General features: G+C 50.7%; 101 protein-coding genes (2 of these 101 running past the window's edge). 44 read left to right on the forward strand and 57 right to left on the reverse strand.

Translation table 11 applies throughout. The annotated features are described in order from the left end of the window. Positions 1-24, forward strand: the final stretch of a protein-coding gene (locus tag ACFQZE_RS15975; RefSeq protein ID WP_379358722.1) for an ammonium transporter. 1,284 nt of this gene lie to the left of the window's left edge; the window shows 24 of its 1,308 coding nt (coding positions 1,285-1,308); its start codon lies off the left edge, out of view; the stop codon is at positions 22-24. 757 nt (positions 25-781) lie between these two features. On the opposite strand, the gene ACFQZE_RS15980 is transcribed toward ACFQZE_RS15975, so the two are convergent. Further along, positions 782-1,831 carry a DUF1835 domain-containing protein gene (locus tag ACFQZE_RS15980; protein ID WP_379358724.1) on the reverse strand — a complete coding sequence of 350 codons (1,050 nt, stop codon included), beginning with the start codon at positions 1,829-1,831 and terminating at the stop codon, positions 782-784. A 235-nt stretch (positions 1,832-2,066) separates the two neighbouring features. On the opposite strand from ACFQZE_RS15980, the gene ACFQZE_RS15985 reads away from it, so the two are divergent. Continuing rightward, positions 2,067-2,291 (forward strand): hypothetical protein, encoded by a 225-nt coding sequence (locus ACFQZE_RS15985; RefSeq protein ID WP_379359279.1) that lies wholly within the window; start codon positions 2,067-2,069, stop codon positions 2,289-2,291. 64 nt (positions 2,292-2,355) lie between these two features. On the opposite strand, the gene ACFQZE_RS15990 is transcribed toward ACFQZE_RS15985, so the two are convergent. Continuing rightward, positions 2,356-3,453 (reverse strand): threonine aldolase family protein, encoded by a 1,098-nt coding sequence (locus tag ACFQZE_RS15990; RefSeq protein WP_379358726.1) that lies wholly within the window; start codon positions 3,451-3,453, stop codon positions 2,356-2,358. 42 nt (positions 3,454-3,495) lie between these two features. Next, positions 3,496-3,903, reverse strand: a complete 408-nt coding sequence (locus ACFQZE_RS15995) for a ribosomal maturation YjgA family protein (protein ID WP_379358728.1) — start codon at positions 3,901-3,903, stop codon at positions 3,496-3,498. A gap of 203 nt (positions 3,904-4,106) precedes the next feature. On the opposite strand from ACFQZE_RS15995, the gene ACFQZE_RS16000 reads away from it, so the two are divergent. Continuing rightward, a complete protein-coding gene (locus tag ACFQZE_RS16000) occupies positions 4,107-4,652 on the forward strand; it encodes a DUF1697 domain-containing protein (protein ID WP_379358730.1) in 546 nt (181 codons plus the stop codon). A 60-nt stretch (positions 4,653-4,712) separates the two neighbouring features. Here the strand turns inward: ACFQZE_RS16000 and ACFQZE_RS16005 are convergent, their stop codons facing one another. The 12 genes from ACFQZE_RS16005 to ACFQZE_RS16060 all read right to left on the reverse strand — a co-directional run bounded on the left by ACFQZE_RS16005 (position 4,713) and on the right by ACFQZE_RS16060 (position 19,832). Further along, complete coding sequence (locus ACFQZE_RS16005; protein ID WP_379358732.1) at positions 4,713-4,844, reverse strand: hypothetical protein; 132 nt, start codon at positions 4,842-4,844, stop codon at positions 4,713-4,715. Between the two features lie 170 nt (positions 4,845-5,014). Next, on the reverse strand, positions 5,015-6,289 hold the full coding sequence (locus tag ACFQZE_RS16010; RefSeq protein ID WP_379358734.1) for an APC family permease: 1,275 nt from the start codon (positions 6,287-6,289) through the stop codon (positions 5,015-5,017). A 169-nt stretch (positions 6,290-6,458) separates the two neighbouring features. Then, positions 6,459-7,211, reverse strand: a complete 753-nt coding sequence (gene map, locus ACFQZE_RS16015) for a type I methionyl aminopeptidase (RefSeq protein ID WP_379358736.1) — start codon at positions 7,209-7,211, stop codon at positions 6,459-6,461. Between the two features lie 156 nt (positions 7,212-7,367). Then, positions 7,368-8,408 (reverse strand): NAD(P)/FAD-dependent oxidoreductase, encoded by a 1,041-nt coding sequence (locus ACFQZE_RS16020; RefSeq protein ID WP_379358738.1) that lies wholly within the window; start codon positions 8,406-8,408, stop codon positions 7,368-7,370. Between the two features lie 206 nt (positions 8,409-8,614). Then, entirely contained in the window at positions 8,615-8,803 is a 189-nt protein-coding gene (locus ACFQZE_RS16025; RefSeq protein ID WP_379358740.1) for a hypothetical protein, read from the reverse strand. Positions 8,804-8,992: 189 nt separating this feature from the next. Continuing rightward, the gene (locus ACFQZE_RS16030) at positions 8,993-9,214 is read right to left on the reverse strand and encodes a hypothetical protein (protein WP_379358742.1); all 222 of its coding nucleotides are present in this window, start codon (positions 9,212-9,214) and stop codon (positions 8,993-8,995) included. A 167-nt stretch (positions 9,215-9,381) separates the two neighbouring features. Further along, on the reverse strand, positions 9,382-9,810 hold the full coding sequence (locus ACFQZE_RS16035) for a PaaI family thioesterase (RefSeq protein WP_379358744.1): 429 nt from the start codon (positions 9,808-9,810) through the stop codon (positions 9,382-9,384). Between the two features lie 5 nt (positions 9,811-9,815). After that, entirely contained in the window at positions 9,816-11,675 is a 1,860-nt protein-coding gene (locus ACFQZE_RS16040) for a long-chain-fatty-acid--CoA ligase (protein WP_379358746.1), read from the reverse strand. A gap of 15 nt (positions 11,676-11,690) precedes the next feature. Further along, positions 11,691-13,499 carry an acyl-CoA dehydrogenase family protein gene (locus ACFQZE_RS16045; protein WP_379358748.1) on the reverse strand — a complete coding sequence of 603 codons (1,809 nt, stop codon included), beginning with the start codon at positions 13,497-13,499 and terminating at the stop codon, positions 11,691-11,693. 96 nt (positions 13,500-13,595) lie between these two features. Next, the gene (locus ACFQZE_RS16050) at positions 13,596-14,816 is read right to left on the reverse strand and encodes an acetyl-CoA C-acyltransferase (protein WP_379358750.1); all 1,221 of its coding nucleotides are present in this window, start codon (positions 14,814-14,816) and stop codon (positions 13,596-13,598) included. Between the two features lie 13 nt (positions 14,817-14,829). Beyond that, a complete protein-coding gene (locus ACFQZE_RS16055) occupies positions 14,830-17,283 on the reverse strand; it encodes a 3-hydroxyacyl-CoA dehydrogenase/enoyl-CoA hydratase family protein (protein WP_379358752.1) in 2,454 nt (817 codons plus the stop codon). 305 nt (positions 17,284-17,588) lie between these two features. Then, a complete protein-coding gene (locus tag ACFQZE_RS16060) occupies positions 17,589-19,832 on the reverse strand; it encodes a (Fe-S)-binding protein (protein WP_379359281.1) in 2,244 nt (747 codons plus the stop codon). A gap of 353 nt (positions 19,833-20,185) precedes the next feature. On the opposite strand from ACFQZE_RS16060, the gene ACFQZE_RS16065 reads away from it, so the two are divergent. Then, entirely contained in the window at positions 20,186-21,049 is an 864-nt protein-coding gene (locus ACFQZE_RS16065) for an electron transfer flavoprotein subunit beta/FixA family protein (RefSeq protein WP_379359283.1), read from the forward strand. 145 nt (positions 21,050-21,194) lie between these two features. Further along, entirely contained in the window at positions 21,195-22,193 is a 999-nt protein-coding gene (locus tag ACFQZE_RS16070; RefSeq protein ID WP_379358754.1) for an electron transfer flavoprotein subunit alpha/FixB family protein, read from the forward strand. A gap of 465 nt (positions 22,194-22,658) precedes the next feature. On the opposite strand, the gene ACFQZE_RS16075 is transcribed toward ACFQZE_RS16070, so the two are convergent. The 5 genes from ACFQZE_RS16075 to ACFQZE_RS16095 all read right to left on the reverse strand — a co-directional run bounded on the left by ACFQZE_RS16075 (position 22,659) and on the right by ACFQZE_RS16095 (position 26,648). After that, a complete protein-coding gene (locus tag ACFQZE_RS16075) occupies positions 22,659-23,333 on the reverse strand; it encodes an SOS response-associated peptidase (protein ID WP_379358756.1) in 675 nt (224 codons plus the stop codon). Between the two features lie 256 nt (positions 23,334-23,589). Then, positions 23,590-24,441 carry an AraC family transcriptional regulator gene (locus ACFQZE_RS16080; protein WP_379358758.1) on the reverse strand — a complete coding sequence of 284 codons (852 nt, stop codon included), beginning with the start codon at positions 24,439-24,441 and terminating at the stop codon, positions 23,590-23,592. A gap of 213 nt (positions 24,442-24,654) precedes the next feature. Continuing rightward, complete coding sequence (locus ACFQZE_RS16085) at positions 24,655-25,383, reverse strand: hypothetical protein (protein ID WP_379358760.1); 729 nt, start codon at positions 25,381-25,383, stop codon at positions 24,655-24,657. Then, a complete protein-coding gene (locus ACFQZE_RS16090) occupies positions 25,380-25,832 on the reverse strand; it encodes a flavodoxin (RefSeq protein ID WP_379358762.1) in 453 nt (150 codons plus the stop codon). The genes ACFQZE_RS16085 and ACFQZE_RS16090 overlap by 4 nt, the downstream gene beginning before the upstream one ends. 12 nt (positions 25,833-25,844) lie before the next feature. After that, positions 25,845-26,648 carry a hypothetical protein gene (locus tag ACFQZE_RS16095; protein ID WP_379358765.1) on the reverse strand — a complete coding sequence of 268 codons (804 nt, stop codon included), beginning with the start codon at positions 26,646-26,648 and terminating at the stop codon, positions 25,845-25,847. Between the two features lie 234 nt (positions 26,649-26,882). Between ACFQZE_RS16095 and ACFQZE_RS16100 the strand changes: the two genes are divergently transcribed. From ACFQZE_RS16100 to ACFQZE_RS16110, 3 genes are all read left to right on the forward strand, one after another. Then, positions 26,883-29,501 (forward strand): exosporium glycoprotein BclB-related protein, encoded by a 2,619-nt coding sequence (locus ACFQZE_RS16100; protein ID WP_379358767.1) that lies wholly within the window; start codon positions 26,883-26,885, stop codon positions 29,499-29,501. A gap of 253 nt (positions 29,502-29,754) precedes the next feature. Next, positions 29,755-32,889: a collagen-like protein gene (locus ACFQZE_RS16105; protein WP_379358769.1), complete on the forward strand. Its 3,135-nt coding sequence runs from the start codon at positions 29,755-29,757 to the stop codon at positions 32,887-32,889. A gap of 549 nt (positions 32,890-33,438) precedes the next feature. After that, positions 33,439-38,997, forward strand: coding sequence for a beta strand repeat-containing protein (locus tag ACFQZE_RS16110; protein WP_379358771.1), 5,559 nt, complete (start codon positions 33,439-33,441; stop codon positions 38,995-38,997). A gap of 61 nt (positions 38,998-39,058) precedes the next feature. Here ACFQZE_RS16110 and ACFQZE_RS16115 read toward each other — a convergent pair whose 3' ends face one another. Then, positions 39,059-39,607, reverse strand: a complete 549-nt coding sequence (locus ACFQZE_RS16115; protein WP_379358773.1) for a hypothetical protein — start codon at positions 39,605-39,607, stop codon at positions 39,059-39,061. Positions 39,608-39,742: 135 nt separating this feature from the next. Between ACFQZE_RS16115 and ilvA the strand changes: the two genes are divergently transcribed. From ilvA to ACFQZE_RS16150, 7 genes are all read left to right on the forward strand, one after another. Continuing rightward, the gene (gene ilvA, locus ACFQZE_RS16120; RefSeq protein WP_379358775.1) at positions 39,743-41,011 is read left to right on the forward strand and encodes a threonine ammonia-lyase IlvA; all 1,269 of its coding nucleotides are present in this window, start codon (positions 39,743-39,745) and stop codon (positions 41,009-41,011) included. A 297-nt stretch (positions 41,012-41,308) separates the two neighbouring features. Continuing rightward, positions 41,309-42,496, forward strand: a complete 1,188-nt coding sequence (locus tag ACFQZE_RS16125; protein WP_379358777.1) for an MGDG synthase family glycosyltransferase — start codon at positions 41,309-41,311, stop codon at positions 42,494-42,496. 24 nt (positions 42,497-42,520) lie between these two features. Beyond that, positions 42,521-43,690, forward strand: coding sequence for an MFS transporter (locus ACFQZE_RS16130; protein ID WP_379358779.1), 1,170 nt, complete (start codon positions 42,521-42,523; stop codon positions 43,688-43,690). A 3-nt stretch (positions 43,691-43,693) separates the two neighbouring features. Next, a complete protein-coding gene (locus ACFQZE_RS16135) occupies positions 43,694-44,302 on the forward strand; it encodes a TVP38/TMEM64 family protein (protein WP_379358781.1) in 609 nt (202 codons plus the stop codon). A gap of 11 nt (positions 44,303-44,313) precedes the next feature. Then, positions 44,314-44,691, forward strand: a complete 378-nt coding sequence (locus ACFQZE_RS16140) for a zinc ribbon domain-containing protein (protein ID WP_379358783.1) — start codon at positions 44,314-44,316, stop codon at positions 44,689-44,691. Positions 44,692-44,788: 97 nt separating this feature from the next. After that, complete coding sequence (locus tag ACFQZE_RS16145; protein WP_379358785.1) at positions 44,789-44,932, forward strand: hypothetical protein; 144 nt, start codon at positions 44,789-44,791, stop codon at positions 44,930-44,932. Positions 44,933-44,977: 45 nt separating this feature from the next. Continuing rightward, positions 44,978-45,271, forward strand: coding sequence for a transposase (locus ACFQZE_RS16150; RefSeq protein WP_379358787.1), 294 nt, complete (start codon positions 44,978-44,980; stop codon positions 45,269-45,271). A gap of 71 nt (positions 45,272-45,342) precedes the next feature. On the opposite strand, the gene ACFQZE_RS16155 is transcribed toward ACFQZE_RS16150, so the two are convergent. Continuing rightward, positions 45,343-46,479 carry a DNA alkylation repair protein gene (locus ACFQZE_RS16155; protein WP_379358789.1) on the reverse strand — a complete coding sequence of 379 codons (1,137 nt, stop codon included), beginning with the start codon at positions 46,477-46,479 and terminating at the stop codon, positions 45,343-45,345. Positions 46,480-46,564: 85 nt separating this feature from the next. Then, positions 46,565-48,346, reverse strand: a complete 1,782-nt coding sequence (locus ACFQZE_RS16160) for an ATP-binding protein (protein WP_379358791.1) — start codon at positions 48,344-48,346, stop codon at positions 46,565-46,567. Between the two features lie 215 nt (positions 48,347-48,561). On the opposite strand from ACFQZE_RS16160, the gene mscL reads away from it, so the two are divergent. Further along, complete coding sequence (gene mscL, locus ACFQZE_RS16165) at positions 48,562-49,023, forward strand: large-conductance mechanosensitive channel protein MscL (RefSeq protein ID WP_379358793.1); 462 nt, start codon at positions 48,562-48,564, stop codon at positions 49,021-49,023. Next, a complete protein-coding gene (locus tag ACFQZE_RS16170) occupies positions 49,016-49,654 on the forward strand; it encodes an NUDIX hydrolase (RefSeq protein WP_379358795.1) in 639 nt (212 codons plus the stop codon). Before mscL ends, ACFQZE_RS16170 begins: the two co-directional genes overlap by 8 nt. Before the next feature lie 65 nt (positions 49,655-49,719). On the opposite strand, the gene ACFQZE_RS16175 is transcribed toward ACFQZE_RS16170, so the two are convergent. The 4 genes from ACFQZE_RS16175 to ACFQZE_RS16190 all read right to left on the reverse strand — a co-directional run bounded on the left by ACFQZE_RS16175 (position 49,720) and on the right by ACFQZE_RS16190 (position 53,950). Continuing rightward, the gene (locus tag ACFQZE_RS16175; RefSeq protein ID WP_379358797.1) at positions 49,720-50,145 is read right to left on the reverse strand and encodes a hypothetical protein; all 426 of its coding nucleotides are present in this window, start codon (positions 50,143-50,145) and stop codon (positions 49,720-49,722) included. Positions 50,146-50,320: 175 nt separating this feature from the next. After that, positions 50,321-51,460, reverse strand: coding sequence for a glycoside hydrolase family 18 protein (locus tag ACFQZE_RS16180; RefSeq protein WP_379359285.1), 1,140 nt, complete (start codon positions 51,458-51,460; stop codon positions 50,321-50,323). A gap of 22 nt (positions 51,461-51,482) precedes the next feature. After that, positions 51,483-52,583, reverse strand: coding sequence for an acyltransferase (locus ACFQZE_RS16185; protein ID WP_379358799.1), 1,101 nt, complete (start codon positions 52,581-52,583; stop codon positions 51,483-51,485). A 17-nt stretch (positions 52,584-52,600) separates the two neighbouring features. Beyond that, positions 52,601-53,950: a glycosyltransferase family 2 protein gene (locus ACFQZE_RS16190; protein ID WP_379358801.1), complete on the reverse strand. Its 1,350-nt coding sequence runs from the start codon at positions 53,948-53,950 to the stop codon at positions 52,601-52,603. A 602-nt stretch (positions 53,951-54,552) separates the two neighbouring features. Between ACFQZE_RS16190 and ACFQZE_RS16195 the strand changes: the two genes are divergently transcribed. The 3 genes from ACFQZE_RS16195 to ACFQZE_RS16205 all read left to right on the forward strand — a co-directional run bounded on the left by ACFQZE_RS16195 (position 54,553) and on the right by ACFQZE_RS16205 (position 56,080). Next, on the forward strand, positions 54,553-54,981 hold the full coding sequence (locus tag ACFQZE_RS16195; RefSeq protein ID WP_379358803.1) for a helix-turn-helix domain-containing protein: 429 nt from the start codon (positions 54,553-54,555) through the stop codon (positions 54,979-54,981). A 65-nt stretch (positions 54,982-55,046) separates the two neighbouring features. Continuing rightward, positions 55,047-55,685, forward strand: coding sequence for an ImmA/IrrE family metallo-endopeptidase (locus tag ACFQZE_RS16200; protein WP_379358805.1), 639 nt, complete (start codon positions 55,047-55,049; stop codon positions 55,683-55,685). Further along, on the forward strand, positions 55,682-56,080 hold the full coding sequence (locus ACFQZE_RS16205; protein WP_379358807.1) for a hypothetical protein: 399 nt from the start codon (positions 55,682-55,684) through the stop codon (positions 56,078-56,080). Before ACFQZE_RS16200 ends, ACFQZE_RS16205 begins: the two co-directional genes overlap by 4 nt. Here ACFQZE_RS16205 and ACFQZE_RS16210 read toward each other — a convergent pair. Genes ACFQZE_RS16210 through ACFQZE_RS16220 form a run of 3 tightly spaced genes read right to left on the reverse strand, consistent with a single transcriptional unit; the run spans position 56,077 to position 57,495 of the window. Then, positions 56,077-56,391, reverse strand: coding sequence for a DMT family transporter (locus ACFQZE_RS16210; protein ID WP_379358809.1), 315 nt, complete (start codon positions 56,389-56,391; stop codon positions 56,077-56,079). The two genes, ACFQZE_RS16205 and ACFQZE_RS16210, sit on opposite strands and share 4 nt — an antisense overlap. Beyond that, a complete protein-coding gene (locus ACFQZE_RS16215; protein WP_379358811.1) occupies positions 56,391-56,732 on the reverse strand; it encodes a DMT family transporter in 342 nt (113 codons plus the stop codon). The genes ACFQZE_RS16210 and ACFQZE_RS16215 overlap by 1 nt, the downstream gene beginning before the upstream one ends. Further along, positions 56,722-57,495, reverse strand: a complete 774-nt coding sequence (locus ACFQZE_RS16220; protein WP_379358813.1) for a MerR family transcriptional regulator — start codon at positions 57,493-57,495, stop codon at positions 56,722-56,724. The genes ACFQZE_RS16215 and ACFQZE_RS16220 overlap by 11 nt, the downstream gene beginning before the upstream one ends. A 159-nt stretch (positions 57,496-57,654) precedes the next feature. Between ACFQZE_RS16220 and ACFQZE_RS16225 the strand changes: the two genes are divergently transcribed. Next, complete coding sequence (locus ACFQZE_RS16225) at positions 57,655-59,196, forward strand: FAD-dependent oxidoreductase (protein ID WP_379358815.1); 1,542 nt, start codon at positions 57,655-57,657, stop codon at positions 59,194-59,196. 96 nt (positions 59,197-59,292) lie between these two features. Here the strand turns inward: ACFQZE_RS16225 and ACFQZE_RS16230 are convergent, their stop codons facing one another. Then, positions 59,293-59,988 carry a hypothetical protein gene (locus ACFQZE_RS16230; protein WP_379358817.1) on the reverse strand — a complete coding sequence of 232 codons (696 nt, stop codon included), beginning with the start codon at positions 59,986-59,988 and terminating at the stop codon, positions 59,293-59,295. A gap of 383 nt (positions 59,989-60,371) precedes the next feature. On the opposite strand from ACFQZE_RS16230, the gene ACFQZE_RS16235 reads away from it, so the two are divergent. Together ACFQZE_RS16235 and ACFQZE_RS16240 are read left to right on the forward strand one after the other, a co-directional pair. Beyond that, a complete protein-coding gene (locus tag ACFQZE_RS16235; RefSeq protein ID WP_379358819.1) occupies positions 60,372-61,268 on the forward strand; it encodes a manganese catalase family protein in 897 nt (298 codons plus the stop codon). 132 nt (positions 61,269-61,400) lie between these two features. Further along, positions 61,401-62,048 carry a TraX family protein gene (locus tag ACFQZE_RS16240; protein ID WP_379358821.1) on the forward strand — a complete coding sequence of 216 codons (648 nt, stop codon included), beginning with the start codon at positions 61,401-61,403 and terminating at the stop codon, positions 62,046-62,048. Between the two features lie 45 nt (positions 62,049-62,093). On the opposite strand, the gene ACFQZE_RS16245 is transcribed toward ACFQZE_RS16240, so the two are convergent. Continuing rightward, the gene (locus ACFQZE_RS16245; protein ID WP_379358823.1) at positions 62,094-62,954 is read right to left on the reverse strand and encodes a serine/threonine protein kinase; all 861 of its coding nucleotides are present in this window, start codon (positions 62,952-62,954) and stop codon (positions 62,094-62,096) included. A 152-nt stretch (positions 62,955-63,106) separates the two neighbouring features. Between ACFQZE_RS16245 and ACFQZE_RS16250 the strand changes: the two genes are divergently transcribed. Further along, positions 63,107-63,499, forward strand: a complete 393-nt coding sequence (locus ACFQZE_RS16250; protein ID WP_379358825.1) for a hypothetical protein — start codon at positions 63,107-63,109, stop codon at positions 63,497-63,499. Between the two features lie 121 nt (positions 63,500-63,620). Beyond that, complete coding sequence (locus ACFQZE_RS16255) at positions 63,621-63,839, forward strand: hypothetical protein (protein WP_379358827.1); 219 nt, start codon at positions 63,621-63,623, stop codon at positions 63,837-63,839. A 69-nt stretch (positions 63,840-63,908) separates the two neighbouring features. On the opposite strand, the gene ACFQZE_RS16260 is transcribed toward ACFQZE_RS16255, so the two are convergent. The 4 genes from ACFQZE_RS16260 to ACFQZE_RS16275 form a co-directional block, all read right to left on the reverse strand. Beyond that, on the reverse strand, positions 63,909-65,210 hold the full coding sequence (locus ACFQZE_RS16260) for a putative bifunctional diguanylate cyclase/phosphodiesterase (protein ID WP_379358829.1): 1,302 nt from the start codon (positions 65,208-65,210) through the stop codon (positions 63,909-63,911). 193 nt (positions 65,211-65,403) lie between these two features. Beyond that, positions 65,404-66,117: a response regulator transcription factor gene (locus tag ACFQZE_RS16265; RefSeq protein WP_379358831.1), complete on the reverse strand. Its 714-nt coding sequence runs from the start codon at positions 66,115-66,117 to the stop codon at positions 65,404-65,406. 108 nt (positions 66,118-66,225) lie between these two features. Continuing rightward, positions 66,226-70,098, reverse strand: coding sequence for a response regulator (locus tag ACFQZE_RS16270; protein WP_379358833.1), 3,873 nt, complete (start codon positions 70,096-70,098; stop codon positions 66,226-66,228). A gap of 80 nt (positions 70,099-70,178) precedes the next feature. Continuing rightward, on the reverse strand, positions 70,179-71,624 hold the full coding sequence (locus tag ACFQZE_RS16275; RefSeq protein WP_379358835.1) for an HD-GYP domain-containing protein: 1,446 nt from the start codon (positions 71,622-71,624) through the stop codon (positions 70,179-70,181). A 183-nt stretch (positions 71,625-71,807) separates the two neighbouring features. Here ACFQZE_RS16275 and ACFQZE_RS16280 point away from each other — a divergent pair, with 183 nt between their 5' ends. Both ACFQZE_RS16280 and ACFQZE_RS16285 read left to right on the forward strand, forming a co-directional pair. Then, positions 71,808-73,001 (forward strand): peptidylprolyl isomerase, encoded by a 1,194-nt coding sequence (locus tag ACFQZE_RS16280; protein ID WP_379358837.1) that lies wholly within the window; start codon positions 71,808-71,810, stop codon positions 72,999-73,001. A 201-nt stretch (positions 73,002-73,202) separates the two neighbouring features. Then, on the forward strand, positions 73,203-74,075 hold the full coding sequence (locus ACFQZE_RS16285; RefSeq protein ID WP_379358839.1) for an aldose epimerase family protein: 873 nt from the start codon (positions 73,203-73,205) through the stop codon (positions 74,073-74,075). Between the two features lie 49 nt (positions 74,076-74,124). Here ACFQZE_RS16285 and deoC read toward each other — a convergent pair whose 3' ends face one another. Next, on the reverse strand, positions 74,125-74,814 hold the full coding sequence (gene deoC / locus ACFQZE_RS16290) for a deoxyribose-phosphate aldolase (protein WP_379358841.1): 690 nt from the start codon (positions 74,812-74,814) through the stop codon (positions 74,125-74,127). Positions 74,815-75,104: 290 nt separating this feature from the next. On the opposite strand from deoC, the gene ACFQZE_RS16295 reads away from it, so the two are divergent. The 5 genes from ACFQZE_RS16295 (at position 75,105) to ACFQZE_RS16315 (ending at position 80,879) form a co-directional block, all read left to right on the forward strand. After that, on the forward strand, positions 75,105-76,868 hold the full coding sequence (locus ACFQZE_RS16295) for a 5'-nucleotidase C-terminal domain-containing protein (RefSeq protein WP_379358843.1): 1,764 nt from the start codon (positions 75,105-75,107) through the stop codon (positions 76,866-76,868). Between the two features lie 222 nt (positions 76,869-77,090). After that, the gene (locus ACFQZE_RS16300; protein WP_379358845.1) at positions 77,091-78,626 is read left to right on the forward strand and encodes an HD domain-containing phosphohydrolase; all 1,536 of its coding nucleotides are present in this window, start codon (positions 77,091-77,093) and stop codon (positions 78,624-78,626) included. 104 nt (positions 78,627-78,730) lie between these two features. After that, on the forward strand, positions 78,731-79,174 hold the full coding sequence (locus tag ACFQZE_RS16305) for a hypothetical protein (protein ID WP_379358847.1): 444 nt from the start codon (positions 78,731-78,733) through the stop codon (positions 79,172-79,174). Then, positions 79,171-79,662, forward strand: coding sequence for a cation:proton antiporter regulatory subunit (locus ACFQZE_RS16310; protein ID WP_379358849.1), 492 nt, complete (start codon positions 79,171-79,173; stop codon positions 79,660-79,662). Before ACFQZE_RS16305 ends, ACFQZE_RS16310 begins: the two co-directional genes overlap by 4 nt. A gap of 2 nt (positions 79,663-79,664) precedes the next feature. Further along, positions 79,665-80,879 carry a cation:proton antiporter gene (locus tag ACFQZE_RS16315; protein WP_379358851.1) on the forward strand — a complete coding sequence of 405 codons (1,215 nt, stop codon included), beginning with the start codon at positions 79,665-79,667 and terminating at the stop codon, positions 80,877-80,879. Positions 80,880-81,364: 485 nt separating this feature from the next. On the opposite strand, the gene ACFQZE_RS16320 is transcribed toward ACFQZE_RS16315, so the two are convergent. The 4 genes from ACFQZE_RS16320 to ACFQZE_RS16335 all read right to left on the reverse strand — a co-directional run bounded on the left by ACFQZE_RS16320 (position 81,365) and on the right by ACFQZE_RS16335 (position 87,450). After that, a complete protein-coding gene (locus ACFQZE_RS16320; RefSeq protein WP_379358853.1) occupies positions 81,365-83,083 on the reverse strand; it encodes an ABC transporter ATP-binding protein in 1,719 nt (572 codons plus the stop codon). Between the two features lie 97 nt (positions 83,084-83,180). After that, complete coding sequence (gene fdhD / locus ACFQZE_RS16325) at positions 83,181-84,134, reverse strand: formate dehydrogenase accessory sulfurtransferase FdhD (protein ID WP_379358855.1); 954 nt, start codon at positions 84,132-84,134, stop codon at positions 83,181-83,183. A gap of 13 nt (positions 84,135-84,147) precedes the next feature. Next, positions 84,148-86,502: an FdhF/YdeP family oxidoreductase gene (locus tag ACFQZE_RS16330; protein WP_379358857.1), complete on the reverse strand. Its 2,355-nt coding sequence runs from the start codon at positions 86,500-86,502 to the stop codon at positions 84,148-84,150. 156 nt (positions 86,503-86,658) lie between these two features. Further along, a complete protein-coding gene (locus ACFQZE_RS16335; protein ID WP_379358859.1) occupies positions 86,659-87,450 on the reverse strand; it encodes a sugar phosphate isomerase/epimerase family protein in 792 nt (263 codons plus the stop codon). 150 nt (positions 87,451-87,600) lie between these two features. Here ACFQZE_RS16335 and ACFQZE_RS16340 point away from each other — a divergent pair, with 150 nt between their 5' ends. Further along, positions 87,601-88,485 carry a helix-turn-helix domain-containing protein gene (locus ACFQZE_RS16340; protein WP_379358861.1) on the forward strand — a complete coding sequence of 295 codons (885 nt, stop codon included), beginning with the start codon at positions 87,601-87,603 and terminating at the stop codon, positions 88,483-88,485. A 59-nt stretch (positions 88,486-88,544) separates the two neighbouring features. On the opposite strand, the gene infC is transcribed toward ACFQZE_RS16340, so the two are convergent. The 9 genes from infC to ACFQZE_RS16385 all read right to left on the reverse strand — a co-directional run bounded on the left by infC (position 88,545) and on the right by ACFQZE_RS16385 (position 98,381). Beyond that, positions 88,545-89,042 carry a translation initiation factor IF-3 gene (infC, locus tag ACFQZE_RS16345; protein ID WP_379358863.1) on the reverse strand — a complete coding sequence of 166 codons (498 nt, stop codon included), beginning with the start codon at positions 89,040-89,042 and terminating at the stop codon, positions 88,545-88,547. 27 nt (positions 89,043-89,069) lie between these two features. Further along, positions 89,070-90,611, reverse strand: a complete 1,542-nt coding sequence (locus ACFQZE_RS16350) for an MDR family MFS transporter (protein ID WP_379358865.1) — start codon at positions 90,609-90,611, stop codon at positions 89,070-89,072. Positions 90,612-90,782: 171 nt separating this feature from the next. After that, complete coding sequence (locus ACFQZE_RS16355; RefSeq protein ID WP_379358867.1) at positions 90,783-91,856, reverse strand: ABC transporter substrate-binding protein; 1,074 nt, start codon at positions 91,854-91,856, stop codon at positions 90,783-90,785. After that, positions 91,853-92,659 carry an ABC transporter permease gene (locus tag ACFQZE_RS16360; protein WP_379358869.1) on the reverse strand — a complete coding sequence of 269 codons (807 nt, stop codon included), beginning with the start codon at positions 92,657-92,659 and terminating at the stop codon, positions 91,853-91,855. The genes ACFQZE_RS16355 and ACFQZE_RS16360 overlap by 4 nt, the downstream gene beginning before the upstream one ends. Further along, the gene (locus tag ACFQZE_RS16365) at positions 92,646-93,464 is read right to left on the reverse strand and encodes an ABC transporter permease (RefSeq protein WP_379358871.1); all 819 of its coding nucleotides are present in this window, start codon (positions 93,462-93,464) and stop codon (positions 92,646-92,648) included. Before ACFQZE_RS16365 ends, ACFQZE_RS16360 begins: the two co-directional genes overlap by 14 nt. Beyond that, positions 93,454-94,575, reverse strand: coding sequence for an ABC transporter ATP-binding protein (locus ACFQZE_RS16370; protein ID WP_379358873.1), 1,122 nt, complete (start codon positions 94,573-94,575; stop codon positions 93,454-93,456). The genes ACFQZE_RS16365 and ACFQZE_RS16370 overlap by 11 nt, the downstream gene beginning before the upstream one ends. Positions 94,576-95,449: 874 nt before the next feature. Continuing rightward, a complete protein-coding gene (locus ACFQZE_RS16375; protein ID WP_379358875.1) occupies positions 95,450-95,614 on the reverse strand; it encodes a hypothetical protein in 165 nt (54 codons plus the stop codon). 45 nt (positions 95,615-95,659) lie between these two features. Continuing rightward, positions 95,660-97,678 (reverse strand): YhgE/Pip family protein, encoded by a 2,019-nt coding sequence (locus tag ACFQZE_RS16380; protein WP_379358877.1) that lies wholly within the window; start codon positions 97,676-97,678, stop codon positions 95,660-95,662. A 127-nt stretch (positions 97,679-97,805) separates the two neighbouring features. Further along, positions 97,806-98,381, reverse strand: coding sequence for a TetR/AcrR family transcriptional regulator (locus ACFQZE_RS16385; RefSeq protein WP_379358879.1), 576 nt, complete (start codon positions 98,379-98,381; stop codon positions 97,806-97,808). A 223-nt stretch (positions 98,382-98,604) separates the two neighbouring features. Between ACFQZE_RS16385 and ytxJ the strand changes: the two genes are divergently transcribed. After that, positions 98,605-98,943, forward strand: coding sequence for a bacillithiol system redox-active protein YtxJ (gene ytxJ, locus ACFQZE_RS16390; RefSeq protein ID WP_379358881.1), 339 nt, complete (start codon positions 98,605-98,607; stop codon positions 98,941-98,943). Positions 98,944-99,234: 291 nt separating this feature from the next. Next, positions 99,235-100,482 (forward strand): S-layer homology domain-containing protein, encoded by a 1,248-nt coding sequence (locus ACFQZE_RS16395; RefSeq protein ID WP_379358883.1) that lies wholly within the window; start codon positions 99,235-99,237, stop codon positions 100,480-100,482. An 87-nt stretch (positions 100,483-100,569) separates the two neighbouring features. Here the strand turns inward: ACFQZE_RS16395 and ACFQZE_RS16400 are convergent, their stop codons facing one another. Together ACFQZE_RS16400 and ACFQZE_RS16405 are read right to left on the reverse strand one after the other, a co-directional pair. Continuing rightward, complete coding sequence (locus ACFQZE_RS16400; RefSeq protein WP_379358885.1) at positions 100,570-100,950, reverse strand: DUF6843 domain-containing protein; 381 nt, start codon at positions 100,948-100,950, stop codon at positions 100,570-100,572. Positions 100,951-101,167: 217 nt separating this feature from the next. Continuing rightward, the gene (locus ACFQZE_RS16405) at positions 101,168-101,977 is read right to left on the reverse strand and encodes a YheC/YheD family protein (RefSeq protein ID WP_379358887.1); all 810 of its coding nucleotides are present in this window, start codon (positions 101,975-101,977) and stop codon (positions 101,168-101,170) included. 234 nt (positions 101,978-102,211) lie between these two features. Here ACFQZE_RS16405 and ACFQZE_RS16410 point away from each other — a divergent pair, with 234 nt between their 5' ends. From ACFQZE_RS16410 to ACFQZE_RS16425, 4 genes are all read left to right on the forward strand, one after another. Then, positions 102,212-103,447, forward strand: coding sequence for a phenylacetate--CoA ligase family protein (locus ACFQZE_RS16410; RefSeq protein ID WP_379358889.1), 1,236 nt, complete (start codon positions 102,212-102,214; stop codon positions 103,445-103,447). 24 nt (positions 103,448-103,471) lie between these two features. After that, a complete protein-coding gene (gene sbnA / locus ACFQZE_RS16415) occupies positions 103,472-104,446 on the forward strand; it encodes a 2,3-diaminopropionate biosynthesis protein SbnA (protein ID WP_379358891.1) in 975 nt (324 codons plus the stop codon). Next, complete coding sequence (locus ACFQZE_RS16420; protein WP_379358893.1) at positions 104,443-105,426, forward strand: 2,3-diaminopropionate biosynthesis protein SbnB; 984 nt, start codon at positions 104,443-104,445, stop codon at positions 105,424-105,426. The genes sbnA and ACFQZE_RS16420 overlap by 4 nt, the downstream gene beginning before the upstream one ends. Positions 105,427-105,562: 136 nt before the next feature. Next, entirely contained in the window at positions 105,563-106,015 is a 453-nt protein-coding gene (locus ACFQZE_RS16425) for a MarR family winged helix-turn-helix transcriptional regulator (RefSeq protein ID WP_379358895.1), read from the forward strand. A gap of 23 nt (positions 106,016-106,038) precedes the next feature. On the opposite strand, the gene ACFQZE_RS16430 is transcribed toward ACFQZE_RS16425, so the two are convergent. Next, positions 106,039-106,731, reverse strand: a complete 693-nt coding sequence (locus ACFQZE_RS16430) for a class I SAM-dependent methyltransferase (RefSeq protein ID WP_379358897.1) — start codon at positions 106,729-106,731, stop codon at positions 106,039-106,041. A gap of 126 nt (positions 106,732-106,857) precedes the next feature. On the opposite strand from ACFQZE_RS16430, the gene ACFQZE_RS16435 reads away from it, so the two are divergent. The 3 genes from ACFQZE_RS16435 (at position 106,858) to ACFQZE_RS16445 (ending at position 110,054) form a co-directional block, all read left to right on the forward strand. Further along, positions 106,858-107,496, forward strand: a complete 639-nt coding sequence (locus ACFQZE_RS16435; protein WP_379358899.1) for a TVP38/TMEM64 family protein — start codon at positions 106,858-106,860, stop codon at positions 107,494-107,496. Between the two features lie 164 nt (positions 107,497-107,660). Further along, on the forward strand, positions 107,661-108,398 hold the full coding sequence (locus tag ACFQZE_RS16440) for a peptidylprolyl isomerase (protein ID WP_379358901.1): 738 nt from the start codon (positions 107,661-107,663) through the stop codon (positions 108,396-108,398). Positions 108,399-108,812: 414 nt separating this feature from the next. Next, a complete protein-coding gene (locus tag ACFQZE_RS16445) occupies positions 108,813-110,054 on the forward strand; it encodes a lytic polysaccharide monooxygenase (protein WP_379358903.1) in 1,242 nt (413 codons plus the stop codon). Positions 110,055-110,145: 91 nt separating this feature from the next. Here the strand turns inward: ACFQZE_RS16445 and ACFQZE_RS16450 are convergent, their stop codons facing one another. Beyond that, complete coding sequence (locus tag ACFQZE_RS16450; RefSeq protein WP_379358905.1) at positions 110,146-110,919, reverse strand: protein-glutamine gamma-glutamyltransferase; 774 nt, start codon at positions 110,917-110,919, stop codon at positions 110,146-110,148. 92 nt (positions 110,920-111,011) lie between these two features. Beyond that, complete coding sequence (locus ACFQZE_RS16455; protein ID WP_379358907.1) at positions 111,012-111,791, reverse strand: Cof-type HAD-IIB family hydrolase; 780 nt, start codon at positions 111,789-111,791, stop codon at positions 111,012-111,014. A 234-nt stretch (positions 111,792-112,025) separates the two neighbouring features. On the opposite strand from ACFQZE_RS16455, the gene ACFQZE_RS16460 reads away from it, so the two are divergent. Next, a complete protein-coding gene (locus tag ACFQZE_RS16460) occupies positions 112,026-112,850 on the forward strand; it encodes a hypothetical protein (RefSeq protein ID WP_379358909.1) in 825 nt (274 codons plus the stop codon). 67 nt (positions 112,851-112,917) lie between these two features. Here ACFQZE_RS16460 and ACFQZE_RS16465 read toward each other — a convergent pair whose 3' ends face one another. Together ACFQZE_RS16465 and ACFQZE_RS16470 are read right to left on the reverse strand one after the other, a co-directional pair. Then, positions 112,918-113,313, reverse strand: coding sequence for a hypothetical protein (locus tag ACFQZE_RS16465; protein WP_379358911.1), 396 nt, complete (start codon positions 113,311-113,313; stop codon positions 112,918-112,920). A 107-nt stretch (positions 113,314-113,420) separates the two neighbouring features. After that, a complete protein-coding gene (locus ACFQZE_RS16470; protein WP_379358913.1) occupies positions 113,421-113,705 on the reverse strand; it encodes a hypothetical protein in 285 nt (94 codons plus the stop codon). 606 nt (positions 113,706-114,311) lie between these two features. Between ACFQZE_RS16470 and hflX the strand changes: the two genes are divergently transcribed. Next, positions 114,312-115,343, forward strand: partial view of a GTPase HflX gene (gene hflX / locus ACFQZE_RS16475; RefSeq protein ID WP_379358915.1) — the 5' portion only. The gene runs 255 nt beyond the window's last position; the window shows 1,032 of its 1,287 coding nt (coding positions 1-1,032); its start codon is at positions 114,312-114,314; its stop codon lies beyond the right edge, outside the window.

The following is a 115,343-nucleotide window of genomic DNA, read 5'->3' on the forward strand; positions in this document are numbered from 1 at the left end:
CCGCTCCCCAAATCCGGGAGCTAGGCTTATGCAGCTAGGCTCATGCAGCTAGATTTATGCTGCTCGGTTTCTGCTACTAGCCTGGCTTAGCAGCTTCGCTTTATGTTGCTTGGCTTATGTAACTAGCCTGGCTTAGCAGCTTCGCTTTATGTTGCTTGGCTTATGTAATTAGACCGATGCAGCTAGGCTTACGCCATCAAAGGGACTGTCTCAAAAGTCATTTTTTGATTTTGCTACCTTTCATGCAATATTTTAAAAAGCCTACAAACCCACAAGAGTGGTCGGTTTGTAGGCTTTTTGGTTCTACATGTGGGACTGGCTTATCCGTCGTTACCCTTTAGAGACATTTCTTTTAAGGAAGAAGCGCACCCATGACTGAGAACCGTAGTTGTGTCAGAAACCACTAGAGCTCTCGCGGCGCACTCTTTCGGACATTTAGTTGTGTCAGAAACCACTAGAGCTCTCGCGGGCCCCTCTTTTGGACATTTAGTTGTGCCAAAAACCACTAGAACTCTCACGGCGCCCTCTTTTGGACATTTAGTTGTTTCAGAAACCACTAGAGCTCTCGCGAGCCCCTCTTTTGGACATTTAGTTGTGCCATAAACCACTGTAGCTCTCGCGACGCACTCTTTCGGACATTTAGTTGTGTCAGAAACCACTAGAGCTCTCGCGACGCACTCTTTCAGACATTTAGTTGTGTCAGAAACCACTAGAGCTCTCGCGACGCACTTTTTCTTTTCGATTGGATCGGTGAAGCTGACACCGTATGGTCTAGAAACTTCTACACATCCGCTTTCCTTACGCTATAGTACCGCATCGCTCTTGGTACGCCCTTCATTTGCAGACGGCCGCTATAGATCAGCTCACGCAGGCGGTATTCCAAAAAGCTATCTGTAATCGCCTGATCCAGTTGGCCCAGCACTTGCCCAATAACGCGAGCAGATTTTATAAAATCTCGATTCCCTCTCAGGATATGAATGTTTTCCGCCGCATCTACCAACGATTCGTCCCAATAGTTTTCCTCCACCGAAACGAGCCGTCCCTCCTGCCAAATACGCAAATGGGAACGATCTTCGGACAATGTCAGCCACTCGTCCTCCATCCCTCTTCTACGCTCCGAACTTAAAGGTGCCAACGCACATTCATCTTGCAAAATGAGCATCAATGAATCCGAGCTAATTGATCCCGATTGGATAAATTCCTCCCGATGCTCCGATATGCTCGGAAGCTGCGTAACTTCCTTTATAGTGTTCCGAACATATATTTCATTTGGATGGTCTTTCAACAAATAAGCACCGAACAACAAGCCGGCATACTCGCTTGCATTATCGCTGTACCACAAGGTAACCGAAGCACCTTTTGGTATAAGCGAAAGCTGGTGAACTATTGTTTGATGCTTCTCTTCTATATTTACATCCTCATCGTGAGTGTTAATGTGATCTTGTATCCATTCTTGCCTAAACGCCCGGCCTTCCGGCTCATGCAGCTTCCAGATCGGTCCAGTCGAAAACGGATCCGGCAACACGATTAATTTATCGGTGCCCCTTCGCTCCAGCTTTCGTAATGCCACTTTCAAGCTCCCTGCAAACGATTCGCCGCAGACGATATGAACCCGCTTCGTCCCTTCATCCGGTTCCCAAGGTTTAAGCTGCTCGGGCTGAAGCCTCGACAATTTGTCGTACAACTCCGCAAGCTCCCCATGCAACTTCTCCTTCTTATCTTCATCATGGCTCGCTATCTCCACTCTCAGCATCACTTGTCCAAGCAGCTGCCTTACCTCATCATCCCGCAAATGCTGAATTGCCCTATTGATTTCTTTCCGTTTGTCCATTTGCTTCCCCCCTGCCTATGCTGCCTTCCAACCATTATAACAACTGCTTCTTTTCACTTCGAATTTTACCGCCCTTGCCCACTCCAATCCAATCCCCTATTGCATATTGTTAAACATTCACTGATTTCTGTCCAAAATCATTCGGTTCCCGTCCGCTGCTACTCCTCATATACTGAGTTCCAGAGGCCAATTACTCTTCATATATTGAGTTTTGGAGGTGAGTCATTTGCTTCAAATGCCATGGTATACAAAAGCTCTCGGTCTAATCGGCCAGCCTGTAGGCGTCTCACTTGTCAACGGCCAAGGCGTAACCGGCGTATTGTGCAGCTTAAGCGGCGGAAATGTGGTCGTGCAGGAATATTTGTATCAAAGTCAATTCGCCACCAAGCATTACCCTTTTGGCACGGTTCGGGACATTAACGGATTCCCCGGCTGCACAATACCCGGTCCGCTATATTAAGCTGTCTGCATAAAAAAAGGCCGCTGCATCTGTATGTGCTAGCAGCCTTTATTATTGCTCAAATCTACAGCGGCAGCGATTGCAGCTTCAAATCAAGCAAACGAAACGCTTCCTTTATACGCTCCTTAGGAACAATTCCGTAGCTGTCGCCAATGCTGACCTCAAAAAAACTGCCGCCGTCCTCTTTCTCCCTTACCGCTACAGCCAAGCCGATCCCTGTCTCCGCAGCGACATCCGCGAGCGCGTTTTCAAGCTTGTCCTTGCCTGCCTCGGCATGCACATGGAACATGTTAGACACCGGTATTTCCGGAACGGTTGCGATTCGGTGACAGCCGTTATACAGAGCTGCAAGCTCGCAAGCTTCGCGGTAATATTGCTCCATTCGGGGCAGACGCAAATCCACATAATAATCCGCCGCCAAAATGTAGGGGTAGAGGCTAATCAAATCGCCGCCGTGGCGCCTTTTCCACACCTTTGATTCCTCGGTAAAAGAAGCATCGCCCGCAAGAACGGCACCCGCAATGCCACCGATTCCTTTATAGACTGAAATATAAACGCTATCAAACAAAGCGCATACCTCTTGTGCCGTCTTTCCATAGTAAGGAAGCGTTTCGAACAACCTCGCTCCGTCCAAGTGCAGCCTTATTCCCCGCTCCCGGCAAAAGGACGACATCGCCGCAAGCTCTTCAAACGAGGGCAGCTGGCCCCCGATTTCTCTTTGGGGAAGCTCCAGCAGAACGCAAGCAACTTCCTCTTTCATCTCCAGCAAATCTCTGGGCAGAACGATCCTTGTTTGATCCGCCAACAGAACGGATTCCAAATGATGCAGCTCCTTCATCCCGTCCTTTTCATGAATTTCCAGGTGACACAGCGGATGATAGGCCACTTTCCTGTTTCCCTTTTTGTCGCTCCATATCCGGAGAGCAATTTGCTGTGCCATCGTGCCGCTCGGGAAAAAGACGGCCGTTTCTTTGCCCAACAAACGGGCCATCTTGTCCTGAAACCGCTCAATGACAGCCCCGCTCCCATACATGTCGCTATCCAGCTCTCCGCCAAACCGGTTCAGCGCTTCCTTCAGCACCGCCACATTTCTTTTCCCATGCCCCAGAAGGGGATATTGGGCTTGATTGTAACTCTCTCGCAATGATTTTTGTTTCAGCATTCCGTCTCCACACTCCTTTTTTAGTCGTTCCAACCTGTTCCCTTATCCCCTCTGCCCCTCGCTCCGTTTCCTCCGTATGTTATCCAAAAAAACATCAAGGCCATAAAAAACGACGATGCCCGCCGTATATCTGACCAAATCTACCGTCAAAAAGCCCCGGCCCAGTACAAGCCCGCCCAGTACAGTATTTCTGATTTGATTCATCCATTCCGCTTGATAAAGCTGGGTCGTTTCGATGCCTAAGCAAAACAACAGACTTAAGAGCAGCGCCCATCCCATCCGTTTCCGAGTGCCGATTGCGCGCAAGCCGCAATAAATCATTGCCGCCCATAACGCATCGCCAAAATGAGACGCTACAAACGGGGGCAGCCGATCCCCCCATATCCTCGTGCTCAAGCCTGCTGCCAAAACGAGCATTGTCACAGCCATGTAGGCTATTTTCGCTTTCACTTAGCTTTACCCGCTTTCTTTATGCGATGACCTGGTTTTCCGCTATCTCTACATTTCCTAACTCATACTATCATTTTAACTTTCAAAAACAGGTTCCATCAAGGCGAACCCAACTCAGTTGTCTCTTCTTCCATTTGGGAGTATAATTCTTCCATAAAACTTAATCGGCATATACTCATCTTTTTAGATAGGGAGGAATTATAATGGTTTTTGTAGCATTATTGCGTGGAATAAACGTTGGCGGGAACAACAAAATCGATATGAAGCTGCTCAAAGCAACCTTCGAAAGAAGCGGCATGAACAACGTCGTGACCTACATTAATACGGGGAATATCATTTTTTCAAATGAGAGTGATTCCCCGGCAGAGCTGTCCTCTATTCTCGAAAAAGCCATTCTAGAAGACTTTGGCCTGTCTATCAAGGTGTTGATTCGTTCTAAGACCAACATCGAGAAGATAATGGCCTCGCTTCCCGAAAACTGGTCTAACGATCAGAGTATGAGAAGCGACGTCCTTTACCTTTGGGACGAAATAAATACGAAAACCGTAATGGAACAGCTCCCCTTTCGGGAAGGCATTGATCGGGCCATATACGTTCCCGGAGCCGTCCTCTGGTCCTACGATCGGGAGAATGCAGGCAAAAGCGGACTGAACAAAGTTGTCGGCTCTAAGTTTTACAGCTTTATAACCATCCGCAACGTAAATACGGCACGTAAAATTTACGCGCTGATGCAAGCGGCAGACCATTAAGCCCTATTCAAGCCCAATAAGCGGCCCAATTGCTGAACGCTTCCGGCATAAAAGGTCGGTTTAGTCGTTAAACTCGTCGAAGTTTAGATGTTTGACGGTCAGAGGTTCCCCTTGAGTTATTTTGGCAATGGCTTCCTCGTAAAAGTAGTTGTCCCACTTCATCATATGGCAAATGATATCTTTATGCTCCATTTCCCTTCAGCGACCGGAGTGTTCCAAACCTCTTCCTCAAGCTTATTCAAACGGTCTACATATGGAATAAATGCCTTAAACTCTTCTACCATTTCTCCTATAAAATCCCAACATATTCTGAATTGACTATAGCATGGCGAAAAATCTATGTATAGAACAGATGGACTTCCTTAACTTAGTTTCAAGCCCTTTTTGCAATGAAAAAGGTAAACAATAACCGCGATAGCGGGAGGATACAGCGCCGACCAGCCCAAAAACGGGTATAGGCACAAAGTGCTTCCAAGCGATATGAAAGCGCAAGCCCGCCCAAACTTATGGCCCTTCAGAAGACGAACGCCAGCCAGACAGCCTGCGATATAAATCGCGATAAAAGTGGCGTTCGGCCACTCAATCAACTGCGCGAGCGTAACGACTTTGCTGTAAAGCAACACAAGCGTTAGAAGACTGCCTCCCCCAACAAACAGCAAACCTCCCACCGGCGTTCCATATCGGCGATGCAGCAAACCTAGCATCTTCGGGGCCGCCCCGTCCTTGGCAAGCGTATAGGCAACGCGGGAAGCAGCGCTGAAATAAGCGTTGTGAGTCGCAAAACAAATAAACAATGCGGCAATCGCTACAATCCATCCCCCCGCTTTTCCCAGCGCCAATTGCACCATTACGCTTAAAGAGGCAGCAGAGCCTTCGCCGACATAACTTCCTGTGGCAATCGTAAAATAGGCCACTGCAAAATAGAGCAGCGCCACGATGCCAGCACTCCACAAAACGCCGCGAATGGCATCCCGCTCGGGATCAACAAATTCGGAAGAAAGATGCGTCACCGCCTCCCAGCCGATAAAACACCAAAAGAGCAAACCGGCAGCCTTAACTACACTAAGCCAGCCATTCGGGACAAATGGGGTGAAGTTTTGTGCCGATTGATACGGAATGGCCGCACAAATCGCGAGCAGCAGAATCGCTATAATAGAGACAATAACTACCGTTTGCACTTTCCCAGCCAGCTTTAAACCAAATACATTCAGCAGAAGAGGCACGATCGTAAGAAGAGCCGCCGCCGTGTAAATTTGATCGTTCCCCCAATTTAATACAATTCCGATATAGTTAGCACCAGTAAGCGTCAATACAGCACCTCCGAGCGGGACGGACAGCAAAAAAAACCATCCGACCAAACGGCCGTAATGAGCGCCGAACGCCAGCTTGGCGAAATGCGCCACTCCTCCTGAACTCGGATATTTTGACGCGAGCAGCCCCATGGTCACCCCCATCGGAACGACCAGTACCGACATCGCAAGCCATGCCAAAATAGAAGCGGGGCCTGCGATTTCCGCCGCCATTCCGGGGATAAGCAAAATTCCCGAACCGACTACCGATCCGATATAAAGGGCTACGATTTGCGGAAGCTTCAACACTGGTTTAAGGCCCATTTTGTGATCGGAAGGAAGTGCCATATGCTCTTTGCTCCTTGCTAGATGGAATTTATTTGTTTATAACATACCGAATATTTGTCACCTGTAAAAGGGGCAGATTCTCTCTTCCTAAAGGGGGGCAACCTCCCCGCAACTCTCACGCTCAACAAAAAAAGCGCCTCCCCGGAAGCGCTCCCTCTTGCATTTATTTTTAGTCCCACCGTGTCAAAATGATTGGACCTTCCTTCGTAATCGCAATGGTATGTTCAAATTGAGCCGCCCACCCACCGTCCACCGTTCTCGCTGTCCAGCCGTCTCTGGCGACATAAACGTCCGGTCTCCCCGTCGTAATGATGGGCTCCACCGTAATGACCATGCCTTCTTCCAGCTTAACGCCTTGACCCGGCGGGCCAAAATGAAACACTTCGGGAAATTCGTGCATCTTGCGTCCGATGCCGTGTCCAACAAATGATCTAACGACATGAAAGCCTTCCCGCTCCGCCCGAGACTGGACGGCATATCCGATATCTCCGATGCAGTTTCCGGGAAGCGCAACGGCTATGCCGTCCAGCAGCGATTGTTTCGCCACACGAAGCAATTTCTCCGTTGCCGGGGTCGAGCGTCCGATAATATATGTCCAAGCGGAATCCGCTTTCCATCCGTTTACATCCGCCACCATATCGATGGTCAACACATCCCCAGACTCCAGAGGCTCGGTATCGGGAAAGCCATGACAAACCACATCGTTTACTGAAGCGCAAGTCGCATACGGGTATCCTTTATAGCCCTTCTGGGCAGGCGTTGCGCCCCGGTCCAGCATAAAGCGCTCTACAAAACGGTCGATTTCCCTTGTTGTTACACCAGGGGCAAGCCGGGTCGACAATGCCTTATGACAGGCGGCAACAATCCGTCCGGCCTTTCGGATTCCTTGAATATGTTCCCGCGTTTTCAACTCCAATGCCATGCGCGAAGCCTCCTTCTCGATCTTGCATCACAGAATATGGGGGTATATGCTACCCTATTCCGCAGAAGGAGAACTCAGACCCTTTTCATACAGGCATTAGTGAAAAAACATGATCCCTCGTTTTCAGCAGACGCTGCATATGTTTTAGGGCCTGGACTATACTTTCTCCAATTGCTCCAGTTCCTTGTTTTTTTCATTAAATCTGTCGTTATGGGAGGAGACGTAGGCGTAAGGCGATGCTTCCGGGTCCATATATACTTTGGCGCTGTTAAGTGCAAGAATGGCATCGGTAAACGTTCCGGCAATCAATCCAACCTTGCTTTCAAAACCTATAAAATCCCCAGCTCCGAAGATGCCTGGAATATTGGTCTCCATCTTCGGACTAACATTTGCTTTCCATTCCCCCATATCGAAGCCCCAATCGCGGATCGGGCCGAAGTCGCTTCTCATGCCATGATTTACAATAACGGCATCCACTTCTACGGTCTGCTCTTCTTCCGACTCGACATGTTGAATGACCACCTGCGAAATGGATTTGCCGTCCGTACTATGTAGTCCCTTGACCGTATAAGGCGTAAGCACGTTAACCGAAGACTGCTTCATCATCGTCACATTCCGTTCCAATCCTCCAAAGCTGTCTCTGCGATGGACGACCGTTACGCTAGCTGCGACCGGCTCCAGTTCATTCGCCCAGTCAACCGCGGAATCGCCTCCTCCAGAGATCAATACATGTTTGCCGCGGAAGCTTTCGAGATTTTGTACCGTATAATACAAGTTGGATACCTCATAGCGGTCCGCTCCTTCAATCTCAAGCTTCGCCAGTTTACGTATGCCGTAACCGCAAGCCATAATGATGGTTTTTGTAAAATGCCGCGCACCGCTCGCCGCCGTTAGTACAAACGTGCCGTCCGGCCGCTTGTCCATCCCTGTAATTTGCTCGCTCATTACAATCGTAGGATCGAATGTTTTTCCTTGCTGAATGATTTGCTCCAGCAGCTTTTCGGCCCGAATCGGCGTTACGCCTCCGACATCCCACACAATTTTTTCCGGATAAAGAAGCATCCTTCCGCCTAGCTGGTCTTGAGCTTCAATAAGCTTTGTTTTGAGCTCGCGCATCCCGCTGTAAAACGCCGTATATAATCCGGCAGGTCCCCCGCCGATAATCGTTACATCAAAAAGCTCTTGCTGTTCTAGCATACCTATGTATCCTCCCTTAGTGCATTCACGTTGTGATAATGATTATTATTATCTTCAATATACAACAAATGAGAGCTATTCTCAAATATATATTCATTTATCCGATGCTGATCCCGGCTAAAACGGCTGCCCGATTTGAAATTGGACATAACAAAAAGGCCTTGCCTCCCGCCGAAGCGAAAAACAAGGACCGTAACCATTATGACTCATCCCACCGAAGAATTCATTCTGCCAAGCTCATCCTCAACCAATGTCGTAAGTTCATCCTCATATCCACCTGTGATGCGATATTTGCGAATGTAATCCTTCACAAATTTACGCGCGTCCTTGGGCTGGAAAATTCTCGTTAGTTCCTTCAGGCTTTCCTTGACTTCATTCTGGCTATGCTTCGCCATGAAATCTCCTCCCTTATACGATGGATGGTCGTCCTAAACAGCAGTATCCGAGAACGTATGCGGCTCTTACACCAAGAGCCCTCCGGTGCAGGCAATTCCATGGCCAATGAGTCACAATGTTTTCATTTTTCTTACTATTATAACAGTTAGCCAGTGAATAGGAAAGTAAACAAAATGTTCAGATCGCCTTCAATCTTCCCTCATTCCTGTATCTGTGCCTTCCGTCTGTTCTCGCTCTCCGGAGCTCTCGACCCGAAAATTTGAAGCAGAAGGCGGGGCATTCTCTCCGGCTTCTTCAGGAGGCGCCGCCAGCTTTTCCTTGCGAAATAACCTAAGATAAGCGATAACGCCAATGACGCCAACCGCAATGCCAAACGCCAGCAGCAGCGTCGTCATCCACCCTTGATCCATGCCCTCACCTCCATTCGCATAACCTTTTTATCGGACAAAAAGTTCCGCTAATGTATGTGCAACATGCACAAAAAGGCTTCCATTTATTTGCTATCATTATATCGAATCCCACAATCACTGGCAACTCATGGAACAAAAGTAAGATGATTTCCAAAATAAAGAATCGGTTAAAGCAGCCGATAAGCTCCGCTTCCCCAAGCGAGCAGATGGCCGTCTTCATCCTTAACTTCCGCTTCAAGCGTGATGGTTCTTCTCGTCCGATGACGCAGTTCCGCCTCGCAAAGAAGCAGTCCTCCTCTGCTGCTGGCCAAAAAGTGAGTGTTCATCGTCGCCGTTACCGTTTTTTCACTTGTTTCCGCCAGCATCACGATCAAACCCATCGCATTGTCCATGAGGGACATGAGCACTCCCCCGTGGACAATGCCTAGCAGGTTTAAATGAGAGGGAGCAATATCGAGGCAAATCGTCGCCTTGCGCGAATCGGCCTGCACCACTTCACAACCTAGCATCCCCCAGAACGTTCCTTTAGCCAGCTCTGCAAGACGGGTCAATTGACCGGCATCGTCCGCCTGCTGTACAAACCATTGATCATCCATGCCGACTATTCCTTCCCTTCATCGGAAGAAGCTCCTCCCAGCTCAAAGTCCTCCTCTGCAAGCTTCCGTCGCAGCACTTTGCCCACCATCGTTTTTGGAAGCGTTTCCCTGAAGGCATAATGATGCGGCACCTTATAAGCTGCCAGCCGGTCTCTGCACCACCTATCCAGTTGGCTGCGGGACACTTGCCAGCCTTCCTTCAGTACAATGTACGCCTTAACCGTCTCTCCTCTATATTCGTCTCTAACCCCAACCACTGCCGCTTCCCTAACTGCGGGATGCTCGAACAGCACCTCTTCCACTTCGCGAGGATAGATATTGAAGCCGCTGGCAATAATAACATCCTTGATCCTATCCATTATCGTAAAATAGCCGTCCTCATCCATCGTCGCCAAATCGCCTGTGCGAAGCCACCCGTCTTTCAGTACCCGATCGGTTTCCTCCGGCCTGTTCCAATAGCCTTTCATGACCTGCGGTCCTTTGACGACCAATTCGCCAAGCTCTCCCTGCGGAAGATGCAGCCCCGTCTCCGGATCCATTACCGCCGCCTCGGTATCCGGCAACGGAACGCCGATGGTTCCAATTTTACGGTGCCCCCAAATCGGATTAGCATGGGTAACGGGCGCAGCCTCCGTCAGCCCGTATCCCTCAATCAGCCTTCCCCCGCTCATCGTTTCAAACTGCTCCTGTACCTCTAACGGCAGAGCAGCCGAGCCGCTTATGCAAATATTGACGGAGGACAAATCCGTTTTCACTACGCCGGGATGATTCAGAAGCGCGACATACATCGTTGGAGCGCCTGGGAAAATAGACGGTTTCTGATCTTCTATCGTTTTAAGAACTGCCTCCGTTTCGAATCTCGGCAGAAGGACGAGCGTCCCCGCTTTGTACACGGACATATTCATAAGAACGGTCAATCCAAAGACGTGAAACAGCGGCAATGCGGCCAAAAACTTTTCTTTTCCATTTTCCGCTCTATAGCACCATGAAGCGATTTGAAGCGTATTTGCGACCAAATTTCCGTGTGTCAGCATTACGCCCTTCGGCGTGCCGGTCGTCCCTCCCGTGTATTGCAGAGCGGCGATATCGTCACTTCCGGCCAACTCGGGCAGCTCTACCGAAGGAGCTTTCCCGCTCAAAAGCTTGCGGTAGGCAAACACGCCTTGTTTTCCATAAGGAATATTCGAACGGAACCCTTCTTTTCGTTGTTTAAGGGGGTAAAGCATATTTTTAGGAAACGGCAAGGCGTCTTTAATAGAGGTAATAAAAACATGCTTCAGCTCCGGGAGGGGGCCGTCTTGGGGTGCGCTCCCCCTCACTCGGGCTACACGGGCATACAGCAGATCAAGTGTAATGATTCCAACCGCGCCGCTGTCTTTCAATTGATGCTCCAGTTCTCGTTCCACGTATAGCGGATTGGTCTGAACCACTACGCCGCCAGCAAACAAAACCGCATAATAGGAAACGACAGCCTGAGGACAATTCGGGAGCATAATGGCGATTCGATCCCCCCTCGCCACTCCTCTGGCCGCAAGCTCGCTGGCCAGCCTGATCGATTGCGCATGGAGCTCCCGGTAGGTCATGCTTTTGCCCATAAAATAAACAGCGTCGCTATCTGGGTAATGGTTAACGGCATGAACAAGAAACTTAGCAATGCTCGTATCGGGATAGGTTAACGAATAGCTCACTTCAACCGGGTAATGACGAAGCCACGGCCGGTTGCTTTGCTCCTGCCCGGGCTGCTGCCCGGATTCAGCCTCGTTGGCGGGCTGGTCATGCAAATTGGCGTCGGCGGCTTCAGGTTCGGCTGATGTTTCGGCTATGTCGGCAGCTTCCTGCGGATCTTCCGGTCTAGGCGGTTCCATAGCGCTTCTCCCCCTCTACACTACATACTGCTCACTTCGAATGACTCGCTCCGCTATTTTCCGTTTTAAGGCGATCGTATCGGAAAGCGGTGCCCTCATCAGCTTTTTCAGCACGGACAACTGCATCTGCAAGCCGTCCCCCCGCTCCAAAGCAGCCAGCGCAATTTTGGCAAGCGCCTCTACCTTCTCCATCCCTTCCTGTATGAATACGACGGCCATCATCGCCGCAAGCCCGTTCCCGTCCTGCTTTGTTTTCTCCTTTGCGCTCGCTATTTTCTGCGACCTCAGCAAGACGCTTTCCATTGCGAAAGTGTGTATCATCAGGTCGGCTAATACGCAAAGCACCTCCTGCTCCTGCTCAAGCTTTGCGCCCAGCTTCTGAACGGCAAGGCCTCCGATGGCAAGGAACGTTTTTTTCGCTTGGGAGACTCGATACGCTTCTTTGCTTAACGGTTCTGCGAACGATGGCAAAGGCATCGGCGCAAGCAGTTCTTCTTGCAAAGCCTGCGCTTTTTGCAACAGCGGAATTTCCCCTTTCAGCGCTTTTTTCATAAGCGTTCCCGGTATGAGCATGCGGTTGATTTCGTTGGTGCCTTCAAAAATCCGGTTAATCCGCGAATCGCGGTAAATCCTCTCTACCTTATATTCCCGGATGTATCCGTAGCCGCCGTGAATTTGCACCCCCTCGTCGATGACAAAGTCCAGTGCTTCGGAACCGAACACTTTGACGATGGAGCATTCAATCGCATATTCGCCTATAGCCTTGGCTGCGCTGGCTCCCGCGTCCCCGGCTCCCCGGCTTGCGTCCTCGTCTCCGCCCGTTTCAGAACCGCCGAGCATAACGTCGATCCATCCCGCCGTTCTATAAAGCATGCTTTCCAGCGCGAACGTGCGAATATTCATATCCGCCAGCTTTGCTCCGATTAAAGGGTAGCTTGATATGGCCCGCCCGAATTGCTTGCGAGTATTCCCATATCCCGCCGCCAGTTCAATCGTCTCCTTCGAGGAGCCAAGGCAAGCCGCACCTAGCTTGAACCGTCCGATGTTCAAAATGTTAAAGGCGATCAAATGGCCTTTCCCGACCTCTCCGAGCACATTTTGAACGGGTACCGCCACATCTTCAAAAAACAGCGGGCATGTGGAAGAGCCCTTAATGCCCATCTTATGCTCCTCAGGCCCGACGCTGAACCCCGCCATGTCCCGTTCTACAATAAAAGCGGTAAACTTCTCGCCGTCGACTTTTGCGTACACGATAAACAGGTCCGCAAATCCAGCGTTTGTAATATACAATTTGGACCCGTTCAGTAGATAATGGCTGCCGTCCTCCGCAAGCTTTGCCGTTGTCTTGGCGCCTAGCGCATCCGAGCCCGATGCCGGTTCAGTCAAGCAATAAGCGGCAATTTTTGCGCCCGAGGCCAAATCCGGCAAGTAACGTTCTTTCTGCTGGGCCGTACCAAAAAATACGATCGGCAGCGTGCCGATTCCCGTATGCGCTCCAACCGAGAGGGCAAAAGAGGACGCTCTCGCCATCGTCTCTGCAAGCAGCGTTGTACTGACCTTGTCTAAACCGAGCCCCCCGTATGGCTCCGGCACATCCGCTCCAAGCAAGCCGAGCTCGCCCGCTTTTCTCATCAGCTCGACCGTCAACTCATAATTGAGCGCCTCAATCTCCGCGTCCTTCGGCAGCAGCTCCGCCGCTATAAATTGTTCCGCTGCCTGCGACATCAGCCGTTGCTCCTCCGTGAAGTCTTCGGGCGTTACGACCGACTCCGGCTTGCTGTCTTCGACGACGAATCGACCGCCGAACCGTTTCGTTTCCATCATCCCTCAGCCCTCCTCTATGATGGTTTAACTTTAGGAAAATCACATTAAGAGCGTAGCCGAGCATCAAACTCTCCACTAAATTGATGTTTGTTCCGCTCAATTTGTGCTTGTGTAAACCTCCAGCACGCCTGCCGCTCCCATTCCACCGCCCACGCACATCGTCACCACGCCGATACCCCCGCCTCTGCGCCCTAACTCATGAATTAGGGATACCGTCAGCTTCGTACCCGTACAGCCCAGCGGATGGCCCAGCGCGATGGCTCCTCCGTTCACATTTACTTTTTCGGGATCGAGCTTAAGCTCGCGAATAATAGGAACGCACTGCGCGGCGAACGCCTCGTTCAGTTCGAATAAATCGACTTCGTCCTTCGTAATTCCGGCCTTTTTCAGCGCTTTGGGAACCGCCTCAATCGGCCCGATCCCCATCACTTCAGGAGCTACGCCCGCCACGCTGAAGCTTCGGAATGAAGCCAGCGGCTTAAGGCCCAGCTCGGCTGCCCGCTGCCTGCTCATGACAATGACTGCGGCAGCTCCGTCGCTCATTTGCGAGGCGTTCCCCGCCGTTACCGTCCCTTCTCTGGCAAAAGAAGGCTTAAGCGGCGCCAGCGTTCCCGCCGTCGTCTCCGGTCTGACCCCCTCGTCAATCGCAAATGTAAAGGTTCTCTCCCATGGACGGCCGTTGTCGTCCGTACCGGATCTTCTGACGGTAAGCGGGACGATTTCCTGTTGAAAAAGCCCGGCGGCAATAGCGGTAGCCGCCTTCTGATGGCTGGAAGCGGCAAAGGCGTCCTGCGATTCGCGGGATACGCCGTACCTGCGCGCCACCTCTTCCGCCGTATGGCCCATGCCCATATACACTTCTGGCATGGAATCTACAATTCCGGGATGCGGGGACAACCGGAAGCCCGTCATCGGCACATGGCTCATGCTCTCTACGCCTCCCGCCAGCACGACCTCCGCTTCCCCAAGCTTGATTCGTTCCGCAGCATAAGCTATGGACTGCAATCCTGAGGCGCAGAACCGGTTAACGGTTACGGCAGGCGTCGTATCGGGCAGTCCCGCATACAGCGAAATAATTCTTGCAACGTTAAGCCCTTGCTCCCCCTCAGGCATTGCGCAGCCGAATATGACATCTTCGATATCTTCGCTTTTTAGAGCGGGCACTCTCTCCAGCGCTCCTTGAATAACGGCTCTGCCTAAATCTTCCGCTCTCGTCTCCGCGAAGCTGCCCCTCTGCGCTTTGCCTACTGCGGTACGAACGGCGGACACAATAACGGCATCCCGGGCATGCTCCCGAAATCGCGATTTCTTGTTCATTCTTTTCCCCCTTTCAATTGCGAAGCGGTTTGCCTGTAGCCAGCATATGGCTCATGCGCTCCTGGGTTTTGCGCTCGCCGCACAGGCTCAAGAATGCCTCGCATTCCAGATCGAGCAAATATTGCTCGCTTACTTCAGTGCCAGAACGCACATCTCCGCCGGCCAGCACATACGCCAGCTTGCTTCCGATCAGAGCGTCGTGCCGACTGATCGAACCGGACAGCCGCATCGAGTGCACCGCCAGCTTCAGCACGGCCGCACCTTCCCGGCCCGCTACCGGGATACGTTCGGCAGTAGGAGGCGAGTAGCCCGCGCGGTCCAGCTCCAGCACCGCCCGCTTCGCCTCGGCGATTCGCGATTCTTGCCGGGCAATCACTCGATCTTGCGGCCTGAGCAGTCCGTGCCTTTTGGCTTCATGACCGCTCGTAGACGCTTTCGCCATTGCGATCGTTTCAAAAAGCGCACCTAGCGACGACTGCCAATCGACAGCGCTCCCTCTTCCTCCCCCTGACGCGGCAATCGCCCTGCCTGCTGCCAGCCATGCGGCTTCCTTGCATCCCCCGCCGGCGGGAATGAGGCCAACCCCCGTTTCGACCAGACCGAAATACGTCTCCGGCGACAGAATAATTTGATCCGCTGGGAGACAGGCCTCCACACCCCCTCCAAGCGTCATCCGATGAGGGGCCGCCACAACTGGCCGCTCGAGGCGCTTCAGCCTAAGCATGCTATCCTGGAAAAAGCGAATAATTTCCTCGACCTCATCCCATTCCCCGTTCTGCGCTTCCATCAGCAGCAGCATCAGGTTAGCCCCTACGCAAAAATTGCGCCCTTCATTGGCAAGCACAAGGCCCCGCCAATTTCGCGACACTTCCTGAACCGACTGCCTGATTGCTGTCAAAATTTCTCCGCCAATCGCATTGTTCGCGGAATGGAATTCCAGACAAACCACATCGTCGCCTATATCGATCAAGCTTGCTCCGGATGTGGACAACACGGTACGTCCAGCAGCTTTAAGCTTGGCGAGCGAAATGATATCATCATCCGGCTCCTCCGCCGCGTAGCCTCCTGTCGTTGCGTAATAGCGTTTATTTTCCGACTCGCGGTAAAAGCTGCTATGTCCGTCGGCGAGCCAAGCTTCCACCCACTCCGGGATAGACTCCCCTTCCCGTTTCATTCGCTCCACCGACCGTTCGACGCCAATCGCATCCCATAATTCGAATGGGCCCAACTCCCAGTTGAAGCCCCACCGCATCGCCCGATCGATATCCGTAATGGAATCTGCAATAATTCCGACTTGCGAGGCGGAATAAAGCAGCGTTTTTTTCAGCGTTGACCAGGCGAATTGGGCATGTTTATGTTCAGGTACCGCCCCAAGCAGCGCTTTTGTTTTCGCCGCCGCGCCTTTGGCCGCTTTCGCCGCATCGATAACAGGCGAGGAAACGCGCTTTTGCTCCTCGTAATCAAGCGTGTCGAGATGAAGAGACAGGATGCGGCTTTTGCCGTCCGCCCCTTTTATTTTCCGATAGAAGCCCGCTCCCGACTTTTCGCCTAACCTGCCAAGCCCCACAAGCCGCTCCAGCGCCTCCGGTCTTGCAAAAACCGCTTGCTCCGCGGCGTCCTCGCTTCTCTCCCGCACATTGTCGACCACATGAAGCAGCGTATCGAGCCCGACCAAATCAAGCATGCGAAACGTTGCCGTCTTAGGACGTCCCATCGCCGGACCCGTCAGTGCATCGGCTTCTTCCACCGTCAAACCGTAGGCCAGCGTGTCCGCGAGCGTCACCAGCATGCCGTAGGTGCCGATCCGGTTTGCAATAAAGTTCGGCGTATCCTTCGCCGCCACGACGCCTTTCCCGAGCCGTTTCTCGCAAATTTCCGTCAGCAGCGTAAGCGTCTCCGGGTCGGTATCCCCCGACGGCACCACCTCTACGAGCTTCATATAACGGGGCGGATTAAAAAAGTGGGTGGCGGCAAAATGCCGTCTAAACTCCAAACTTCGTCCTTCCGCCATCGACGCCACCGACAAACCCGACGTATTGGTGCTGACCGGAGTTCCGGGGCGGCGCACCGATTCGATAGCGGCAAGCACCTCCCTTTTTACATCCAGCCGCTCGACTACCGCCTCTACGATCCAATCCACATCGCCTAGAGAGTCTAAGTCATCGATCAAATTGCCCGGGGACACTCTGGTCGTCCAAGAAGGATCGTAAAGTTGGGCGGGCTGGGCTTTGCCCATTCTAGCGATGGCCGCAGCGGACAGCCGATTGCGGACGGCGATGTCTGACAGCCCCAACCCTTGCTTCTCCTCCTCCGGCGTCAGCTTATTCGGGACAACGTCCAGCAGCTTCACTTTAATGCCTGCGTTCGCCAAATGCGCCGCAATTCCCGCCCCCATCACGCCGGAGCCAATGACGGCCGCGCTTCGAATGGAAGCGGCATTTTTTTGCTTTGTGGATGGAAAAGGCATTTTGCAGCTTCACCTCTCTCTAGAGATAGCTTTCTTGTCACTTTTGCAGGTAGCTTCGCAGATAGCTTTGCAGTTTGCTTTGCAGTTTGCTTTGCAGTTAGCTTCCCAGTTAGCTTTGCAGTTAGCTTTGCAGTTAGCTTCCCAGTTAGCTTTGGAGTTTGCTTTACAGTCAGCTTTGCATTAGCTTAGAAGTCACTTTCGCAAATATCTTTCCTGCAGCCTCGTAATGGATGCTCTGAACGGTTCTGGCTCATTGCACATAGCGGACCGTTGCTCAATGCTTCATTGCTGTTTGGTGTGTTCGTTTATGAGCGCTCTCCAAATATGCTGTCGGCGAGCAGCTCCGCTACATCGCGGGCAACAACCCCTTTGCCGTCGGCGAGCGACTTTAAACCGTCTTCCATCATAGTTAGACAATATGGACAAGCGGAGCTGACTACGGTCGGCGCCACTTCCAATGCTTGCGCCGTTCGCGCGTAATTTACGCGCACCCCGGCATGTTCCTCCATCCACATCATGCCGCCGCCTGCGCCGCAGCACATCCCGTTTGGACCAGACCGCTCCATCTCCGCGATGGAAGCTCCCGGAATTGCCCGGATCAGCGACCGGGGAGCGTCATACGTATCGTTGTAGCGTCCCAGATAACAGGAATCGTGAACGGTAATCTTCTCCTCCAGCGCCAATCTCGGCGTAAGCTTATTTTCTTTAAGCAGCCTTGCAAGAAATTGTGTATGATGTTCGACTTTGACGCCCTCCAGTCCAAAATCGGGATATTCATTTTTAAACGTATGAAAAGTATGCGGGCAGGCGGTTACAATATGCCTCACCCCATATTTTTGCAACACGGCAATGTTGTCCCGGCACAGTTCTTGAAACAGCAGCTCGTTGCCGATTCTTCTCGCGGTGTCTCCCGAGCTTTTCTCCTCTAGACCAAGCGTCGCAAAATCGACCCCTGCTTTTGCAAGCAGCCGCACTAAGTCGTACAGCACCTTTCTGCTTCGGGAGTCGTAAGCGCCCATTGAGCCTGCCCACAGCAGCACCTCCGGAGCAGATCCGCCCGCTTTTCGCTCCCGCATCGTCGCCACCCGAATTCCGGTTTTGCTCTCGCATTCGTCAATCCACGCCGCGCGCTCCGCTCGGGGCAGACCCCACGGATTGCTTTGCCGCTCAATATTTTGAAGAGCGCGCTGACCATCCGAAGGAAGTTTTCCTTCCATTAATACAAGATGGCGGCGCATATCGATAATTTTGTCCACATGCTCATTGCCTACGGGACATTGCTCTTCGCAATTCCGGCAAGTTGTGCACGCCCACAGCTCTTCTTCCGAAATGACATCGCCAATCAGCTCAAGCTCCTCAGCCTTCGCCTCCCTTCTTTTGCTCCAAGCCTCCCCTTGTGCCGACATCGTTGGAGTGATCGAGGTCCGGCAAGACGATTCCGCCGATTCCTCTTTTCCATACGCCGCCTCCCATGCCGGAATGGTTGCGCCCATGACATGAGCACCCGCGAGGCCGGCATCTCCGCGCTGCCATAAGCTTGCCGGAAGCCAAGGAGATTTGGACGTAATCGACGCCCCCTTTTCCGTCAGATGATCTCTCAGCTTTACAATCAGATGCATCGGCGACAGCAGCTTCCCCGTGCTTGCCGCAGGACACACGTTTGTGCAGCGGCCGCATTCCACGCAGGCGTACAAATCGAGAAGCTGCTTCCTCGTAAAATGCTCCACTTTGCCCGCTCCAAACGACTCGGCCTCTTCATTTTCCAAATCGAGCGGCACCAGCCGGCCTGTCGGGGTACTGCGGCGGAAGTAGAGATTGACTGGGGCTGTAATCAAGTGAAAATGCTTGGATTGCGGAACATAGACGAGAAAAGATAATAGAACGAGCAGATGCAGCCACCAAAACAGCTCGTGTCCCGCATGGGCTAGCCAGCTTCCTTCCTCGACGCCAAGGAAATGGATCAAACGTGACAACGGTTCGCTTACGGGGGCATACGGAGACGCCACTAGTTCCGCTTTTTCGGCGGACAAGCGTTCAAAAGATAGAGTGAGCAAGACAGTCAGCATTAAGGAACCGATAAACCAAAGCACGAGCGACGGCTTCCAGCCGCGCTTCAGTCTAGCCAGCTTTTCCCCGTAGCGTCTATAGCCGCCGTACAGCATAGCGGCCAGAACAAGAGTTGCGGTGACTTCTTGCGACCACGAAAACATCGAGTAATAAGGAATCGGCAACGGGTGGCCTCCGCTAAGTCCCTTCCAAATCAAATCCGTCGCTCCAAATTGCAAAAGGATAAAGCCGTAAAAATAAACCAGATGCATCAGCCCGCTGCGCAAATCGTTTAAAAGCCGGCGATGGCCGAATACCTCCTTGCCAAAGCCGGTTCTCCCTCTCGCCCGGTAACGGGCGAACACAGCCGGAGCCCCCAGCTTTATATAGCCGATTCGCCTCCATACAACGGCAGCAAACATCCAAACGGCAATACCTATAAGCGCGGCAAAAAACAGCCATCTGATCAAAGCCTGCGCTTCCGGGAAGCTGGCGGCAAACATAGTCCATAATTTGGCTCCCTGGGTGCCGTTCCAATCCGACATTGCCTCATTTGCAAACGTTGGCGCCAGCCCTATCCATGCCATTGCTCAAACCCTCCTCCTGATCCGTTTGCCCTTTACCCGCTTCATGCCGGCAGGAATCTTTTTTTGGCGGATAGGACAAGTATTAAAGCGCTTTCATAAATAACTGCGGTGCTCAAAGTATATGATTCTCCCTTCATGAACATGCTTCTCATTCTGTTGCTGGCGGCGGTCTATTCCTCCGCTTGCCGACATAAGGTAGCACTGATGGACAGTCAAATCCCTCTGGTGCGCGAGGCCCGCGCACAGAGTTTCCAAGGGAGGCCCGTATGCTGAAAATCGTTGTGCTGCTCAAGCAAACTTTCGACACGGAAGAAAAGATAACGGTGACGTCTGGCGGCGTGGACGAACGCGAAGCCAAATTTGTCATCAACCCGTACGATGAATACGCTTTGGAGGAAGCGATTCGGCTCCGCGACAAGCATGGAGGCGAAATCGTCGCCGTCACTTGCGGCCCCGAGCGTTCGCAGGAAGCTCTTCGGACTGCGCTTGCGATTGGAGCGGACGAGGCCATTCGACTCGATATTTCCGAGGAGCTTCAGGGCGACAGCTTCGCTGCTGCGTCGGCTCTTGCCGCCGTGATCAGGCCGCTTGCTCCGCATTTGCTTCTCGCCGGACTGTTCGCCGTCGACACCGGATCGGGCAGCGTCGCTCTTCAAGTGGCCGAGCGGCTGGGGCTTCCTCATGCATCCGCAGCCGTTAAGCTGACTCTGCTAGCCGCCGCTGAGCTTGGGGATAACGGAACAACAAGTCCCCCAGCGGAGGGCGCTGCTCCCGATTCCCGCCGCCTGCCAAATGCAGAATTTTATGCGCTTGTCGAGCGAGACGCCGAAGGAGATACCGAAACGGTCGTCATCCCGCTTCCTGCACTGGTAACGGCTCAGCAGGGATTGAACGAGCCGCGTTATCCGTCCCTGCCTGGCATTATGAAAGCGAAACGCAAGCCGCTTCGTACCCTTTCCGGCGATGAGCTGGGCGATAGCTTCAATAAGGACGGCTCGCTTTCAGCACGCACCCGCCAAACAGAGCTGTTCCCTCCTCCCCCGCGCGCGGCTGGCAAACGGATCGCCGGCACCGCCGAACAACAAGCCGCTAAGCTGACCGAGCTGCTTCAAACCGAAGCAAAGGTGTTGTAGAAGGGTTGATTGGCGCTTCTTGCCCAAACTTATAAGGCAGGACAATTCAAGGAGCGGGATAGCTTAGAAAAGATTGGATAAAAGAGCTGGATCAATAAAAAATGCTTGAACAGATATAAATGCCGGATCGAAAGGGGCTTATCCCATGGCCAAAAAAATACTTGTATTCGCCGAACGCCGAGATGGAGCTCTGCGCCGCGTCGCTTTCGAAGCGCTGGGCGCAGCGAAGCGCCTCGCTGGGGAGGGCGGCTCCGTCCATGCCGTCCTCGCCGGAGCGGGCAGCGCGGCAGAAGACGCCGCGGCGCTTATCGCTAGAGGGGCGGACGTCGTTCATATCGCCGACGATCCGTCCCTCCATGTGTACGCGCCCGAGGCGTATTCCGCCGTTCTGGGCGCGGCTATGGATGCGGTGAGGCCGGACGCGCTGCTGCTCGGCCATACCGCAGCGGGGCGCGAGCTCGCGCCCCGCGTGGCCGCAGCTTACGGCGCCGGCCACATCGCCGACGTCACCGCCATCGAGCCGTCTTCGGATGGCGGTGACGTTGCATTCATTCGCCCGCTCTACGCCGGCAAGGCGTTCGAGCGGCGCAGCTTCTTGCCGGGCCACCCGTGGGTCGTCACGGTGCGCCCGAACAATTTGCCGCCAGCGGAGCCGCTGGACGCCGGCGTTCATAGCGGCAGCGCCGTAGCGCTGGCGTATACGGCGCCGCCGCTGCTCACCGCCGTGCGCGGAGTGCTTCGCCGCGCCGGAGGCCAGATCGATCTCGCCGAAGCCGACGTTGTCGTGTCGGGAGGCAGGGGCGTGCGCAGCGCAGCGGGCTTTGAACCGCTGCATGCGCTCGCCGCCGCATTCGGCGGCGCGGTCGGTGCCTCCCGCGCCGCTTGCGATGCGGGCTACTGCGATTATGCCCTGCAAATCGGGCAAACCGGCAAAGTCGTAACCCCGCAGCTCTATATCGCTTGCGGCATTAGCGGCGCCATCCAGCATCTGGCCGGCATGAGCCAGTCCCGTACGATCGTCGCCATTAACAAAGATCCCGATGCGCCTATCTTTGGCGTTGCGGATTATGCCATTGTCGGCGACCTGTTTGAAATTGTCCCTCTTCTCACTTCCGAAGTTCTGCGAACGGTACGGGCAGAATAGCTGCAAATAAGCGCCAGTCCAAGGGCTGACTCCGCTCTTTTACTGGCGCTATAAAGCTGTGTACAAAACCGCTATTCACATCTTTTCCCCGAAAAAAGTGCATAACCGGTTTTAAATCCATCCCTCGACTCTGTATCCACATGTGCATGGTTCATACCAAAACAATCTATCCACATCCTATGCCCGTCTAGAAAAAGCAGCTATCCCCCTCTCTTCTTGCGCCCCTTACCCCAACTCTCACCTATCCACAACTGCATAGCACCTTGTGTTTCACATTTTTTCTACACACGACAAAAAGCCCCGAAGCCGCTTATATCCCCCTTTTCAACCCTATTGGATCATGAATCAGTATCCAACCTGATAGAACGGGAAACATCTGCAAGCTTAAGGGGCATACGCTATCGCAGCGCGGCTATCACAATATCTTTATACGGATCGAACAATATCACTCTACTGTTCGAACTATTAGGCCAATCCAGGAACTACAATTTCTCTTATGCAGTCCGGCGCTTCATACCACTCGTCATGAACGGCATTGGTCACGGGGTAGGACCGCATTTGGTAGCCCTCTATCGCCTCTAAATGTTTGCGCAGCCTGCTAAATTCCGTCAGCTTCGGATTCAGCCAGTCTTCCATTCCTTCTTCGTCCAAAATGACCGGAACACGAGGCTGCCAAACAGAGATGCTGCCGGAAGCCGCCGCAGTCAGCATCGTAAAAGCTCGAACTTCCTTGCCATTTGTATGGCGCCAACAATCCACAATGCCCGCTATGCCAAACAGCGGCTGACTGGGTACAACGGTGTGCATCGCTCTAGGCCGTCTTTCGTTTCCGATCATTTTTTGCCCGTAAAAACCGCTGCACGGAATGACGCATCTTTGTCTTTTCAACATTTGATGAAAAAATGGCTTCTGAGACAAAGCAGCGCTGTCGGCGTTAACGGAATCTTTGGCCCAAAAAGGAAACAGCCCCCATCTGGATTCCTGCAAAACGCGAGTGTCGTGCCTGTCGTTCATGACGATGGATACGTTCTGCGTCGGCGCCACATTAAACCGGTTTGTATGGCCTTCAATAACCGTTGCCACGCCAAATTTGCCCACAATTTCCCCTATGTCCGCCGTTAACGAAAACCTTTCAATCATCGCAATTCGCCCCTTTCGGCTCATGGCCTGTTGTTGGCTTTAGCTTTTGTAGCGAACAGGAAAATTATTCATAATGTTGCGCATCGCCGCCTATCCTATTGCCGATTCCGAAGAAACGAAAAAAGACACCCGTCAAGCTCATCCCTCAAAGTCATCGGCTGTCAGTGCAGACACTGCATGGTTCCAAATCGTTTGAGTTCAAGCTAAAACAAGTGTCTCTTTTCTAAAGAGAAGGGATCTACTTTTTATAGAACAGCTAAGTCGTGAACCGCTTCCGGAATTTAAGAGGCGGCATGCCCGTATGGGCGGCAAACAGGCGGGAAAAATGCGGCGTCTGCCGGAATCCCGTCTCCTCCGCTACTCTAGCGATAGTCCAGTCGGTTTTAATCAGCAGCAGCTTGGCTTGATCCAGCCGATAATACAGCAAATATTGCTGCGGCGTGCAGCCGAACACTTCCGTCATGCAGCGTGTAATATAATTGGTATGCAAGTCCAAAACCTCGCTTAGCATGGTGTTGCTGATCGGCGTACGAAAATTCAGTTTCAGGTAAGCGGCAGCCCGCTCCGCGATCGAAACAGCCGCTTTGGCCGCATCGGATCGCCAGCCTTCGTCCAGCATTTGCAGCAAATGCAGGAATCTCTGCTGACGGTCCCAGAAGGCGCCGTGAGACGAGCTTTTGGCAGCTTCGTGAAGCTGGGCAAAAATCATTTTTGCCTCATCCGGATAAGTCAGCTTCATCTTTTTCGGCAGACGAATCGCGTAGGTATAATAATCTCCTCGAATATTTCCTTGCTGGTTGTCCTCTGTCTCCTCCCAAGCCCCTACCGTCTGAAAATGAACCCAATCAAACACCGTTTCTTCCGTACAAGGCTGAAACGAATAGTGCCAGCGATCCGGCCGAAGGATGAGCACATCCCCCGGGGTCAACGTCCATCTATAATTTTCCTCCGCTACATACAGCGTTCCTTCATTAACAAACAGAAGGTCGAATACACCCAGGTTCGTCCGGTTGGGATGTTCCTCTCCCGGCCCGTAAGTTAATCGATTCGATTCCACAAAAAACGGCAATGGCGGCGAGCGAAATGTGAGCAATAAATCGTCTGACAAGCTGATCTCTCCTTAGACGCTTAGCGTCCTTAACAATTCCCATGAATACTGCCATGTTACTTGAAGTATGGCGCATTTGTCCATACGCCGCTTTCCGACTGCATCGATCCGGACGGTCAAAAAAAGCTCCGCCTCCGCTTTTTTTGAGCAGAGACAGAGCTTTTGCCGCAATCTACGAAGGGCTGGCCATTGCAGTACCTTAAACACAGCCCTTTAATGGCTGTAGAGAGTTTCATCTATTGGGTTAGATGCGGATATCGGGTTCGGCAGCAAACTTTTGATCAAAGCCATATAGTCAAGAGACTCTCTCCAGAAACGGTAATTCGGCGCCCATGCATACCGTTTGCCGCTAAGCAACGAGAACGCCTCGATTTGCACAGGAAGACGGCCAAAAGCGCTCATGCAAAATAAAGTCGTCATCCGAGCATACAGCTCTAGCGCTTCCTCCCCCTCTTCTACAACATATTTTTGAACGTTATAATGCTCACTGGCATCTCCGCCGTCAAAAGCAACGATATGAAAATTTTGCACCATCTCCATATCCAGCTCTTCTATGTAGGCAGTCATTTGTTCGAATAGTACCATCACATTTTTCAAAGGATGCATTTGTAAAAAAGCAAGCAGATGGTCCATTACCATGCAGCGCACCTGCAAATAATGTTCACTGGAATGGAATCGGTAATGTCTGTTGCTCCAGCGGCGATTAGCGGCTTTATTTAATCGAAGATCAAGCTCTTCACCCGAGTTTTCGCTCAAAACATCGTTTACGCAATGGCAAGCGGAAAAATGAACAAGCTGCTTCCACGTCACATCGCGGTGAGATGGCTTTGAACTGTTGAAGCACGTTTCGCCTATTAGCATACGCTCCATTTGATAATCGTCAATACGAACCAACGCCGGCATCTGCTCCAGACAGCCGTCCAGTCCTTTGTCTGAAATCATCCTGCTACCGAAAGAAGTCCTGCAATGAGCCCGCCGATTCGTTTTCCTTGCTCCTTCTCCTCATTTGATGCGTTATATTCAAACTTTAAGCTTTCACACGAGATTTCTGCGCCGAGCTCGCGCAGTTTGGCTTCAATAATATCAACGGCACCGCAATAAATCGGATACGAGGTATCACCCGACCCGAATACCGCCGCTTTTTTCCCACTTAGGCTGATATCGTCCATTTCTGCGTAAAAGTCCAAAAACTCATCGGGAAGCTCTCCGTCCCCCCACGTATAGGCGCCAATAATAATGCCGTCGTATTTCAGCAGTTCCTCGGGCTTTGCATCAAACGCTTCCTTGCAAACCGTCTCGGCGCCAGCCTCTCTAGCTCCTTCCGCGATAGCTTCCGCCATCTCCTCGGTATTTCCGGTTAAACTCGTATAAAGAACAATTACCTTCGGCATAACTATATCCCCCTATAACTCCATCGTTTGCACACCTTGAAACAGCGTAGCCATATACAATTGATTTCCTTGAATGTCTATGTCCGTCACCGGGAAGCCCAGCTTAACCGAAAGCAAGATGAGTTTATCCGCAATATAAGCCAGACGAAACAAACCTTGATCCGTGCAAACGTAAATTTCCCCGCTCTTTGACGCAACTGAAAAAATAAATTTTTTCCCGAATTGAACTCGGTCAAAATCGCCGCGCTTGTCGCCAATCAACAATTCGCCTTGTTCGCTGACGCCAATCAGATGTCCCCGGAATACAGCCAGACTCGTCACTTTTCGATTCAGCTCGAAATGAGCCCATTCATCCATGAAACGGTCATATAGCGATATGCCGGAGTCGTGTCCAACAATCATATATTGAGGCAAGCTTAAAAAATCGTAGACCCGCTTCCCTTCGCATGCGAGCAGTCCCCATTTGGATCCCGTTTTAATCCACAGCCCGTCTTCCGTTGCTGCGTAGCTTACTCCGCCCAGCTTGCGATATTGATAGCAAGGAATCGTAAGGCCATCATTCTCCCACTGTTCCCCCATCCATTCAAATAACCCATGATTGGTACAGACATGAAGCAGCTCTTGATGCAGCTGCAACCGATGAATGCTTGTTGTATCGGGCAATCCTTGGCTCAATTTATCCCAATTAAACGAATGGTCAATTTCATAAACCCCGTAGCCGACTGACGCCGCGAATACTCCGTAAGGTCCAGCTTTAATAGAGGAAAACGGGAAGAGCAGCCAGTTCCATGGTTTTTTCGTTCCTATTTGCATCATTTAATCTCCTATCTGAATGCGCAAGGCTAACTTATATTTTATTCATATGCTATCGGTTCATTTTAATGATAATGATTATCACTTTCGTAAATATGATAACTATTCTCAATATGGTTGTCAATCTCATTCGCCCGCCCATTTTTTCAAAAATAGGTTTATGCCTACTTCTCAGCCTGCCTGCACCCAAGCAAACCCAAGCGAGTACCCGTAGTATAAAGGAAATTCACCTAGGAGGTGCTCATTCTGAAATACAAGGTTACAAGTAGAAGCCGGAAACGGTTTAATAAAAAGCAGTTGAACATTAAAGCCGTCTCCAAGCGCAGCTCTTCGACAAAACATAAGAAGACGACTTCGGCAAAGAAAAAAAGCATGATAGTTGCCGGATCAAGGAGAACACGAACTGGCGGGCAAAGGATCATCCCTCGCATCCCTCGAATCCCTCGTCGCGACATTGATCTCCACGACCATATTCGCGATGAATTAGATCCGATTGGTCTCCCAGGCCCTCTAGGGCCTGCGGGCCCGCAAGGTGAACGAGGCAAAAAAGGAGATGACGGTGACCACGGCGAACGTGGCAAGCGGGGTAAAAGAGGCCATCGCGGCCACACTGGGCCGACCGGACCTACTGGTCCTGCGGGACCGACTGGCGCAACCGGGGCTACAGGCGCCACGGGTTCTACAGGCGCTACGGGCGCTACTGGGCCATCTGGAGGACCTCCCGGACCAACTGGCGCCACAGGCGCTACTGGAGCAACCGGGTCACAAGGACCCCAAGGAGCTCAAGGGCCTCAAGGTACCCAGGGAGCAGTGGGACCTCAAGGACCTCAAGGCATTCAAGGCGAGCAAGGACCACAAGGCACTCAAGGACCTCAAGGACCGGCTGGACCTCAAGGACCTCAGGGACCTCAAGGAAATGCCGGACCGCAGGGGCCTCAAGGAGCTCAGGGGCCAATTGGGGCAACTGGCTCTACGGGATCAACTGGCTCTACCGGTTCGACCGGCGCTACTGGAGCTCAAGGACCGGCTGGAGTGCAGGGGCCTCAAGGGAATACGGGGGCGACCGGTTCTACTGGCAATACGGGGGCGACCGGTTCTCAAGGGCCAATCGGTCCTCAAGGACCTCAAGGGCCGGCCGGAGCTCAAGGAACAACTGGAGCTCAAGGACCTCAAGGGCCTATCGGACCTCAAGGGCCAATAGGCAACACAGGAGCGACTGGCACGACAGGGGCAACTGGTGTCGGCACAACTGGAGCTACGGGACCAACGGGCACGACTGGCTCAACGGGTGATACTGGGGCGACTGGCGCCACTGGCGCGGGTACAACTGGCGCGACGGGCCCTACAGGGTCAACAGGAGCAACTGGGGCGACTGGTGCCACTGGCGCAACGGGTGCTGGTACAACCGGTGCTACAGGACCTACGGGGCCAACTGGACCGACTGGGGGCACTGGAGCCACGGGAGCTACGGGGGCAACAGGAGCGACGGGTGATACTGGGGCGACTGGAAATACGGGAGCCACTGGGGCCACCGGTTCAACAGGAGCGACGGGTGATACTGGGGCGACTGGAGATACGGGAGCCACTGGGGCTACGGGTTCAACAGGAGCTACAGGTGATACTGGGGCGACTGGAGATACGGGAGCCACTGGGGCCACCGGTTCAACAGGAGCTACAGGTGATACTGGGGCGACTGGAGATACGGGAGCCACTGGGGCCACCGGTTCAACAGGAGCTACAGGTGATACTGGGGCGACTGGGGCGACTGGACCTACAGGAGCGACGGGCACTACTGGATCGACAGGGCCTACGGGTGATGTTGGACCGACAGGAGCAACAGGAACGACCGGGCCAACGGGAGCGACTGGTGCTACTGGATCAACAGGCGCTACGGGTGATGTTGGACCGACAGGAGCAACAGGAGCTACTGGGCCAACGGGAGCGACCGGCGTTACAGGCGCTACTGGCGCTACTGGCGCTACTGGACCAACTGGACCTACAGGTGATGTTGGACCGACAGGAGCAACAGGAGCTACTGGGCCAACAGGAGCGACCGGCGTTACAGGCGCTACTGGCGCTACTGGCGCTACTGGACCAACTGGACCTACAGGTGATGTTGGACCGACAGGAGCAACAGGAGCTACTGGGCCAACAGGAGCGACCGGCGTTACAGGCGCTACTGGTGTTACTGGATCAACTGGACCTACGGGTGATGTTGGACCGACAGGAGCAACAGGAGCGACTGGCGTTACAGGCGCTACTGGCGTTACTGGGCCAACAGGACCTACAGGAGCCACCGGCGTTACGGGCGCTACTGGTGCTACTGGGGCAACGGGCAGCGGTGCTATCATTCCGTTTGCATCTGGCTTACCTCTTGAATTAACTACCATTTTAGGAGGGCTTGCTGGCACTGGCGGTCTAGTTGGATTTGGCAATAGTGCTCCGACGGCAAGCATATTAGGAGCTACGATCGATTTAACTGGGGCAGCCGGATTATTGCTGAACATGGCATTCTCTGCACCTCGTGATGGGGTCATTACTTCGCTTGCCGCTTATTTCAGCACGACTATTGCACTCAGCCTTATCGGATCAACGGTTACACTGCAGGCTCAATTGTATAGCTCAACTACCCCGGATAACATCTTTAGTCCGATTCCAGGGGCAATCGTTACTCTTGCTCCACCATTGACAGGTATCCTAGCACTAGGAACAATAAGCAGCGGAATCACAACCGGACTTAGCATCCCAGTCACAGCAGGAACACGTCTATTACTGGTCTACTCGGCTACAGCTACGGGATTGACGCTAGTTAACGCCGTTGCCGGATATGCAAGCGCAGGATTAACAATTGCGTGACGACCAGCAATAAAACTTAGCAAAAAGAAGACCAGGCCGCCTGGTCTTCTTTTTTGTTGTCATGGCAAACAAATAAGGATTCTACCTTTGATCTTTTATCTATTAACCTCCCCCTCCTCTCATCTCTCTTAATGTAAGGGCCTATATGCATTTACACATTTTATGAAAATTGTTTGAAATCTATCATTCTCTTAGCAAAACGCACACTCCTCCAATAATAACCCTCCGTATAATGCAGGAGCACTATAAGGAGGTGTTCATACTGGAAAACTCATCTAGCAAAAAGAAAGTAATCAAGTTAGTAAAAAAGAAAGCTTCATCGCAAAAAAAATCGCTCTCTATTCATACTAGTGAATCTTTCTTCGACAAGAAGAAAAAGAAGGATGGAAAAAAGAAAGAAAAGAAAAAAGTATTTTTCAAAGGCCGTGATTGTGACAGAGGTCCAATCGGACCGGTCGGACCTCAGGGACCTGAAGGGCCTGAAGGTCCTCGCGGCAAGAAAGGGGACGAAGGCAAAAAAGGAAAACGCGGCAAGCGCGGGGCAACAGGAAGCTTTGATCCAGGCGAAGAGTTATTCAACGTTATTGGACCGGAGGGTTCCGCTACTTTAGGCTTCGGAGACGATCTCATTTTTGAATCCGACACGCTTGATATCACTGTATCGGAAGGTTCTGCTATTGTTCGCATTGAATCTCTCGGCGCAACCGGAGCTACGGGAGCAACTGGCTCTACTGGCGCGACTGGCGCAACTGGTGCGACTGGCGCAAGAGGTGCGACTGGTTCAACCGGCTCTACTGGCGCGACTGGACCGACTGGCTCTACTGGCGCTACAGGTTCCAGAGGACCGACCGGAGTAACTGGAGCCACGGGGGCGACAGGTTCAACTGGCGCGACGGGAGATGAAGGTTCAACTGGGGCGACTGGGGCGACTGGCTCTACAGGTTCAACGGGTGCGACAGGTCCTACAGGTTCAACTGGGGCCACGGGGGCGACTGGCTCTACGGGCGCAACTGGATCTTCTGGAGGACCTCCGGGACCAACGGGCGCGACTGGACCGACAGGCTCTACTGGCGCAACAGGCGTCACTGGACCGACGGGCGTCACTGGACCGACGGGCTCGACTGGCGCGACGGGAGCTGGAGTTACTGGGGCGACTGGACCGACAGGCGTCACAGGTCCAACTGGGGCGACGGGAGCTGGAGTGACTGGTGCAACTGGGGCGACTGGCGTTACTGGAGCAACTGGCGCTACGGGGGCGACAGGGGCTACTGGCGCGACTGGGGTTACTGGAGCTACTGGACCAACAGGTGATGTTGGACCAACTGGACCTACAGGTTCTACAGGTGCTACTGGCGCGACTGGAGTTACGGGGGCTACAGGTGCCACTGGGGTTACTGGAGCTACTGGACCAACAGGTGATGTTGGACCAACTGGACCTACAGGTGCTACAGGTGCTACTGGCGCGACTGGAGTTACGGGGGCCACAGGTGCCACTGGGGTTACTGGAGCTACTGGACCTACAGGTGATGTTGGACCAAATGGACCTACAGGTGCTACAGGTGCTACTGGCGCGACTGGAGTTACGGGGGCTACAGGTGCCACTGGGGTTACTGGAGCTACTGGGGTTACTGGAGCTACTGGACCAACAGGTGATGTTGGACCAACTGGACCTACAGGTTCTACAGGTGCTACTGGCGCGACTGGAGTTACGGGGGCTACAGGTGCCACTGGGGTTACTGGAGCTACTGGACCAACGGGTGATGTTGGACCAACTGGACCTACAGGTGCTACTGGAGTTACGGGGGCTACGGGCGTTACAGGTGCTACTGGAGCAACTGGTGCTACGGGGGCTACGGGCGTTACAGGTGCTACTGGAGCAACTGGTGCTACGGGGCCGACGGGTGACGTTGGACCGACTGGACCTACGGGCGCAACTGGACCAACGGGCGCGACGGGCGTTACTGGTGTTACTGGAGCAACTGGTGCTACGGGGCCGACAGGTGACGTTGGACCAACTGGACCGACGGGCGCGACTGGACCAACGGGCGCGACTGGCGTTACTGGTGTTACTGGAGCTACCGGTGCTACGGGGCCGACGGGTGACGTTGGACCAACTGGACCGACGGGCGCGACTGGACCAACGGGCGCAACGGGCGTTACTGGTGTTACTGGAGCTACTGGTGCTACGGGGCCGACGGGTGACGTTGGACCAACTGGACCGACGGGCGCGACTGGACCAACGGGCGCGACAGGCATTACAGGTGTTACTGGAGCTACTGGTGCTACGGGGCCAACAGGTGACGTTGGACCAACTGGGCCGACGGGCGCTACTGGTGCGACTGGAGTTACGGGAGCTACAGGTGCCACTGGAGCTACTGGGCCGACTGGACCTACAGGCGACGTTGGACCAACTGGACCTACAGGTGCTACTGGCGCGACTGGAGTTACGGGGGCTACAGGTGCCACTGGGGCGACTGGACCGACTGGACCTACAGGCGACGTTGGACCAACTGGACCTACAGGTGCTACTGGCGCGACTGGAGTTACGGGGGCTACAGGTGCCACTGGGGCTACTGGGCCGACTGGACCTACAGGCGACGTTGGACCAACTGGACCTACAGGTGCTACTGGCGCGACTGGAGTTACAGGAGCTACAGGTGCCACTGGGGCTACTGGGCCGACTGGACCTACAGGCGACGTTGGACCAACTGGACCTACAGGTGCTACTGGCGCGACTGGAGTTACGGGAGCTACAGGTGCCACTGGGGTGACTGGACCGACTGGGCCTACAGGTGACGTTGGACCAACTGGACCTACAGGTGCTACTGGCGCGACTGGAGTTACGGGAGCTACAGGTGCCACTGGGGCGACTGGAGCTACGGGGGCTACAGGTGCAACTGGACCTAACTTTGCAAGCACTGGCTTCTCCGCATTGACAACAGCAGCAGCTATTACTGGCACGCAAACTCTGGTTGGCTGGACTACTGCAGCTCCTTATTATACAGACCCGTCCTTTAACCCAGTAAGTGGTCAGTTTACAGCTCCAAACACGGGAAGATATTCGATTAGTGCGACTATAAACTATCAGACAACCGCTTCGTTATCTATTAGCCTTGGAGCAGGTGTCAATCCAGCTTTTGCAATCGTTCGTACTAATACAAGCACCAATCTATTAACCGGACTTTTCCCTATTTTAGACGTCAACGTGGCCTTGGTTTTATCTCTTAGAGCTGTGCTTGGAGACGGCACTGTAACATTGGCAGGAGATGTGGAACTTAACGCTGGGGATATTCTTGTCCTTCAATATCAAGCAAATGGCTTAACAATTTCTCTTAACCTTGGAGGAAGCACTCAAGGAATTTTCTGGGCTATTCATCAAATTGCTTAACGGTTTTGCAAAAAAGTGGTCTTAGAATTCAACAATGAAAAAGCCCTCGGCTACTCATTGGGGTTCATCCCCTTTGAGAGGCCAGGGCCTTTTCAATTTGTGGTATGGCCTCCTCTGCCCAGTTTTAGCCAAGTAAAAAATGATTTTATTACATAATCCAGCAGCAACCGTTTATTGTATAAATCCAATTAGCAATTGCTTTCCCATTTTGCTCACTGCCTACATATGTTAATTAGGCGAATATATTTAAGGCTGGGGAGATGCATGAGCGAAAACTTTGAAAATGAAACAAATCGTAAGGCTTTTAAAAGGACACATAAAAAAACATTCCAGAGGAAAAAACTCGTCCTAGAAATCAACACCAATCGAGAAAAAAACAATCTGCTCAAAATATCAAAAAGAACCGTTAATCCAACTCCTCTCTTATACCTTCTCGGCCCTATTAACTCCTGCTCCTCCAAATTGTTAAATGAGCTTCTATTAAAAACTAATCCTATTTTAAACGAAGCAAATACCGACTCGGCTAGGGGACAACTTAACATTGATGACTTGCAATTAAACTCGTCCGTGTTAGTAGAAGCGTTAGGAGCCACTGGGGCGACTGGCGCGACTGGCGCGACCGGACCAACGGGAACTACTGGCGCAACAGGAAGACAAGGAGCAACTGGGGCAACTGGCGCGACTGGCAGTACCGGCACAACTGGGGCAACTGGCGCAACTGGTAGACAGGGAGCCACCGGTGTTACTGGGGCTACAGGCGATACAGGGGCTACGGGTGCGACTGGACCGCATGGCGCGACGGGGGCGACTGGGACTACTGGCAGTACAGGCGCCACTGGTGCGACCGGATCAACTGGAGCCACTGGCGCTACAGGTAGGCAAGGGGCAACTGGACCGACTGGTGATACTGGTATTGGTATAACTGGACCAACGGGGGCTAGGGGCTCGACAGGATCTACTGGGGCTACTGGCGCTACAGGAGCCACGGGAGCGACCGGAATAACCGGGGCTACTGGACCAATGGGAGCCACTGGTGCATCCGGAGCGACCGGACCAACAGGAGCTACTGGTGCAACGGGTGCTACAGGGGACATTGGACCGACGGGGTCAACTGGGGCTACTGGCAACACTGGACCAACCGGGACGACTGGCGATACCGGAGCCACTGGGGCTACTGGAGCTACTGGCAACACTGGACCAACCGGGTCGACCGGAGCTACTGGTGATACTGGATCAACCGGACCGATCGGTGCTACTGGTGATACTGGACCAACCGGGTCGACCGGAGCTACTGGTAACACTGGACCAACCGGACCAACCGGAGCTACCGGCGATACTGGACCAACCGGGCCGACCGGAGCTACTGGTGACACCGGACCAACTGGGCCAACCGGAGCTACTGGAGACATTGGACCAACTGGGCCGACCGGAGCTACTGGTGACACCGGACCAACTGGGCCAACCGGAGCTACTGGCAACACTGGACCGACCGGGCCAACCGGAGCTACTGGCGACATTGGACCAACTGGACCGACCGGGGCTACTGGTGATACCGGAGCCACTGGTGCGACTGGAGCTACTGGCAACACTGGACCAACCGGGTCGACCGGGGCTACTGGCGATACCGGGACCACTGGTCCGACTGGAGCTACTGGAGACACCGGACCAACTGGGCCGACCGGAGCTACTGGTGATACTGGACCAACCGGGACGACCGGAGCTACTGGGCCGACCGGGGCTACTGGCGATACCGGAGCCACTGGTGCGACTGGAGCTATTGGCAACACTGGACCAACCGGGCTCACCGGAGCTACTGGCGATACCGGGGCCACTGGTGCGACTGGAGCTACTGGCGACATTGGACCAACGGGAGCCACTGGCGTGACTGGAGCTACTGGTAATACTGGACCAACTGGGCCCACAGGAGCTACTGGCGATACCGGAGCCACTGGTGCGACAGGGGCTACTGGCGGCACTGGACCAACTGGGCCCACCGGGGCTACTGGCGATACCGGAGCTACTGGAGCTACCGGCAACTCTGGACCAACCGGGCCCACCGGGGCTACTGGCGATACCGGAGCTACAGGAGCTACCGGCAACTCTGGACCAACCGGGCCCACCGGGGCTACTGGCGATACCGGAGCCACTGGTGCAACTGGGGCTACTGGCGGCACTGGACCAACTGGGCCCACTGGAGCTACTGGCGATACCGGAGCCACTGGGGCGACTGGAAGTACTGGACCAACCGGGTCGACCGGAGCTACTGGAGACACCGGACCAACCGGAGCTACTGGCGACATTGGACCAACTGGACCGACTGGGGCGACTGGCGATACCGGAGCTACTGGGGCGACTGGAAATACTGGACCAACCGGTTCGACCGGAACTACTGGAGACACCGGACCAACTGGGCCGACCGGAGCTACTGGCAGCACTGGACCAACCGGGCCAACCGGAGCTACTGGCGATATTGGACCAACTGGAGCCACTGGCGTGACTGGAGCTACTGGCGACACCGGACCAACCGGGCAAACCGGAGCTACAGGCGACACTGGACCAACTGGACCCACCGGAGCTACTGGCGTGACTGGTGCGACTGGCAATACTGGACCAACCGGGTCGACTGGGGCTACTGGCGATACCGGAGCCACTGGTGCTACGGGGACTACTGGCGACACTGGACCAACTGGACCGACCGGGGCTACTGGCGATACCGGAGCAACTGGGGCGACTGGAGCTACTGGCAACACAGGACCAACCGGGTCGACCGGAGCTACTGGTGACACTGGACCAACTGGACCGACCGGAGCTACTGGAGACACTGGACCAACCGGGCCCACCGGAGCTACTGGCAACACTGGACCAACCGGGCCAACCGGAGCTACTGGCGATATTGGACCAACGGGAGCCACTGGCGTGACTGGAGCTACTGGTAACACTGGTGCGACTGGAGCGACTGGAGCGACTGGCAACACTGGACCAACCGGGCCCACCGGAGCTACTGGCGATACCGGGGCCACTGGTCCGACTGGAGCTACCGGCAACACTGGACCAACTGGACCAACGGGAGCCACTGGCGTAACTGGAGCTACTGGTAACACTGGACCAACCGGGTCGACCGGAGCTACTGGAGACACCGGACCAACTGGGCCCACCGGAGCTACTGGTAACACTGGACCAACCGGACCAACCGGAGCCACCGGCGATACCGGAGCCACTGGGCCGACTGGAGCTACTGGCGACACCGGACCAACTGGGCCGACCGGAGCTACTGGCAACACTGGACCAACCGGGCCCACCGGAGCTACTGGCGATACCGGAGCCACTGGTCCGACTGGACCAACGGGAGTCACTGGCGACATTGGACCAACTGGACTGACCGGAGCTACTGGCGATACCGGAGCAACTGGGGCGACTGGAGCTACTGGCAATACTGGACCAACCGGGTCGACCGGAGCTACTGGTGACACTGGACCAACCGGGCCCACCGGAGCTACTGGCGATACCGGGGCCACTGGTCCGACTGGAGCTACCGGCAACACTGGACCAACTGGACCAACGGGAGCCACTGGCGTAACTGGAGCTACTGGGCCGACCGGGGCGACTGGTGATACCGGAGCCACTGGTGCGACTGGAGCTACTGGCGGCACTGGACCAACCGGACCGACCGGAGCTACTGGAGACACTGGACCAACCGGGCCGACCGGAGCTACTGGCAACACTGGACCAACCGGGTCCACCGGAGCTACTGGCGATATTGGACCAACGGGAGCCACTGGCGTGACTGGAGCTACTGGCGACACCGGACCAACTGGGCCGACCGGAGCTACTGGTGATACTGGTGCGACTGGAGCGACTGGAGCGACTGGAGCTACTGGCAACACTGGACCAACCGGGCCCACCGGAGCTACTGGCGATACCGGGGCCACTGGTCCGACTGGAGCTACCGGCAACACTGGACCAACTGGACCAACGGGAGTCACTGGCGACATTGGACCAACTGGACCAACGGGAGCCACTGGCGTAACTGGAGCTACTGGTAACACTGGACCAACCGGGTCGACCGGAGCTACTGGAGACACCGGACCAACTGGGCCCACCGGAGCTACTGGTAACACTGGACCAACCGGACCAACCGGAGCCACCGGCGATACCGGAGCCACTGGGCCGACCGGAGCTACTGGTAACACTGGTGCGACTGGAGCTACTGGAGCTACTGGAGCTACTGGCAACACTGGACCAACCGGGCCCACCGGAGCTACTGGCGATACCGGAGCCACTGGTCCGACTGGACCAACGGGAGTCACTGGCGACATTGGACCAACTGGACCAACGGGAGCCACTGGCGTAACTGGAGCTACTGGTAACACTGGACCAACCGGGCCCACCGGGGCTACTGGCGATACCGGATCCACTGGGGCGACTGGAGCTACTGGCAACACTGGACCAACCGGGTCGACCGGAGCTACTGGTGACACTGGACCAACCGGGCCCACCGGGGCTACTGGCGATACCGGGGACACTGGTGCGACTGGAGCTACTGGCGATACCGGAGCCACTGGGGCGACGGGGGCTACTGGCAACACTGGACCGACCGGAGCTACTGGAGACACTGGACCAACCGGGCCGACTGGAGCTACTGGAGACACCGGACCAACTGGGCCCACCGGAGCTGCTGGCAACACTGGACCAACTGGGCCGACTGGAGCCACTGGCGATACCGGGACCACTGGTGCGACTGGAGCGACTGGTGGCACTGGGCCAACGGGGCCGACCGGAGCTACTGGCAACACTGGACCAACGGGGTCGACTGGAGCTACTGGCGACACTGGACCAACCGGGACCACCGGAGCTACTGGCGCGACCGGAGCCACTGGCAACACTGGACCAGTTGGGCCGACCGGAGCTACTGGGCCAACTGGAGCCACTGGCGATACCGGGGCCACTGGTGTGACTGGAGCGACTGGCAACACTGGACCAACTGGACCGGCCGGAGCTACTGGCGATACCGGAGCCACTGGTGCGACTGGGGCTACTGGCGGCACTGGACCAACTGGGCCCACTGGAGCGACTGGGCCGACCGGGGCGACTGGCGGCACTGGACCAACTGGGCCGACCGGCGATACCGGAGCCACTGGTGCGACTGGAGCTACTGGCAACACTGGACCAACCGGGCTCACCGGAGCTACTGGCGATACCGGGGCGACTGGCGGCACTGGACCAACTGGGCCAACCGGAGCTACTGGCGCGACTGGACCAACGGGAGCCACTGGCGTTACCGGAGCCACCGGACCAACAGGAGACATCGGACCGATTGGACCAACCGGGCCAACCGGGGCCACTGGCAATACTGGAGCCACTGGACCAACAGGGCCGACCGGAGCTACTGGAGCTACAGGGGCTACAGGAGCCACGGGACTGACTGGCAATACCGGAGCAACCGGGGCAACTGGCGCTACCGGAGCGACGGGCAATACCGGTCCGACTGGACCGACTGGAAACACAGGAACCACTGGCGCGACGGGTACAACGGGCGCGACTGGTGCAACTGGGACGACTGGCGCAACCGGCGCTACAGGAGCTACGGGGGCTACAGGGGCAACCGGACCAACTGGTTCAAACTTTGCTTCAACTGGCTTTTCCGGCAGAATCAATTCAGTTTCGGTGTCGGCCGATACTCAGCTCGCTAACTGGACCATAACAAGCCCGTATTACGGCGATCCAAGCTTCAATGCCACAACAGGCGTGTTTACCGCTCCGAACACTGGCCGCTATTCAATTAAAGCAACCATTAACTATACGACAACCGCTGTCATATCGGTAGCACTTGGAGCTGCAATCTTCCCTTCATTCAGGGTTAGAAGAACCTCGCCTACAACAACAGACCTCATAACCGGCGTTTTTCCAATTTTAAACGTCAACATCGCTTTACTTTTGAGCCTACGGACTATATTGGGCAGCGGCAATATTACACTCGCAGGCGATGTGAGCTTAAATGCAGGGGACACGATAGCGTTGGTCTATGTCACTAACGGTTTAACGATCGGTTTAAATCTAGGGGGAACAAACGGAGAAGGTATCGTCTGGTCTATTCATCAAATTGCTTAAAAAAGGGCGCTCTTCCAAAGCCATTGGCTAACGAAGAGCGCCTTTCTTCCTATTTATCATTTTAAAATTCCAGCTTTATTTTAAACAAAACCTTGATCGCATCATTTTCAAAATTTACATTTTCTACCGATACCAACTCTCCCGTAGGCAGCTCAAGCGGTATCGATAAAGTATCGATCATACTAGTAGGAAGACCAATTCCTTTGAGATGGAGAGATTCCGGCTTTAAAACCAAATTTGGTTCCTGCCACTCCATTCGGTACTCCACTTTAACCTCCGCCGGTATACGATCTCTATACGTAATATTCAAATCGGCAAGCAGTCTGTCCCCCTCCAATTGAAATTCCGCGCCATCGAGCAATACGTTTTTGGCTATGTCCCGCTTCAAATGTTTTTTGATCAAATCGTTCACTTCCGGCTCCGTCAATACCAGCTCAGGCTTAAAGGAATGAATCATCTCCATCGCCTTGTGTCCCACATCAATAGGTCGGTATTGCAAATCAAGCGGCTTGTCCGGTTTGATATACGAAAGCAGCCACCAAGCGCCGCCTCCCGCAAGCACTAGCAATACGAGCAGCGTGATGCACAGTCTTTTTAAAAGCTTTCCCACTACTTCTCCCTCTCCTCTCATCTTTCAAATCCATTTATATTTTCATTTCCGCGCCTTCATTCTGCCTCTTCTAATGGTATAATGAATCCACTTATTCATACAAGTCACAGGGATGCCCTGGAAGGATGATCGTTTATGAATTATCAAAATGAAGACCATTTTCGAATCGGTCTCGAAGAAATCGTGCAGGCGCAAATGCATCTGAAAGATGTCATTTCCCGCACCCCTCTTCAATATAATCGCGTTTTGTCGGAACGCTATCAATGCCAAGTATGGCTCAAAAGAGAGGACCTTCAAGTGGTTCGATCGTTTAAAATAAGAGGCGCCTACCATTTGATGCGCTCGCTGTCCCCGGATGAAACGGCAAAAGGCGTTGTATGCGCAAGTGCGGGCAATCACGCTCAAGGCGTCGCGTACTCCTGCCAAACACTAGGCATTCACGGGAAAATCTATATGCCAAGCACAACTCCCCGGCAAAAGGTAAAGCAAGTTTCCTTCTTCGGCGGAGACAAAGTGGAAGTGGTGCTTACGGGCGATACGTTTGACGACGCATATGCCGAAGCGATTAAGGAAAGTGAAAGAAATGGCATGGCTTTCATTCATCCCTTTGACGATCGCAAAATTATTGCAGGCAACGGAACGGTTGGCCAAGAACTAATGGAAAAAGCGGATTCTGCTCCCGATTACATATTTGTAACCGTTGGAGGAGGCGGGCTGGCCGCTGGCGTCGCTTCTTACATTAAAATTGTCGCTCCGCAATCCAAGATCATTGGAGTCGAGCCCGAGGGCGCCCCATCGCTTCGCGCTTCCTTAGACGCTGGGCATGTCGTGCCGCTTGAGCAGATCGAAAAATTTGTAGACGGAGCGGCCGTTAAACGGATCGGCGATTTGACGTTCTCCATTTGCCGCGATCTATTGGACGATGTCGTGACGGTACCGGAGGGCAAAGTTTGCACCACTCTTCTCGACCTGTATAACGAAAACGCCATCGTCGCGGAGCCGGCAGGCGCGCTTCCTATTGCAGCACTGGACGCCTACCGCGATCAGATCATGGGCAAAACGGTTGTTTGTGTCGTTAGCGGAGGCAACAATGATGTGGACCGCATGCAGGAAATTAAAGAGCGTTCTTTGATTTATGAGGGGTACAAGCACTATTTTATGGTCAGCTTCCCTCAGCGCGCAGGCGCATTGCGTGAATTTCTCGATCAGGTGCTAGGCCCGAACGACGATATTACGCGTTTTGAGTATACGAAAAAATCGAACAAGGACAACGGGCCAGCTCTTGTCGGCATCGAACTGAAGCACCGGGAAGATTATGCACCGTTAGTCGACCGAATGAGCAAAAAAGGATTCCAGTTTCTTGAGCTTAATAAAGATCCTGTCTTGTTCAATTTGCTTATTTAACGGCAAACCTTATAGAACTCGGCGTTTGACGCCCTCTCCCCGCCAACGAGCGCGGATCTTTCGAGGGTGTTTCAAACGCCTTTTTTATTGCAAATTTACAAAAACACAATCACTCCCCGCAGCCACCCCGTCATATGTATCACCTATATAGCCATACACTTTAGTAGCAAGGACAAACAATCGGCCCCATTTGTAAAAAGCTGTGCATCCTTTTCATCAATTCATTGGATATTACAATCGGGATACAAAAATAATAAAAAGGATTATCCATTTAGACTTGTTGTCAGGAGGTGTAAGATGCATTTCCATTCTTCGAACCGCGGGGTCAAGCTGCTCATCTTGTACGCTTCATATGGCGACGGGCATTATCAAGCCGCGAAAGCCATTCGGGACGCCTGTCAGTCGAACGGCAGCCACGAAGCCGTCCTCTACGATTTAATGGCGGAATCACATCCTTGGTTGAACGAGATGACGCGCCGCTTCTATATTCGCAGTTACACGCACATGCCGTTTCTTTATGGCTGGATGTACGACTTGACCCGGCCAATGAAACACGACTCGTTGTTCGGGAACTGGCTTCATTCCTTTGGACGACAGAAGATCACGCAAATCATGAACCGGGAGAAGCCGGATGCCGTCGTCTATACGTTCCCTTTTTATGCGCTTCGTACAAACGACATTAGAAAAAATCCGCGCATCCCTTCTTATACCGTCATAACCGATTTTGATTTACACAGACGGTGGATTCATCCAGATATCGATCGGTATTATGTCGCCACACAAGATTTAAGCAGCGAGCTCTGCCGGCACGGAATCCGAAGCCATCAAGTCCAAGCAACCGGCATCCCGCTCAAAAAAGGGTTTGAGACAACGCCGGTTACCGAAGAGCTATATGCGAAGTACGGCCTTCTGCCCCATTTGCCTACGATTCTAATCATGGCTGGAGCGCAAGGAGTGCTGCCTAATGTCACACAAATATGCAAGCGGCTGCTGCAAGAATCGCCTGTGCAAATTGTGCTGGTATGCGGCCGCAATCGTCAATTGAAGGAGTCTATCCTAAATCGGTTCGCTTCGGCTGATTTAACCTCTGTTTCTTCGAGGCTTCATCCATTCGGCTTTGTTGAGGAAATTCACGAGTTAATGTCATTGGCCGACTGTCTCATAACAAAACCGGGCGGCATTACTTTGGCCGAAGCGATCGCAGCGGAGCTGCCAACGTTCATCTATCGGCCGGTACCCGGTCAGGAAAGGCACAACGCCCTGTATTTGCAGTCCAAAGGAGCCGCTTTTGTCGCAAGCCGTATTAATCCGCTTATTGAAGGCTTGCTTCAGCTTGTTAACGATCCGCTGAGACTGGACGATTGCCGCAAGCAAATACGTCAGTTGCAAGCCGCTCCTCCTTACGGTCCTGCGGGATCAGCCGAACAAATTGTCGAGGATATTTTATCGAGCCTGTCGTTAAGCCGCCAAGCTTCACGTTTGTAAATACGTCCACAAAGGGGTTTCATCGTGCGCATACGTCTAGGCATGTGGATGGAAGCGGACATCAAGCTGCTCGCCATCGTTTTGTTTATCGTCGAATTTGTTAGAGGCGCCGTCTTGGTCAGCTTGCTTCCCATCTATGGCGCGAAGACGCTCGGCCTCACTCCTGATGTTATCGGGGTTGCCATTTCCGCACATTACGTCACAGATACCGCGCTAAAAATTGTTATCGGCTATCTGCTCGACCGGTTTTCGCAAAAGCTTGTCGTACTGATCAGCTTGCTCATTGCGCTGTCGGGCGTTTATGCTCTTCAATTCGCCCACTTGCCATGGATGTTCATTGCGGCCGCTGCTTGGTATGGAATCGGGATGTCGCCGATTTGGATTGTATGCCTAACCAAAGTGTCGGAAGAAAACCGGGCTACACAAATGGGCTATTTGTACACGATCTGGCTGTTTGGACTTGGGAGCGGTCCAATTGTGTGCAATATTCTGCTCGACTACAGTACGACGAACACCTATTGGCTGCTTTTAGCACTTTCAGCAGCGGCTTGCGTTCTATCCTTCTTTATCCGCGGCGGCAAAACCGTCTCTGTTATGCGAATACCGCTTAAAGAACAGATAGCCGCATTGCGGGAGAGACTGAGTCAAATGAAGTTCATACTGCCCGGCATGATTCTTCAAACCACTGGAGCCAGCATGCTTCTCCCCATTCTACCCACCTTCGCCAGCCATGAGCTTGGGCTAACCGGAGCACAGTACTCCATCTTACTAACAGCGGGAGGTTTATGCGCCGTAGCCGGGCTTATTCCCATGGGCAAACTAGCCGACAAGCTTGGCGGCAAACGATGGTTTCTAGCGCTTGGATTTGCCTGTTTTTCGGCAGGATTGTATATATTGGCATGGGGGCTTTCGTTCTGGTATTGTTTAGTTATAGCAGTACTGCTTGGATTATCGTACGCAGCCGTACTTCCGACCTGGAATGCCTTGCTCGCCACCTACGTCCCTCCGAAACAAGAAGGGGTCGGCTGGGGCTTGCTGTCCACTTTTGAAGGCATCGGGGTTATGATCGGCCCTATATTGGGCGGAGTGATAGCGCTATGGGGCGGAGAGCCGGCTGTCTTTTGGACAAGTGCCATTCTATTTGGCTTGATCGGCCTGTTTTATTCCATATTAATGAAGAGCGGGGTTAATTGAAGTATGGCGAATTGGCAAGATTGGATGGAAAACATTAGAAACATGGATATCGACAGCATACAAAAAACGCTGGAAAGCTATTCCGAATTCGGACCGCTCCCCGGCATACTTCTGCCTTTTATCGAATCCTTTCTCCCTTTTCTGCCGCTCATTCTCATCATTGCGGCGAATGCCAATATTTACGGGCTGGGATTCGGCTTCCTCTTTTCCTGGGTTGGAGTTACGCTTGGTGCGGTCACCGTTTTTTGGCTATGCCGGACTTTAGGACGAAATGTAAAAGACCGATTGATGCGGCGGTTTCCGAAGTCGGAACGGTTCTTCAACTGGGTAGAGAAAAAAGGATTTACCCCTTTATTCCTGCTGGCCTGCTTTCCGTTTACTCCGTCTGTCGTCATTACGGTCATTTCCGGACTTAGCAAAGTTCCGTTCCGTACTTTCCTGCTGGCAACGATCCTTGGAAAAGCAGTGATGATCTTTGTCATTTCGCTGATCAGCTTTGATATCGGAAATTTGGTGGATGAGCCTTGGCGCATCTTTGTCTCCATCACAGCCGTTTTGGTCATGTGGTTCGGGGGCAAACGGCTCGAAAGCCGCTATCAAGTTAACGGATAAGGGGGGATGGCATGGAGCTTACTGTCCTTTTGAAAGGGACGCCCCCTTTGAATGCATGGATCGATATTGGAGCGACTACCCTCGTCCTGCTGCTGGCAGGAGCTCTGCTTGGCGCCATGTTTCTATTTATTAAAATCTCCACCGACGATTCCGACAAACATAAAATTTTAAAGGAAATGGTGGAAGCTTTGTTCAATACTCCCGCCCATCTGCGAAGCGGACAGGACACTTCGGGCAGCGGGAATTCTGAGGATCCCGTCTCCCCGGGAGCTTTAGAGTTTAACGGAAAAACTTCCTCCCCCGCCTTTGTTGAACCATGCCCCGCTTGCGGGCACGAGGTGAACGAGCGGGATAACGTCTGCCCTTCCTGTGAGCTTAGGTTGTTGTAAAAGATCATCGAACTCATATCTTTCCTTGTCCTGTGGAATACTAATGCCGATCTTCTGAACCTTAGGGATCATATATCCTGCAAAGGAGCGACCGCCCATGTCAGGCAAACATCCATCCGAACGTCAAAGGGCCGCTAGTGTGGCGCAATCCAAAGCCGATCGCAACCTTGCGAGCAAAGAACAAGCAAGCCAGCAACAATCGGAATCCGATCGCGCAGCTGTGCCTAAGCACGGATTATAGGAACTATTAGTCGACGAAGACACCTTTTAGGAGGGTACGGGCATTATGAGCCATTCAAATCATGAACCACGCATGAACCCTATTTCTGGCGAATCCGTTGAGTCCGACGGGGTTTACCGCAACGAATGGGGACGCGACGAGAAGCTTGAAAGAGGAGACGTCTTCCCGGCGGACCCTATGCTCGGAACGACGGAGTGGAAGCAGGTTGAGCTCGAATTCGACAATCATCATGAAGGCCGTACTGACCCGAGGCTTACGCCGCATGATGACGACGACAATCCAGAAGCTCACATGCAGCATCCCAGACGCCATACAACAAGCAACAAAGATCAGGACTAGGCGCCATCATTCAAAAAGCGAAAGGATATTCGTTTCACGATATCCCTTCGCTTTTTTCAAGTCATGTTAAGTTAAGGAGCGTCTTTCAGGAGCAGCTCAGTTTTTGCCACCTCTACCCCATTGACCCATAGCGTAAAAACATGAACGCCTCCATAATGTTTGCGTGTAGTCAAATCCGCAAAACGATGAATCCGATTATGTTCCGCAATCCCACCGGGCATATACTCGCGATCCGACAGCAAAAACCTCTTCAAGGAAGTTTTGCCTCCCGATTTAACAAAATCGATGCCATATTCTATCCTCAGCTTGAGCGGCTCCGCATTCTCGGAATCAGCAGCACCCGCTAGACGGATAGAATATCGAAACGGAACATCTCCCCCAATAGCTACCTCTTCCTTGGATAAATCCAATGATGCCTCAGCGACAAGAGACTGAGCCCCTGTTCCCTCGTTATGCGCGGTATAGCCAAACAGCGCCATTACCCTTGGTTCCGCACGCTTGATCAACGAACGGCAGGCATGCCTAATAATCCAATCCGTGTGTGGATGATGGCCTTTCCATTTCTCAGCTAGTTCCATTACCAATTCAGGATGATCTTTGGCCATATCGTTCAAATGGTTGGCTACGCTCTTGCGAACATAAAGGGAAGAATCGGCCTTCAGCTTGTCCAAAAGTGGCAGCATAGGCGATGGGTCCCGCTTAAACACCGGAAGAGCTTGCCCCCAGGGCAAACGCGGTCGCGAACCTTCGCTGGACAGTCTCCGTACATGTTCATTTTCATCGCTCGCCCACTCCAGCAATTGCGGAATCATCCGTTCAGTATGCTCCAATATAAACGGCCTTACGGCAAACTCCGACGAAGAACGCCGTGTAAAACGAGCCAATGCCTCCATAGAGAGCGCCCAATGCTCCTCTTCTCTTCCATACACCTCTACAAAGTCCGGAAAAAACAAATAAGGAAAACCGACACATTGCTCGTCGATCCCATACAAAATATGCAGCGCGCTTTCGTAATCTGAAGGCAGCTCCGCGCCAAGCGACTCCGCTATTCGCCGGATGCGCGGCTTCAGCTCCAGCGCATGCCAGTCCTCTTTTCTGGCGCGCGCTACAAACGCTGATGCGTCAAACCCGCTCCATGCTCCCTTCACAAGGGCTCCAAATTGCTCAAGAAATGCGCCGTCGTACATATTTTTAAGCGGCTCCGCCATCTCCATCCTCCTTCGTCCCCACATTAGGAACATATGTTTGCTTAATAGAGATATAACATGAAACCCGCTTTATTTCAACCTGTCGTTACGCTCGTTGAGGGACTAGAGCCAGCTTGCTTACAATCGGACAACGATAGGGCAGCTGTACAGTAAACGTTGTTCCCACGCCCGGCTCGCTTTCTGCGACAATATGCCCTTCATGGTTGTTTATAATTTTGTAAGTGACCATTAAGCCAAGGCCTGTCCCTTTATCTTTGGTCGTATAAAAAGGCTGGCCGATCTTGGACAACTGCTCGCGCGGAATGCCAACGCCCTCATCTTGAATGCGGACACTGACCGTTTCGTTATCTTTCAAAGACAGCTTAATGGTGACGACTCCACCCTCCTGCATCGATTCAATTGCATTTTTTATAAGATTAATAAACACCTGCTTCAATTGGCTCTCTACCCCCAGCACCCATGTTGGATGGCTGTGCGTTTCACAGTCCATTCGCACATTAAACTGCTTGGCATGCGAGTCGAGATGGCCTACCGATTCATGAATCAATTCCCGCAAATCGATATGGGAGTATTCATACACTTGCGGCTTGGAGAGCATGAGCAGCTCGCTAATGATGGTTTCTATTCGGACAAGCTCAGACTTCATAATGGAGTAGTAGTGATTATTGTGTATTTTCCCTGAGGCGATTAGCTGCATAAATCCTTTTAGCGAGGTGAGCGGATTACGGATCTCATGCGCAATGCCTGCCGCGAGCTGGCCTGCAATCGACAGTTTTTCGGCATTGATCAGCAGCTCTTCGTTTTTTTTCCGCTCGGTAATATCGCGGATAATGACTTGCTCCAGAGGCGCCCCATAAAAAGAAGCTCTGACTCTAACCAGCTCCGTATAGACCAGTTTCCCTTGAAGTGTCCTCCAAAGCAGCTCAACCGGCTTTACCAGCTGCCCTCCTTCAGACCATTCGGATTCAAGCCACTCCGAAATGCAGGGATGATGTTTCGGGTCAAGCAGCTCGAATACGCTGTTTCCAATCAGCTCTTTTTCGTTCGACGCCTCAAACAATTGCAGGCCGGAAGGGTTCAAATACTCCCATCTGCCCTCTTTGATTAATGCGATAGTATCCATGGAGTTTTCGACCAGCAGCTTGTATCTCTCGTCGATCGCCGCATACTTTCGAATGCTGAACCACGCGGTGAGACTAAAGCTAATAATGAGCAAAGTGGTCATGCATAGAATAAAAGCCAGTAGAAGCAAATATTTGTTAAAAAGCTCCGTCGTCAAAATATCCCGGTATTCTACGGTAATGGCATACAATCCGAGCTGATGCATCGATACGCTCGCGATTCCTACTACGAGGCTTCCTAACGTTTTGTAAAACGGAGGTTTTTTTCGAAGCATAATAAGTGCTGTATAAGTGCCTGTAAAGCTTGTAGCCAACGAAAGGGCAAGCATGAGAAAATTAACGGAGAAAGTGTGAATGGCGTTGGATAAGATCGATGTATATGGAAGCAATATAGCAGCGCATGCCATCAGGAAGGCGGCAATTCCTTCGGAAACCCGCGATGGTTTAGGGCTGCGGTATAAGATAAGAAGCCCGGTGAGAGTCATTAAAGAACATACGCCAAAGTTGGCCAGCATGCTCCAATCGACGATCAGCATATAATCCGAAGCCAGCAGCGAGACGATATGCATCGTCCAAAGTCCAAGGCTGAATACAATCGAGGCACCGAGTAGCGATTGGATGGAGGGGCGGTTCACTGTAGGTTTACCATGGTCGATCATGCTCATCATCGTAAATGAAGCGTAACTGATCATGATAAAAGAAAGCAGCAGGTAGTAAGGGTTACCGTACAATAGCGGGTGGATCATTACGCTCCTCCTGTACTTTTGGATAATCTTACATTTAAAGTGAATTCGACAAATTTCCATAATATCCTTTTCGTTTCGCCCGGCCCATGGCGCTTTTTGTTGAAAAATAACCGCGCTCATTTTCCGAAAGACTTGAAATTACAGATTAGCAGTGCTAGATTTGGTTCATACTAAAACAACAAGAGTAGTACAGGAAAGAAACGGAGGCTTTTTAAATGAAAATTTTAAACGAATTTAAAGAATTCGCCATGCGCGGCAATGTTGTCGATTTGGCCGTGGGCGTTATTATCGGAGGAGCATTTGGCAAAATCGTAACTTCGCTGGTTAATGACATCATCATGCCGCCTATCGGCAAACTGCTTAACGGAGTAAATTTTGCCGATTTGAAAATCCCTCTAGTAGACGTAAGCACGCTAAAAGACCAAGCGGCGATCGACGCGGCCCCCTATATTAAATACGGAGCTTTTATTAACGCCCTGCTCGACTTTATTATCGTAGCGTTCTGTATTTTCTTGATGGTCAAAGGCATCAACACTTTGCGTCGCAAAAAGGAAGAGCCTGCCCCGGAAAAGGCTCCCGAGGAAAAGGAATGTCCTTACTGCTTGTCGCAAGTGCCCGTGAAGGCGACTCGCTGCAAGCACTGCACATCCCAATTGGAAGAAACCGTTCATGCCTGAGGAACGCTTCGATATTTATGACGAGCATATGAATCCGATTGGAACGGCAACAAGGTCCGAAACGCATGCAAACGGATATTGGCATCGTTCCTTTCACTGCTGGCTCACCCGCGACGACGGGGATAAGCGTTATGTATGGTTTCAACTGCGCCAGCTCAGCAAAGATACCAATCCCGGCTGTTACGATATTACGGTAGCCGGCCATCTTGCTGCCGGTGAAACGGTAATGGACGCCTCTCGCGAGCTGGAGGAGGAAATCGGCGTCGCCGCCTCCTTTGAAGAGCTTGTGCCGCTTGGACAAATCCGTGAGGAAGACAGCGGCATGGCGGGCGGGACACCTTATATCGACAGGGAAGTAAGCGATGTATTTGCCCTTCGTTATCCCTATCCGCTGGATACTTTGCGCCTGCAGCAAGATGAAGTGGCCGGTGTTTTCGAAGCGGAAATCGCCGAACTTCTCTCCCTGTTTGAGGGGGAGCGAGCAGAGCTTTCCGTCCAAGGCGTTGAACTGGTGAAAAACGGCCATGGTCGACTTAAACCCGCCACCCGTACCATCCGGGCAAATGAGTTTGTTCCACGAGATGAAGTCTATTACAAAATGATTTGCCATAAGCTGATGACTCTTGAATAAGAAGAAGAACAAAGCCCGGACTGTCGCTCGCAGTCCGGGTTTTGTTTTGTACACTTGTCCGGATATTAATAAAATCTGTTTCCAAAAAAGCCTCCACAACAGAAACCGCGATGATGATGCAAGCTTCTTACGCAAATGTCAAATGAAATGACGGCCGAACCTCTGCCGAAGCTGCAGCAAATTTTGACGCAGTCAAAACCCGGCTTTTTGAAGAAATGAATCGCTCTGCAGCGCCAGTCGAATATTTCGTTGACGGTTCTGTGATCGCATCGGCGGATAGCCTCGACGAGTCTACGGGCTTCGCACCGTTTGCGCAGCTTTGCAAACTTTTTGCTTAAATCGATCCCGGCTTCTTGAATTCCTTCCACTGCAAAATCTTCTCTTCTATGATGACGACGATGGTGATGTTTGCGGTGTTTGCGGCGGCGATGGAATTCTCCAGCCACTTCCCCTACTCTTCTTTCACTTTTAAAATGGTAGTTAGCAGACATATCGCTCCTCCTCTCTATTCGCGTCTACTCTATTGTATGCTTGTATTAGAGAGAGGTATGGGTAGATCAAGAGCGGCAAATGCTGAAATTGAAACAAGCTGTAGTGGCATTGAACATACGGTTGCAAAGCAAAAGCGAGACGTCCGCAAAGGAACATCCCGCTTGGGCAAGCATGCTATTTTTCGTTCAGATTGTCAGTTAAGTATTGAATAATGCCATCCTCGGAATCCTGCGAGTATTCCCAAACCATAGCGCCGGCCAGGTTTTTCTTTTTGATATAGTCCACTTTAGCCCCGACCGCTTCCAAATCCTCATAGCTGATAAAAATATCGCCATTGTACAAATAAGCCGCCTTCGCATCTTCGTCAAAATAACGTTTAAAGCCCTTTTTGTCCAAATAATCTTTTTCAATCGTTTTGTAGCTCAAATCTTTTTTGACGATATCGATCGGCTTGCCTTTTTCGAACAGGCCGCCTTCCTTGCTCTTTACCCCGGACCAGCCGTAGGAATAAGCGGGGATGCCGAGCAACAGCTTTTTGCTGTCGATGCCAATATCCAAATATTGATTAATAATGCCGTCTATGCTGAGCTGCGATTTCTTCTCCTTATCTAAATACAAGTTGGCATTATAGCCAGTCGTATCCGACCATCTTCCTGTCAGGTCATAGCTCATCACGTTGATAAAGTCGACGTACTTCTCTACCTTTTTGAGCTCCACCTTTTCAAAATACCAATCTTGGGTGCCCGCGGCAAAAGTAAGAATATACTTTTTGTTGCCTTTGTGAGGCAGCAGATTCAATCTCTCGCGCAGCTCTCTCATCAAGCTTGTAAAATTGACTGTATCCTTAGGGCTCGCCTTTACTGTGCCCCAAGCGTCGAAGGCTGGAAACTCCCAGTCAATATCGACGCCGTCGAGGTCAAGCTCCTTCACCATTTCAACAATGCTTGTTGTAAAAAGATAGCGGTTGCCGTCCAGCGAAGCGTCGGAGAACCCGTCGACCCCGTAGCCCCCGACTGCCAACACCATCTTGGTATCGGGATTGTTCGCTTTAAGCTGCTTAATATTGTTTTTAATTTCCTCGTTGCCCTTCTCCGTTTCGTGGAAATAAAGGCTTGTCCCTTTTATTTTGGCAAAAGCGACAAAGGCGATATCGACGCCCTTCTCCGAAAGCTTCACTTCCTTCGGATCGCGCCACGCTTCAATGTAAACCGTCGTGACTCTGCGCTCTTCCTTGTTCACGCTTTGAAAGTAATAAATGCCGAGTCCAATCAGCAATACGGCTACGATTATTTTGGTCCATGCATTTATTTTGATTGCCTTTTTCGCTCTCACTTCACTACCCTCTTCCTCCAAATAATATCCACGTTACAAAGCGGTTCAAGTTAAGCACCTTTACAATGACGTAACTGATCGTAAAGACAGCCGTCAAATTGAACAGCAATATTCCCGTCGTTTCAAAAAAGCCCGCCTCCACGCTGACTTGGCGGGATACGAATAACTCGACGAGCAAATGGATCAAATAAACGCTGAAGCTCGCTGCGGAGACGGAGCTTACTATCTTTTTCACCTTGTCGTTCATTTTTCGGTTCATCGCGCTGTCCCTTTCCTTAAAGAAAAGAAACAGGCCAACCGCCATAAAAAAGCTCGTTACGGAATAATTGCCGTAAAACGTTTCATCGAGCGAGCCTTTTATGGTCGATACCCAGTACGTCAGGACGGGAGCCAAGAAAAAGGACAAAATGCCCAAATTGTAAGCGATATGCTTCACTCTGGCAGGAAGCTCGTAATGGAATAAGTAATAGCCCAATATAAAATAGCCAAGATACCCTTCAAATAGCGGGATTTTAAAGATAGGGTAAGAAGGGTATCCCTTCAGCAAAATGAAGATGACGTCCGAATAAAGGCGATATCCAATACTTACGATCATCCACATGAGCACGAAATATCGCAATTCCTTTTCACCCAAAGTCTTCACAAGCTTAGAAATAAGCGGAACTGTCATATAAATGGCAATAATGGCGTAAAGAAACCATAAATGAACATAGTTCCGGTCAAGCAGCAGCTTCACGCCGAAATCGGCGATAAATTGCAAAGCGTTCATATCCGATTTCAGAAAATAATATTGCATATACAAACCGTAAATAAGCGACCAAGCCAGCAAAGCGATGACGAGCGGCAAAATCCTCTTTTTGTAAAACTCTTTGATCGACTTCACTTCCGTGCGAAGAATCATCGCCCCGCTTATCATAAAAAACACGGGCACCGCAAACCGGCATACCGAATTGAACACGTTGCTGACCCACCATGAGGTCGTCGAAAAATCATTCGTTCGAGTCAGCAATGCCGCGGTAAGATGCAAGGTGATAACCGCAACAATGGAAAGAATCCGAAGCAAATCAATATAAATAAATCTTTGGCGGGCCGTACCGCTGCTCATAAAAAGACTCCCCTCTTTTATCTGACGCTTGCCGTTGTATTGCTTCCGATCGAGGCTGCACCTTTACGCTCGACGAAGCCCCAGCCGTTGTCATTGTCGAAATATTTAAAGGTACCAACGATATTGATATAGAGCAGAACGAGCCGGTAAGTGACCAATTCCGCTTGGCTGAACACCAACATTTTGACATATTCCCAAAAGGAAAAGTGACTGCCGTATTTTTTGCACAGAATGAAAGATATGCCGATTTGCAGCGCATTGATGAGAACGGTAATAAGAAGCAACAGAAAAGCCGTCACAATATTGCTGCCGGAAAACAAAGCGTCGATTAAATGGAAAATAGTCGTAAAAGCCGTGAGCGTCCCCAGTACAAAGCCGTCAATGGCGAAAAAGACGCTGATTCCGAGGCCGAATCTTCTCGACAGCTTGGACCAATAAATGAGGATGCAGTCGACAAACGCCTTCTGCCAGCGAATCCGCTGCTTGTAGAAATTTTTCATATCTTCCGGGCATTCGGTATAGCATACAGCCTCCGGCGCATAGACCAGCCGCTTTTTCAGCTTATTGGCTTTGATATACTCGTGAATTTTGAGCGTAATGTCGATATCTTCGCCTACAGTGCTGCGGAAGCCGTTCACTTCAAACATCAGTTCTTTGTAGAACGCGCCGAACGCTCCTGAAATAACGACGATGGAGTTAAACGCGGATTGGGTCAGCTTGCGGACATAGAAGCTGTGGATGTAGCTAATCATTTGGCTTTTGACAATGCCTTTGCCCGTAAACGTCTCGCGAATGACGCCGTTTTCCCGCTTGGCGCCCTGTACAATTTTGACTGTTCCGCCAAGCGCGACGATGGACGGATCGTGGAAGTACTGATTCACATATTTGAGCGAATCCACCTCCAGCATGCTGTCGGCATCCAGCGTAATGACAATTTCCGTACTGGCGTAATCGATGCCTGCATTTAGGGAGTCGGCTTTGCCGCCGTTCATTTTGTCGAGTACATAGATGTGAGGGTATAACTGAGATTGGTAAAAGCCTTTAATACGCTTGTATTTCAGCCTGCCGCTCGGCTTGCGGTAGTTGACGCGAAGGTCAAGCAATTGCTGCAGCTTGCCGAAAGTCCCGTCTTTGGACCCGTCGTTTACTATAATGATTTCAAAGTTGCTGTAATGAAGCCCGTCCATTGCATCCAGACAGTTTTGAATCGTGCGTTCCTCATTGTAGGCGGGAACTAGAACCGAAAGTGATTTCTCCTCCAGGGTCGCGTCAAGCTTCTTCACCCTGCTGTATAGTAGAGGGACAACCGTGTACAGCGCTTGAAAGATCATAAAGCTGACGGTTGTTAAATACAGCACAATATACATTGTTATTCACTCCTTCCTGGTTACGGGAGCATTCGTGTAGGAAGGTTAGACTGGGCAATTCGCCAGCTCGAGCCAATATCAGCCTATTGCAAGAAGTCATTTCCCTAGTAACCAATAATTGTTTTGGTTCTAATACCCTATCCCAACGGAAATCATCTGTAAAATCGGATTTTGAAGTAAGAAAACGGTAACATAGGGTTGTTTTATGAAAATCCTCGGTTTTTTTGCATTTTTCGCTGCTCTCATTAATCATTCGTGAATTTTTATATCATTTTTTGGCGTAAGGAATGGTGACATTAAAGGGAGATTTTTGAAAGAGGAATGGAACCCTGATTAGGAGAAAATTCCCCCTTGAAACGGTGCTGTGAGCGGAGTCGATCCTTCCTTATATATTTGTAAAATGATGTTAAAACCCTCTTTTTTAAAATACAATATTCTTGTACTTACCTCAATTTCAGCTAAGTTTCTCTTCTTTTCGAGGTGCAAACCAAAATTTTTCGTCCTCTATTGGCAAGTGCTCTCCATTGTAGTACAATTAACTTGTACCTTCGAAGGCTTTAGGCTCAGTTGGCGATTATGCATCACTTGTGGAGGAGATCAACTTGTTCAGAGCAGACCGATTAACGGAACGTAGAAAGCTAAATAAGCTCACGCAAGAGCAGCTCGCCCACAAAGTCAATTTGACCAAGGCCGCTATCAGCAATTATGAGCAAGGCAGAAGCGCCCCGCCCCACGAAACGTTGGCGGCACTGGTGGACGCCTTGCATACAAACGCCGACTATTTACTTGATCTTTCGGACTCTCCCGAGGCGGTCGGTACGAACCGGCCAGCACCAGCTCCTCAGAGGAACGGCGCTTCTCAGGGCAGTAATCCCGAAAACGGCTTATATATCGCCTATCTAGGCGGCCCGCCAGAAGAAATGAATGAGGAAGAAGCCGAGCATTTGAAGAGGGAACTCGAAATGTTTCGCGCATTTAAAGAAAAGAGGCGCAAGGAACGCGAAGCCGCTCCTATCCGCCATAATGAATAAAACCCGAATGGGTTTTATTTTTGGAACAAAAACCGAACGTACATTCTTATTTCAAGGAGGATCATATGGAACTGCTGGACTTTGATCTGTACCGTTGCACGGATATGGAGCGATGGATTGAGGAGAAATACGAGGCAAACGGCATTTATTTTCCCGGCGATCTGGAAGATTTGGACCGAATAGCTTCCCTCTTCGGCACTCATATCGCTTACACAGAAGGCGATACAAAGGTAATGTACGATGAGGACGGCGACAGCCTGATCTTTTTGAACATTCATTTGGAGGAGCATGAGCAGAGGCTCGCCTTTTTCCATGAGCTGAGCCATCTGGCTCTCCATTCCGGAGATCAGCGGAAACTTCCCGCCTCTTTCGTTCATTTGCAGGAAACGCAGGCCGCCCATTTTCAACAGTACAGCGCCATGCCGATCCATATGCTTAGGGAGTTTGCCTCGCTCCAGCACCAGCCTCATTATGCCCGTTTAATAGCTGGAGCCTTCGGCGTGCCGGTCGCTTTCGCAGAGGCTCGTTTGGAACGAATTGCAAGAGTCATCCGGCAGGAGCGATCCGATCGGAATTTACGAACCAAATTAACCTCCCTGTCGGCGAGAGCGTGCCATCCTGAATATTCCGATGCGACTAAGCGGCTGCTTGCTCAATTGAACCGCCAAACATCTGTCCCAAAAAAGGAGGTCAATCGTGTATGAGACAAGCCGTATTTTATGAAATGGACGGCGAGACGGGAATCCAGCTTCCTGTCTGGCTGATGCTGGACGACATTGGCGGGGAACAATGGAACTCTGCCCTTTACATTTTATTTGAGGCTCCGTTTGAGCGGTTTCTATTTCATGAGCTTGATCAAGATGTAATGGCCCTATCGGTGCCGGACCATGTTTATGTCAAGGATAGGGACAATCCCTTTGCGATCGGCATTCACATGCCGGCATTGAAATCTTATGCCAACAGAATGATGGCCGCTTCCGACGATTATTACAGTGAAGCGGATTTGTCCCGCCTAATGCTTCGCATATCGGATATTGAGGATATTCTTCAACTCGATGTTCGCGCGCAGCTAAGCTGGGAGACTGCACAAACCGATTAGCCGACCGCTTTCAGCCCAACTACCGAAAAAATGACGCCTACTATACAAAACATTCTAACCCAGCTTTTCGACTCTTTAAAAAAGACCATTCCCACAATAGCGGCGCCAACCGTACCGATTCCTGTCCACGCCGCATAAGCCGTTGCCAGCGGTATGGTTTGCATCGCGCCCATCAAAAATTTAAAGCTTATAATGAAACCTCCAAATAAAATTAAATTGTTGATCCAATTATTCTTTTCAGCTACCCGCTTAATTCCGATAACGCCGACGACTTCGAACAATCCTGCAACGATAAGAAAAAACCAACCCATTACGCGTCCCTCCTTTTGCCGGTAAGCTTAAGTCCAATGATGCATACCAGCAACAGCAATATAAAAACAATTCGCAAAGGGCTGATTCGCTCTGTGGACATCACCATTTCCACAGCTGTCGTTCCAAGCGTGCCTATGCCGGCAAACACTGCATATACCGTCCCGACAGGCAAAGTTTTGGTTGCGCGAATAATCAGGTCAAAGCTGACAATCAAAGAGATCAGCACAAAGAAGACTGGAATGGATTCATATTTAAGTCCGCTTGCCCAAACAATTTCCAGCGCTCCCCCCACCATAACGTAAATCCATGCCCGGGATTCGCTAATCGGTTTATATGCCACCGGATTTCTCCTCCTCTGTCTGCCGCAAATAGCGATCTACAATGAGATCGACGTAAGCCATCACCTCTTCATCGAGTGCAAACACTTTGCTCTCTCCCCCCGCCTCGGGACGAATGAGTGTCCAATATTTTGCGATAAGCTCCTCGTCCCCCTCGAACCATTCCCAAGCCACTTCAGCAAACTGCCTCCCAAGCTCAATTTGCTCCTCCTCCGACGGAGAATGATTCATTTGCGCCTTGGCTGTACGAATAAGCGTTGCCCACTTCATCGTTCGAGGATCATCCGAGCTTAAATCCGGAAGCTTTTTCAAAATGGCGATTTCCCGCTCCGTAAAAAGCTCCGCACTGAACGAACTCCGTACACCCGGCTGAGATTGAATAGCTCTTATAAAAAGAAAAATATGTTCCGGCTCAATATCGCCATTCATCTCCAAAGCATATTTTGCGTTTAGCAGCAGTCTCTCCATTTCGTCAAGCCGATTTCTTTCATTAGCGATAGCGGAGAGCTCTACATTCAGGAAGGACTGCCATTTCCCTTCTTTCGTGCTGTCTCCTGACGCGATCAGCTCTTTTATGGAAGAAAGAGTAAATCCCAGCTCTTTCAAAGCTGTAATATGGCGCAGCAATCCGACTTCCTCATTGGAGTAGTAACGATAACCGGAATCGGAAATTTTGGCCGGTTTCAGCAGCCCGCGCTCATCGTAATAACGCAAAGTGCGAATTGAAATATTTGTTTTTTTCGACATTTGACCGATGGTATACATGTTTGGCTCCCCCTTCCATTTCATTATAAAGTCTCCAGTATACGTGAGAGTCAATGCTCTTTTTCGATTTTTAATATAAAAATGAGCCTTGACCCGCATAGTTCAGCCCTCAATAGGGAAGGAATGAAGGGAACATTTAATGAAAAGGAGCATGCCTGTATGTCGCAAAAAACGCCCCTTCCCGTTTATCCGGAATCCCCTTGGATTGCCTCGATGGAGTCAATGCCTTCCTTTCCCAAGCTGTCTGGCGATGTATCTGTCGATGTCGCTGTAATCGGAGGTGGCATCTCTGGCATCACCACTGCTTACTTGCTCGCCCAGGCGGGGCTAAAGGTCGCTCTTCTGGAAGCAGGCAAGCTGCTTCATGGAACAACAGGCCATACGACGGCGAAAATTACCGCTCAACACGATCTGGTTTACGACGAGCTTATTCGTCAGGAAGGCATGGAAAAAGCCCAGCTTTATTATGGGGCTAACAAAGCTGGGCTTGATTTTATCCAACAAACGGTTGACCGGCATAACATCGAATGCACACTTTCGGTTCAAGACGCTTTTGTATATGCCCATTCAGATCAGTATTTGACGAAGCTGCAAGAGGAATTGTCCGCCTATGAGAAGCTTGGCATCCCCGGTGAATTTGTAGATCGTATCCCTCTTCCTATCCCTGCGAAGGGCGCGCTTAAAATGAGGGGCCAAGCTCAATTTCACCCTGTCCGTTATTTGGAGGCTCTTGTTAAACAAGCAGCTCATAACGGCTGTCAGTTCTACGAGCATACAACAGCAGTGGATATAGAAAAGGGCTCATATCCCAAAGTCGTCACTTCGGACGGACATACTCTCACCTGCCAACATGTCGCCATTTGCACGCATTTCCCTTTCTATGACGGGTTTGGCTTCTTTTTCGCCCGGATGCATGCAGAACGGTCTTACGCCCTTGGGATAAAGAATAGCCTCCCTTACCCTGGCGGCATGTATCTCAGCGCAGAGGAGCCGAAAAGGTCGATTCGCAGCGCAGCGTTGCCGGACGGCTCGGAGATGATCATTATAGGCGGACAAAATCATAAAACCGGCCAAGGTATTTGCACGATTAACCACTATGAGGAATTGCAAAGATATGCCGGCCAGCATTTCGAAGTACAGGATATTGTGTACCGTTGGTCCGCTCAGGATCTGGTTACCGGCGATAAGCTGCCTTATATCGGACGCTTAACCGATTCGTCCCCTAATTTATATGTGGCCACCGGGTACAAAAAGTGGGGGATGACTACGGGGACAACTGCCGCCATGCTCATTTCCGATCTCATTATGGAGAAGCAGACGCCATATGAAAACCTTTTTGCGCCATCGCGTTCCCTCTCCTTAAAAACACTCAAAAATTTAGTCGTCGACAATTTTGACGTTGCCAAACATCTTGTCGGAGGCAAGCTTCAAATGGTGTACCGCAGGCCGGACGATCTTGCTCTGGATGAGGGAGCAGCCGTCACCCTGCACGGCCGTCGTGCCGGAGGGTACCGCGACAAAGAAGGCAAGCTGCATCTGGTCGATACAACATGCACCCATATGGGATGCGAGGTGGAATGGAACGACGGCGAGAGGACATGGGATTGCCCTTGCCACGGCTCCAGATTTTCATATTCGGGCGAGGTTTTGGAAGGCCCTGCGGAGAAGCCGCTTAAGTCGCTCGCGCCCCCCTCTAAATAAATGCAAATGAAAAGCCCTGTCTAACTAAGCTGAACGGCGATTCTCTTCATCGCCAAATGTTCTTCTTCGTTAGACAGGGGTTCTTATTTTAAAAATCTATTTTTTCCGCTTGGACTTCGTTATTTTGCTTAGCGGCGACGAAATGGAATTCGATTCTTCTTCCCATTGTTCCGTTACTACAGGCCCCACTGTGTCAGGCTCCGTGTCCTCCGCCAAAGTCGTGACCTCCATATGAGAGCCGCCTGATGCCTCCGGCGCTGTTTCCCCTCTCTCCTCTGCCAAAATGGCGGCCAGCTCTTCCTCCATCTTCGCCGCCAACCGATCGACGTCGAGTTCAGCCAACAGATTCTCTGCTTCTTTATGCTGCTCGGTGAGTGGATAATAGGTCGCCAGCAAAGCAATAACCGCTCCCAGCGCCTCCAAATCCGCGCCGTCAAAATACAATTGCGCGAGCTGCAGCAAAGTGTCTGCTTCTACCTTTTCATTGGGAGCGGGTATTTCCGTTTCCACCGCAGCGGCTGCGCCAGCTAAATCAACTTCCCCCTCGGGGACGATTTGAATCGTTTCTTCACTGTTTGAAACGGCTGCCGCATCCTCCTCTCCAAGAAGCTTTGCCTTCAGTTTTGCATTTTCTTCCTTCAAATTTTCAATCTGCTGAAGCAGCTTTTCATTTGTGTATTGAAGCTCGGTAAATTCCGCCGATTTTTTCCCGCCGCCGATCAAGGCGCATCCGGAAGTCAGTGCGAGTATAGTAAGCAATACAATTGCCGTTTTCCATGTTTTAATCGTCATGAGGCGCCCCCTTTTCCCTAACATTACCATATCCTAGTTGTACAGTCTATGAAAATAGTCCTTGTCGTAGAGACTTCCGTTCTATTTTTAATTTATAATTCGACATTTAATTTCAAATATTTACAATATGGCTCGGCGCTCCGCTCTTTAAGCAAGCTTTGCTATATTCGAAACGCCGCATAGTTATGACGACGCTCCGACCCGCATACCTATGTATTAAACCATTGCGCAGCCCGAAAGCTTTTTCCACCGTTATAATGCTATTTTTCCGCTCGTATATGGGCTATTAGTCATCACACTGCTACATACATCTCGCGTATGCGGCACCGCCCTCTTGAAGGCCGACATCTTAAGTGAACTTGCGAAAAGAGGTGAGCTTCCTTATGTTTTTAAGGCAAAACAAACTTCAAATCGAGCTTCCCCCTTCTCCTTATGCGGATGCCAATGCAGCCGCGGCCGTTCAGGAGCTGCTGGGAGGAAAGTTTGGAGAAATGTCAACGCTAAACAACTATATGTACCAATCTTTTAACTTCAGGGGCAAAAAGAAACTGAAGCCGTTTTACGACCTCGTATCCAGCATTACGGCAGAGGAGTTCGGCCATGTCGAGCTTGTAGCGACCGCGATCAATCTTGTGCTGACCGGGACGACAACAGGCGGTGCGCCAGACACCACACCGCTGAAAGAGGGCGTTAACAAACGGAACAGCTACTTTTTTATCGGCACGGCGCAGACGGCTTTGGCCGGGGATTCCATGGGCAGGCCATGGGCCGGGGACTATGTGTTCAACAGTGGAAACCTTGTGCTGGATTTGCTCCACAATTTCTTTTTGGAATGCGGGGCAAGAACGCACAAAATGAGAGTCTATGAAATGACCGACCATCCGACCGCAAGAGCTATGATCGGATATTTGCTCGTAAGAGGCGGAGTTCATGTGCTTGCATATGCCAAAGCTTTGGAAATCGCTACGGGCGTCGATATTAAAAAGCTCATTCCGATCCCCGATTTAAGCAATAATCAATTCGAGGCCACCCGTAAGTTTGAAGCGATGGGGCTCGGCAACAAACTATATACGTTCAGTCCTAACGACTACAAAGATATCGCGCTCATATGGAACGGACAAAATCCGCAGACGGGGGCGCAACTGGAAGTGATTCAAGGCTCTCCGGAAGGGGCCCCTGTCCCGGATCTAAACGAGCTTCCCGATGAATTCGCTCCCGGCATTTCGCATGAAGATTTTTTGGAGATTGCGGCGAGGCTGAAAAAAAACGCAGGATTGTAGCCCGTCTCCACACATTAGCAACATCCATTAACGCGAAGACCTCCGGACAAACGTTTTTAAGCGAATTCCCGAGGGCTTCGCGCCTCTCCGCCTTTCCCAAGTCTTATGGTATACTGGGAGCAACATTTTGCGGTGCGGACGAGGGTGAGCTCAATTCAACTACTGGCAATGTTTACGATGTTAATGGATCATATCGGCGCTGTTTGGTTTCAAGACAATCCGGCTTGGCGCATTATCGGAAGGTTGGCTTTGCCCTTTTATATTTTTGCGCTGGTGACCGGCTACACTCGAACCCGAAATATGCAACGTTATCTGATACGCATAGCCCTGCTCGCCGCGGTCTCCCAGCTTCCTTTTCAAATGGCTTTGCAATCCCAGCAAATCAACATTATCGCAACATTGTTTGTCAGCTTGGCCGTGCTGCTTCTGCTTGACCGATTGAAAGGGAATCGTCCGGCACAACTTGCTTTGACCGCCGCAGCAGCCGTCTTTTTGGAAGTGCTGCCGTTCGACTATGGCGCTTACGCTCTTCTATTGGCGCTGGTTTATCGGTATGCGGCTCCAAAATGGACCGTCCTTCTGCACACTGCTCTAAACGTAGCCGTCCTTTTTTACAAAGGCTGGTTTTTGCAAATGTTCAGCTTGTTCTCTACTCTGTGGCTCGTCTATTTTCCTGATTTTATAAAAGGTTTGGATGCCATCCGCATTCCCCGCTGGATTTGGCGCAGCTTCTATCCTTTGCATCTGGCTGTGCTCGCTCTACTGCACCGCTTCATATAACCATCGTGACTATACTTGGTTCACCGCTTAATATAAACATCGCAGCTATGTTTGCTTTGTGCCCAGTTGCGCAAGCAAAGACTTGAGCTCCTGCTCGCATTGCTCAGTCGTCTCCCAAGCGTTCTCGTCATTCAGCAGCTTGCGGGCAAAAGCTTTCACTTCCGGCTCCAAAATAAGCTCCTCTTCCCAGCTTCGTTCTTCCGCATCGTCCGGGGGAGTATAACCCGCATACATCGCAAACAGAAACAGATGGCCCAGCCCAAACCAGTCGCTTGCAATGTTCGCGCTTCGCATTCGACGCTTTATGGCTGCACCGTACATTGCGCCGCTGTCTTCTCCAAGCGCTAGGCGCAAATCGTTCGGCAGCTCCTCGCCGATTCCGCAAGCGAGCCCGAGATCAATTAAATAGACGGCGCCATTGCGAATGAGTACGTTTGGAATGCGCACATCCCGGTGGACATAGCCGCGTTCATGAAGATAGCGGAGCGGTTCAAGCAGCGCTTCAAGCAGTTTTAAGGCTTGCTCGGCCGTATAGGTTTCATTTTGCTCATAAATAACCTGCTCCAAGTTATACCCTTCTATATACTCCATAATTAGCGCTTCATCCCGGTTGCGCTTGCCATAATGCAGCCACTTTGGAATTTGCGGATGGTCCAGCGTCCCCATCAGCTCGCTTTCCCTGCGCAGCAACGCGATGCCTGTTTTGCCTTTGCTCGGTTTGTTGCGCTTCAGCAGCACAAGCTCGTTTGACGCTTGATCCAAGCATAGATAAGCTTGGCCGTAGCTGCCCATGCCCAGCATCTTCTCGATGCGGTATCGTCCCTGCCATACCGTTCCCGGCTGCAACGGATAATCCCGCCAATTGTTTATCATTTCAGCGCATCTATGCGCAAGCTTTTTCCACATTCATGCATCAGCTCCTAACCTAAGCTTACAAGCGCCAGGCCCTTCCTGTCGAGTTAGCGGAAATGGCGGATCGATTAGAAACCTCCAGCTTGATTTAACGTATACATATTCAACGCCATACATTTTCACCATTCCTTGAGGGAGGTTTCCGCATGTTAAAGCGTATTTTATATTCACTAACAGGAAAACACGGCTATCGCCATTACAGCAGCAGCGATTTCAAAAAAATGAGACACGGCTATCACCACTTAAGCAGCAGCGATTTCAAAAAAGGACATTACCCGCCGCCGCCATATCCACATAACCAGCATCCGCCTTACCCGAATCAACACGGTCAACATCCGGGGCAACCACCATATCCAAATGGCCAATACCCACCGCCGCCTTATCCAAATCAACACGGTCAGCATCCGGGTCAGCCGCCTTATCCAAATCAAAATGGCCAATACCCGCCACCGCCGTATCCGAACCATCCGCCGCAATACAATCATCAATACGGTCACGGATACTATAAGAAAAAATGGAAGTACAGCAGTAGCTCCTAAGCCGTTATGAAACTTGTTAGGAAAGTATGAATAAAACAAACATTATCCTGACGACAGTTTCATAAGGGGCTAAAATGTTCACGGTAAAATGGGAAAAACGCAACCGGAGGTGAATGGTACGATGATGCGAATCGTTACCTTCAAAAATCGTTCCGTCCCTGTCTATTATCCGACCGAACAATCCGCATCCGTAGAACTGCTTCATCATAAATTGTCCGAGCTGGAACTGAACTTTGATTTTAGGAAAAAGTGGAAACGAATCAAATCGGTAGAAATGGTGCGCGACGTCGCCATCTTTCAATATAACGACGGCACGAAGCTGTACCTGGAAGTCAGCTAACAGGAAACAAAATCAAAACCGGCCACAAGGCATAAAGCCTAGGCCGGTTTTGTTGTTTTCGGTATCGCTTTATGACAGGCTGGGAGTACGAAACATCGTTGTGTCAATTTTGGTAGGCTCCATAGGCTGGCCAAATAGAAAGCCTTGAACATAATCGCAGCCCCATTGCTTCAGCAGCTCGTATTGTTCTATGAACTCTACGCCCTCTGCGGTCACTTCCAGACCAAGCTTCTGAACTAAAGAGACAATCGCCTCTACAATATGTCTTTCCGCGCTTTGTCTGTCAATTTGTTTCACAAATGATTTATCTATTTTTAAACCATGGATAGGCAGTTGCTTTAAATTGCTAATTGAGGAATAACCCGTGCCAAAGTCGTCCAGCACAATTCGAAAACCTGCTGCGCGTAAACGAGTGAGGGCTGATAAGGATAAGTCTGAGGAGTGAATCATGATGTGTTCCGTTATTTCCAGCTCAATCGAATGTGGCTGTAGGCCATATTCCCGCACAACGTTCAGAACCATTCCCGGAAAACGGGGGTCGATCAACTGAACCGGCGATATATTAATCGACATGGTGAGTTGTTGCGATCCGTACTGCGTAAGTCCCGCCAGCATTTTGCAAGCTTCTCTAAGCACCCACTCTCCGATAGGCACCATTAATCCGTTATGCTCGGCAATCGGAATAAATTCTCCTGGCGAGATATTGCCCAGTTCCGGATGCTTCCAGCGAATCAGCGCCTCAAAGCCTTTAATACGGCCGTCTGACAATCGATAAGAGGGCAAATAGCTCAAATAAAATTGACCACGGGACAAGGCCGGGCGAAGCGCGCTCTCAACCGCTATTCTTCTGTTCATCCGAAGCGTATCTTCCTTGTTATAAAAGAGCACCCGATTGCCTCCGTTTTCTTTGGTTTGGTGCAAAGCCGACTCAGACCGGCATATCAATTGCTCGCTTGTATAACCGTCCTGCGGAAACAAGCTTGCTCCGATGCTGGACGTTAAATACAGCTCTTTTCCGTCGTCTGAAATCGGCTGTTCGACCGCATATTTAATGGCCTCTACCATCCGCCAATCGTTCGAAGTCTCTTGTCCTACTTCCATAATAGCGAGAAATGTATTGCCTTCTATTCTAGAGATCGCTGAATTTGCCGCCTCCGACAGCGCTCTGCCCGCTGCAGCCAGCCGTTTTGCAATCATAATGAGCGCATAATTGCCAAATTCCGTTCCTTTTGCCTCATTAACCCGATAAAACCGATCGACATCTACCAAAGCCACCAGCAATCGCTTACCTGCCAAACGAGCGTTGGCAATAGCCATTTCCAACTGTTTAAATGCGTCTTTGCGCCCAGGTAAATCGATTGTCCCTTTCATGTGAAGTTCCCCTCTCCTAAAATATCGTTCCTAAGGTTTAATCCAATAGTCGCATAGAATTATTAGAAAAATGCCGGATAGACTTTTAGGAGATTGTTAGATATTTTAACCAGATGGGGGGAAACCCCGCTCCAACGAAAAAACGCCCCGCTAGAGCGGGACGCCAATTTGATAGATTCATGCAATAGACACGCTAGTTCGCGCTCTGTGCCGTGTACTTGTATCCAAAACCCCAGACGGTACGAATCAGCCTAGGCTCCTTCGGGTTTTGCTCGATTTTTTTGCGGAGGTTGACGATGTGTACATCGATGGCCCGATCCGTCACAAAAGAATCGAAGCCTCTGATTGCATTAATGAGTTCTTCGCGACTAAACACTTTGCCGGGATGTCCGAGAAACAGCTTCATGAGCTCATATTCAGAAAAAGTCGTTTCTACCAATTGCCCTCGAACGAGAAGCAATCGCCTCTCTACGTCCAGTTGAATAGGCTCCACTTCTTCCACCGCTATTGCAGCAGCCGTTTGAGAGACCGCTTCACCAATGACGGTATGGGAACGTCGAATAAGCGCCTCGACCCTGGCGGTCAACTCGTGCATGCTGAAGGGCTTGCATAAATAATCGTCGGCCCCCGTCTTAAGCGCTTGCACGCGTTCGGACACTTCACTCTTCATAGACAAGATCATGATGGGCACCTTTGAGTAGCAGCGAATTTGGGCGCATACCTCAATGCCGTCCATATCGGGCAGCATGAGATCGAGAAGAACGAGATGCGGGTTGAACTCCGTCGCAAGCTTCAATCCCTCGTCTCCGCGATAAGCCTGCTTCACTGCATACCCTTCTTCCGTCAGGTACATGGATAGCATGTTGCTCATCATGACGTCATCTTCAATAACCAGAACTTTATGCATTGGCGTCACCCTTTAATAAATTGAAGATTTCTGTCGATTATATGTAGTAACTCTACTATACAATACGGAAACATTAGGAACAACAGATTGTTAGAAAAATGTTAGATTTTATTGTCGAAGCTTTGTTCGCGCTTCTTGAAGACCCGTGAGCAGCTTAGCTAATTCTTTTTCCAAATGGGCCAGTGCGAGCTGCAATTCTTTCGAATCGGGCTCGGTCCCCTTTAAAAGGGTATTCACCTCGCCTGCGGCTTCGACAAGCTCATAAGCGGACAAATACCCGCCAGCTCCTTTGAGCGTATGGATCATACGCAGCGCCGTGTCCATTTCGGCTTGCTTCAGCATCATTCGAAATTGGTCCATAAATGATTCATAGTCCATTCGGAACTGCTCGATCATATGAAGCAAAATCGCTTTTTTGCCGTTTACCCGCTCCAGCGCGCTCTCCACATCCATTCCAGGAATATCAGCAAGGCCATTCGCGCCCGCTCTGAACAAACCTCCAGGGAGCAACTCCGTTCCCCGGCCGTCCGCCCCTTCGCTTAAGTTCCGCCTAGGCAGCTTGCTCGATTTATCGAGCCAATAATCCAGCACCTCTTGCAGCTGATCGCTCGACAGCGGTTTCGTCACTACGTCGTTCATGCCAAGGCTCATATAATGCTCATGATCCTTCTTCACCACATTAGCGGTAACGGCAATGATCGGGATATGATCGAACTCCGGCTTGCTTCTAATGATCCGCGCCGCATCCGTGCCATCCATTACAGGCATATGGATATCCATCATAATGAGGTCCCAAGCGTCCACTTCCATCATCCGCAGCACTTCTTCGCCATTTTCCGCAATGCTGGCTTCGTATCCTCTTTCCTTTAACATTTCAACGGCCACCAACTGATTGATCTTGTTGTCTTCCGCCAGCAATATTTTTTTACTACCGCTTCCCTGCTCCTGAGACGGCTCCGGCTGCTTGCTGTGTGGCTGAGCCGATTGCTGGGTGATGACGCTCCTCTTGCGGAAAGCCTCCCCAAGCACGCGGACAATGGCCGAATTTGTTACCGGTTTCGTCAATATGGCAATCGGGCGTTCATCCGGCGGAAGCTGCTGCAATTCATCTCGTCCATAAGTCGTGGTAAGTGCGATGATTTGAGCTCCAGCTTGCTCCGCCTCGCTGCTGAAAGCTCTCCATGTATCGATGCCATACATATCCGGCATTTCCATGTCCATCAGCAGCAACTGGGGCAGCACTCCCTGCCCCACTCTGCGGAGCTTTTCAGTTGCCCCTTGCCAGCTGTCGAAAGTGATGGCAGACAAGCCTAAAGACTCGAACAAATAACTCCAATGGTCGCGCATTTTGACATCGTCTTCTACAATCCACACATTGCCCTCGCCGGCTAGAAGCGGGACAGCAGCTTCGGAATTTTGCCAATTGGGATCGGCGGCAAACGCAAGAGTGAAATAGAAACGGCTGCCGACTCCTTCTTCGCTGGTCACATTCAACTTTCCGCCCATCAGCTCGACCAAGCTTTTGGAAATAACGAGCCCCAGACCTGTTCCGCCATACTTGCGCGTAGTCGAGCTGTCCGCCTGCATAAAAGGTTTAAACAGCTTGTCCATCAGCTCTTTGCTCATGCCGATTCCTGTATCCGCAATAAGGAAACGGAGCTTAACCATGTCAGCCGACTCTTCCAACAGTTCCAGCTCTAGCTTCACATGACCTTGCGGAGTAAATTTTATGGCGTTCATACACAGGTTAAGCAGCACTTGCTCCAGCCGAAGGGCGTCCCCATACAGCAAGGACGGCAACCGATCCGGCGTTTTGATCATAAATTCGAACTGCTCTTTGCCGCCCAGAAAGACGCTGAGCCCGTTGGCAATCCGATGCAATAGCTCCTCCGGCTGGAACGGCAGCCGCTCCATTTCCACTTTTCCCGCCTCGATCTTCGAAATGTCGAGCACATCGTTAATGATGCGCAGCAAAGACTCCGAGGACATCATCATTTTATCCAAGTAATCCTTCTGGATAACCGACAATTCCGTCTTGAGCATCAGCTGCGTCAAGCCGATAATGCCGTTGAGCGGCGTTCTGACTTCATGGCTCATAAGCGCCATAAACCGGCTCTTGGCTTTGTTCGCTTCCTCCGCCGCAAGCGTTGCGCGGACCAGTTCCTCTTGAACTAGCTTTTGTTCCGAAATGTCCCTTGCTATACACGAAAAAAACATTTCGCCCGTATGTGATTCCACATGTGCCACTACAACCATCGATACAAACAACGGCTCGCCATTTACTTTAAGCAATTGAGCGCCGCTTTCCCAATACCCGTATTCCTTCGCGAGCTCGGCGCCTTTCAGCAACTGCTCGTACATCTGGGGTTCGACATACCTCTCTACGACAGATTCTTCTTCTCCCGCATGAACAAGGCCTAACATCTCTTTGCCGGCTCGGTTCATATAAATGATTTTGCCCTCCATATCGACGGAGGCGATTAAATCTTTGCCGGACTCTACAATATCGAGCAGCCGATTGCGCGTTTTTTCCACATGCTTCTTGTCCGAAATATCTCTAACCATGCCAACGACGCCCGAAAAATTGCCGCTTCTATCCCGTAGTCCGTTCGAACTGTGCAGCGTCGGGATGCGGGTTCCGTTTTTATGAACGAAGGTCCATTCCCGCTCGTAGGAAAATCTATGGTTTCGCAGCTCCTTGAACACTTCCAGTCCCGGTTGTACCTTCCTTCCAAGCTCGGCGGACAGATGCTCCGCCTCCAATCTGATCTCTTCCAAATCCATAAATAGAAGCGGCGTAGCATGACCCACGAGCTCTTCCGTTTTGTAACCAAGCATTTTTTCTGCGGCAACGTTTAAATAGGTAACCCGGTATTGATTATCAAGCACGATAAATCCATATTGGTTTTGATTGATGATGGCGTTCAGCCGGTCGAACAAATCTTGCAAATGCTCCATCATCCCATTAACGGAATGAGCTAGCTGACCAATCTCATCATACTGGGACGTATCGAGATGTTTGGCCTGAAATTGACCCGCTGCCGCCTGCTCAGTCACAGACAAAATGTTTTCCAGCCGCTTCACAATCCGTTCGAAATAAAGATAAAACAATACACTGATAATGAGCTCGGATACCGCGATCGTCGCAACGATTTTCCAGAGAATCGGCAATAACGCTTTCTCCAGCTTTGATACCGGCTCCTGCAGCGCAATTCTCCAAGGCGTCCCTGACACCTTAGCGTAAAAAACGATGTGCGGCTCGCCATCCACCTTTACCTTTACATTTCCTTCTTTGTAGCTCAATATCTCCTCTGCGACGGTGCTTAGAACAGGGTCCCCCTGGAGGGAAGAAAGGGGTTCTTGCTCAGGGTCCGATCTATAAATAATGCTCCCTTTATCGTTATAAAAACGAACGGGCGAGCTGGCGTCGCCAAAATCAAGAAATCGGTCAAATGCGGAAAAAGGGATGGACGCGTAGATGACACCTTCGATCTCCGTTCCAATGCCATATACAGGCACAACAATAAAGGTTTGCTCCATAACGGAGAACCCCGGCTTGTAAGGATCTGTTATCGTTAATTCACCATTAATAGCGGATTGGAAAAAGGACTCCGCCCTCATGTCGCGTGGAGGGCCATCGCTTCGAAAAGCCATTCCGTCCTTCCCGATAAAGCCCAGCGCATGATAAGTGAAGCCGCTGCGAACCAGCTCTCTTTCAAAATAGTCCAGTCTTTCTTTGTTAGTGCCAAAGCGGATCACGGAAGTTCTGCTCATGACCAGCACTTCCGCACGCCGAATGTCCATCCAGGCGGCAATATTGCCGGCTTGGGTGTTTTGCTTGCTGCCGATCTTATCGATTTCGGTGCGAAGCATCGCATCCCTCACGGCGGAATAACTTCCGAAGCCGGCCAGAAGCAAGGGAATAAACGAAATGATCACGATGAGAATCAATCCTTTTGTTCTAAGCGACATCCTGTTCATCGCGCTTTCCCTCCAACCGTACATGCGCACCTGCGCTGACTGGCTTTATTTGGCTGCCTATCATTTCTATCGTTCGAACATTATCTGGCTATTTTATCATCCAGTTTCAAATGCGGGCTGTTGACCAGCGTATCCTGGAAAAACTGCTGGTGTTCCACAACCAGCCTCTCCCAAGCACGAATGCATCTAGGATCAAAGTGCCTTCCGCTTTCATTCAGCAAGATCGACATCGCCTCATCTTGGGACATCGCCTGACGGTAAGAACGGGAAGAAGTAAGCGCATCGTAAACGTCGGCAACCGCCGTAATACGTGCGACAAGCGGGATATCTTCTCCCGAGAGCCGGTCGGGATAGCCGCTTCCGTTCCACTTTTCATGATGGGAGCGAATAACCGCGAGCTCCTCGACCATAAAGCCGAGCCTTTTGCAAACATCAAAGCCGGAGACGGGATGCGACTCGATAATGGCCCGCTCCTCGTCGTTTAATTTGCCCGGTTTGTTTAGTATTCCGTCCGGAATATACAGCTTGCCGATGTCGTGGACAAGCCCTCCTTGCGCGATGGCTCGAAGCTGGGAGGAAGAGAGTCCCATCTCTTCTCCAAGTTTAAGCGCATAAAGTGCGACCCTGTAATTATGTCCAGCCGTATAGGAATCTTTGGCTTCTGTGGCGAGTACAAGGTCCCGAACGCTTGGAGAAATATATGTATTGATCCAGTCTTCGGGATTTGCCCGAAAAAGCATTTTGATAGATGAGGTGATCGAGCCTGTACTTAAATGCTCCCGGATAATGCCATACACCATGACGATAACCGATGCCAGCAGCAAGAAATGATATAACCACCAGCTTGCCATCCACGGCTCGCCTGTCACCATAATAATTTGAGCGACGAGCATCCAGCCGGTGCTATAGACGATAGCGAGTTGGAGCGGAAATTTAGAAACCATGTACGTCTGCATATTTCGGTACATCGTCCAGCCGTTCAGTACAAAAATGACGGCGGTCGTGACCCATTTGCTCATATCGCCCTTTAAATGGAGCAAATTTACAAAATCGGGGTTCAACCACAAAAACAAGCCAAAAGCCAGCATCATCACAGACCAAACCGGAAGCAGCCATTTCTGTTTAAGAGAAAGCCATCTAACCAGCTTATGATCGGCAGAAATGGAGCACAGCCACAACCAAAACGCGGACATCAGTACGCTTAATTGCGCAACGTTGCCGGAAATCGAGGAATGGTGCATCAAAAAGCCGGGCGTCGACAGACCGTGCAAAGTAAACATCGCCGCCAATGAAACGTAGGATAGAGATAAAAAGCTGACCTTTATGTTCCGAATCCGGGTCGCAACGAGACCGATGGCAGCCGCTACCGCAAGGGCGAGCACAGCGACTACGCTTACAATGTAAAAATGGCCGTCCGGCGTATGGATTTCCACATCATACGGAGATACCAGAATATAGCCGTAACCGAGCAGCGGCGCCAGCATCAACGCGGCAAGCGTCGCATAAATCTTGGAATGCCTTACCAAAACCGAACCCTCCTTCAATGAAGATCGCCTCTGTCATTAATTGTCGTTGCAGTTACTAATAGTATACTAAAACAATTCAATCGATTCGACATCCTATAAGCTTTTTTTATTTTAGATTAAGGATTTTTTGACGATGATTTGATATAGTAGTTGAAGAATTGCAATTTGAAGGGAGTTTATGGAATGAATAACAAAGAATCGCAGCAGCCGAATGAAAAGCCACAAGATAACGACTCTGCGACAGACAACCGCAATACCACGGAAAACGAACATATCGAGGAACAGGCTCACGATCTTGCCGAGCAACAAGACAGCCAAGAAGAAGCTGGATTGGACAAGCCTGAGAATGAGGAGAGCGATCGCCCCGCGACTGCTGCAACTCCGTATTCCGCTGCTTCAACAGCAGCGATTGGCGCAGCGGCTCCCCCGAAAAAAAGCAGCCTCGGCTGGATTATTCTTTCCGCTCTGCTAGCTGCGGCACTAATCATCGTTCTGGTTATCAAACCGCCATTTGGCGGCAATGAAGCGATTGCTACAGTAAACGGAACGAAAATTACTAAAGATGAGCTGTACGAGAAGCTTGTCAAAGGCAATGGCGAATCCGCTATGGAAAATCTGATTTTGGAGAAGCTTGTAGAGCAGGAAATTAAAGCCGCGAGCATTTCCTTTACAGAAGAAGATATTACGCAGGAAATCGAAATTTTGAAGCTGAACTTCCCTACGATTGACGCTTTTAATGAAGCTCTTGCGCAAAACGGCTTTACAGAAGAAGACTTGCGCGAAGATTTCCGTCTAAGCGCTATGGTCCGCAAAGTGCTTGAGCCAAAATCGACTGTCACCGACGAGGCGGTTCAAGAATACTTTGACGCCAACCAAGGCAAGTTCGGCGGTTCCGACGAGCAGATTCGCGCTTCCCATATCCTTGTGAAAACGAAAGAAGAAGCGGACGCTATTTATGCAGAGTTGAAAGCAGGCAAAGACTTTGCGGAATTGGCCAAAGCCAAGTCGACTGACGGTTCCGCAGAAAAAGGCGGAGACCTGGACTTCTTCGGTAAAGGCGCTATGGTTGCCGAGTTTGAACAAGCTGCGTTTGCCCTTGAAGTCGGTGCAATCAGCGAGCCGGTGAAGAGCGAATTCGGTTACCATATTATCAAAAAAACCGATTATAAAGCAGGCACTCCTGCAAGCGAGGACAAAAAATCTCTTGCCCGCGCCAAGCTGGTGGCAGACGAAGTGAATCAAACGCTTGCTAGTCCATGGCTTGAAGAAATTAAAGCAAAAGCAAAAATTGAAAACACGCTTGCGCCAAAAGAAACAACTCCTGCGAGCGAGCCTCCGGCAGCCGAAGCACCAGCCAGCGAAGTTCCAGCACAATAAACGATTCATCGAAGCCGATAACGGCAAACCTTAACTGGTTGCCCCGTTATCGGCTTTTTACATTTTGCGCCCTATTTCCGCCAATTCCTCCATTGCGCTTGTTTATTGCGACCGTTCATCGCTTTGCCTGAACTCCTCCCTTTACTCTTCAAGGAGATTAAGGCAAAATGAAAAAAACAAAACCAATTTGGAGGTAGCATCATGAGCCAGTATGAAGTTAACCGCTTTGAAGATACCTATACGATCTACGAATTAAAGGAAGCAAACACGTCTTCGCGTGTGCTTGTTTGCCCGGAAAGAGGCGGCATCGTCATTTCGTGCCAATTGCACGGACAAGAGTTATTTTATTTGGACAAGACTACCTTCGAAAACCCGGCGGCCAATATCCGTGGGGGCAACCCTATTCTGTTCCCCATTTGCGGTTCGGTACAAAACTCGGTCTACGAATGGAACGGTCAAACGTACCAAATGGGTCAGCATGGAGTAGCTCGGATTTCTCCTTGGGAAGTTGTCGATACCGCTTCGGAAGGCGAAGCTTCTATTACTCTCCGCCTGCGGGCAAATGAATCGACGCTTAAGGCTTATCCGTTCCAGTTCGAGCTGCTATTTACATATGCCCTTGTCAACGGAGAGCTCCATACCCGCCAGCAGTACCGCAACGCGGGAGAAACGGAAGCTATGCCTTTCTACGCCGGCTTCCACCCGTACTTCGCCATTCAAGGCGAAAAAGACATTGCTTACGAATCAGATGCGACACGCTACTTGGATTTTAACGACAATCTGGAGAAAGCTTATACGGGCCGCATTGATCTCGAAAATCTTGTTGAGTCGGTATGCCTGCTCGATGCAAAACAGAGCGAAATTGCTTTCCCTGTATCGGAGCAAACTAGAGTACGCCTTCGCTATGACGACCTTTTTAAATACGTCGTCATTTGGTCCGTGAAGGACCGTCCGTTTGTATGCGTTGAACCATGGATGGCTAAGCCGCTGGAATTAAACCGCCGCGAGGAGCTCGTATTTGTCCAGCCAGGGGAAAGCATTCATTCCAATCTCATTATTAGCTGCGAATCGTAGAAAAAACGCCGAGAAGTCCATTCGACTTCTCGGCGTTTTTATTTGTTCTTTAGTAGCCTTCTCCTTGGCCTCCGGTAACAATCGCTACACTTGCGCTTGCGCCAATGCGGGTAGCGCCCGAACGAAGCATAAGAAGCGCGGTTTCCAAGTCACGAACTCCGCCGGATGCTTTGACGCCAAGCTCAGGACCCACTGTGCGGCGCATAAGCGCGATATCTTCTGCCGTAGCTCCGCCTTTGCCAAAGCCAGTCGACGTTTTTACGAAATCGGCTCCCGCTCTCACGCAAATTTCACAAGCGGTCACTTTCTCTTCGTCAGTCAACAAGCCCGTTTCCAAAATAACTTTAAGCGCCGCTTTTCCTTTGCAAGCCGCCACTACTCCAGCTACGTCGCGCTCCACGCCTTCCCAATCGCCCGATTTCAACAGGCCGATGTTCAGCACCATGTCAACCTCGGTTGCTCCTTCGGAGATGGCTTGCTCAGCTTCGAACGCTTTGGAAGCGGTCGTCGTCGCCCCAAGCGGGAATCCGACTACTGTCGTAATGCCGACGCCGGAGCCTTGAAGCTCGGTTGCCGCCAGCTTAACCCAACCCGCATTGACGCAAACCGTTGCGAATTGATGCTCTCTTGCTTCCTTGCAAATCTCAATAATATCTGACTTTGTAGCATCCGCTTTCAAAATCGTATGATCGATCATAGAGGCCACTTCGGCCGATGACCAGTTTGTCTTGTTGTCCATTCGTTGTTCCTCCAATCCCTATGTAAAGGGGTATCTCGTCTATGCACCCTTCATTATACGAAGCTTTGGGCCAAACAACAACAGCTATAACCGCCTTCCATCCCTTGTTCTGAGAAGGGGACGATTTAAACGCTTTTGCGTCGGTTTACTTTGCCCTATTTTGTAAGCGATTATGGGCTTTTTTACTAAAGATTAAATCAACGCCTACAGGAACAAATTGTATTCCCGTTGAATAACAACATGTACCGATTTTCAAACTATTAACATAGACGGAGGATGATGATTTCGACATGTTAACAAAGGGAAAATGGTTGTTGTCAGCGGCAATAAGCGCAGCATTGATTCTGAATTTGGCAGGCGGCGCGGCCGCAAGCGGCACTGCGACGCCCCCGGAGAAAGGGAAACATTTAACGATTTTGCATACAAACGATATGCATGCGCGAGCGGTATCCGGTGGAGCGGATATGGGCTTCGCCAAAATTGCCGGCATTTTTGAGGACTACAAAAGCAAAAATCCGAATACGCTCGTGCTTGACGCAGGCGATGCGATTCATGGCACTACTTTCGCTACTTTAGTTCAAGGCCAAAGCGTGGCCGACTCCATGGAGCTGATGGGCTATGACGCTATGGCGCCGGGCAATCACGAATTCAATTACGGCACCGACAGACTGCTGGAATTATCAAAGCAATTAAGTTTCCCGCTCCTAAGCGCCAACGTCAGAGACAAGGGGAACAAGCGGGTTTTCCAGCCTTATATCATTAAAGAATTAGATGGCTTAAAAATTGGCATTTTCGGCTTGACTACACCGGAAACGGCGTATAAAACACATCCAAACAATGTTCAAAACATCCAGTTCGGCGACCCTACCAAGGAAGCACAGACCATAGTGGACGAGCTTGAACCCAAAACGGATGTCATTATCGCACTGGGGCATCTCGGCATTGATGAGTCAAGCGTGGACACCAGCCTCAAAGTAGCAAGCGAAGTAAAAGGAATTGACATTTTCGTTGACGGCCACAGCCACTCCAAGCTGGAAAACGGACTGGAAGCAGGCAACGATACGCTGATCGTCAGTACGGGAGAGTATACTCAGCATGTAGGCGTGGTCGACCTTTGGGTTGAAAACGGCAAAGTGACGAAACGCGAAGCTAAGCTCATTGATTCCGAGGAAGCCAAAAACATTGTTCCGAACAAAACGGTAGCCGCTAAAGTCGAGGCCGTCTTGACCGAGCAGAAAGCGATCTTGGCCGAGGAAGTAGGCAAAACCGATGTAGAGCTGGAGGGTTCTCGGGAAAAGGTGCGGGCGGGTGAAACGAATTTGGGCAATTTGATCGCCGACTCCCTGCTCTATGCAACAAAAGCCGATGTTGCGCTCACAAACGGCGGGGGCATTCGAGCTTCCATAGACAAGGGCATCATTACAAAAGGCGAAGTCATTACCGTCCTCCCTTTCGGCAACCAAATCGTTACGTTGAAAGTGACGGGAGCGGATATAAGAGCCGCACTGGAAAACGGCGTTTCCGATTATCCGAACGCAAAAGGCGCTTTCCCCCACATCGGCGGAATGAGCTTCAACATCGATCCGTCCGCCGAGCCGGGCAAGCGGGTACATTCCATTAAAATTCGAGGAAAAGCTGTCGATGACAAAGCCGTATATACGTTTGCGACCAATGATTTTCTAGCGGCTGGCGGCGACGAATATGTCATGCTTGGAAAATATCCTCAAGCCGGCATGTTCGGTTCACTTGACGAAGCGCTCATCTCCTACATGAAACACTTGGGATCGGCAAATCCCAAGGTCGAAGGGCGAATTGCAGAAGGAGCGACCCCCGTCGTAAAGCCGGGGCCAAAGCCGCAACCTAAGCCCGAGCCTAAACCCGAACCGAAACCAAAGCCGGAGCCCGCTCCGGTTTACGTGGTGAAAAAAGGCGATACTTTGTGGAGCATCGCACGAAAGCACGGAACGACTTGGCAAATTTTGCGCGAACTGAACAAAATAAAAAATCCGGATTTCATTTATCCGGGACAAAAGATTCTTTTACCAGCTAAATAAGCCTAATAATCAAAGAACCTCGTCATTGGCGATTCCGAAGGGACAAAGCCCTTAGCCTTGACAGGTTCTTTTTTGCTGTCATTTCGTTATCTTTTTGCCGTCCTTCTACTCTCTATTGTCCCGTTCCTGCGATCATTCCCCTGTACTTCCGAGTAGGACCATCGTAAAATACAGGAAATAAGAACTAGATTTCGCCGTAAATGGAAGCGAGGCACTCCTAACATGTTAACCGCATCAGGCAAAAAACACCCGTCTCCGCAGGAGTCGCGCTATTTGTATGTCTCTTTTTTAAAAACGCTGCTCCGCAATTACCTATTCGGCTCGGCCATCGCCGTTCTGGGCATTGGCGGCACCATCATCGTAAACACATTAAGCATTCCGCTTCAGGAATTGTCTCTGCTAGGCGTCGTTTTGCTCCTCTCTCTACTTATTATGCTGATCGCCGAGCTGACTATTTTTTTTCGGCATTTAAAGCCGATTGCAAAAGTGTTCAACCATGACGTTCCCACAAAAAAACAATTGGAGCAGGCTTATTTGCAAACCCATCGCTTCCCTCTGCTTGCGGTCAAGCGAACGTTCGGCCCCCATTTTCTCGGCATGTCCATTCCGGCCGTCCTGCTAAGCCTGGTGCTCATCTCCACCGATCTGGTCCACATTCCAAATAGCTACTTGCTAGTAGCGGGGGCGGGAGCGCTAATGGTAGCCAGCATGCATGCGATGATTGAGTTTTTCTTTACATCGATTGCCATTCGGCCCGTCATTTCTTACATTCGTCAAAGGCATATCGAGCTCTACAAACAAGACTTGACGCTGGGAGGCCATGTGCTCGTCTCCATCCGCACCAAATTCCGGCTTTCCGCATTTTTGATCGGTACTTTGCCTTTACTGCTATTTGCCTTCGCCTCTCAAATTCGAATGGAGGGTATTCCGAGCCAAGGTACGGATTCTTACTGGCAATGGGCTGCCATCATTTTAATCATCGGAATGTCCTTTTCGTTTCTAGGCGCCTCTCTGCTGTCGAGAAATATTCAGGACCCTATTCAAACGATTCAGCAAGCGATGGCAAATGTTCAAGAAGGCAATCTGTCCGTTAGAGCAGACGATATTTATTCCGACGAGTTTTCCAAACTGGTTGCCGGCTTTAATCATATGGTGGAAGGGCTGCGCGAACGGGAAAAACGCAACAATCAGCTTATCGAAAGCTACTTTTTCACCTTGGCGGCGGCACTGGATGCTCGGGACGCTTATACGGCGGGCCATTCGGAGCGAGTGGCTCGCTACTCCGTCCAAATAGGCAGGGCGGCTGGCTGGAGCGAGGAGCAGCTTCAACTGGCGCATCAAGCTTCCCTGTTGCATGACATCGGAAAAATCGGGATAAGAGATGCCGTTCTTTTGAAAGAAGGCAAGTTAACCGACGAGGAATTTGATCAAATTAAGCTGCACCCCGCTTTGGGTGAAAAGATCGTCAAGCAGATCGAACCCGCAGATGCGATGGCTCTTCTGCTGCCCGGCATCCGCTCGCATCACGAGCGATATGATGGAAGAGGTTACCCCGACGGCTTAATAGGGAGGGGCATCCCTTTGCTAGGCAGAGTCATTGCCATTGCCGACGCCTTCGATGCGATGACATCCGACCGCCCTTATCGGAAGGGAATGTCGATTGAGCGGGCTTTGGTCATCTTGGAAGAGGGCAAAGGGACCCAGTGGGATCCCGATCTGACTTTGCATTTTATCGAAAGCATCCGGAAAACCAGCTAATGAAAATACAGGAATGTTCCCCTCTTGAGTTTATGTTTTTGCGTAACTAGGCTATAATTATTAGAATTAGGTCAACAATGAGATCAAACGGGAGGAGGCGGAATATGGACAAAATAGAGCATTCATGCGCTATAAATGGTTCCAAACGCTTTATGAAGCGTTATTTGACGTTCTTTCTGCTCCTCCCGCTGCTTATAACCGCTTCATTTGCATATCAGGCAGGGAATAACTTTGAGCTGACCGCCGGTTCGGGAAAAATTACCTCAAGCGGAACAGCGCTTCATGTCCAGTCGGGGCCTGGCAAGCATCCTTCGGAGACCAAGGCTCTACTTCCGAACAGTCCTGATATCCTTGCTGTCACAAGCAGCTTGCTCGTCATCTATCTATTGGCCATATGCGATTCGTATTTCCGTACTCCGCATAGACAGGGGCTAAGGGATCGAATCGTCAATGTGATGAAATATACCTCGAATTATGTGGATGAATATAGAAAGCAATCATTTGGAAAACTTGAAAAAGACGCTACTAGGAGGACTAACTTATTATGAACATCAGAGAATCAGACTTGCCGGGAATCGGAAAAAAATATCAAATTATTACGCGCAGCGGGGACAAATTCGTAGTCGTTATTCACGATGACGGACGCCGCGAGCTTTACCACTTTGACTATGACGATCCGGACGACAGCATCTCCATGGTGACGCTTGAGGATGACGAAGCCCGCCAAATCGCTGCTATTGTGGGTGGCATGACCTATAAGCCGAAGGCGCTGGAAACGATTGAAGTGGCACTGGACGATCTTACGATCGAATGGTACAAAATCGAATCCGGAGCCGCTTGCATCGGGCTCAGCATCGGAGAAGCAGACATTAGACAGACGACAGGAGCAACGATTATTGCAGCCGTTGAAAAGGATGGCAAGCATATCAACCCAGGTCCGGACTACAAGTTCAAAGCAGATACGACTCTAATCGTCGCAGGCGAACGCCAGCAATTGAAACTGCTTAAGGCGATGCTCAAAAACGGGAGCCGTTAACAATGGACCACATGGTGCTTGAGATCGGCCTCGCCGTTATTCTCGTTGCCTTAGCCGGACTGCTGGCAGCGAAAATCCGCTTCTCTGTCATCCCTTTTTATATTCTGATCGGAATGGCAGTCGGGCCCCATGCTCCTAAAATAGGCGTACTTGATTTTACGTTCATTCATAGCGCGGAGACGATTCATTTTCTAGGTCGTCTTGGGGTTCTGTTCCTGCTGTTTTATCTTGGTTTGGAATTTTCTGTAGGAAGACTCATCAAGTCAGGACGCAATATCGCAGTCGGCGGTACCATTTATATTTTGATCAACTTTTCGTTGGGGCTGATATTCGGTTTCGCTACCGGCTTCGACTTCGCGGAAACGATGGTGCTTGCAGGCATCACGACCATTTCTTCCAGCGCAATTGTCGCTAAGGTGCTGGTCGATTTGAAACGGACGGCAAATCCTGAGACGGAAATGATTCTTGGGATCATTATGTACGAAGATATCTTTTTGGCCGTTTACCTCTCCGTTCTATCGGGCCTTGTACTGAGTACGGAATCCTCATTAGGCGGCGTATTGCTCTCTGCATCCTACGCTCTGGGATTCATGCTGCTGTTCATCGTGCTGGGAAGAAAGGCAGCCCCGCTGTTGAACAAGCTGCTCGATATTCGGTCAAACGAGCTATTTATTTTGCTCATTTTCGGCTTACTCTTCTTTGTGGCAGGCCTTGGAGAAACGATTCATGTCGCGGAAGCAATCGGAGCGCTGCTGTTTGGCCTTGTGCTTGCAGAAACGAATCACATGAAACGGATCGAACATCTGATTTTGCCTTTCCGCGACTTTTTCGGCGCATTGTTCTTCTTCAGCTTCGGTCTCACGATTGAGCCAGCGAAGCTGGGCGGCGCCGTATGGCTGACGCTGGGCGCCGTTGCGCTCACGCTATTCGGTAACTTCGTTGCAGGCATGCTGGCAGGCAGAAGCGCTGGTCTTTCGCCAAAAGCATCCTCCAATATCGGGCTGACAATCGTCTCCCGCGGAGAGTTTTCCATCATCGTCGCAAATGTAGGGATCGCAGCTAACCTGGATGAAAAAATTCAGCCGTTTGCCGCTCTGTACGTTCTCATATTGGCGATTATGGGACCTTTGCTTACGAAGGAATCCAAACATATTTATAAAGGGCTTAACGCCATTTTCAAATGGGATAAGCGTAAAGCGCATAGGCAGACGGGGTGATTTCCGGCTTCGAGAAGCGTTAAAGAAAAGAGAGCGGGGCAAACGATACGTTTGCTCCGCTCTCTTTTTTTCTAAGGCCTTACTTTGTGCTCGCCAGCTTATTTAGTGGTTTTGGCACAACTAAATGCTCCGTTTGGTGCTCATCAGTTCATTTAGTGTTTTCTAACACAACTAAATGCTCCATTTGATTCTCAACAGTTCATTTAGTGGTTTTTAGAACAACTAAACGCTTCATTTGGTGCTCATCAGTTCATTTAGTGGTTTTTAGAACAACTAAACGCTTCATTTGGTGCTCATTAGTTCATTTAGTGGTTTTTAGAACAACTAAACGCTCCATTTGGTGCTAATTAGTTCATTTAGTGGTTTTTAGAACAACTAAACGCTTCATTTGGTGTTCATCAGTTCATTTAGTGGTTTTTAGAACAACTAAACGTTCCGTTTTAAACAGTTCGGTAAAGGTACGAAAAGCACCCGTCATCCAAAGCCTATGCCCGGCCAAATTGAGCGGCATGAAGTCGGCTGTAGATGCCGCCCGACGCCACAAGCTCCTCGTGGCGTCCTTGCTCGGAAATGCCGTCTTCGGTGACAACGACGATGCGGTCCGCATTTTTGATCGTGGCCAGACGGTGTGCAATAACTAGCGTTGTGCGGCCCACCGAAAGCTCGGCCAGCGATTGCTGAATCGCTGCTTCCGTCTCCGTATCCAAAGCCGATGTCGCTTCGTCCAAAATAAGAATCGGCGGGTTTTTCAAAAACATTCTGGCAATTGCAAGCCGCTGCTTCTGTCCTCCCGACAGCTTCACACCGCGCTCACCAACTACCGTTTCTAACCCGTCCGGCAGCGAATCAATAAATGATTCGAGACGAGCCCGTCGAGCAGCTTCCATAATTTCAGATTCGGGTGCGCCAAGTTTGCCGTAAGCAATATTTTCGCGAATCGTTCCGGCAAACAAAAATACGTCCTGCTGCACGATTCCGATATTTTTCCGTAGCGATTCCAGCTTCAATTGCTGAATATCATGCCCGTCAACGGTAATGCTGCCGCTTTCGATTTCGTAAAACCGGGGCAGCAAGCTGCATATCGTCGTTTTACCTGCACCTGAAGGCCCGACAAAAGCGACCGTTTCCCCAGCACGGACGGATAGGTTGATGCCTTCAAGCACCTTCGCCTCTCCCTCATAGCCAAACGTGACATTCCGATACTGAATATCCCCTTTAAGCTGCTCCACCTCAACAGCACGTGGCGAATCTGCAATGTCGGGAGCCGTGTCCATCAGTTCGATAAACCGTTTGAAGCCTGCAATCCCTCTCGGATAGCTTTCGATGACGGCATTAATTTTTTCAATAGGCTTAAAGAAAATGTTCGTCAGCAGGACAAAGGTAATAAAATCTCCATAAGTCATGCCTTTTTTCAACACATAGTACGCACCCGCAATGAGCACAAACAGAGATACAAGCCTCATCAGCATATAGGAAACAGAAGCGTTCAAGCCGATAATTTTATAAGAAATTAGTTTGGCTTCGCGGAATCTGAGGTTGTTGCCGTTAAAAAGCTTGCTTTCATGTTTCTCATTGGCAAAAGCTTGCACAACCCGAATGCCGCCTACCGTATCTTCAACTCGCGCGTTAAAATCGGCCATATCCGAAAACAGTCTGTTGGCCGCGCTAGTCATCCGGCGATTGAAGAAAAGAACGAGCCAAATAATGACCGGGATAATAAGGAACGTCATCAGCGCCAGCTCCGGTTGAATGTAGAGCATAATGCCGAATGCGCCAGCCAGCGTCATCGCAGCAATAAACATATCCTCCGGTCCATGATGCGCCACTTCGCCGATTTCGAATAAATCGTTGGTCATGCGGGAGAGCACATGGCCTGTTTTGTTATTGTCAAAAAAACGGAACGACAGCTTCTGCACATGGTTAAATAGCGATTTGCGCATATCCGTTTCAATGTTGATGCCGAGCATATGCCCCCAATAGTTGACAATATAGCTTAGAAGCGTGTTCACGGCATAAATAAGCAGCAATACTACACAAGCGGAAATGATCATTCCCCAGTTGCCATCCGGCAGCAGCGTATTAACAACGTAGCCGACAGCTAGCGGGAAACCCAACTCCAAAACGGCCAGCAACACCGCACAAGTGAAATCCAGGAAAAACAGCCCTTTATAAGGCTTGTAGTACGAGAAAAAACGACGCAGCATCTTTAAACTCCTCTTCCGTCCTGCTCAACACATGTAGTTAGGGACTAATTGATAATGATTTTCAATAGGAAAATCATAACCAATACTCCTCTTACTGTCAAGGTAACAAACCGTTTATAATGATTCGCCTTGGATGCGTATAGATCGAAAGAGAGCCCCCTCGAACAAAGCCGACACAAGTAATGCCTAAATCTTCGGCAAGCCGAAGCGCGAGATCGGTGGGAGCAGATTTGCTGATTAAGATGCCGCAGCCGATTTTGGCCGCTTTTAACACAACTTCGGATGACAATCTGCCGCTGAACACGATCGTTTTGTCGAACGTTTTAATTCGCTTCAATAGAGCATACCCGAACAGTTTATCCAGCGCGTTATGCCGACCGATATCCGTCATGACAGCCAATAGCCCTTCTCCCGTCGCCAAAGCGGCGTTATGAACTCCTCCTGTGCTTTTGAAATCGCCGGATTCCGCTTGCAGCTTCTCCATTAATTCCATGCAGCGCGAAGCCGTCAATGTAAGAGAAGTCTTAACCGTTCTAGCCGTGAGCATATCGTTGTAAAAATAAAACTGTCTGCTCTTCCCGCAGCAGCTCCCGATAAACCGCTTCGACACTTTGCTCCGGCTGACCGAAGGCAAAGCGGCCAATTCCACATGGGCAAAGCCCCGTTCCAGATCCAGCTCCAATCTTTTCACTTGTGCGGCCTCACGAATCATTCCTTCAGACGCTAAAAAACCGAATACAAGCTCCTTGATATGAGTGGGAGAGCATACGATAGTAGCAAACTCCTCGCGGTTCAACATAACTGTAAGGGCAAACTCCGCGGCAATCGCATCCTCCATTTCCTCGCATGCCGTTCCATCGTACCGGATTGCTTTCCACTTGGTCACGTTTCCCGTGCTCCCTATGTTTCCTGAGCTTTCAATAGTTTTCGGGTCTTTCGTGCTTCCCGTGGTTTCTACGTTCTCCACATTTCTCTCTTTTCCCTTAATGTCTCCTTTGCCCTCTTTAACTCCTCTACCTTCGTTATCCTCCTTGGCTTCATAGCTCATCATCTCATTCGCCCCCTCATGACGGCGGCTCCAGCTCCAGCTCTTCCAATCTGGATTCGACGTACCGGGTATCCTTAAGTGCGTGAAACGTATCCGCCCGCTCTACAATAACGGCGGCGTTGTATTCCGGTATGCCCGCATGGGGCTCATAAATGCCGCGTCCGAACAACGAGTTGCTCTCCGGCCAAAACAGCTCGATATTGCCGTTTGCCACAGGTGCCAGCTTTGCTCGTCCATGAAACATTCCGTACCGGTTATACACGACGATAGCGGAGCCTTCCATCAGAGCGAGCGAATCCGCATCCTCCTCGCTGATGAGCACATCGTAGCGGGAAGCGGCATTAAAACTGTCTTTCTCCCCGTACAGCATCGAATTGAACTGCTTGCCTCTGCGAGTCGTTGCAAAAAAGCTTCCTTCAGCTTTCCTTCTATCCGGGAGCGGGATGGCAAATAAACGGCCTTTGCCATCCTCGGTTGGACAATGAGCATCCTCGCACAGCCATGCGCCCCCCCATTGAAAGACGTCGCCTTGCTTGCTTAGCTTCTGAATTCCATCATAATAAGGAACGGCAACCGCAATTTCTTCGCGAATCGCTTCTGCGCTGCCGAATCGAGCGGATGAACCGGGATGGCGTCCGCACCGCTCTGCCAACTCTCCAAATATGTCCCATTCCGCCCGCGCTTCCCCTATTCGAGGGCCTTTAATTTGGGGAGAGAAATAAACCATCCTCTCCGTGGAAGTCGACGTGCCTCCGCCCGGCTGCTCATACCTAGTCATGGCAGGGAGTACGATGACGTCGCCAGCCGCATCGGCAAGCGTTGAAGTGTTCAGCATAATATCTTGATGCACACGAAGCTCCACCGCTTCCAAACAGCTTCTAATATGATCCGGGTCCGGCATCGTCTCCAAAAAATTGCCCCCGGATGTGTAAAACAGCTTCAACTTGCGCTCATGATCATCCGGCAGCAGCGCATTTTCGAGCGATACTCCGACAATATCGCCTTGCCAATTCGGGAGCTCGAAACCCCATATTCCCTCCAGCCGCTTCCGGTCGACTTCGCCAAACTCGCCCCCCGGCAAGCTGAACGGATCGGCTCCCATCTCGCCGGAGCCTTGAACGCCGCTATGCCCTCTGATTGGCATCAAGCCGCAATGCTCCCGGCCTAAAAATCCTCTCAGCAAAGCCAAGTTGGCTACCTGCGAAATATTGTCCGTGCCGAATCGATGCTGGGTCAGCCCCATGCTCCATACGAAAATGCCGGACCGAGCCACGGCGAGCAGACGCGCAAGCTCTTCCATTCTGCCCCGCGCAAGACCCGATGAACGCTCCAGCTCTTCCCACAGCAGCCCTTCGACATGCTCGCGCAGCGCATCGTATCCGTTCACATGCCGCCGCACGAATTCATGGTCGATAGCGGAGCCGTGCTCCAGCTTCTCCATCTCAAACCAGCACTTCATAATGCCGTGCATAAAAGCGATGTCCCCGCCAATGCTCACTTGATAAAAATCGTCGGCCAACTTGGTGCCGAACAGCGCCGATTCGGGAATCGACGGTATCCAGTACCCGTCCATAGCAGGTTCTCGATAAGGGTTGATTACAATGATTTTGGTGCCTTTCCGTTTGGCGGCATACATATATTTAGTCGACACAGGCTGGTTATTGGCGGCTACACTGCCCCAAAACAGCAGCACGTCCGTTCCGATCCAGTCTTTATAGCTGCAGGTCGATGCTCCAACGCCAATCGACCGCTTCAGCGCCGTCTTGGACGGCGAATGGCAAATCCTTGACGCATTGTCGATATTGTTCGTCCCAATATGTCTTGCTGCCTTCGCGGCGGCATAATAGGTTTCGTTCGTAATGCCGCGCCCGGTTAAATAGAAAGCGATTCCTTTGGGATCAATCGTCCTCATACGATCGGCAATGCGGGACATCGCGTCATCCCAGGATATCCGGCCGAAACGGCGCTCTCCCTTTCGCCTGATTAGCGGGTAGGGCAGCCGCCCCAATTCGCGCAGCTCCGCACTGCTAAGAGCGCGAAGCTCGTCAATGTCCGCATGGAGCCTCTCTCCCTTCATGGCAGGCATGGTGTTTAGCCTGAGCACGTTCAGTCTCGTCGTGCATATATGGGGCCCCTCCAGCGTTTGATCGTAAAGGCCGGACACGCCAAGCGCGCATCCATCGCATACCCCTTGCGTCAAAATCCGGAACGCATAAGGCAAATTGTCCCGATTATGCCATGCCGTCTTGAACGTCTCGCGGATATGATGCGGCTTTGTAAGGCCAAGCCCGAACGGACGCTTGCTGACCCACAGGCTTGGATCCCAACGTCCCGGCAGCTTCACACGGCCCGTATGTACGCTTTTCCCCATCCCCACACTCTCCTTCTTAGCTTTCATTCTATCTCCTTGAACGCAAAAAAAGACCGCTCCAGCATGATCTCTCCAGTGTTTCCACTTCAAAGTTCATCACTCGCGGTCTCTATCCTATCCGTCCCGGCAGGGTATATGTATGTTTAGATTATAGCATTAGACAAGGATCGGCGTCACCAGTTGCCGCACCCTTTCAATCCCTTCCCACATATCGCCTGGCCCATCATAAATAATAACGACTGAACCGTCAAATCTGGACCTTCTAGCTACCTCTAGGCAGCGCTGAAACTCAGGAACATCCGGGTTGCCGAACTCGTCGCAATCGGCCTTGGCATGAATAATGCTGCTGTATGGAATCGTCAGCGACAAATCCTCGTATTTGGAATGTCCCGAGAAATTCCCGAAATCCGTAATCATCCCCACTTGAAGCTCCGTTTTCTCCATCAAGCGCAAGCAACTGTCCCCTGTGGAAGTGAGCGCTTTTCCGTTTACTGTAACTACTTCAACATCGAGCGCACCCGCAAATTCCGACAGCATAAGCAAATAGTTGGCAGCACGCTCCATCGCAGCTCCGCTGGCCGGCTCTGCCTCTCCCGCCATAACCCGGATACGTTTGGCCCCCGCAATAGAAGCATATTCAACCCATTCGCACATATAACGGAAGTCGGATTCTGCCCGCCGCTCATTCGAACTCGTCAAATCTCCGTAATCGAGAAGCAGCGTATCGAACGAAACGCCTGCCTCGGCAAAAGCTCTTTTTAACTCTAGCAAATAAACATAATCCGTCGCATGAAAATGAACATGACAAATTTCTACCGCGCGGAACCCTCTTCTTGCGGCCTCTTCAGGCAGCTCAAGCAAAGATATTTGCTGAGGGTGAAACTCTTTTACAATACGGCGATCCTGCGATTCCTCATCCCAAACCGTCAGGTGCAAAGGCCCCAGCATACGGTGTAAGCTCCAAGTACTAAGAGATAAATAAGTCATATGTCTCTCACTCTCCCGATGAAGTATAAACAGCAAGCTGCAGCATGATTGCAATTATACCCATGTCATTTATAATAAAATGAACAATTCTTGCTATTGATGGGAGAGCTCATGAAAAATATAGAGGCTTACCGCATAATTGAAGATACTGTTAATTTAATTGAGGAAAAGCTGAAAAAAAACTTATCGCTCGACGATCTCTCCTCCTCTCTAAACGTATCCAAATTTCATCTGCACCGCCTAATGCGACACGCAACCGGGATGCCTCTCATCGAATACATAAGAGCGCGGCGGCTTAGCAAAAGCATCGACCTCCTCATGAACACCCGCATGAAAATTATCGATATCAGCTTGGAATTTGGCTTTGATCATGAACAATCCTACATCAGGTCGTTCAAAAAGCAATTCGGCGTGACGCCATCCTGTCTAAGGAAGCAATTTCAACCTATTAAGCTAATGGAAAAGTTTGATCTCTCGAGACTTCTGAATGTGGCGGACGGACTTCTGTTCGAGCCCGTATTTGTGATGAGGCCTTCCTGCAAGTTAGTAGGGAGGCGTTACGAGGTTAATATTGAGGAAAACTATCATGAATTTACATCTAACACCGTTGGAGTCGATTTTTTCTACACCGTACAGCCTCATATCCCTTACAAGGTTAACCCAAATCTTTATATCGGATTGACGCTGCTTATTTTGGACGAATACTCTACCGTCTATTTCCCTTCCACGGAAGTCTATTCCTTCTCGGACGATATAGCGCCGGAGAACACGTTTGTCCTGCCGGCGCAAAAATATATCGTCTTTAAATATATTGGACATTTTCATCCTCGGCGACTAACGATCCGGCAGCTTGAGGAAATATGGAATTTCATCGGCAATTGGATGCCAAAATCCCCCTATTCTTATGCCGCCTCACATTATTTCGAATATATCGACATAACGGTCGCGACGGAAACCTACTGCGAAGTGGATCTTCATATCCCGTATACGGATTAAAGAGTCCGGATGTACGGGCCGAAATACAGCGAGTGATGCTGCAACTAAACAACAAGCCGCTACACTGGAATAAGCTCCACCGCCGCTTGTTTGCCGCTCAGCTGAATGCCCGTTTTTTTCTTGCCCGTGCTTTTCAGATCGTTTGCAAGCCGTTCGAGCAGCTCTTTGGCCGCTGCGCCCTCTTTGCCTTGCACCTTGACGACAAACAGGACTCCGTGTCCCGATTCCAAAAGTTTGGCCGCTTGCCTGCATTTCGTGTCGTAGTCGTGATCTTCAATTCCGGCAGTCAGCCTCATTTCCTTCACTTTCAGTTGACCATCCTTCTGCCTTGCTTCACGGCCCGCTTGATCCTTCTCTTTCTTTGCATGGCCGCGGCCAACAAGACGGCATGGCGGCGGGCTGCTGAGGAGCGAATCGCATACGAGATCCGCCTTATGCTCCTTCGCCAGCGCAAGCGCTTCTTCGCGCGTGACAATGCCGATCTTCTCCCCGTCAAGGCCGGTCAACACGACTTCGGACGCTTTTATCGCTTCATTCATTAATAGTTTGGATGACATGGTTCATTCTCCCCTTAGCTTGTTCGTTTAATGACCCGATCCTCCCGAATATTCGCCGCCTTCGGCAGTGGCGGGGTCCAGCTTGCTGCTTCCCATAAAAAAGGCGACGGCGAGCGCCAAACCGGCAGGTACGATGGCAAGCACAAAAGTAAACGTAATGGACGAAGACAACGAAGCCGTAATCAAGTCCAAAATATCAGGCGGAATTTGGGCGCGCATCTCCGGCTGCAGCAGTTCTCTGGAATCTCCGCTCCCCATAGTGGCTCCTCCGTCGATTCCACTCGCCTCAAAAGCTTCATTCATTTTGCGAACAAACAGATTGCTTTGCACAATGCCAAACACCGTAATCCCTACCGTCATGCCGAGGGACCGAATAAAATTAAGCGTAGAGCTGGCTGTTCCCCGCTGGCGGGCAGGAATGCCGTGAATGGCCGCATTGCTAAGAACGGAGAACGATGCTCCGATACCGAGACCAATCAAAATCATATACAGTGTAACTTCCAGTCGGCTTGAATCGCTATCCAGCGTTGTAGCGAGGAAAATACCGATCACAAGCAGACTGAACGTGCCGACCATAATGTTGCGGTACGGTATTTTCGTCATCAGGAAGCCGCCAAGCGTAGCGGTAACGACCGACGCGACCATCATCGGCAGCAGGACAAGACCGGAGTTGGTCGCCGAACCTCCCAGCACCCCTTGAATAAAGATCGGAATATAAACCGAAGCCACAATAAACGCAGCCCCGCTAAAAAAGGAAGTCAAAATGCTGGTGGAGTAAATCCGCTTTTTAAACAAAGCATACGTAATAATAGGCTCCTTGGCTTTGGTCTCGGCATACAGGAAGATGGCAAGCAACAAGGCGCTTGCGGCGAACATGCCGATAATTTGGACCGAGGCCCAAGGAAACTCTTTGCCGCCCAGCTCCAGGGCAAACATAAGACAAACGACTGCCCCAATGAGCGTAATGGCTCCAATCCAATCGATCGGCTGTTTGGAATGCTCGTGAGACTCTTTGTAGAAAAAAGCGATCATGCAAAGAGCGATGATTCCGAGCGGCAAGTTGATGTAGAAAATCCATTCCCAGGCGATATGATCCGTAATATACGCGCCAAGAAGCGGGCCGAATATGCTCGACAGTCCAAACACCGCGCCGAACAGTCCTCCTAGTTTGCCGCGGGATTGCACCGGGACGGCGTCGAACATGATTGTAAAGGAAGTCGGAATAAGCGCTCCGGCGCCAATTCCTTGAATCGCCCTGTACAGCGACAGCTCCGTAATGGTGGACGCCGTGCCGCATAACATGGAGCCGATCATAAATACGATTAATCCGAACACAAAAAACCGTTTGCGCCCGTACATATCGGACAGCTTGCCGAATATCGGCATACCGGCCATTTCCGCAACCATATAGGCGGAGGTGACCCAAACAAACTTATCCAGTCCTCCGAGCTCTCCTACGATATTGCCCATCGCTGTCGCTACAATCGTATTGTCCATTGAAGCCATTAGAATAGCGAGGAGAAGACCCGCAACGACGATACCTATTTTATTTTTCCGCTCCGCAACCACTGTTTGTTCCTCCCTTTCTTTTTCCGAAAATGCCAGCTGCTTTCTAGCATGTTTCATCTGCATATCTGAAGCGTAAGTTTTGCGCCTTAACTTAAACAGCGGAAAATGCAAAAGCATGCGTCATCTCGACACATGCCTTTGCTTGATGCGAAAAAGCCCAACCTGCTCGCTTTATTTCCGATGCATTTTAAACTCTAGAAACAGCTCGTTGTAATGAGAGAGCATGCGCGGACCGAGATTATCGTAAACCTCAAGCCGTTTGGTCAACTCTTCATCCGGATAGAACCGCTCATCGCCGGAAATGTCCTCCGGCAGCAAAACGAGAGCTTCCTTATTCGGCGTGGAGTAACCGACATATTCGGCATTTTGCGCGGCTACATCGGGCTGGAGCATAAAGTCGATAAACTTATGCGCCCCTTCCAAATTGCGCGCCGTCTTTGGAATGACCATATTGTCGAACCAAAGGTTTGAGCCTTCTTGCGGCACGATGTAGTCAAGCTCCTCGTTCTCCGCCATAATTTCCGATGCGTCGCCGGACCAAACAAGCCCCGCCGCCGCTTCTTCGTTTGCGATCAGCATTTTGATCTCGTCGCCGACAATCGCCTTTACGTTAGGAGTCAGCGTGGAGAGCTTCGCGAGCGCCTCCTGCAAATGCTCTTCGTTTGTATCGTTGAGTGAATAGCCGAGACTGTTCAGTCCCATGCCCATCACCTCGCGAGCGCCGTCGAGCAAGAAAATTTTGTTGCGCAAACTCTCGTCCCACAGATCGTCCCAGCTATTGAACGTCAGATCACCCACTAGATCGGGGTGGAAGACGATGCCCACCGTACCCCAGAAATAGGGGACGGAGTAGGCGTTTTCCGGGTCAAAGGACAGGTTCATAAACCTGGAATCGATATTTTTTAAGTTGGATAGTTTCGAATGATCGAGCTTAAGCAGCAAGTTTTCGGCTTTCATTTTGCTAATAGCGTACTCCGACGGAATGGCCACGTCAAACGTGGTGCCGCCTTGCTTGATTTTGGTCATCATCGCTTCGTTGGAATCAAACGTCTGATAGATGACCTTGATGCCCGTCTCCTCCTCAAAGCGAGCGAGCAGCTCCGGGTCGACATAATCGCCCCAGTTGTAAACGGTAAGCGTGTTGCCGCCCGTATAGCCTTCGCTGGAGTTGAGATACGCCGTTGCGTACATCAAGCCGAAGGCTGCGACAAACACAAGCAAAAACATCCGGACAAGCTGGCTCATGCGCGTCCCTCCTTCAAGGCCGGACGGTTATTGCGGCGGTTAATGAAGTAATAGCCGATAACCAGCAGCACCGTAAACAGGAATATTAGCGTGGACAAGGCGTTGATGGAGAGAGACACCCCTTGCCGCGCACGAGAATAAATTTCGACCGACAAGGTCGAGAAGCCGTTGCCCGTAACGAAAAACGTAACCGCAAAGTCATCAAGCGAATAAGTTAGCGCCATAAAAAATCCGGCAAAAATACCCGGTTTAATATATGGCAAAATAACTTTCGTCAGCACCTGCCAAGAGCTCGCGCCCAAATCTCTTGCAGCGTCTAGCAGAGAACCGCTCATCTCTTGAAGCTTCGGCAGCACCATAATGACAACAATCGGAATGCTGAACGCAATATGCGACAGCAGCACCGACACAAAGCCAAGCTGAATCCCGGCTATCGTGAACAAAATGAGAAACGAAGCGCCGATAATGACGTCCGGGCTGACAATGAGCACGTTGTTTAAAGTGAGCAATGCCCCTTTAGGCCGATTGCTGCGAATATAGTGAATCGCGATTGCGCCAAACACGCCGATAATAGTGGAGATGGCGGCAGACAGCAGCGCGATTACAAATGTGTTCAACACAATAATAAGGAGCCTTGTATCTTGAAAAACTTCGCCGTAAAACTCCAACGTAAATCCTTCAAAGTCGCGCATCGAGCCGCCGCTGTTGAAGGAATAGAACATGAGATAAAAAATCGGCGCGTACAAAATACCAAAAACTAAAATAAGATACAGGTTGGAAAGCTTCCATTTACCTTTTGACAATGTCGATCAGCCCTCGCTTTCGGTTCCCGGTAAGCAGCATGATCAGCGCCATTGCAATAATGAGGAAAACCGCAATAGTCGCCCCCATGCCCCAATCCTGCGTCACTAGGAAATGCTGTTCGATCGCCGTTCCAAGCGTAATGACCCGGTTGCCGGCAATAAGCCGCGTAATCATAAACAGCGACAGCGCCGGAATAAACACCGCCATGCAGCCCGCCTTCACGCCGTCCAGCGTTAGCGGGAATACGACGCGGCGAAACGTCATCCACGGAGATGCGCCAAGATCGCGCGCGGCGTCGATGAGGGTTGGGTTCATTTTTTCCAGTGCATTAAAGATCGGCAAAATCATAAACGGGATAAAGATATATACCGACACAAACACAAAGCTGAAATCGGTAAACAAAATTTGCTTCGTTCCGATGCCGGTCATCTCCAGCACCGCGTTGACAAAGCCGTATGTGCCGAACAAGCCGATAAAAGCGTATGCTTTCAACAGCAGGTTAATCCAGCTTGGCAAAATAATTAAAAGCAGCCACAGCCCTTTATGCTTCGTTTTCGTTAGCAAATAAGCCGTCGGATAGGAAACCAGCAGTGAAAACAGCGTAATGAGAAAGGCGTACCAGAAGGAGCTTAGCGACATTTTTAAATAGACCGATGTAAAAAATTTCGCGTAATTGTCCAAAGTGAACTGGCCCTCTACATTAAAGAAGGAGTAGTACACAATGAGCAAGATCGGCGCCACAACGAACAACACGATCCAGAGCACATAAGGGATCAGATATATGTTTCGAGCTCTAGCTTCCATGAGTGTCCTCACCGCCGCTTTCTTCATATGACTCCAGCCGCTTGTCGAACTCCTCTTCCGTCTCTCCGAGACGCATGACATGAATCGCTTCCGGTTCGAAGGTCAAGCCGATGCGCTCTCCGACCGTCGCTTTGCGCGTCGAATGGACAAGCCATTCATTGCCGGAATCGTCGTAGCAGCTAATTTCGTAGTGAACCCCGCGGAACAGCTGAGTATCGACGCGCACTTGAAGCTTGCCACTCTCCGAAGACGTAATTTCCAAATCTTCGGGACGAATGACGATATCCACTGTCTCTCCAGAGTTAAGCCCTTGGTCCACGCATTCGAACTGGCGGTTCGCAAACTCCACTTCGAAGTCGCGCAGCATCCGGCCCTTTACAATGTTGGATTCGCCGATAAAGTCGGCTACAAAACGGTTGATCGGCTCGTCATAAATATCCGTCGGCGTGCCCGATTGCTGAATCGTCCCTTCGCTTAGGACGAAAATTTCATCGGACATCGCAAGCGCTTCTTCCTGATCATGCGTAACGAAAATAAACGTAATGCCTAGACGGCGCTGAAGCTCGCGCAGCTCGTACTGCATCTCCGTCCGCAGCTTCAAGTCGAGTGCCGAGAGCGGTTCGTCCAGCAGCAAAATTTCAGGCTCATTGACAATCGCGCGGGCGATCGCGACACGCTGGCGCTGTCCGCCAGACATTTCCGTAATTTCGCGGTTCTCGTAGCCGCTCAGGTTAACGAACCGCAGCGCTTCCGTTACTTTTGTTGTAATGACGTCGTTTTTGAGGCCTTTGATTCGCAGGCCAAACGCTACATTTTCGAACACGTTTAAGTGTGGGAACAGCGCATAATCTTGAAAAACCGTATTCACCTGGCGCTCGTTGGCGGGAATCCGGTTAATGACCTTGCCATTAAAATAAATATTGCCTTTAGAAGGCTCCGTAAATCCGGCGATTAATCTCAAAATAGTCGTTTTGCCGCAGCCCGACGGCCCCAGCAGCGTATAAAATTTGCCCCGTTGTATCTCAAAGCTAACATCCTTGAGTACGGCAGGATCATTAGCATCATATTGCTTCGTTACATGCTCAAAACGGATGATTGTCTCTTCCCGCATCCAGCACCCTCCTTTGCCACAATAAAAGAAATCATAGTGATTATACAGCATCCCCGCAAAAGGGCAAGTAGAAACTTAGACAATACCACGTTTTATAATGATATGTACAGATTTTTGGGAGAATTCGGATGAATTCGGATCGATTTCGGTTTGTTTTAGTTAAATTTGGGTCTGAAAAGTATAGTTTAGAACGTTAAAAGTCGGATTTGAGTAGCTAATGATTTTAAATAAGTATGAATGATTAGTGCTTTTTTGGGGATTGCCACAAACAACTAATCTACTCCAGACCGACCATTTCGAACCTTTAGTGGTTCCACAAACAACCAATCTACTCCAGACCGACCATTTCGAACCTTTAGTGGTGCCACAAACAACTAATCTACTCCGAACCGACCATTTCGGACCTTTAGTGGTTCCACAAACAACTAATCTACTCCGAACAGCTCATTTCGAGCCTTTAGTGGTGCCACAAACAACTAGCCGACTCCGAACCGACCATTTCGAACCTTTAGTGGTTCCACAAACAACTAATCTACTCCAGACCGACCATTTCGGACCTTTAGTGGTTCCACAAACAACTAATCTACTCCGAACCGACCATTTCGGACCTTTAGTGGTGCCATAAATCACTATTCCCATTGAGGCTTAAAAACAGTATTCACCCTATCCATTTGTTTCGATAACTTAAAATGGATGAGTATCATATCTGTTTTTACCGCAAATTTGCTGCAATAAACCATTAAGCCACTATAAGCCGCTTCGTTTGATCACCCGTTAGAACACTTCAAACATATTTGGCATGGTTGACACCAAAAGAATAGCCCTTGATTCCACCGCTAGGATGGAGCCAAGGACTATTTTTCAAAGATGAATTTTAGTTTAAAACAGTTTTCCAAGTTGCAACTGCATCTGTTACTGCTTCTGCTTCTGCTTCTGCTTCTGCTTCTGCTTCTGCTTCTGCTTCTGCTTCTGCTTCTGCTTCTGCTTCTGCTTCTGCTTCTGCTTCAATATTATTGCTACTATGATGCGGCATTTCCATCTTCACTTGCTCTTACCTACAACTAACCTTCAGCTTACGCAAGTCTTATACCGCCAATTCGTTGCTTTCGCCGCCGCGCTCCTTGCGGTGAGTAACGCTGAAATAAATGAGCGTTAGTACCGAGAAGCCGACTCCGAAGATGGCGAGTACTCCTGCATCGCTCCACATACGGGACAGTTCGCCGCTGGAGATGACGTCTTTTAGACCGGCTACCGAATAAGTCATTGGCAGCCAAGGCGTTACATGTTGCAACCAGCCTGGAATCAGTTCCAGAGGGAATGTGCCGGCCGAGCTTGTCAGCTGCAAAATAAGCAGTACAATCGCAACAAAGCGGCCCGGGTTGCCCAACGTAGCAACAAAGAATTGAATGAGCATCATAAAAGTAATGCTAGTGACAATCGAGAACAAGATAAACAATGGCATATTTTGAACTTCAAGCTTCAATAAGAAGATCAATGCTGCATCCGCAATGAGTGCCTGAATGGTACCTACGAGCATCAGCGTCAGCGCCTTGCTCCAGAACCAGCTCCAGCCGTTAGCCGGCTTGATGGCAGGCTCTCTTACCGAATACACAATCGTAATGAGCAAAGCCCCTACATATAGGCCAAGCGATAGGAAGTACGGTGCAAAACCTGTGCCATAGTTCGGCACTTCAGATACACGCTCAACATCAAGCTCAATTGGCTCCGCGAACATGCCAACCATATCGTCCGTCATAGCCAGCTCAGAAGTTTGCGATGATGCGTCGCTTAGCTTAGTGGAAAGTTCTTTCGTACCGCCTTCGAGTTCCGTTAAACCGGAAGCCATTTTGGTCACGCCTTCTTCCAATTGCTTAGCGCCGGAATTCATTGTGCCTACCGAATCATTCAATTTGCCAAGTCCAGCCGACAATTCGGCCGATCCACCGGACAGCTTTTCGAGTCCGTTTGTTAATGTGCCTGCGCCAGTTTTAGCTTCACCGAGCTTTTGCTGAAGCGTTCCCGTACCGGCTGCAAGCTCCTTCAAGCCCGCTTCCAATCCGTTTGCTCCTGCCAACAGCTGCTTTTGACCAGCTGCCGACTGTTCAAGTCCAGCCGCTAAACCTTTGCTTGCAGCAAGCAATGCTTGAAAATTCGCGTCTTTCGCAAGCGCTTCGTTTTGTGCAGCCATACCTTCTAAACCAGCTGCCAATTTCTTCGCTCCGTCTTTCAGTTCCGCAGCACCGGCGGAAGATTTCGTTAAGCCGTCCGCCAACTTAGAGGAACCGCCCAAAGCGCCATTTGCGCCTTGCGACAATTTGCCGCTCGCATCCGCCATTAGGCCGATCCCGTTTGTCAGCGTGCCTGCGCCTTTATGAAGTTCAGAGCTTCCGCTTTGCAGCTTTTTGCCAGCTTCATTCAGCTTGGAGGCTCCATCCTGCAACGTCATTGTGCCGTTAGCTAGCTTAGTTAAATTTTGCTCCAGCAATTCGGCTCCATCTTTTGCTTTTGTAGTGCCTTCGGCAATTTTGCCGGCTCCGTCGCTTGCCTTCACGATCCCGTCAGCAGCCGTCTCCAGCTTTTCGAACACCGTTCTCGTATAGGCCGATGTAACTTCTTTGTTCAGCAAACCTTTCATTTGCTCAACAGCGGTATTGCCGATTTGTGCGGCCAAAAAGTTAAAGCCTTCATTTGGTAAGTAAACCAGCTTAGCCGGTTCTGGCTTATCTGAAGTCAGCGTCGTTGTTTTTTCCGAAAAATTAGCCGGAATTTCGATCGCCATATAATATTTGTTGTCTTTCATTCCTTGAACGGCTTCATCTTTGGTGACAAAAGCCCAGTCGAACTTCGGATTTTCCTTTAGCTTTTCCTCAAAGTCGCGACCGATATGCATCTCTTTCCCTTGGAACTCCGTCCCTGTATCAGAATTGACAACCGCTACCGGAAGCTCCTCTAACCGTTGATACGGATCCCAAAACGCTCCTAAAAACATAGCCGTATACATAACCGGCACCGTCAGCACGGCGATTACGGGAATCAAAACTTTTTTGTTTTTCGCAATCGCTGCAAGCTCAGAGCCAAATTGCTTTAACCCTTTTAGCTTCATTTCTTCCACTCCTTCTTCTAGTCAACTTCTTGTTTGCTTAAAACATGATCAACCATCCCGACCATAAAAGACCAACTGACCAATTTCATCATTCGGTCATTTCAGGCCGTAAAAAAAGGCATCCCGCTTACGCCGGAGCCAATCCTTGCTCCAAATAAAATCTTAGCCGTTCTGCGACCTGGCCTTTTTCGAGAGGCTTATGACCTTTCTTCCATTCCACCGTAAGCGCCATGTACAGCCTTAGCATAATAAACGCCGTCATTTCCGGCTCGCAAGGTTTTATCTGACCTTTTTCAATAGCCAGCTTTACTTGCACCGCGATATAGCCGACAACCGCATTTTCCAGCTGCTGCAATCCTTCCAGTGCCATCGGTGTGCCAATTTCCCGCATTTCCTGTGAAAGCTTGAGCGCAAGCTCATGTTCCTCGCGGAAATCAAGCAATAGCTCCAAAGCGGCGTTCAAATTGTCAAAAAACGTTCTGCCCGGCTCAATCGCCGTTTCGGCAACCCGTTTCATCTCGCCGATCATCCGATTCATAATTTCCTGGAATAGCTCTTCTTTATTCGTAAAGAATGTATAGATCGTTCCTTTGCCCACATTCGCAATTTTGGCTACGCCATCCATCGTTGTTGCTTTATAGCCAAATAACGAAAATGATTTAGCCGCCGCATCCACGATTTGCTGCCGTCGATCAATAGCCATTCTGGCAACACCTCCTTGCGCTTTCTGACCAACTGACCAAAATACTAAATCGGTCATTTTGTTGCTGAAGCAATAATAACACGTTCTCGCCCCTCTTTCAACCCCATTTTTAAAAATGAATCGTCCTCCATTCGCCACGTTGGCTTTAGACGGCGCGAAGAGATATAATAACAGCATAATTGCGGCAATTATTCCGCGTGGCAAAGAGAAAAGGAGTGTTCTTATGAGCTATCAAGAAATTACAACTGCTGAACAGTGGGATCAAGCTTTTCAGCGTTCCGATGACCGACCGGTCGTCGTTTTTAAACACAGCACAACGTGTCCGGTAAGCTCCAACGCCTATGAGGAGTTCAACAAATATTTGGGAGGCAGCCCGAGACAAGATGTCGACTATTTGTTAATAAAAGTAATCGAGTCCCGTCCCGTCTCCAATAAAATCGCCGAAGATACCGGAGTTAAGCACGAATCGCCTCAAATTATTTATATCGATAAAAAAGCAAAAGTGTGGTCCGCTTCCCACTGGTCCGTCACGAAAGCGCATATCAGCGCGGTGCTGGACTAAACGTATCCTTAGAAATTAAACAAAACGGCTTGCAGGGCAGACATGCCTTCAAGCCTTTTTTCATTGCTCCGTATTTTGCACAACCCCTCTATTGCGCCTAATGTCCCCGTTTACGCCTTTTCATTTCTATGTCATTCCGACTAGTCCGCTTTCATAAGTAAGAGCAAAGGTCTACTCCTTACTAAGCCCTCCTGCTGGCAAAGGTTGCATCATTATGCCCATTCTAAATAACGAATAGATGTGGTTATCTAGAGAATGTCGGAATATATCGAAGTAGGAGGAAATAAATACATGAAACGGTTGGCACTAATCTTATTAGGAATTTCGATGGTATGGGCGGTTTTGGCAACGCCTTCAGCATACGAACAAGCCGCGGCGGCCACCTCAGTCTCCGCATTTAAAGACACGAAAGGACATTGGGCGGAAAAAACGATCAACGGCATGGTACGTCAAGGCATACTGGAAGGCTATCCGGACGGGACTTTTAAACCAGAAGAAACAGTCAAGGTGGACCAATTTGTCAAAATGCTCATCCTTTCGTACACAGACCTTCACCAGAACGGATCTCGCAGTTGGAATACGAATTTCTTAGGCTCTCTGAGTCCGGAGAACCAGGCTATTTTGAAACAGGATTACCGTTACTTTTCATTTGCACCAAGCCCTGTTGGTTATTGGGCCAAAGAATTTATCGATATCGCAAGCGATTTGCACTTTTTGAATAAGAGCCGTTATTCCGACTTCCAAGCAGATATGACCCGTGAAAATGTGGCGGAAATCATCTATTACACACTTCAGGAAACGGAGTTTTTGGAAGACAGCGGCTTCGGGCAAAAAATGGCTCAGTCTTTTGGAGATATCAACGGTGCATCGGAGAGGGAACAACGTTTTATCGCGGAGTCGCTTGTAAAAGGTATCATGGAAGGTTATCCGAACGGATTTTTTGGAGTCGGGCAAAAGGTAACGAGAGCGCAATCGCTTGTTATTTTGGAACGGCTGACCAACAAGTCCAAACGAATCCCGGTTAAAGTTTCGCCGGACAAGCTGGAACGTATCGTACCGACGGCAAGCGGCGGAAACAAAATTGTTGTATTCCCGGACAAACGGATGTGGGATGCATACGAATCCCTCATTTCAGTCGGCAAGCTGCGCGGCTCCAATCAGGATCTATTTGATACAACGCTTCGCTTGTATAAGGACCAATCTGAAAAGGACAATGTGCTGAACCGTCCATCGGGCTCGCCGGTCGTCCATGAGGAAGCGGCTATTTGGCTGGACCCTCAGTACAATACGTACGGCATAACGATCCGTCTGCGCGACGGCTCGCTTGCCCGCAACAAGGAAGTGGTCGAGCAGTTTTCCAACGGCTTGTTCGGCTATAATGCGATTGCGTTCAAGCAACTGTTCTCCGACGTATGCGCCAAAGTGGAGAAAGGCGAAACGGTTGCGAAAACCAACCATACGATCGGAACGGATTCCATCAATGTTCTAATCGACGCAAAAACTAAACAAGTCATCTTCTCTGTTGCAGCCAGAAAGTAGCGGCATGGCTGGTTAGCGCGAACAGCTTCAGTAGAACCACTAACTAATAAAGAACCCGCCGGGAAGTTGCTTCCTAGCGGGTTCTTACTATTTATTATGTAAAGATGGCCGTGTATCCGCTGCTTCACGCCATTGTTGTTCCGTCCCTACAAAAAAAGTCACTTTTTCAGGAAATAGTTCACCCGTTGAGCTTTCTCCGGACGAGGTGCCGAGTCCATGGATCAGCGGAATATCTGTCCGAAATTGTTTTTGTTTCCCCTCTTGATCGATATAGTTAAGTTCCATTGGACCTGTAGCGTTTTTGCTTGATGTCACTATTTTCCCAGAAGGGGGAACTTCGTACACTAATTTTTTTCCTTCTGTTTTCAAAGGAGGGTGTTCAGGCTGTTCATATGTAACCTGTATCCATCCCGTAAACCCTTCCGGCAATAAGTACTTATGTGTTGTCCTATCCGAAACAATAGACAATAGTATAATAACTCCTACTGCAATGGACGCAGATGCTATTGCGACGCATATTAAAGCGATGTTGCTTGAACTCCTTTTTTTTGCCATGAGCAGCCACCTTCCTTTTAACAGTTTTATCCGATGGAGTTATTTATTAGTTTACTGTAATTCAATCGCTTTTCCCATTAAATATTTAAACCGGCCGGGAAACCATTCCCGGCCGGTTCAATTTCCAGAATTAAAGGACAGCCTTCGCCTTATTGCAATTCAACTTGTATTTGCGGCCGTACTGCCCCCCGTAATAAACGATACGCCGAATCATCGTCTGATCTTGCAAAATGGCAAACGGGCAATGATCCGGCTTTGTGTTAACCTCCAATATCCACACTCTGAGATCATTGTCGATGGCAACGTCCAATCCAATTTCATTTAAGCTTGGATAATATTTTCTTAGCCTTTTCATCGTGCTTACGCCCACTCTTTCAAGCTGCGACAAAATTTGATCTATCTGACCCGGACTAGAATGAATGCCGAGCACTTGCTCCACCGGCAATATCGTCCCTCCTTGGCTTCCGTTGGTCACGATTTTGTCGGGATGCGCGACCCTTGCAACCGTCCCCGTCGTTTCCCAGCCTCCATAAGGAGACTTCTGCACGACTACGCGCATGTCGAACGCCCGTCCTTCATACGTGAGCAAATGGATTCCTCGTTGAATGAGGTAACTTTTTCCTTTCGTATCCTTACGAATAGAGGCGTACAAGCCCCTCAGTGTGCGAAAATACTTTTTGCTGCCCCCCAGCTGGTAGTTGTACCCTCCCGCAGAAGACTTTTCCACTCTCATAACTCCTCTGCCCATAGAGCCGAAAGTAGGCTTTACATAGACCATTTGATAGGACCCCAGCATTTTGCCAAGCGTCAACTGGCTTAACCTCTTAGTAAGCGGGATATAAGAGTTCAGTCCGCTATCTCTTAACATGACGTTTGTTTTGGCCCACTTATCGGTTGTACGGTACGCTTTCCCGCTGGCTTTCCCCTTAGCCTTAGGCATGCTTTCCCGATCTCCCTTCCGTCACCCGAAGGCGAAACGCTAGAATGAATTTTCACCGCTCCTTTTGCTAGACTCCTGTCTCTATCGACTCTCTCTACTATTACTATACGAAAAAAAGACAAAATCGCTTTAGGCCGCTGTCGTCATCCCTGAACCATCGTTCGAGCCGGACATATGCTTAAGTAAGGCATAATAACGACTCCATTTTGTCCACTTGGGGAGGCTTCCTTTTTTATGAACGATTTGCGACTGAACGCGCATCTGCTCCACATTTCGGGATGGCATCCCTGGTATAAAGAGCTGCTTCGGGAAAACGGCATCGAACATCCAAACCCAGCTCCCCTAGACAACTTCACTCTTCTAAAGAAACTCCCGCTTCTAACCGCCGAGCTGCTCGAAAAACATTATTATTCCCAGCCTCCCCGAACGGAAGAAGGGTTATCGGTCTATCGAACGTCGGGCACTTCCTCCGGCATCCGGAAAGCCATTTATTATTCCAATGAAGACGACGAGCAATATACCGATGCCAAAAGAACCAGCTTCAACGAGTGGCTGGGCGACGATCATGGGGTGATCCGCGCGCTTGCCGATCTCGGCACCGGCCATGCCGCGAGTACCGCCATCGCTATTTTTGCAAGCCTTGGTATTGAAGGAGAATCGATTCCTTTTACAGCACCAATCGAAGAGCATCTCGCCAAGCTGAAACAGTATCGGCCTCATTTGCTGTACACGATGCCCTCTATTTTGGAAGCAATAGCCGATGCAGCTGAAAGTCCGCAAGAGCTGGGGCTTCGCAAAATCATCCTCGTCGGCGAGCTCGCCTCCTCCGAATGGCAGGCCCGAATGGCGGAGCGCTTCGGCCTCGCCCCGGCCGATCTTCTGGATACGTTAGGTTCAATAGAAGTAGGAGCGATAGCCGCTTACTCCCATGAGCTCGGCAGTTATGTTTTGTCAGAAGGACTGCTCGGAGAAGCTTTGCCGGCTGAACGCATTGATAGCAGCTTCGCCCCGCTGCGGAGCGACGAAGGCGTTTTGACTTTGACTTCCTTCCATCGGACTTTATTTCCCGTTATGCGGTTTGTGACCTACGACGTCGTGCGAAATTTCCGCACCGTTCTCCATCAGGGCAAACAGATTCAACTGTTCGATTGCCTTACAAAACGAATTGGCCGCGAGCTTAAACATGGCGAAAAGATCAGCTTGTACGATATTGAAGAGGTCGTCAGCCGCCATTTGGACGATGCAACGCTGCGGGTGAAGGTTGAACATAACAAGCTTAAGCTGTATATCAAAAGCGGCTCCATGGGGCCGGCAGCCGCGGAAGCCATCAAGCGGGACGTGGAGCACAAAATCGAAGATATCGGCATGATGATTCGTAACCGGCTGCTGCAAGGAATCGAAGTCGTGCATGCTTCCGGGAGAGAGGAGCTTCCAAGCGGCTCCGTCAAAGCAAAGAAACTATATCAATGAAAGTGAAGGAAAGGGCTGCTGCCGATGCGGAATAGCTGGTTAGATCAAATAGGCAATACGCCGCTTGTCCCGCTGACTCATCTTTTTTCAAACACAAGAGGCATTACCGTTTTCGGCAAGCTTGAGCTGATGAATCCAAGCGGCAGCGCCAAAGACCGGCCCGCCTTGCGCATCGTCCGGCAAGCTATGGCGAAGGGCTTGATTCGTTCGGGCTCCGTTGTCATCGAGTCCAGCTCCGGCAATATGGCCATCAGTCTCGCCGCTATCTGCTCCTTTTTGGGGATGAGGTTCATAAGCGTCATTGATCCCCGGACGGCGGCGCAAAATATAGCCATTATGAAAGCTTACGGCGCGGACGTTTCTTACGTAGACTCCCCCGATCCCGAAACAGGAGAGTTTCTTCCTGCCAGACTTACGCGCGTAAGGGAGCTGCTTGAAAGCTTGCCGGGAAGCTACTGGCCGAATCAATACGGGAACGAAAACAATTATTTATCCCATTATTACGGAACCATGCCCGAAATCGCGAATGCACTGGACAAAGTCGATTTTATTGCCGGAGGGGTCAGCACCTGCGGCACCATGCTGGGCTGCTCGCGCTACATTAAGGATCACGCGCTCCAGTGCAAAGTGATTGCCGTAGATGCGGTAGGCAGCGTCATTTTCGGAGGAGGCAAAGGTCCGAGACGCTTTCCCGGCCTTGGCGCAGGCATCGTCCCGCCATTTGGCGAGGAGCGGTTTATGGACTATGCGGTCAACGTTACCGACCTGGACATGGCAGCAGCCTGCCGGGAATTGGCGGAAAAGGAATCTATTCTAGCCGGCCCTTCGTCGGGGGCTGTCATATCCGCCATGCAAGCGATGATGGATCGTATTCCTGACGGCTCTACTTGCGTCGTGATTCTGCATGACCGAGGCGAAAGATATATGGATACTGTGTTTGACGATAATTGGATGCGGGAGCAATTCGGCAAAACGTTAGAAACGGGGAGTGAGACATGACTTTGCTTTATTTGGGCGAGGAGCATTTGCGCGCTATCGGCTTTCATTGGGGCGAGCTCGTCGATGTGGCGGAAGAAGCGGCGGCTCTTATTGGCAAAGGCGATTACGTTCAGCCGCTTAAGCCTTATTTGCGGTTTCGAAATGAGCAAAACCGAATTATCGCAATGCCCGCCTATGTTGGAGGGGACTTTCATGCCGCTGGGCTAAAGTGGATTGCCAGCTTTCCGGGCAATCTAAACCGCGGTCTGCCAAGGGCCCACAGCGTGACCATTTTGAACGATGCGGATACGGGGCAGCCCTCTGCTATCTTGAATACGGCTACGGTCAGCGCCGCCAGAACGGCTGCGGTCAGCGGCCTTATGATCAGGCATTGGCTGGCCGCGCATCAGGCGCCAAAGAACGAACTGCGAATCGGAATTATCGGTATGGGGCCGATTGGCCGGTTTCATTTTGACATGTGCAAGGTACTGTACGGGGATGTGATTAGCCGCATATCGCTTTATGATCTTCGAGGAGTCGAGCTTGACGAAGAGAGCGATGAACGATGGATAGGGCGAATTCGAATCGCCGACAATTGGGAGGAACTGTACAACAATTCCGACGTGATCATTACATGTACCGTTAGCGACAATCGCTATATTCATCTCCCGCCGCCAGAAGGTGCGCTCCTGCTCGATGTTTCGCTGCGCGATTACCGCCTTGAAGCCATCCGAAGCATTAAAACGATAGTTGTCGACAGTTGGACGGAAGTATGCCGGGAAAATACCGATATCGAGCTGCTGCATCGGGAAAACGGGCTTCAGGAAGAGCAAGCTGTCACGCTCGCACATGTGGTGCTTAACAAAAAGTTGAAGGGGAAAGCCGGTCAGGAGCCCATTTTGTTCTGTCCGATGGGTATGGCCGCTTTCGATATCGCCGTTGCGGACTGGTATGTCAAAAAGGGGAACACGCTCCAAATCGGTATTCCTCTGCCACGCTAACGCTTTGACGCTTCTCTAATTGACAAGATAACCACTGTTCATTTATATTAAATTTATTGCAATTAAATTGATTGAATTTTATTAAAGCCCGAAGGCGGTTTGCGCCCCTCGGGCGTTTGTTATGGAGGCCGCCCAAATGACTGACGACACCTTGCTGCTAGACAATCAAATTTGCTTTGCCCTATACGCTTGCTCGCGCGAGATCACGAAGCTTTATCGGCCCCTGCTCCAGGACATCGGTCTCACTTATACGCAATATGTCACCATGCTCGCCCTGTGGGAAAAGGATGAAGTGACCGTTAGCGCTCTCGGCGCCAGACTGTATCTCGATTCCGGCACGTTGACGCCGCTTTTAAAAAAGCTGGAGGCACAAGGTCTCGTTACCCGGACCCGCGACAAAAACGACGAAAGAAGCGTTTTGGTCGCCTTAACGGAGCAAGGCCGCTCTCTTCGCGGACAAGCCGAAGGCATCCCCGCCAAGCTGGCCTGTCAGCTTGATGCCACCCCGGAGGAAGCAGATGTTTTGCTGAACCAAATGAAGCTGCTGCTTGGCCGGGTTAAACAATGCGCGCTGGAGGAAAACGATTAACATCGTTTTCTCCCGCGCTTTTTTTATTTGTCCTTATGCAGCCACCAAACTCCCGCGCATTCGGGCACATGCCGGATGCCCTCCTTCGCTACACGGTCCGCAAGCTCGTCGCCGAAAAAAAACCTCGTCAATCGCTCCGCCTGCTCCACGCTTTCAAAGTGATAGTCCAGTCGAATCCAGCGATGCGCAAAGCCGTAATCTTGAACGAGAGCTTCATAATAAGGAACTAAGAAATCCGGCGGATGAGGGCTTTCCCAGCCTGTGCCCATCGTTTCAAACAGAATCGCCGTTCCCCCGCTCCTAAGGATTCTATCAATCTCGCCCATCACTTCCGCCAAATGGTCCTTCCACTTTTCGTTGTCTGACGTACATAAGTAACAGATGCTCCAGCCCGATACAACCAAATCCGCACAGCCGTCTTCAAGCGGCAGCTTGCGGTGATCCGCCGTCATGGTCCCCCAATGGGAATAGCCCGCGCTTCTCAGCCGCTCCCCCGTTACCTTCAGCATAGCTTCGGCCGCATCCGTAGCCATAATCGACTTCGCTACTGGCGCAAGCACATTTGTCAGCCTGCCCGTGCCCGCCCCCATATCCACGATATCCAGTCCGGCAGCTTCCCTAATGTCATTAATGACGGGAAGCAAGCTCGGCTGGGCAGCGATCAGCTCATCATAGCCAAGCGCTTCCTTGTTATAGATTTCATCGTGATTCGGCATTTCGTCAGCCCTCCATTCCTTGGTTCTCGCCTTCATCTTAAACGTTGACGTAACGACAAGGTCAAGCGGGCTTGTCCTATACGAAGCATGTTATAATAAATCATATTCCAACCGGAGGTTTCATCCATGCTGAAAAAAATCGCAATCGCCGCCTTGTACGCAGCGACGGCAGCTCTCATTTATATGTACGGAGAAGAAATACTCGCTTGGTTCCAGCAGTCGAATCCTATCGCGCTCATAGCGTTAATGGCGACCCTTATGGCTTTGTTCCCCATCATCCCTTATCCCATTGTCGGCGGGATCATCGGCGCGGCACTCGGCCCTATTCTCGGAGCCAGCATCACCTGGATCGGCTCCGCCGCCGCATCCATTATCATGTTTCTATTCGTTCGCTACGGCTACCAAGAATGGGGAGAGAGAATGCTTTACCGCTATAAGGGTGTGGAAAAGGTGACGAAACTGTTCGAGCAGAATGCCTTCCTCGCTATTCTTTTCGCCAGGATGCTCCCTTTTATCCCGTCCATCATTATCAACGTGTATGCCGCCCTAAGCCGCGTTTCTTTCCTGTCGTATGCCATTGCATCGTCTGCGGGTAAAATTCCGGCCATGCTGCTGTTTGCGTTCGTCGGGGATCATGTCATGAGCGATCCAAAAAATATTGTTATAACGATCGCCATTTATGCCGTATTCCTTGCTATTTCCTTAGGCGCTTACCGACTCTGGCAAAAGAAAGCGATTGCTCGCAGCACCGCCCCGGGCGCATAGTTTCGACATGTTTTTACAAGCCGCGACTCCTTTCTGCCGTTTCTCATCAATCCCGTCTAGCAAATGCGACTTTTTCAGGTTAGATTTTCCTTTTGGGACTATGTTAAGATTAAAGCTGGACAATCGAACATTCGTTATTAAATAACAAAGGAGGAACATGATTTATGAGCAAAGCAAAAAGAAAACTGGGTGTCGTCGCGCTTCTATGCTTGATCCTGGCGCTGGCGGTCGTTGGCTGCGGAGTCAATAAAGGAAGCGGGAATGGCTCCTCCGGCGGCAGCACGGCATCGCCTTCCCCATCGCCTTCCGAATCTCCATCTCCAGTGGCATCGCAGGCGCCTTCAGCGCCGGCAGAGGACGGACCTGAACTTCTTGGTTCCGACAAACATCCTGTCGTTACCATCGAACTCAGCAACGACACTACGATCAAAGTGGAGCTTTATCCAGAGGTGGCTCCCAATACGGTTAACAGCTTCATTTCCCTGATCGAAGAGGGATATTATGACGGATTGATTTTCCACCGCGTCATTCCCGGCTTTATGATCCAAGGCGGCGATCCTAAAGGAGACGGTACGGGCGGACCCGGCTACAAGATCAAAGGGGAATTTACCGACAACGGCTTTACGAACAAGCTGAAGCATACAAAAGGCGTCATTTCGATGGCTCGCGCAAACGATCCCGATTCGGCGGGCTCCCAATTCTTTATCATGGTTGCAGAGGCCCCGTTCTTGGACAATCAATATGCGTCGTTCGGCAAAGTCATCGAGGGCATTGAAAACGCGGATACCGTCGTCAATCAGGAGAGAGACGCCGGCGACAAGCCTTTGGAGCCTATCTCCATGAAAAAAGTAACGGTGGACAAAAAAGGCATGACCTTCGAAAAGCCTGAAAAGGTTTCTTAAGCAGCAACGCAAAATAATTCAGACATGGTCTCCATGGCGGGACGGACGAAAACAAAATGGCGGACAAGCTGGCTTGGTTGCAAATGGCCAAGCAGACTTATCCCCCTGTTTTCGCTCCGTGCCGCCTTTTTTCTTTCTATGTATAGAGAACTAGACGTTCCCGTTCGAAAAGCCTCCATTTTTAGTCCTTTTTCACTATTCATAAACTGGAGATTGATTGCGATATAGACACATAAATTGCCAATTAAACAAAGGTTCTGATTGTATATAATCTGAAATATTCTCACTTTCTTCTATGTATAAAGAATTATTTACCAATAATATGACCCATGCTATACTTTGTCGCGGAGGTGACCTGCGTTACTTTAATATTTTGCCTTTCTGCGTCATCCACTACCGAAGGAGGAATTATAAATGACTAACGAAACAGCAGCAATACGGCGCGGGGCAAATCCGGCCACCCTGTTCATGGCGCTTGGCGCAATGGCGCTAGCCCTCGTCCTCTCCATCCTGCTATCCGAAAGCGCAGCCGCGCACGGATATATGGAATCCCCTGCAAGCCGGGCCTACATGTGCAAGGACAAGTTAAATACGAATTGCGGAGCCGTTCAATACGAGCCGCAAAGCTTGGAGTCGATCGGCAACTTCCCTCAATCGGGACCTGCCGACGGTCAAATTGCTGGCGCAGGCGTTTTTAAAGAACTGAATGAGCAAACGGCTACCCGCTGGAAAAAGGTTGAGCTTCGCGGCGGTAAACAAACGTTTAAGTGGAAGCTGACAGCGAACCATGTTTCCGAAAGCTGGAGCTATTATATAACGAAAAAGGATTGGGACCCGTCGAAGCCGCTTACTCGCGACTCGCTGGAGCCTAAGCCATTCTGCTATATCGACTACAAAGGTGCTAAGCCTCCGACAAGCGTTTCCCATGATTGTGAAGTTCCAACAGACAGAAGCGGCTATCACCTCATTTTGGGGGTATGGGAAATTGCTGATACCGTCAATGCGTTTTACCAGGTGATCGATGTTCAATTAAGCAACGACGGCACTGTGCCTCAACCTGAGCCGGAACCGGAGCCGACTAATCCGCCTGCCGCGCCAAGTAAGCTTGCTTCTGCGCTGCAAACGGCAAAATCGATCGTGCTTAGCTGGCTGCCTGGCTCATCCACTATCAGCATCAAAAAGTTCGATATTTACCGCGATGGCGTTCTGTGCGGATCGACATCCCACACCACTTTTACGGATGAGGGCTTAAAGGCTGATACTGCCTTTACGTATACGGTACGCGCCACCGATGCGAACGGCCTTGTATCCGATCTCTCCGCTCCGCTAACAGTCAGAACGCTGAAAGAGGAAACCGGCGGTGAAAACGGCGGCGGAAATAGCCAGTTGCCGGTTTGGAATTCGAAAACCGTCTATGTAAAAGGAAATAAGGTCCAATACGGCGGATTGGAATACGAAGCGCAATATTGGACGCAAAACAATACTCCGGACACTTCTGCTGCCTGGAGACTGCTTACCAAAACGACCGTGGAATGGAGCAGCAACAAAGTTTATCTCGGCGGCGACCGGGTCGTCTTCAACGGCGTGGAATATGTTGCCCGTTGGTGGACGCAAGGCAGTCGTCCCGACCAATCCGATGTTTGGGTCAAGGCTTAAACATTAACCCCTATAACCAACAAAAGGCTGGGCCGCGTCATCACGCGATCCAGCCTTCCTTTTTCGCAACAAGCTTCAAAACCATGAATCATTACCGACGGAATCGTGCTGTCGTTGCTTCTCCGTCTCTCATCGTGAGCGACTGGACTTCCGCAAAATCCGGACGAAGCACCAAGTTTTGCAAAAAAGCCGAAATCATGCTGCCCGGCACCCTTGCCCGGTTAAGCTGAGCAATAATCTCTTGAGAGGAGTCAATACCGATGCCATGCCCAAAAAACAAGTTGTCATCGAGCAAAATCGCATTTTCCCCTTGCCACTCTGGCGTCGAAGGATCATGATCCGGATTTTTGAAATAGAGCACGTCGCCAGGATATGTCTCATTTAGATTATAGGACGTTTCAAGCTGCAAATCTTGATCCGTCTGCCAGTCTCTAAGAAACAGGTTGCGGAAATGGCGGTTGAACGCCGCTTCGCCAATCGTGTCCAGCACCGCTTTGTACATAATAATGATAATAGCCGTTGCGCATTCAAAACCGTACAGTTGACCTTCATTAAAAATATCGTTTACCGCAGCAGATGGCGGTACTCCGGGCCTAAGCAAAAATCCGCCATTAGGTACCCGAATCCAATACTGCGGGTTGCTGTGGGAATTTTCGAAGGTTGCAAAGTTTACCCCGCTTTGATGCATCGCTCTCGCCGCATTCACAATATTCGACCTCAGCTTCAGCTCAAAAACAAGCGCATTAAGCGACGGATACTGATATAAAGCAGGACTGCTCATTTTCCGGTTCAATATTTTCTTCTCAAACTCCGTCAACATCCCTGGCGGAACTTGTACGGGACTGCCGTCCAATATTACAATCACGCGCCTACCTCCAAACCGATTAGGTTGATTAGGTTATTGTACGTAGGCATCGTTCGATTGGTGAGTTGAAAATAACCGGATTTCCTCAACGTCTAAACCGCCAGTAATCCTGCCTCAATTAATCCGTTGCGAATGCCTTGCTCGTCCACATGCGTCGTGACGTAATTGGCAAAAGGAAGCAGTTCCGGATGGGAATTGCCCATCGCCACGCCAAAGCCGACGTAATGCAGCATTTCCTTGTCGTTCAGGCCGTCGCCGAAGGCAACTGCGTCTTCCGCCGTATAGCCCAGCTTCTCCAGCAAAGCCGCAATGCCTTGAGCCTTGGAGCCGCCGAAGGGCAGCACGTCCATCGCCTGCGGATGCCAGCGAATAAGCGTAAACTCCGATTTCAGCTCTTCATACAACGGCTCGTCGCCGCTTTCGCAGTGCAGGAATACTTGGAAGATGTCATCCGTCCGCCAAAAGTCGGGGTTATAGCCGGGAAAATCCACTTTCAGCGACAATATCGCATCGTTAATAAAGGGATGACTCTCCCGATCTGAGCAATAGGTATGCTCCCCCTCAAAGACGAGTCCGTGATCGTGACGACCTGCAAGTGCAACCAGCTTCTCCAATGCGCTTTTGGTTATTTCACGCCTGTACAAAGGCTCCCCTTTGTATACGACGTAACCGCCGTTTAAACATACATACGACTCGATGCCCAGCATCTCCGCCAGCGGCTTAATAAAATATGGGGCTCTGCCCGTCGCGATAACCGGCTCGATCCCTTTCTCCTTCAACTCCCGGATCGCTTTTACAGTATCCGCCGGAATCTCCTTATCTTCGTTTACCAAAGTGCCGTCTATATCAAAAAAAACGATTTTGTAGCTCATGCTGCCATTCTCCTATCCTTTTTTTCTTTAGTATAAAGAAGTGGAGAGGTTACGGCTAGTACGGAAATGAAAGGATATGCCGACGAATTGACCGTCCCTCGAAGTTGGTGTATAGTAGTTAAAAATAGTAATCGGCCAAGCGGGAAGCACCCGCAAGGTATGACGCCAGTCGTCTACCTTGCGGGTGCTTTTTGCCGTTCTTCGCCGTTGCTCAGTCATAAGGAGGTTTTTGAATTGAAAATATCGCTGCTTTCATTATGCCTGATCTGGATCACCGCCATTGCGATTGCTTCATCGCCTGCCGTCTCGTTTGCCGCTCCTTTCGAGCTGTCGGCCACGGCCAAAGCCGCCTTCAACAAAATTGTGGAAAAAGCCGAGCCCGTAACCGCCGCCTTATTGAGGCAGCATTATGCGGATCTTCAGACGCTACAGCGGCAGGAAACGGACTGGGATGCCAAAATTAAAGCGCTCCACTACCGAAATGAAAGCAAGGACAAGGAGCTGCGCAAGCGGATTAAAGGAATCGACGCGGAACATATTCGTTCTTTGCAAGCCAAGCTGTTAGAAACCGAAGGGAAATACAAACCTCTGTTTGACCTCTACGAGGCACAAAAAAACCAGCTTAGACTGGCAAAAGCGCTCAGAAACAAAGAATTGACCTCCATCGTCAACGCGCAGGTAGAGATTACCCGAATTGCCGTACAAGCTGCAAATAAAGAAATCAAAGCAAAGGAAGACGCCGTCAAAAAGGCCAAATCAGCGGCATCCGCCAAAATGTCGGCAGTTCGCAGCATCCTCTCCGCCAACGAAGCGACGGCTCCCCAACTGAAGTCGGTCAAAGGATTAGCCAGCAGCCTCAAGAAGCAGTTTGGCACCGAATCGAAAGCGCTGTCCGCATCCATTCGGAGGGGAGACGCACCGGGAACGTCCACTTCGCTTGCCCGCCTTCTCGTATACGAACGTCAACTATTAGTTTATAAAGCTAATCACTACGGTTATGAAGATAGCATATCCGCAGTTCTAGCTCAGGCAGAAGCCAAGCTATTGAGCTATAAATAAGCAAAAGGCGGCATGAAAACGGACTCTCCGTTTTTCCAATGCCGCCTTTTTAATAAGATGAGCTGCCTTATCCAGATTTGCGCACATTCCGTACAATAGCTGCGATAGCCTCTACCAACAAACCTGCGGCAATTCCGAGCGCCGTTATCATAAGGAAAGACAAAAATCCGACCAAATCCTCCCATCCGGATCGATCATCCGCCATTGTAGCCATAAGCACAAGACCCAATAGAACTCCAATACTGGATAGTCCCCATAGCCACTTGGCTCCAAGCCATCCCGCAAGACCAAATACGAACGAAAGAACCGCTGCCAGAAGCAGAAACCTGAAAGCATGCACTGCGGTAACTGCTTGATCCATTAAACCGAACCGAACCAGCCCAATTCCCGCTCCGAAAATAAGAGTAGACACCGCCGAAATGATCCACCATTTGCCGCTTCTTGCCTTCGGAATCCAGCTCATCGAAGCCACTCTCCTTTGGGAGTTATCCTTCTTGCCCTTCCACTTGTTTAACGTCAAACCTTCTTAAATGGTTTCGCCCCCGAGAGGATCAATTCCTCTTTTAAACACTATGCTCTCCGCTCTTTATTTTTGCGGTATGTGCGCTTTGGGAAAAAGGTTTTGTAGATCGCAATCGTATGAAGCGCATCCTTTGCACAGGATACGAGGTTCCCCTCATCGTCCACTACGATGAGCGAGCGGGTCACTTTGTTGCGATACGAAAAGCCCGCTTCATCCTGTCCCGCATATTGCAAATACCCCATCATTCTATCTGCCTCATGGCGATGCTCCCGTTCCAAATACAGCCGGATAGGAGCGCTCTTATCCTGGGGTCCCTTCTCTTCCTCCATCACAATTCACTGCCTCCTTCAAATCATAAAAGCGCCGTACACGCAGAATTTCTTCTGCACATACGGCGCTTCCGTTTTGGTGTGGTTTATTCAATTTAACACGAATGGTATGGCCGGGCAACTCCCTCAAGCGGTGGAGATTTCTTTAAACCGTTCTCTCGGTTGCTCTCGGTTTTCAAGTATGCTACACTGTTCTCATTCCAAGGATTGGAGGGTTACGTGTTGATTGATTATATCCGAGTTAGGTCTTTGCGCGGCTAATTGAATAGCGCCGAAGCTCTGCGTACACGCAGAGGACTCAGGATTGGTCTGTCTACTTACATTCGTAACCACCCATAGTACATTGCTGAACATTTTTTGAAGCCGATTAATTGATGATTCGCGAGTGACACGTCTAACGTTAGCGTCGTCTATACGCAAGCATCAGAATGTCTACTTTAATTAGGTTCTCAATTAGCCAGCGACTATGGAAGACCATTCACCCTACTGGAACCAGTTATATCTGGTTTATGGGCGACTCCGAACTCCTCTTGCGACGATGTGAGCACAGGCGATGGCGCCTGTGTTTTTTGATTTATTAAACGTTGTGAATTTAAGGAGGACCTATAGATGACAAAATTAACGGATTTAACGGAAATGCAAATACAAAAAGCGATTATCGTTGGCGTTCAGCTTCAAAAGGATACCGACTTCGCTTATTCCATGATGGAGCTTCGCAATTTGGCGGCAGCCCGTTATGTGGACGTCGTAGATGAGCTATCGCAAAAGGTGGAGCGGATCAATCCCTCCCACTATATTGGAACGGGCAAAATTCAAGAGCTGAAAGCACTGCTTGAGGCCCATGAAACAAACATGGCCATCTTTAACGATGAGCTGTCCCCTTCTCAAATCCGCAACCTGGAGTCCGAACTGGAATGTGTCGTTATGGACCGTACCATGCTTATTTTGGACATTTTCTCAGAACGAGCAAAGACAAGAGAAGCTCAGCTTCAAGTCGAAGTCGCACGGCTTCAATATTCCCTCCCAAGGCTAGTCGGGCTCCGGGCATCGCTTGGCAGGCAGGGCGGCGGATCGGGATTAAAAAACAGAGGCGCCGGCGAAACGAAGCTGGAGCTCGACCGCAGACGGATCGAAGAGCGAATTACCGCTCTTCAGGCGGAGCTTGAGAAGCTCGTGGCTACCCGTCAATTGCAAAGAAAGAAACGCCAAAAAAACGAAATGCCCGTTGTCTGTTTAGTCGGCTATACGAATACAGGCAAATCAAGCTTGATGAACGCCATGCTTGAGTTGCATGATCCCGAAACATCCAAGCAAGTGTTTGTGAAAGACATGTTATTCGCCACACTGGAAACGTCGGTAAGAAGCATCGAGCTGCCCGACAACAAATCGTTCCTTCTGACGGATACGGTCGGATTTGTCAGCCAGCTTCCGCATCATCTCGTCAAAGCGTTCCGCTCCACCTTGGAGGAAGTGACGGAAGCGGATTTGCTTATACATGTCGTAGATTTTGCCCATGAGGACTATAATCAGCTCATTGCTGTCACGAATGAAACGCTTGCTGCGCTTGGCGCGGAAGATGTTCCGACCGTTTACGCCTACAATAAATGCGATCTGACCGACCATCCTTATCCGCAAGCTACC

The organism is Paenibacillus sp. GCM10027627, from assembly GCF_042675505.1.
In the GTDB taxonomy this organism is placed as follows: Bacteria; Bacillota; Bacilli; order Paenibacillales; family Paenibacillaceae; genus Pristimantibacillus.

Excerpts from the sequence above, each read along its gene's own strand:
- ACFQZE_RS15980 (WP_379358724.1), bottom strand. The coding sequence starts at position 1,831 with ATGGACAAACGGAAAGAAATCAATAGGGCAATTCAGCATTTGCGGGAT.
- ACFQZE_RS15985 (WP_379359279.1), top strand. The coding sequence starts at position 2,067 with ATGCCATGGTATACAAAAGCTCTCGGTCTAATCGGCCAGCCTGTAGGC.
- ACFQZE_RS15990 (WP_379358726.1), bottom strand. The coding sequence starts at position 3,453 with ATGCTGAAACAAAAATCATTGCGAGAGAGTTACAATCAAGCCCAATAT.
- ACFQZE_RS16000 (WP_379358730.1), top strand. The coding sequence starts at position 4,107 with ATGGTTTTTGTAGCATTATTGCGTGGAATAAACGTTGGCGGGAACAAC.
- ACFQZE_RS16005 (WP_379358732.1), bottom strand. The coding sequence starts at position 4,844 with ATGGAGCATAAAGATATCATTTGCCATATGATGAAGTGGGACAACTAC.
- ACFQZE_RS16010 (WP_379358734.1), bottom strand. The coding sequence starts at position 6,289 with ATGGCACTTCCTTCCGATCACAAAATGGGCCTTAAACCAGTGTTGAAG.
- map (WP_379358736.1), bottom strand. The coding sequence starts at position 7,211 with ATGGCATTGGAGTTGAAAACGCGGGAACATATTCAAGGAATCCGAAAG.
- ACFQZE_RS16020 (WP_379358738.1), bottom strand. The coding sequence starts at position 8,408 with ATGCTAGAACAGCAAGAGCTTTTTGATGTAACGATTATCGGCGGGGGA.
- ACFQZE_RS16025 (WP_379358740.1), bottom strand. The coding sequence starts at position 8,803 with ATGGCGAAGCATAGCCAGAATGAAGTCAAGGAAAGCCTGAAGGAACTA.
- ACFQZE_RS16030 (WP_379358742.1), bottom strand. The coding sequence starts at position 9,214 with ATGGATCAAGGGTGGATGACGACGCTGCTGCTGGCGTTTGGCATTGCG.
- ACFQZE_RS16035 (WP_379358744.1), bottom strand. The coding sequence starts at position 9,810 with ATGGATGATCAATGGTTTGTACAGCAGGCGGACGATGCCGGTCAATTG.
- ACFQZE_RS16040 (WP_379358746.1), bottom strand. The coding sequence starts at position 11,675 with ATGGAACCGCCTAGACCGGAAGATCCGCAGGAAGCTGCCGACATAGCC.
- ACFQZE_RS16045 (WP_379358748.1), bottom strand. The coding sequence starts at position 13,499 with ATGATGGAAACGAAACGGTTCGGCGGTCGATTCGTCGTCGAAGACAGC.
- ACFQZE_RS16050 (WP_379358750.1), bottom strand. The coding sequence starts at position 14,816 with ATGAACAAGAAATCGCGATTTCGGGAGCATGCCCGGGATGCCGTTATT.
- ACFQZE_RS16055 (WP_379358752.1), bottom strand. The coding sequence starts at position 17,283 with ATGCCTTTTCCATCCACAAAGCAAAAAAATGCCGCTTCCATTCGAAGC.
- ACFQZE_RS16060 (WP_379359281.1), bottom strand. The coding sequence starts at position 19,832 with ATGTTTGCCGCCAGCTTCCCGGAAGCGCAGGCTTTGATCAGATGGCTG.
- ACFQZE_RS16070 (WP_379358754.1), top strand. The coding sequence starts at position 21,195 with ATGGCCAAAAAAATACTTGTATTCGCCGAACGCCGAGATGGAGCTCTG.
- ACFQZE_RS16075 (WP_379358756.1), bottom strand. The coding sequence starts at position 23,333 with ATGATTGAAAGGTTTTCGTTAACGGCGGACATAGGGGAAATTGTGGGC.
- ACFQZE_RS16085 (WP_379358760.1), bottom strand. The coding sequence starts at position 25,383 with ATGATTTCAGACAAAGGACTGGACGGCTGTCTGGAGCAGATGCCGGCG.
- ACFQZE_RS16090 (WP_379358762.1), bottom strand. The coding sequence starts at position 25,832 with ATGCCGAAGGTAATTGTTCTTTATACGAGTTTAACCGGAAATACCGAG.
- ACFQZE_RS16095 (WP_379358765.1), bottom strand. The coding sequence starts at position 26,648 with ATGATGCAAATAGGAACGAAAAAACCATGGAACTGGCTGCTCTTCCCG.
- ilvA (WP_379358775.1), top strand. The coding sequence starts at position 39,743 with ATGAATTATCAAAATGAAGACCATTTTCGAATCGGTCTCGAAGAAATC.
- ACFQZE_RS16125 (WP_379358777.1), top strand. The coding sequence starts at position 41,309 with ATGCATTTCCATTCTTCGAACCGCGGGGTCAAGCTGCTCATCTTGTAC.
- ACFQZE_RS16135 (WP_379358781.1), top strand. The coding sequence starts at position 43,694 with ATGGCGAATTGGCAAGATTGGATGGAAAACATTAGAAACATGGATATC.
- ACFQZE_RS16140 (WP_379358783.1), top strand. The coding sequence starts at position 44,314 with ATGGAGCTTACTGTCCTTTTGAAAGGGACGCCCCCTTTGAATGCATGG.
- ACFQZE_RS16145 (WP_379358785.1), top strand. The coding sequence starts at position 44,789 with ATGTCAGGCAAACATCCATCCGAACGTCAAAGGGCCGCTAGTGTGGCG.
- ACFQZE_RS16150 (WP_379358787.1), top strand. The coding sequence starts at position 44,978 with ATGAGCCATTCAAATCATGAACCACGCATGAACCCTATTTCTGGCGAA.
- ACFQZE_RS16155 (WP_379358789.1), bottom strand. The coding sequence starts at position 46,479 with ATGGCGGAGCCGCTTAAAAATATGTACGACGGCGCATTTCTTGAGCAA.
- ACFQZE_RS16160 (WP_379358791.1), bottom strand. The coding sequence starts at position 48,346 with ATGATCCACCCGCTATTGTACGGTAACCCTTACTACCTGCTGCTTTCT.
- mscL (WP_379358793.1), top strand. The coding sequence starts at position 48,562 with ATGAAAATTTTAAACGAATTTAAAGAATTCGCCATGCGCGGCAATGTT.
- ACFQZE_RS16170 (WP_379358795.1), top strand. The coding sequence starts at position 49,016 with ATGCCTGAGGAACGCTTCGATATTTATGACGAGCATATGAATCCGATT.
- ACFQZE_RS16175 (WP_379358797.1), bottom strand. The coding sequence starts at position 50,145 with ATGTCTGCTAACTACCATTTTAAAAGTGAAAGAAGAGTAGGGGAAGTG.
- ACFQZE_RS16185 (WP_379358799.1), bottom strand. The coding sequence starts at position 52,583 with ATGAGCAGCGGTACGGCCCGCCAAAGATTTATTTATATTGATTTGCTT.
- ACFQZE_RS16190 (WP_379358801.1), bottom strand. The coding sequence starts at position 53,950 with ATGTATATTGTGCTGTATTTAACAACCGTCAGCTTTATGATCTTTCAA.
- ACFQZE_RS16200 (WP_379358805.1), top strand. The coding sequence starts at position 55,047 with ATGGAACTGCTGGACTTTGATCTGTACCGTTGCACGGATATGGAGCGA.
- ACFQZE_RS16205 (WP_379358807.1), top strand. The coding sequence starts at position 55,682 with ATGAGACAAGCCGTATTTTATGAAATGGACGGCGAGACGGGAATCCAG.
- ACFQZE_RS16210 (WP_379358809.1), bottom strand. The coding sequence starts at position 56,391 with ATGGGTTGGTTTTTTCTTATCGTTGCAGGATTGTTCGAAGTCGTCGGC.
- ACFQZE_RS16220 (WP_379358813.1), bottom strand. The coding sequence starts at position 57,495 with ATGTATACCATCGGTCAAATGTCGAAAAAAACAAATATTTCAATTCGC.
- ACFQZE_RS16225 (WP_379358815.1), top strand. The coding sequence starts at position 57,655 with ATGTCGCAAAAAACGCCCCTTCCCGTTTATCCGGAATCCCCTTGGATT.
- ACFQZE_RS16230 (WP_379358817.1), bottom strand. The coding sequence starts at position 59,988 with ATGACGATTAAAACATGGAAAACGGCAATTGTATTGCTTACTATACTC.
- ACFQZE_RS16235 (WP_379358819.1), top strand. The coding sequence starts at position 60,372 with ATGTTTTTAAGGCAAAACAAACTTCAAATCGAGCTTCCCCCTTCTCCT.
- ACFQZE_RS16245 (WP_379358823.1), bottom strand. The coding sequence starts at position 62,954 with ATGTGGAAAAAGCTTGCGCATAGATGCGCTGAAATGATAAACAATTGG.
- ACFQZE_RS16250 (WP_379358825.1), top strand. The coding sequence starts at position 63,107 with ATGTTAAAGCGTATTTTATATTCACTAACAGGAAAACACGGCTATCGC.
- ACFQZE_RS16255 (WP_379358827.1), top strand. The coding sequence starts at position 63,621 with ATGATGCGAATCGTTACCTTCAAAAATCGTTCCGTCCCTGTCTATTAT.
- ACFQZE_RS16260 (WP_379358829.1), bottom strand. The coding sequence starts at position 65,210 with ATGAAAGGGACAATCGATTTACCTGGGCGCAAAGACGCATTTAAACAG.
- ACFQZE_RS16265 (WP_379358831.1), bottom strand. The coding sequence starts at position 66,117 with ATGCATAAAGTTCTGGTTATTGAAGATGACGTCATGATGAGCAACATG.
- ACFQZE_RS16270 (WP_379358833.1), bottom strand. The coding sequence starts at position 70,098 with ATGAACAGGATGTCGCTTAGAACAAAAGGATTGATTCTCATCGTGATC.
- ACFQZE_RS16280 (WP_379358837.1), top strand. The coding sequence starts at position 71,808 with ATGAATAACAAAGAATCGCAGCAGCCGAATGAAAAGCCACAAGATAAC.
- ACFQZE_RS16285 (WP_379358839.1), top strand. The coding sequence starts at position 73,203 with ATGAGCCAGTATGAAGTTAACCGCTTTGAAGATACCTATACGATCTAC.
- deoC (WP_379358841.1), bottom strand. The coding sequence starts at position 74,814 with ATGGACAACAAGACAAACTGGTCATCGGCCGAAGTGGCCTCTATGATC.
- ACFQZE_RS16295 (WP_379358843.1), top strand. The coding sequence starts at position 75,105 with ATGTTAACAAAGGGAAAATGGTTGTTGTCAGCGGCAATAAGCGCAGCA.
- ACFQZE_RS16300 (WP_379358845.1), top strand. The coding sequence starts at position 77,091 with ATGTTAACCGCATCAGGCAAAAAACACCCGTCTCCGCAGGAGTCGCGC.
- ACFQZE_RS16305 (WP_379358847.1), top strand. The coding sequence starts at position 78,731 with ATGGACAAAATAGAGCATTCATGCGCTATAAATGGTTCCAAACGCTTT.
- ACFQZE_RS16310 (WP_379358849.1), top strand. The coding sequence starts at position 79,171 with ATGAACATCAGAGAATCAGACTTGCCGGGAATCGGAAAAAAATATCAA.
- ACFQZE_RS16315 (WP_379358851.1), top strand. The coding sequence starts at position 79,665 with ATGGACCACATGGTGCTTGAGATCGGCCTCGCCGTTATTCTCGTTGCC.
- ACFQZE_RS16320 (WP_379358853.1), bottom strand. The coding sequence starts at position 83,083 with ATGCTGCGTCGTTTTTTCTCGTACTACAAGCCTTATAAAGGGCTGTTT.
- fdhD (WP_379358855.1), bottom strand. The coding sequence starts at position 84,134 with ATGATGAGCTATGAAGCCAAGGAGGATAACGAAGGTAGAGGAGTTAAA.
- ACFQZE_RS16330 (WP_379358857.1), bottom strand. The coding sequence starts at position 86,502 with ATGGGGAAAAGCGTACATACGGGCCGTGTGAAGCTGCCGGGACGTTGG.
- ACFQZE_RS16335 (WP_379358859.1), bottom strand. The coding sequence starts at position 87,450 with ATGCTGGGGCCTTTGCACCTGACGGTTTGGGATGAGGAATCGCAGGAT.
- ACFQZE_RS16340 (WP_379358861.1), top strand. The coding sequence starts at position 87,601 with ATGAAAAATATAGAGGCTTACCGCATAATTGAAGATACTGTTAATTTA.
- infC (WP_379358863.1), bottom strand. The coding sequence starts at position 89,042 with ATGTCATCCAAACTATTAATGAATGAAGCGATAAAAGCGTCCGAAGTC.
- ACFQZE_RS16355 (WP_379358867.1), bottom strand. The coding sequence starts at position 91,856 with ATGAGCCAGCTTGTCCGGATGTTTTTGCTTGTGTTTGTCGCAGCCTTC.
- ACFQZE_RS16365 (WP_379358871.1), bottom strand. The coding sequence starts at position 93,464 with ATGGAAGCTAGAGCTCGAAACATATATCTGATCCCTTATGTGCTCTGG.
- ACFQZE_RS16370 (WP_379358873.1), bottom strand. The coding sequence starts at position 94,575 with ATGCGGGAAGAGACAATCATCCGTTTTGAGCATGTAACGAAGCAATAT.
- ACFQZE_RS16375 (WP_379358875.1), bottom strand. The coding sequence starts at position 95,614 with ATGGAAATGCCGCATCATAGTAGCAATAATATTGAAGCAGAAGCAGAA.
- ACFQZE_RS16380 (WP_379358877.1), bottom strand. The coding sequence starts at position 97,678 with ATGAAGCTAAAAGGGTTAAAGCAATTTGGCTCTGAGCTTGCAGCGATT.
- ACFQZE_RS16385 (WP_379358879.1), bottom strand. The coding sequence starts at position 98,381 with ATGGCTATTGATCGACGGCAGCAAATCGTGGATGCGGCGGCTAAATCA.
- ytxJ (WP_379358881.1), top strand. The coding sequence starts at position 98,605 with ATGAGCTATCAAGAAATTACAACTGCTGAACAGTGGGATCAAGCTTTT.
- ACFQZE_RS16395 (WP_379358883.1), top strand. The coding sequence starts at position 99,235 with ATGAAACGGTTGGCACTAATCTTATTAGGAATTTCGATGGTATGGGCG.
- ACFQZE_RS16405 (WP_379358887.1), bottom strand. The coding sequence starts at position 101,977 with ATGCCTAAGGCTAAGGGGAAAGCCAGCGGGAAAGCGTACCGTACAACC.
- ACFQZE_RS16410 (WP_379358889.1), top strand. The coding sequence starts at position 102,212 with ATGAACGATTTGCGACTGAACGCGCATCTGCTCCACATTTCGGGATGG.
- sbnA (WP_379358891.1), top strand. The coding sequence starts at position 103,472 with ATGCGGAATAGCTGGTTAGATCAAATAGGCAATACGCCGCTTGTCCCG.
- ACFQZE_RS16420 (WP_379358893.1), top strand. The coding sequence starts at position 104,443 with ATGACTTTGCTTTATTTGGGCGAGGAGCATTTGCGCGCTATCGGCTTT.
- ACFQZE_RS16425 (WP_379358895.1), top strand. The coding sequence starts at position 105,563 with ATGACTGACGACACCTTGCTGCTAGACAATCAAATTTGCTTTGCCCTA.
- ACFQZE_RS16430 (WP_379358897.1), bottom strand. The coding sequence starts at position 106,731 with ATGCCGAATCACGATGAAATCTATAACAAGGAAGCGCTTGGCTATGAT.
- ACFQZE_RS16435 (WP_379358899.1), top strand. The coding sequence starts at position 106,858 with ATGCTGAAAAAAATCGCAATCGCCGCCTTGTACGCAGCGACGGCAGCT.
- ACFQZE_RS16440 (WP_379358901.1), top strand. The coding sequence starts at position 107,661 with ATGAGCAAAGCAAAAAGAAAACTGGGTGTCGTCGCGCTTCTATGCTTG.
- ACFQZE_RS16445 (WP_379358903.1), top strand. The coding sequence starts at position 108,813 with ATGACTAACGAAACAGCAGCAATACGGCGCGGGGCAAATCCGGCCACC.
- ACFQZE_RS16455 (WP_379358907.1), bottom strand. The coding sequence starts at position 111,791 with ATGAGCTACAAAATCGTTTTTTTTGATATAGACGGCACTTTGGTAAAC.
- ACFQZE_RS16465 (WP_379358911.1), bottom strand. The coding sequence starts at position 113,313 with ATGAGCTGGATTCCGAAGGCAAGAAGCGGCAAATGGTGGATCATTTCG.